Source organism: Luteibacter sp. (assembly GCF_036500425.1).
GTDB lineage: Bacteria > Pseudomonadota > Gammaproteobacteria > Xanthomonadales > Rhodanobacteraceae > Luteibacter.
In genome coordinates this window covers 1-115,343 of sequence record NZ_DASYCB010000081.1, presented here as the reverse complement: position 1 = coordinate 115,343, position 115,343 = coordinate 1, and the positions used below count along the sequence as shown (strand labels likewise).

Here is a 115,343-nt window from a genome sequence, read left to right as displayed (position 1 = left end):
GTGACCTCGGCGGTGCCGGCCGAAGGCATGCGCGCCAGGATGTCGCCAAGGCTGGTCAGGCCCGTGGCGCGGATCGCGGCACGATCCATGGTGAAGACGGGCTGGGCGGTTTCGACATCGATACCGCGGATACGCGAGCCGGTTACCGTGACGTTGACCGGGGCCAGCATCTCGGCGGGTGAGCCCACGTCCTGCGGTGTGGTGGCATCCTGGGCGAGCACGGCGCTGGACGCGAGGCAGCCGAGCAGTGCCACGGCAAGCACCGCCCGCCGCGCCGCGACGTGGCGCTTCTGCCCACAACTGACGACCATACCCCGAAAACCTCCCGATCCCCGCCAGGCACCACCCGGGCCCAGCGATCACGCGAACATAACGCTTGCGGGCGCAACGGGCAACCGCCACCGGTCAGGGGAGGGCGTGGGAGGCTCATATGCCCCCACGCCCCCTACCTTACGGCGCGGCGGATTTCGCTCCAGCGCCGTCGCCGATATTACGGTCGAGGAAGGCGGCTAGCTTGTTGTAGAACTCCTCCACGTTCGCCGGTTTGACGAACCCGTGCCGCTCACCGGACTTGGTCAGGCTCTCGTAGGGCTTGTGCGCCGCGTCCAGCGCGGCCTTCATGGCCTTGAACTGGGCGAACGGGGCACGTTCGTCGTCCTCGCCGTGGACCAGCATGATCGGCAGGTTCAGCTTGTCGACCCCATTCACCGGCGAGATGGCGGCGAGCGCGGCGGGGTCCTTGCCGATGGTCGTGTCGAGGTAGCTGCGGCCGGACTTGGTGCCCTTGATGTCACCCTTGGTGTACATCATGGCCAGGTCGTAGATACCCGCGTAGCCCACCGTGCACTTGAACATGCCGGGTGCCCGTTCGGGCAGCATCATGGCCGAATAGCCGCCAAAGCTGGCGCCGTAAACGCAGACGCGGTTGGGGTCGGCCATTTTCTGGCTGATCGCCCATTTCACGCCATCGATCAGGTCATCCTGGATCCGGGTGCCCCACTGGCGGTAGCCCGCTTCCTGGAAGGCGTTGCCGCGATCGCCCGAGCCGCGGTAGTTCACCTGCAGCACCAGGTAGCCACGGCTAGCGAGGAACTGGGCGTCGGTGTCGTAGAACCAGTCGTCACTGATGTCGTGCGGGCCGCCGTGTGGCAGCAGCACCATCGGCAGATTTGCCTCGCCCTTACCCTTCGGAATGGTGAGAATCGCCTCAAGCTCGAGGCCGTCGCTCGCCTTGAAGTGCACCGGGCGGCGCTCGGCCATGCGTGCCGGGTCGATCCAGGGTTCCACCGTGTACAGCGCGGTGACCTTGAACGTCTTGGTATTGATCAGCATGACCCGGCCTGGGTCGCGGTCGCTCGAGACATCGAACATCAGCTCGCCACCGTCTTCGCTGAAGTCGATGAAGCGGACAAAGCTGCCCGGGAACTTCTGCGAGAGCGCCATGTGCAGTTTCGCCGTCGGATCCTGCGCATCGACATAGGTGACGCTGGGGATGCCGGTCTTCGCCCGGGTGCCGAACGGGCGCAGCGGGGCGGGTGTCCACAGGCCGGAGGAGGTGACCTCGCCGAAATCATCCTTGCGAATGACGCGACGGTTGCCGCCATCTTCATCCTGCTCGACAAATTCGCCGCCGACACCGCCGGGACTGTACGTGGCGTACATGCGCTTGCTGCCGGCGACCTGGGCGATGGGGCGGAACCACTGGTGCTCGCGGTCGGCGGGCACCTTGGCCCAGCCACCGTTGCTATCGCGGCGAAACACGACGTACTCGAACGCATCGTTGGTGCCGAAGGCGAAGCGGGTGTTGCCATCGGACGCGACCATGAAACTCATGCCGCCGATGCCGATATCGGTCATCTGCTTGCGCGTGCTCGTCTTCGCATCCACGTCGTACAGGGTGCTGCGATCCTGGTTCGTCCACGAGGTGGCACGCATGTAGAAATGACCATTAGAGGTCGGTGGCGCCCCCTCGATGAAGCCCCAGCCCTCGTCGGTCGCCCGCGTGCCCGCGCGTTTACCGTAACCCTCGGGGCCGTACAGGTAATCGGCGTTCTTGCCATCGATATCGATAGCCATCAGTTCGCCGGTGTACGAGGTATTGCCGATCGAGCCGTCGCGCTTGCCGCGGGCGACCACGACGCGGGTATTGCTGGTCCAGATCATTTCCGCCGGCAGTTCGTACGGCGGCATCTTGATCAGCGCGACCGGGTGCGACATATCCGCGATCGCGAAGATCGCGATGCCGTGGGTCTTGCCGTCCTCATCGTGGTAGGCCACGGAGACGTGCAGGCCGTCAGGCGACAGGGCCGGGTCGGTGATGGTCGCGCGGCGGGCGAAATCGGCCGTCGGAATCAGATCGGCGGCCGTGGCGGCCGTGCCGCACGCGGCAAGGCAAAGCGCGACCAGCAACGGCCGGGCAAGGCGAATGGTCATCTAGGTTCTCCCCTGGTAAAGCGTCCATACCCGCCGTCCCCCCAGGACGGCGTTCCGGATCGCTCTATAGCCTAATCGCGCCCCTCTTCACAAGGCGGCATGCGGCAAGTAGGGGGAAAGGGGGCAGCCGCCAGGGAACGCGACGGCTACCCGTACCGGTCAGGGCGCGGCCGCCTTTGCGCCTGCGCTTGCGCCGTCGCCGATATTCCGGTCAAGGAAGGCGGCGAGCTTGTCGTAGAACTCCTCGATGTCCTCCGGCTTGACGAAGCCGTGCTTCTCGCCGGCCTTGGTCAGGGACTCGTACGGCTTGTGCGCGGCATCCAGCGCGGCTGTCATCGCCTTGAACTGGGCCAGCGGCACGCGCTGGTCATCCTCGCCGTGGACCAGCATGATCGGGAGGCTCAGCTTGTCCGCGTTGCGGTCGGGGGAGTTGGCCACCAGCATGGCCGGGTCGGTGCCCAGGGTCAGCTCAAGGTGGCCCGTGCCGCGCTTGGTTTCCTGCACGTCGCCCTTGTCGTACTGCATGGGCAGGTCGTAGACGCCCGCATAACCCACGGCGCACTTGAACATGCCGGGCTCACGGATCGGGGCCATCAGGGCGGAGTAACCACCGAAGCTGCCGCCGAACACGCAAACGCGCGATGCATCGGCGAAGTGCTCGCTGATCGCCCACTTCACGCCATCGATCAGGTCATCCTGCAGCAGCGTGCCCCATTTCTTGTACCCCACTTCCTCGAACTCATGGCCACGACCTGACGAGCCGCGGAAGTTCACCTGCAGGACGAGGTACCCGCGGCTGGCAACGAACTGCGCCTGGTCGTCAAACGCCCACTTGTCGGATTCATGGAACGGGCCGCCATGCGGCATGAGCACCATCGGCAGGTTGGTCTCCGGCTTGCCCTTGGGGAAGGTCAGGATCGCTTCGAGCTCCTCGCCATCACGGGCCTTGAAGTGCAATGGCCGGCGCTCGGCCATCTTTGCCGGGTCGATCCACGGGGCCACGGTGTAGAGCGGCGTGACCTTGAAGGTTTTTGTATTGATCAACATCACACGGCCGGGATCGCGGTCGCTGAAGACGCTGAACATGAGTTCGCTGCCATCTTCACTGAACGAATCGAAGTCCACGGCGTAACCGGGGAATTTCTGCGAGATCGCCATGTGCAGCTTTGCGGTCGGATCCTGCGCATCGACATAGGTGACCGTGGGTAGGCCCGTTTCTGCCCGCGTGGCGAAGGGGCGGTAGGGTGTCGCCGTCCACAGGCCGTCGGAGTTGACCTCGCTGAAAAGATCCTTGCGAATCACCCGCGGATTGCTGCCATCCGGGTCCTCTTCCACCAGTGCGCCGCCGATACCACCCGGGCTGTACTCGGCATAGATACGCGTGCTGTTGGCCACCTGGGCGATCGGGGTGAAGTGCTGATGTTCGTGATCCATCGGCTGTTTGGCCCAGCCGCCGTTCGCATCGCGGCGGAACACGACCCACTTGTGATTCTCGTCCACGCCATAGGTGTACTGGGCGGTGCCGGCGGGGTCGATCATGAAACTCATGAAGCCAATGCCGATATCCGCCATCTGCTTACGTGCGCTGCTCTTCGCATCCACGTCATACAACGTGCTGCGGTCCTGGTCGTGCCAGTCCACGCTGCGCATATAGAAATGGCCGTTCGCGGTGGTCGGGCGACCATCGAGGTAGCCCCAGCCGCGGTCGAGCGCACGCGTGCCGGTGCGCTTGCCGTAGGCTTCGTAGCCGTAGAGGTAGTCCGGATTCTTGCCGTCGATATCGACGGCCATGAGCTCGCCGGTATAACTCTTGTTACCTATCGAGCCATCGACCTTGCCGCGTGCGACGACGAGACGGGTATTGCTCGTCCACATTACCGCAGCAGGCATCTCATAGGGCGGCATGCGGATCAGGCTGATCGGCTTGCTCATATCGTTGATGTCGAAGATCGCCAGCCCGTGGGTCTTGCCATCCGGGTCGTGGTAGGTCACCGAGACGTGTTGGCCATCCGGTGAGAGCTTCGGGTCTGTGATCGGCGCGTGGCGCGCGAAGTCGGCCGTGGGAATAAGCTCGGCCGCCGTCGTGCCGGTGGCGCACGCGGCAAGGCTCAGCGCAGCCAGCATCGGCCGGGCAAGGCGAATCGTCATTTAGGTGGTCCCCTGGTGTAGCGTCCTTACTCGCCGTCCCCCTGACGGCGCCGGTCCGCCCTATAGCCCAGCTGCCAGGTCTTCACAAGGCGGCGTGCGGCAAGCGGTGGCGGTACACTGGGGGATCGTCCCTTTCCGTGACCTTCCATGGCCAACCCGTTCGTCGTCCATTTCGACCCCGTCGCCTTCCACATCGGCCCGGTCCAGGTCCATTGGTACGGCCTGATGTACCTGGGTGGCTTCCTGGGCGGCTGGGCACTGGGCGAGTACCGTCGCCGCCAGGGCCGCCTGCCGGTGAATTCGGACCGGTTCAGCGACCTGATGTTCTACGCCATGATGGGTGTGGTCCTGGGCGGCCGCATCGGCTACATGCTGTTCTATACGGCGATCAACTGGATCTGGACCGACCCGCTGGCGCTGTTCCGGGTATGGGATGGCGGCATGTCCTTCCACGGTGGCCTGTTAGGCGTACTGGTGGCCGGCCTGTGGTGGTCGCGGCGCAATGGCGTAAAATTTTTCGACACCATGGATTTCGTGGCACCGCTGGTGCCGATTGGCCTGGGCCTCGGCCGCCTCGGTAACTTCATCAACGGCGAACTGTGGGGCAAGCCGACGGACCTGCCCATCGGCATGATCTTCCCGAACGCACCTGATGCGCTGCCGCGCCATCCGAATCCGCTGTATGAGTTCGCGCTGGAAGGCGTGGTGATGTTCGTGGTCCTGCTTGTCTTCTCGATGAAGCCGCGCCCGCGTTATGCGGTCTCCGGCCTGTTCGCATTGATGTACGGCGTGTTCCGCTTCGCCATCGAGTTCGTCCGCGTGCCGGATGCCCAGCTCGGTTACCTTGCCTTCGGCTGGGTCACCATGGGCCAGATTCTCTCGCTGCCGCTGATTGCCCTGGGCATTCTCTGGCTGCTGATGTCGCGCCGCGCGCCGTACGCGCCCGTCGCAGCACCCGCAGCTACCACCACCTGATATCGTCTGACGCCATGCAGCCCTACCTCGAACTGCTCCGCCATGTCCTCGACCACGGTGCCGAGAAGGCCGACCGCACCGGTACCGGCACGCGCAGCGTCTTCGGCTGGCAGATGCGCTACGACCTGGCCAAGGGCTTTCCCCTGGTCACGACGAAGAAGCTGCACCTGCGCTCGATCATCCACGAGCTGATCTGGTTCCTGCAGGGCGATACGAACACCGGCTACCTGAAAGAGAACGGCGTCAGCATCTGGGACGAGTGGGCCGACGACAACGGCGATCTTGGCCCGGTCTACGGCCGCCAGTGGCGCGCGTGGCCCACGGCCGATGGCAAGGTGGTCGACCAGATTGCGTGGCTGGTGGAAGAGATCAAGCGCAACCCGGATTCGCGCCGGCTTATCGTTTCCGCATGGAATGTCGGTGAGCTGCCGAAGATGGCGCTCATGCCGTGCCACACGATGTTCCAGTTCTACGTGGCGAACGGAAAGCTCTCGTGCCAGCTGTACCAGCGCTCGGGCGATATTTTCCTCGGCATCCCATTCAACATCGCCAGCTATGCGTTGCTCACCCATATGGTTGCGCAGGTGACCGGGCTGGAAGTGGGCGACTTCGTGCATACGCTCGGTGACGCGCACCTGTATTCGAACCACATCGAACAGGCGCAGAAGCAGCTCGCGCGCGAACCGCGTGCCCTGCCTAAGCTGGTGCTGAATCCCGAAGTGAAGAACATCTTCGACTTCCGCTTCGAGGATGTGTCGATCGTCGATTACGATCCGCACCCGGCGATCAAAGCCCCCGTAGCCGTCTGACCCTTCTCATGTAGGAGCGCGCTTGCGCGCGATGGGTGCTTGCCGGATCCCTGGATCGCGCGCAAGCGCGCTCCTACAGGAAGCGTGTTGCGTTGCGAGTTTCAGTCGCGCGTGCAAGTTGGTCGTCGTTCTCAAACACAAGTGCGAACCGATCTGCTACGGTCGCTTTGTTGCCTGCACGCACGTTGACATACACCGTGCAGGCAACCACCGCTTCGGCGGTGAGAGTCGCGAGCCAGAGGTGCTAGAACACCACTGGCCCGCTAACCAAACCAACTACCAGAAGAGTTGATTATGGCTACCCTTGATCATACGGCAGTCGCTCGCCCGCCGAATCCCCCCGGCGACACCTCACTGGCTCACGGGCCGCCTGCATAAGCCGCAGGCACGGTTGAAGAACCGCGGCGAGGCTTTTCTTTGAGGTAATTCTTGATCGGATGAGGCAGGCGCGTGTGCCTGGTGCGCCTCACGGATGGTCACCGCCGCACCCACTTCATCAATCAAGCCGCCCGGCGTCCGCGCACGGACGAACCGGTGAACCCGCGATCCTATGGTCCGTGGCATGGCAGGTGCGTGCCTGTCATGCCACGTCAGGATACGGGGCGGCGTTATCAGGGAATGAGTGATGCGTGTACCGAATGAAACGCAGGAGTCCCGCGATGCCGGGAGCAACATCGAGCACGAACCGTCAGCCCACGAGCTGTTGAATGAAGCGATCGTCTGGCTGCAGTACGCGCGAGGCGTCACCGCGACGTTGGCTGATCTGGTGCATGAGGCGGACACCGTCGACTGCAAGCAACTGGGGCTTTCGCTTGAAGCGATTGCGGCGATGACGCAAGCCGGTGTGCAGCGGGTAGGGCAAGCGCACGCGCAATGGATCTGGAATGCTCGAGGTGATACCTGAGTTTTTGTAGGAGCGCGCTTGCGCGCGATAGACCTTGCGGCAAGCACCCATCGCGCGCAAGCGCGCTCCTACAGGGGTCAGGTGCGCATCGGGGTGTAGCGTTCCAGCCAGTGGGCGTAGCTGGGCGGAAGCGTCCATGACGGGCGGGGCACGTCTAGCGCCATGGCCGCTTTGTACGGCCAGTGCGGGTCGGAGAGATGAGCGCGGCCGATCATTACGAGGTCCATCTGGCCGTCGGCGACGACGCGGTTCGCTGCGTGCGGATCATCGATGCCCCATGCCGAGGCGACTGCTACACCTGCTTCGCGGCGAACGCGCTCGGCGATCGGGCCGAGGAATGCCGAACCCCAGGGGATCTTCGTTTCGGCGATGGTGAAACCCACGCTGACGTTGAGCAGGTCGAGGCCTTCAGCCTTCATCTTGCGGATCAGGTCGATCGACTCAACGAGCGTTTCTTCGTCGCGGCCGTCGTATTCCAGCACGCCGAAGCGCGCGGTGAGCGGTAGGTTCTCCGGCCACACGGCGCGTACGGCCGCCAGCGTTTCCAGCAGGAAGCGGCCGCGGTTCGTGGCATTGCCGCCGTACATGTCATCGCGCTGGTTCGAATGTGCGGAGAAGAAGCTCTGCGCCAGGTAACCGTGCGCGAAGTGCAGCTCCAGCCATTCAAAGCCCGCGGCGCGTGCACGCTTGGCAGCGGCGACGAAGTCGGCCTTCACTCGCGCAATATCGTCCAGTGTCATGGCGCGCGGCGTGCGCGGCAGGCCGTGCCCGTAGGCGACCGCCGATGGGGCAATCGTTTCCCACGCACGCGGATCGGTCGCTTCGATGTGGTCATCGCCTTCCCAGGGACGCTGTGCGCTGGCCTTGCGACCGGCGTGAGCGATCTGGATGCCGGGCACGGCACCCGAGGCCTTGATCGAAGTCGCGATCTTCGCGAGCCCTTCGACATGGGCGTCATTCCAGATGCCGAGACAGGCAGGGGTGATACGGCCATCTGGCGAGACGCCGGTGGCTTCCACAATCACCAGGCCTGCGCCACCGCGGGCGATAGCCGGGTAATGCACCTGGTGCCAGTCGTTGGTGAACCCATCCTCGGCGCGGTACTGGCACATCGGCGGGATGGCGATACGGTTGCGGAGGGTGATGTCCTTGAGGGTGAACGGGGTGAAGAGGGCTGACATGCGTGCGCCTGGGGCAACGGAATGGCGCAAACGATAGGGGGTTGGCGCTATAATGAAAACAACGTACGGCTAATGGTTCCTATAAAACTTCATTATGCTAAACCCGGCATGGCTCCGATCCTTCAGTACCCTCGCGGCGGAGGGCACCTTCACGCGTACCGCGGAATCACTGGAGTTGACCCAGGCCGCGGTCAGCCAGCACATCCGCCAGCTCGAAACGCAGCTCGGTCCGCTGTTCATTCGCCGCCCGCGCGGCGTCGAACTCACCCCGGCCGGGCATTCGCTGCTGGCGTACTGTGACGAGGTGGCACGTGCCGGTCGTTGCCTCGCCTCCCGGCTGGCCGACGCCGATGCCCTGGACGGTACGGTGTCGATCGTGACGCCTGGCAGCGTCGGGCTCTCGACCTATCCGCGGCTGCTCGATATCCAGCGCGAAACACCGGGGCTGGTCATCCGGCATCGCTTCGCACCGGAAGACGAGGTGCTGAAGTCCGTGCTTGATAGCCGCAGCGACATAGGTATCGTGTCCCGCCGTCCCGAGGACGAGCGTCTGGCTGCCGAACCCTTCTGCGAAGAGGCGCTTGAGCTGGTCGTACCCGCGGAGGCTGACGTGCATGGTTGGGATGACCTCGTACGGCTGGGTTTCATCGACCACCCCGATGGCCATGCGATGGCGACGCGGCTGTTGTCGCGCCGGTACCCGGGGAAGCGCGGTCTTGCCGACATCCCGGTCACCGGGTTCACCAACCAGATCGCGTTGATCCTGGAGCCCGTGGCACGTGGCCTCGGTTTCAGCGTGATGCCGCGCCACGCCCGCCGCGCGTTCTCCCGGCCGGAGGCGATCCGCGTGCTTGATGCCGACCGCGCCGTGGTCGAGACCTTATGGTTGATCCATCGTGCAGAATGGGCGCTACCGCGGCGAGCCAGGCATGTCGTCGATGCACTGCACGCGCGCCTGCGGAAGGATTGATGCACCACCGGCAGCATTAGCTCCTTTTATGACCGCGCACCAAGGCGTTGGCCATGCCACGCAGAATCCGCGCTGCGGCCTTCACGCGGGCGCGCTTGTGCTCTGCAGGCTAGCGGCGGAAAGTGGTTTCGCCAGCCAGGATGCGCTGGGTGGGGAGGTCCGATGGGCAAGCGTTGCCCAGGGTGGCTCATTCTGGCGGTCGCGTTCGCTGCCTGTGCCGGTGATGCCGATGCGCCCGGCTCACGGACGGTCGCGTCCGTTCTCGAGGAAGCACACAGCGCGGCGACCGAGATCATCCGTGATGCGGGCGGCCAGTTCAGCGTCGGCGCGTTCCTCGCGCGGCAGAACGCCGAACTCCTGGTGCCGCAACTGGCCGCCGTAGCCGCGGCGACCGATGGGAAGGCCGTCTCAGACCTCAACGATGTGCAGCAATCCTTCCTCAATGGAACGCTGAACGCGGCGGATGACATGCAGCGCAGCGAGCGCTACCCGCGCAAGAAGGCCACGGCCATGCTGGCACAGGCAGATGCCTTGCTCAGCACGCTGACCGCCACCTATCGTTTTCCCCGCGTCCTCGATTTCAGTCCGCGCTACGTTGTGGCGCCCGCCGTGCCGACGGTGCTGGACCTGACCGTGTCGGGGCATGCGCTGGATGCATCCGGGCCAGAGCTCTCATTGCAGGGAAAGCAGTGCGAGGTGCGCGGTATCACCGAAGCGCAGCTGACGTTCCATTGCGAGCTGCCAGGCGTTCCAGAGACCCATGCGCTGGCCTACGCCACCCTGACCCTCGTCACCCGCCCACCACGCCCGTGGTGGGCTTTCGCCGTGGATTGGATGCGCAGCGACGATGCCCCCGTGCATTACACACTGGCGCTCGCCCTGATCCCGCGCACCGTTGGCGGCTTCGACGCCATGGCTCGCGTGAACACCGGCGATGCGGGCCTGGAGGCCAGCGTGCCCCTGCCGGTCGGTGACGTGGCGTGGGGTGGCACGCGTGATATCACCTTGCCGGAGGGCTCCATTTTCGTGACACTGCACGGCCGTCAGGCCGATGGCCGCGTCTACGAAGACACCAGTAGCGAGGCGGCACCGCACCCCTGGTATGCGACCACTATCGACATGAGGTCGCGACGCATGGTCATCCGCGCCAGGGCGCTCGATGAGGCGCTGGCGCAGCCGTAGCGCTTAAGGCCTAGCAAAAACCGGCCATCTTCAAACGCCCGTTTGTTCCCCCATCACATTCCTAGGACTACTATTCGCGCGTACGGGCCGAATTCGTGCCCGATTCCCCCAAAAATTGCGAAGGAAGCTCCATGGCCGTCCACCTGGTCGCCGCGCTCGACGAAAACTTTGCCATCGGCAAGCAGGGCGGGTTGCCCTGGCATTTGCCCGACGATCTGCGCTATTTCAAGAAGCTGACCACGGATAAGTCGGTGCTGATGGGCCGCAAGACCGCCGAGTCGATCGGCCGGGCGCTGCCGGATCGTACCAATTACGTGCTGTCGAAGAAGGGCACGGCCCCCTATCCCGGCCAGATCACCGTGCGCTCGATCCAGGAGGCGCAGGCCAGCTGCGGCCATACCGGCCTGATGGTGATCGGTGGCGGTGAGGTGTTCCGCGAGGCGCTGCCGCTCGCCCGCACGCTTTACCTCACCTGGATCTATGCTGCCGTGGAAGGTGCCGACGTCTTCTTCCCCGGCATCGATTTCAAGGAATGGACCGAGGTGTCCCGCGTGCATCACAAGGCCGACAAGGAGCATGCGCACTCGTTCGACATGGTCGAATACGTCAGGAACCGCCCCTGATGCACGTGCTCGCCGGCGTCCTCCTGGATGGCGCCGGACGCATCCTTATCGCGCAGCGTCCGCCGGGTAAGCACCTGGCGGGCATGTGGGAGTTTCCCGGTGGGAAGGTGGAGCCGGGCGAGGCGTCCCTGGCGGCGCTGGAGCGCGAGCTGGATGAAGAGCTCGGCATCGCCGTGGACCCCCTTTCTTTCGAGGGGTTGATCCGCGTGCCGTGGAACTACGGCGAGCGGCATATGCTGCTCGAGGCCGTGGTGGTGCGCGCCTGGAGCGGCGAGCCACAGGCGCTCGATGCGGCGGCCATCGACTGGCGTCTGCCCAACGATATCGATCCGGCCATCCTGGCGCCTGCTGATCGCCCGATCCTGGCGGCGCTTTGGCTGCCGGAGCATTACCCGATCACGTCGGCCGAGGCCTCGGTGGCGGAAGCCTCGACCCAGGTGCGTGCCGCGCTGGCGCGCGGTGAGCGGCTTGTGCAGTGGCGTTTACCGGCGGTGCCGGTCGAAACCGCACGCGCGGGTGCCGCCGCTTTGCTACCGGAGATCCACCGGTTCGGCGCGCAGTTGCTGTTGAACCGCGATATCGAAGGTGCGCGGGCGTTAGGTGTAGGCGTGCATCTCTCGAGCTTGCAGCTACGTGAGTTGCAGGAGCGGCCGTTGCCGCTCGGCGCGCTGGTCGCCGCGTCGTGCCACGACCCCGAAGAGCTGGCACTGGCCTCGGCGCTCGGCTGCGATTTCGCCACCCTCTCGCCGGTGGAAGACACGGCGAGCCACCCCGATGCGGCACCGCTAGGTTGGCCACGCTTCGCGAAGTGGACGGAAAATGCCTCGTTGCCGGTTTATGCGCTGGGTGGCCTCGGACCCGCCGATGTGGCGATGGCTCGTATGCACGCGGCCCAAGGCGTCGCGGGAATACAGGGCTTCCTCGCCGTCTGAAAATCGCCCTTGTAGGAGCGCGCTTGCGCGCGATCGGGGCTTGCCGCGAGCACCCATCGCGCGCAAGCGCGCTCCTACAGGGGGGTTAGGCTTTGCTTTTGAGTTTTGCGACTAGCGCTTGGAGCACGCTTTGCGTTTCTTGCGCGAAGAAATCATCGATGAAGCCGGTGTCGAGCAGGCCGGTGGTGTCGCCCCAGACGTCGACCAGATCGGCGCGGGCTATGGCGCGGGTGCGCAGCATTGCCTGTGGCGGCGCCTTCAACAGTTCGGTGAGCCATTGCACGGAGCGTTGTACGACCTGCTCGACCGTGGCGAGTTCGTCGACCAGGCCGATCTTGTGGGCCGTTTCCGCGTCCACCATCGCACCGGCGATCAGCAGGCGTTCCGCGCGGTAGTTACCGATGATCCGGCGCATGGCGAACTGGATCGGCTCGGGGACCGACAGGCCGACCTGCACTTCGTTGAGGCCGATCTTGTACACGCCGTGCGCCATGACGCGGTAATCCGCGAACAGGGACACCACGGCGCCACCTGCGGGGCTGTGCCCGGTGATGGCAGCCACGACCGGCACCGGCGATGCGGCAATCGCGCCGCAGAGCGCGAAGAAGTCGTTCCAGAAGCCTTCGACGCCCGCCCGGTCGAGCTTGAGCAGGGCGGGTACGTCGACGCCGGCCGAGAACAGGCCCTGGGCGCCGGACAGCACGATCCCGCGGGCACCGTTTAACGGTGCCTCGACGATCGCCTCGCGCAGCGCGCGCACCAGGGTCGTATCCATGGCATTGACCGGGGGCCGCGCCATGCGGATTTCCTGGATGTCGCCGTCGTGGGGAAAGATGTCCAGCATGGGTGTGCCTCGGTCGGGATTAGTTGGGCCGGAGATCGGCATCGGTCCAGCTATAGCGTACGGCGAAGTCGAGGTTCGTGCTGCCATGCGCCGGCACCTCCACCTTGAACTCCAGCTCATCGGACGTGCTCTTCGAAGGTTTCACCGAGGAGGAGCTGAGCGTCCAGATCCGCCAGCGGTTGGGGTGCTCGCGTACGGTGACCGTGCGTGCGGTATCGCCAGCGTTGGTAATCGTCAGGCGGGTACCTTCATCGACCTGGTGGTCCGCCGCATTGAATGAGGTCTGTTCCCGCTTGACGCGAAGATCGAAGGCGTTGCCCAGCGACACCGTCGCGTCCTGGTTCTTCGGCGTGTCATCGACGCGGCCCTCGCCCAGCAGCTCCGCGTTGCCATCGCGATCCGTGGTGAGGACGCGTACATAGCCGGCGGGCAGGCTGTCGAACGCCTTGAAGCGCAGGCTGGTGACGACGGGGACGCCATCGTCCGGGACGCCGGGGTCGCGTTCCACGCGGGGCGGGCTCTGGTAGTAACGGGCGCCACTGTCATACACCGCGGCGCGCTCGCATGCGAGGTTGCGGCTGTCGTAAAGCGGGGTCTGCGTAACGCTGCCGTCGGGCAGGTCGACCGGGTGGGGCAGGGTATAGGTGCGCAGGTCGCCGAGGCTCTCCTGGCGCATGTCAGCCTTGGGGGCCGCCATCGCCATCATGGCCGGCGCGCGCGCCGCGTACATGCGCGGCTGCGGCGGTGCCTTGGCGCGCTGCGCATCGCCCGCCACCAGCTTCAGCGAGACATCCTTCCAATCACGGCCGCTGCGGTTCGCGATGCTCGCGTTCGCATCAAACGCCATGGCGCAGGTGTTGCCACCGGCCAGCGTGGCGACGTAGGCACCGCGCCAGCCGAGGCCGGAGGTGGGGTAATCGAGCTGGGCGTTGCTGCTGCCCGCGGTGCCACCCGCTACGCGCACCTGCAGGGTGGATCCGCGCGCCACGTTATCCGTGCTGCTCACGCGCAGCGCGGCGTAATCGCGGACCAGGGTGACCTGGCCGTTGCTGCCGCGGATGACAAGCGGTGTACCGCCCTGGACAAGGACGCCCGAGGCCAGGCTCTGTCCGCTCGTGCCGATGACGTCGACCTGCTGGCCGACCAGCCCAGCCACCGCGCCATCGAAGCCCTGGCCAAGCAAAAGCCGCTGTGACACCACGCGGGTGTTCTTGCCGGGGAAGCGCAGGGTCAGGGCTTCGCTATCCAGCGCCGAAGGCAGGCCGCCGATGGAGAGATCCTGGGTGCCGCCCTTGAGATCGAATGCACGGCGCTCGTGGACCACGGCGTAGCCATCGCCAGATACGGCATCGCCGTTGGTCTGGAAAAGCTGGTCGCCATCGGCGCGGTAGAGGGTAAGTGCGGTGCGCTCATCGGCCGCGAACGCGGGCAGGGCGATGGCGCAGGCAAGGGCCAGGACTAGGGTGCGGCGCATGGTGACTCTCCGTGTAGATCGCTAACGGATCATACCGGGAGTCCATGAACGCATTCTGTGGACGCTTTTGTAGGAGCGCGCTTGCGGCAAGAACCATCGCGCGCAAGCGCGCTCCTACAGGTCAGGCTCCCGCCGCGTCGCGGATGGACTGGGGCAGGGGCACGGGGCGGCCGGTCTTTGTGTCGATCCAGACCATGGTCACGCTGCCATCTGCGTGGATCCGGGTCGCATCCTCGCTATCGACGATGCGGTGGCCGACAGTCATCGAACTGCTGCCGAGGCGGTTTACATACAGCTCGATCTGGATATCCGCCGGCCATTCGATCGGCAGGCGGTAGTTGATCTCGCTGTGCGCCATGACGGGTGCGGCTTCCGGGCTGTACCACGGGTCCGGCAGGTTCATCAGCCACTTCAAACGAGCTTCCTGCAGGTACACCAGGTAGTTCGCATTGTTGACGTGGTTGTAGGCGTCCAGGTCCTGCCAACGCACGTCCATCGGCGTGATGAAGATCGGGTTCGGTGCAGGCGTTTGCGCGGCTTCGGTGCTCATGCGGTCTTTTTCTTCTTTGCCGCCGGAGCGGCTTTCGTGGTGGCTTTCTTGGCGGCGGCCGGAGCAGCCTTGGCGGGGGCTTTTCCAGCGGCCTTTGAAGGCACCTTCGCCGCCGCCGTTTTGCTCATGGCCGCCTTGGCAGGCGTCGCCGGGGTGGTGGCAGGCTTCAGATGCGGCAGCAGGAACCGGCCCGTATGCGAAGCCTTGGTCGCCGCCACCTTCTCCGGCGTACCGCTGACCAGGATCTGGCCACCGCCTGCGCCGCCTTCGGGGCCGAGGTCGACCAGCCAGTCCGCGGTCTTGATCACATCGAGGTTGTGCTCGATGACGACCACCGTGTTGCCGTGCTTGACCAGCGTATGCAGCACTTCCAGCAACTGCTCGATATCGTGGAAGTGCAGGCCGGTGGTCGGCTCATCCAGGATGTACAGCGTGTTGCCGGTATCGCGCTTGGAGAGTTCCTTCGACAGTTTCACGCGCTGCGCTTCGCCGCCGGAAAGCGTCGTCGCGCTCTGGCCGAGCTTGATGTAATCCAGGCCCACCGCACGCAGCGTTTCCAGCTTGCGCGCGATCACCGGCACGTTCTCGAACAGCTTGAACGCGTCCTCCACCGTCATGTTCAGCACATCGGCGATGGTGTGGCCCTTGTAGAGCACTTCCAGCGTTTCGCGGTTGTAGCGCTTGCCGTGGCATACATCGCAAGGCACGTACACGTCCGGAAGGAAGTGCATCTCCACCTTGATCATGCCGTCGCCTTCGCACGCCTCGCAGCGGCCGCCGCGCACATTGAAGCTGAAGCGGCCCGGCGAGTAACCGCGCGAGCGTGCTTCCGGCACCTGCGAGTACAGGTCGCGGAGCGGGGTGAACAGGCCGGTGTAGGTCGCCGGGTTGGAGCGCGGCGTGCGGCCGATCGGCGACTGGTCGATATCGACCACCTTGTCGAACAGGTTGAGGCCTTCGATCGACTCGTACGGCGCCGGCTGCTCGCTCGCGCCATTCAGTTCCATGGCGGCGATGCGGTAGAAGGTGTCGTTGACCAGGGTGGACTTGCCCGAGCCGGACACGCCGGTGACGCAGGTGAACGTCCCCACCGGCACGCGCAGCTCCACGTCCTTCAGGTTGTTACCGGTGGCGCCCTTGAGCTCGACCCACTGGCCTTCCTTTGCCTCGCGACGCTTCGTCGGCACCTTGATGCCGCGTTCGCCGCTCAGGTACTTCGCCGTGACCGAGGTGGGTGACTTCATCACCTGCTCAAGCGTGCCTTCACCGACGATGGCGCCGCCATGCACGCCCGCGCCCGGACCGATGTCCAGGATGTGGTCGGCCGCGCGGATCGCATCCTCGTCGTGCTCCACGACGATCACGGTGTTACCGAGATCGCGCAGGCGGGTGAGGGTGCCGAGCAAGCGTTCATTGTCGCGCTGGTGCAGGCCGATCGAGGGTTCGTCGAGCACGTACATGACGCCGACGAGACCCGCGCCGATCTGGCTGGCCAGGCGGATACGCTGGGCTTCGCCGCCGGAGAGCGAGTCGGCCTGGCGATCCAGCGTGAGGTAGTTCAGGCCCACGTCGTTGAGGAAGGTCAGGCGCTCGCGGATTTCCTTCACGATCTTGACGGCGATCTCGCCGCGCCAGCCGGTCAGCTTCAACGTGGCGAAGAACTTCAGCGCCGCTTCGATCGCGAGGCTGGTGATCTCCGGGATGGCCTTGTCGGCCACGAAGACATTGCGCGCCGACGGGTTCAGGCGCTGGCCGCCGCAATCCGGGCACGGATGATCCGCGATATAGCGCTGCAGCTCCTCACGCACCGCCGCCGATTCGGTTTCGCGGTAGCGACGCTCGAGGTTGTTCAGGATGCCCTCGAACTTATGCTCGCGGGTGACCTTGCCACCGCGATCGGTGATGTAACGGAACGAGATCAGTTCCTTGCCCGACCCGTATAGCACGGCGTTCTGCTGGGTCTTGGTGAGCTCGCGCCAGGAGGTCTCCGGATCGAAGCCGTAGTGCTTCGCCAGCGAGAGGATCATCTGGAAGTAGTACGCGTTGCGACGGTCCCAGCCACGGATGGCGCCGCCCGCGAGGCTGAGCTCGGGGTGGCCCACGACGCGGGCGGGATCGAAGACCTGGGTCACGCCCAGGCCGTCACAGGTGGGGCAGGCGCCGACCGGCGAGTTGAACGAGAACAGGCGCGGCTCGAGTTCCGGTAGCGAGTAATCGCACATCGGGCAGGAGAAACGCGACGAGAACAGCTGCTCCGTGGCCTTCGCATCATCCATGTCGACAAGGATGACGATGCCATCGCCCAGGCGCAGGGCCGTTTCAAACGACTCGGCCAGGCGCTGCTTGATGTCGTCACGCGGGCGGAAGCGGTCGATCACCGCTTCGATCGTGTGCTTCTGGCGCAGGGTGAGTGGCGGCACGGCATCGAGATCGTAGACCTCGCCGTCGACGCGGGCGCGCACGAAACCCTGCGCGCGCAGCTGTTCGAACACTTGCACGTGTTCGCCCTTGCGCTCGCGGATCACCGGTGCCAAAAGCATCCAGCGCTTGTCGGCATCCAGGGCCAGGGCGCTGTCGACCATCTGGCTGACGGTCTGCGCTTCAAGCGGAATGCCGTGGTTCGGGCACCGGGGTGTACCGACGCGCGCATAAAGCAGGCGCAGGTAGTCGTACACCTCGGTAATCGTACCGACGGTGGAGCGGGGGTTATGCGACGTCGACTTCTGCTCGATCGAGATGGCCGGGGAAAGGCCTTCGATCGTGTCCACGTCCGGCTTTTCCATCATCGAGAGGAACTGCCGGGCGTAAGCCGACAGTGACTCGACGTAGCGACGCTGGCCTTCCGCGTAAATGGTATCGAAGGCCAGGGACGATTTGCCGGAACCAGACAGCCCCGTAATGACAATGAGCTTGTCACGGGGCAGGTCGAGATCGATGTTCTTGAGATTGTGCGTGCGGGCGCCGCGGATGCGAATGCTGTCCATGTGCCAACAATTTGGGGGAAGAAGATGACTATACCAAGGGCGTCAAGCCTTCATTCCGTGTCGACTTGTGACGGTTCATCACAAACCTTGTGTCCGGATGGTCGCCACCCGCTACCATGGCCCGGCCCCCAGGGAGGGGCTCGTCTTTCCATCGTGAATGAGGACATATTCCATGCGTAAGTGGACAGGGATCGCTGCCGGCCTGGTGCTGGCGACGTGTGCGGGGCAGGCCATGGCGGCGCCCCCGAGCGAGGCGCAGGTGCGCCAGCTCATGGACGCGGTCGGGATGGGCCGCATGCTCAGCCAGATGAACAGCCAGATGGCCGGGGTCATGGCCAGCGCGCTGCCTTGCGTGCAGGCCAGCTACTGGCAGGGCTTCGTGGACGCCAACGCGACTAACCAGTTGATCGGCCGTATGGTTCCGGTCTACCAGAAGCACTTCACCGCCGAAGATATCGACGGCCTGCTGAAGTTCTACAAGTCGCCCCTGGGCCAGAAAGTGATCACCCAGATGCCGGCCACCATGGCCGAAGGCATGCAGGTGGGTAAGCAGTGGGGCCAGGAACGCGGCCAGCAGATGATCGGCCAGCTGCAGAGCCAGGGTACCCTGAACGCCCAGGGCCAGTGCCCGGCCACCGCCGCCAAGCCCGCCGCGCCCGCCCCGGCACCCGCCAAGAAAAAGTAACCGTACCCTTGTAGGAGCGCGCTTGCGCGCGACCCAGGCGCCACGGAAGGCGCCTGAATTCCAAGTGATTGATATGCTTTACTATTATCCTCTGGGTTACCGCGCTCCCTTCGCGCGCAAGCGCGCTCCTACAGGGGGGGGGCGGGCCTTGGTTCGGGTACAACCACCTGATTGACCTTGGCTTTTCCCTGCCGCTATAATTCGCGGTTCGTAACACCCGTAACACCCTAAAAAGAACTACATAATCAGGAACAGTCATGAGCTACGCAGTCATTAAGACCGGTGGCAAGCAGTATCGCGTTATGCAGGGCGAAGTCCTGCGCGTGGAGCTGCTGCCCGCCGAAGTCGATTCGACCTTCACGTTCGAAGAGGTTCTCCTCGTCGGCGAAGGTGAGTCGATCACCGTTGGTGCCCCGCTGGTCGCCGGCGCCACTGTCAGCGCCAAGGTCCGTTCGCACGGCCGCGCCGATAAGATCCGCATCATCAAGTTCCGTCGTCGCAAGCACTACAAGCGCACGCAGGGACACCGTCAGCATTACACCGAAATCGAGATCACGGGCATCAACGCCTGAGTCGCCGGAGGATATGAGTCATGGCACATAAAAAAGGCGTAGGTTCCAGCCGTAACGGTCGCGATTCGAACCCGAAGTATCTCGGTGTGAAGATCTACGGCGGTCAGGCTGTTGAAGCCGGTAACATCATCGTTCGTCAGCGTGGCACCAAGTTCCACGCTGGCGTGGGCGTCGGCCTCGGCCGCGACCACACCCTGTTCGCGCTGGTCGACGGCACTGTGTCGTTCAAGGTCCGCGGCGACAAGGGTCGCAAGTTCGTCGACGTCGTCACGGCGTAATTCGCCACGACTCGATAACGAAGGCCCCGCCCCACGGCGGGGCTTTTCGTTTGTAAGGCCCCCCGATTCACTGCCCAGGTTTTCCCCATGAAATTCGTCGACGAAGCACAGATTCGCGTCACGGCCGGTAGCGGCGGCAATGGCTGCGCCAGCTTTCGCCGCGAAAAATTCATTCCGTTCGGTGGCCCTGATGGTGGCGACGGCGGCGATGGTGGTTCCATCTGGCTGGTGGCCGACGAGGGCCTGAATACCCTGGTCGATTTCCGTCACATGCGTCAGTTCAAGGCCCCGCGCGGCCAGAACGGCATGGGTAGTCAGATGTACGGCAAGGGCGGCGAAGACACGTTCATCCGTGTGCCGGTGGGTACCGTGGTCACTAATGTCGATACCGACGAAGTGATCGGTGACCTCACCGCCAACGGCCAGCGCCTGAAGGTCGCCGAAGGCGGCCGTGGCGGCCTGGGCAATATTCATTTCAAGAGCTCGGTGAACCGCGCGCCGCGTAAGGCGACGCCGGGTACGCCGGGCGAAGTCCGTGACCTGAAGTTCGAGCTTCGCCTGCTCGCCGATGTCGGCTTGCTTGGCTTCCCGAATGCGGGCAAGAGCACCTTCATCCGTGCGGTGTCGGCCGCGACCCCGCGCGTGGCGGATTACCCGTTCACCACGCTGCACCCGAACCTGGGTGTCGTGCGCATCGGCACCGACCAGAGCTTCGTCATCGCCGATATCCCCGGCATCATCGAGGGCGCGGCCGAAGGTGCCGGCCTCGGCATCCAGTTCCTGCGCCATGTCTCGCGCACCAGCCTGTTGCTGCACGTGGTCGACATCCGTCCGATCGACGGCTCCGATCCGGTGGAGCAGGTCCAGACGATCGAGCGCGAGCTGGCGAACTTCGACGCCGACCTGGTCGAGCGCCCGCGCTGGCTGGTCATCAACAAGATGGATGTGTTCGACGACGAAAAAGAGCTCGAAGCCGTCGCCAACGACATCGTCGCCCGCCTCGGCTGGACCGCCCCCTCGTTCCTCGTCTCGGCTGCCGGCCAGCAAGGCACCCGCGAAGTCTGCCTGCAGGTCCAGCAGTTCTTCGACGCCGAGCGCGCTGCGCGCAAGCTCGACCAGGAAGTCATCGACGACGTGCGCATGCGCACCGAATAAAACCACCCTTGTAGGAGCGCGCTTGCGCGCGATGGGTGCTCGCCGCAACCTCGATCGCGCGGCCAGCCCTACGACACGCTATTCGCAGACATGAACTCCACGATACGCACGCGGTACGCTTCGATCGGAGAAATCAACCTGCTTGTCGCGTCGTTTCGCTTGAGCGTTTCCAGCACGGTGCCCATGTCGGCATAGTGCTCAACGAACGGAATCATTGTCGTGGTGCAGGCTCCGAAAATATTTGCTGCTACCGCGTCAACATCCTCGGCTCCCGCCACGGTCCATCGAAACTGACCTTGGCCCGTGAGGCGCCCATACTCGCATCCGATGGTTGCGGAGTGTTTTGCCTCGCGGTCAGTACCTACAATCGCGTCCTGAACGTTACTGAAGCGAACGCCTGCATCGAGCGTGATGTCAAAGTCGGAATCGTGATTGACGAACGCTAAATGCAGGCCGAGCCATCCGTTGGGAGCGGCGCGCCTGAAGCTCTGCTGCGAAAAGACGGGTTTGAAACTCAAGGCGAGAAGATGTGGGCCAAGGGCTTCCAGAAGTCCACGCTTTAGCGCATTCATGTCATTCATTGGAGGGGATAGTTCCGTTCAATTGTTTCGAGTTGAATGATCTTTCCTCGGAGGTCAATTGGCGCATTCTTTCCAACAAGTTTGCCGCCCTCGGATGCTATTCGAGCGCGAGCTGGCGAACTTCGACGCCGACCTGGTCGAGCGCCCGCGCTGGCTGGTCATCAACAAGATGGATGTGTTCGACGACGAAGAAGAGCTCGAAGCCGTCGCCAACGACATCGTCGCCCGCCTCGGCTGGACGTCCCCCTCGTTCCTTGTCTCGGCTGCCGGCCAGCAGGGCACCCGCGAAGTCTGCCTGCAGGTGCACAGTTCTTTGATGCCGAGCGCGCTGCGCGCAAGCTCGACCAGGAAGTCATCGACGACGTGCGCATGCGCACCGAATAACCCCACCGTTGTGGGTAATACGAAAAAGCCGGCTCGCGCCGGCTTTTTCGTATCCGTCATGGCGCCCCATCATTCCTTGGGTCTTGCATGAGTTCCAAGATCCCTTGCGCGTCACGTTCGGTCGAGTAGGGGGATGTCACCACCCCGGTGGCGAGTAGTGACATAAGTTTCCTCGCCGTGATCGCGCGTGTGCCTACAGCAAATACGAGTGTCTGGCCGAGCAGCGGCTGGGTGAATTTACCGATGGACGCCACAAAACGATCGTCAAACCGAAACGTCAGCTCAAACATGTCGGTATCCGGATTGTGCTCGATGGAGGCCTGCTTGATGGTCAACCCATGCAACGCATGGCGACGATCGACGCAGATATGAGCAGGTTGGTTGGTGTTAGGCGCCGAGAGGGGCAGTTCACGTCTCTCAAGGGGTGGCGTGGAATCGTTGCAAGCGGCATATAAGGCGACCGGGCGCAGGCGCGGCACGAGAGGCACGGCCGAACTGAATACAGCCGCCGCGATAAGGGGGAAAACCATTTCGTAGTGCGTCCAGTGGGCGGAAGTGTGAAGTAGTCACATTCCACCACAAAGTATCGGCTCGATCGCGTCTAGCGGTCTGTCGAGTGACCGTCTGCCGGCAAGAAACCGACTTTCGCGGAACTTTTGTCACAACCGGTTCCACATACTCAGCTAGACCATTTTTCCGAAGGACGCGACGATCCGATCCGGAACCCAGGTGTGGAGCCCGATCGATGGTGCGTCCGCAAGTTCCAGGAGGCGCTTCACATCGAAAACGGTGTCACGATCTGGATGTAGGTCTGCGAGTGAGTGCTTCGTGACAAGCACCCCGAACGGCTCAGCCGGGTTCTCGTAGAGCGCCCAATCCTGTGACTTCTCCAAAGCCACCGTCAGGCCTGGCCAGATCGGGTTCGACTCTAAATACTCACGCACTCGACGCGCGGAGAATAACTCGCCTTCGTGGGGCGTCCACATGGTTACCGGGACTCGGCTTTCGTCGAATGTTCCATCGTTTTCATGTTCAACTGAGACGACTGCATCTCCTGGGGCGGCGCGAATAAGCAACCGGTCTAACTCGGCACCGATATCCTGGCGTCCTTTCCACGGCGTTTCAAAGAAGTATGCAAAACGGAAGCTTGTTTCCCGAAACATGAAATCCGGAAATGTCAGGTGCCAATCGATCGCGTTCCGCAGTTCTTGTTTCAGCTTGAAGGCGCTCATTTTGTCTGTCCATGTAGTCACGGATCGATATGTTCGTCAAAGCGGATCTTTGCGACCTCTTGGTTGTTTACCTTAATAGACGCGGATGGGCCGCCCGTTGATTCTGCGTTCGAATAGAAAGTGTACTGAAACTTGTCCTTCGTCATTACCACTGCGGTTCCATCTTTGCTGTTCCTGGTCACGATGCTCGTTGCTTCGTCGCGCATATCGAAGCCGAATGCTTCACCGCCGCCATTCGATCCAAAAAGGAACAGCCCGGCCGCGTAGTCCTGGATTTCGTATTCACGGTTGTTCGAAGCGAGCTCTTCGACGCTCCAGAGAATAAGATGACTTTCGCCTACGAATCCTTCGCCCCCATTCTTGGCCATCATGAACCGGCGATAGTCGTCTGGCAGCTTGGCGAGACTCCTCTCGTTGAGGAGCGCGGCGACTGCTTCGGAAGGTAGAGCTCGTGGCCCCCATTCCTGTAGATATGCATCACTCTTCATATGCAGGGTGCATGGGTCGTCGTGGAGTGATTGGTGAAACCCAGCCATCGTGAGTCACTGATAACATCGAGTCGACACACGACATGAAGCCAGGTACAGCGAGGAGGCGATGGTTGTTCCTGTCCTGTCATCCGCGCCGCTCAGAGATTCATGGTGTTCATAAAGGCAACGATTCGAGCTCGTCGTTGATCAATCGGTGAGATCAGGATGCTAGTCGCATCGTTGCGGCGAAGTGCTTCGAGGACAGTCCGCTTGTCGGAGTAGTGTTCAAGAAACGGGGTCATCGTCGCTGCGCACGCCTCAAAAATCGCCTGAGCGACCCGTTCTACATCTTGAGCGTCAGCGACCTTCCATCGAATCTGGCCTTGACCGGTGAGGTTTCCGTACTCGCAGCCGATGGTGGCTGTGTGCCGTCGCTCTGCACTCTCAGGCAGGATTCCCTCCTGGACCTCGTCGAAGCGGACCGCCGCATTTAGTACAACGTCAAAGTCCATGTCGTGATCGACAAAAGCAAGATGCAGGCTGAGCCATCCATCAGGGGTGGCACGCCTGAAGCTCTGCTGCGATGCAACCACCTTAAAGCCGAGGGGCTGAAGGAGGATTCCGAGAGACCCAACGAGGGCGCGCTTGAGTGCTTTCTTGTCGTTCATTTCAGAGGATAGTTGCGTTCGATTGTTTCAACTTGAATGAGTTCACCACGAAACTCGGCGGGCGCGTTCGATGGGTGCTCGCCGCAACCTCGATCGCGCGCAAGCGCGCTCCTGCAACGCGGGCCATATCCATACACAAAGAACCGGCGTAAGCCGGTTTTTTGTGTCGCGTGATCATGCTTTCCCACCAGTATCTTGTTGACGAGCTATGGGTACTCGGAAGTATGTCCGAGTACCCCGGAGGCCGATCGTTACTGGTGAAGGATCCTCGAGTTAGCAGAGCAGCCATTGGTACTGCATGCGCGCACCGCGTAGCTGAAACGCATCTCGAGAAGATTGGGGCCGCGTTCCACGATGAACGACGTCGCACTGCCGTTGTAGACGACGGCGTTGTCGTCGGTGCGGACGACCTGGTAGCTCGTCGCGTATGGGATGGCATCCCAGAACATCGTGTACGTGTCGACCTTGATGACTTTCGTATGGTTGATGAACGGATAGGGCACGGCGGGAATATGTGCCACGCGAACCGTTGCCTGGTTACTCCACCCCGTACAGCCGCTCGCGTTGCAACCCTGCACCATGTACGCATATGTGCCGTCGGCACGGTCACCGATCGACCAGCTCTGGGCGGAGGAATTCTGCAGGCCCGCCCAGGCCGCGCCATTGACGCTTTCGACGAGGTTGTACGAAGTGGCGCCGTTCGAACCACTCCAGCTCAAGCCGTAAGCGCCGGAATTCGTGGTGCCACCACCAGAAAGTGATGGCGCCGGTGATGGCGGTAGCAGAACCGTCGTGCCCCCGCTCGTCGCATAGCCGCCGCACCCGTTCGCATTACATGCACGCACACGGTAGAACCAACCGACCGACAGGCCCTCGGCAAACGTCGCGGATGTCGCTGGGCCGTTGTAGATCTGCGACCAGTTGCCGTCGTAGGTATGTTCAACCTGATAGGACGTGGCAAACGTCGCTGCACTCCAGCTCACCGGGACACTACCCGTCGAGTTCGACGGTGCGCTGATGGATGCGATGGTCGGCGGGATGTGAGCAAGGTTGAGCTGTGCGGTCTCGGCATAGACGCTGCAGCCGCTGTCGTTACACGCGCGGGCTTCGTAAACGTACGGGCCGTCGGCCAGCGTGGAAGCAACCGCCGTGAGCGCCGTGCCGCTATAAAGCGAGGTCCATGCGCCGTTGTGTACCTGCGAGACCTCGTAACGTGTCGCACGCGCCGCTGCCGTCCAGGCGACGGTGACAGCGGATTTATCAGCATTGGGGGTTGCCGAGGCCGGTGCCGGTGCCGGTGGGGCATTGGCCGAGCGGGGCATGGCGAAGCTCCCCGAGCCGTTGATGAGGTCGTTCGCGGCGCCCACGGGCGAGATGCCGTGGACGAAGAGCGACTGGCCGTAGTACGTCACCTTGTTTGCTTCAGTGAGTGGAATGGCGAAGCGATACGCTGTGCCTGTCCCATGGCAGGCTTGCTGTACGCCTGCTTCGCTGGCCAGGTTGGCGGTGGTCGCGCTCAAGCCCGTCCCCGTACCGGCGGGACCGCCGACGTACAGATGCACATCGATCGACTGGGGCAGGCCCGTTGAGCACGCCCATCCGAGAAGACTGTTGTTGTCGCTGGACAGGCCGTCGATGTTGCCGATGACCTTGGACGTCGATGCCTTCTCGCTGGCAACGAGCTTCTTGCCGAGGTAGATGTAACGGGTACCGTTGGTGCTCGTCGGGTCGTACTCCCACATCAACTGGCCGGCAGCGTTGTAGGCGTAATAGGTTGTTCCCTGGGGCGTGACCTTCTTTACCCGGCGACCGGCAGCGTCATATGTGTACGTCCCCTTGCCTGGCAGCGAGGTGAGGCGGTTGGCCAGGTCGAAGTTCAGGGTCTGGCCGTCCTTGAGTACCGTATTGCCGCGGGCGTCGTAGGTGAACGCGTGAACCTGTGCGCCGCCGTTGGTGATCGACGCCAGCAGATTGCTTCCATCGTAGTTGTATGTGTTGGTGCCACTGCTATTGGTCAGGCTGCGGATATTGTTGAGCGTGTCGTAGGTGTAGCTTTCCGTACCCCAAAGCTGTCCGGCGGTGGCCGACACGAGCCGGTTCAGCCCGTCGTAGCCCATGGACTTGGTGCGCTGCGTACTGCCGCTTTCATCCGTGATCTGGGTGACGTTGCCATTGGCGTCGTAGGCGAAATCCTCGCTGACATTCGGCGCGCCGCCCTTGCCGAAGGTGAAGTTGCTCAGCAGGTTGCGGGCGTTCTTGTCGGCTGTATAGATCGCGCCATTGCCCAGGCTGTACGACTTCACGTCGCCATCCGGGAAGTACGCCACACCGCCGACATAGCCGCCGGCCTGCGTGGGCTGCATCAGGGCGTTGGGTGTATAGGGCACGGTATCGCCGCTGGGGTAGGTCACCGCGCTGAGTGCGCCCTTGTTGTCGTAGGCATAGCCAAGGCCCCAGCTCCATCCGTCGATCGACAGGACTTCACTGGTCAGCAGGCCAAGACGGTTGCGGCCGAAGGTCCAGCTGACCAGGTCCGCCGTCGCCGTCGCGGGGTTGCCGCGCGGGTCATAGGTAAAGGTGCTCGGAGTAGTGCCGGCCGGATAGACGACCGACGTGACGCGGTTCATGGCGTCGTAGCCACGCTGGGTCTTCAGCGCGTCCGTGACCTGGTCCTGACCGCAGCCCGCACCGTTGAACGAAGCACCGGATGCACTCCAGGCGATATTGTCCGCGCCATCGTAGGTCATGATCTCGCTGCCCGATTCCGGCTCCCACGTGCGGCACAGGCGGTGTTCGCTATCGTAGGTCAGGGTCTTGGCGACGGATTGTCCGAGGCCGCCTTGCGTGATCGATGTCGGATTGCCATAGCTATCGCGCTGGATGGTCTGCACGACACTTTCGGGCGCTTCGACGCGCACGACGTTGTCATAGGCCGGTGCATCGAAGGCCTGAAAATAGCTGTTCGTGACATAGCCCTTCGGATCTTGTACCTGGCGACCGATGCCCTGGAGATACGTCGTGGACGTGGAGAGGTCACCCAGCTCGGTGTGCTGGATCTGCTGCACCGGCCGTCCGAGAACGTCGTAATGCGTAACGACGCCCAGTGACATTCCGCTGAGATCGGGTGCGCCGTCGACCGGGTAGGACTGGAATATCTTTCGGCCCGCCCAGTCGTAGTCGATGCGCGACGACACGTAGCCAGCGCCGGTGTTCTGGTCGGCGGTGCCAAGCGCAACCGGACGCATCATCACGTCATAGTCGGTACGGTGGCTCCAGTTGCCTTGCGTGTCGCTGCGGACCCAGTGGGCGCCGTTGATGCCCCTCGCGGCGCCGATGTAGGAGTACTGGAACGTCTTGGGCGCCCACGCCACCGTGTCGCCGGCCGGGTAATCAATGCGCGCGAGACGCCCAATCGCGTCGTAACCGTAGTGGGTGACGGCACCGGTCTGGTCGGCGATGCCCGCGATCTGACCAAAGCCATCCACGGCGACGGACTGCGTCGTCCCGTCGGGGAAGCTGATCAGGCCTGGAATACCGAATACATAATTGCCAATCGAGGTCGTGTGTCCATTGCCATCCGTAAAGCTGGCAAGCTGGCCCTGTACATTGAAGGTATAACCCATGACCTTGCGGCCAAAACGATAGCGCTCGGATAGCGTCAGGCTGTTCGCGTCGTAAACATTGCGGCTTACGGTTTCGCCGGTGGTCAGGTTATCGGACTGCAGGGGCAGGCCGAGCACCCAGTGCGCGTAGTCATCCTGGTACGTTGTTCGATCAAGAACGCTATATCCCGCGTTGTTATAGCGCTGCACCTGACTGGGCCGGGCCCAGTTGTCGAAGGCGGTGACGTTCGAGGTGAACGCGTCGTTTCCATCATAGGTAGTCCGCGTCGCCTGAGGTGCAATCTGGTTGACCTGTGCCTTATTGACTCGCTGCACGAAGGTGGCGCCAGGCTGGCGTGTATAGGCGCCCGAGCGGCCGTCCACGGCTGGATCGGGATTGACGTAGCCGTACTGGACCAGGCGGCGACGCGTGGTGGAGTCCACGGCGCCGTCGAAGATCTCTTCGGATTGCAGCTGGCTTTCCGTCCAGTCGTAGCGGTTACTAAACGTGCTGCGCTCCGCGTGACCATCCGGGTAGGTGACTGCGGTCCATACGCTGGTAGCGCAACCACCGGCGCAGTTCTGCGACCAGCTTTCGTTCGAAGGTGAATAGGCGTACGTCCACGTCATGGGTGTGATGCCGGCGCCGGATAGCTGGCGGGTCTGGAGCGCCATGCTCCATGAGGCGTTGGGCGTATTGGCCCAGGTACCACTCATGGTTGGCACGACCGGCTGGTTGGGCGTGTACGCGCAGATCCGCGGGACATACGATCGGCCGCGCCGCACGCCTTGCACAGTAAAGGATCCGCTCAGCCCTGAGGGATGGGTCATGCGGCCGGTGAAGGACGGATTAAGGTTAGGCGAACCCGCCACGTCGCACGAACCTGGGGTGTTACGCATGTCTACCCAGGCGGTATTCAGGCCGTCCATATCGAGCGTCCACGCGGAGCCATCGGGCTGCGCCACGCGCGTCAACGTGTCGGCAAGGGACTGGGTCGAGTGAACGTAGGTGTAGGTCCACGTGCGCTGCCCAGCCGCGCCGCCCTGGACGGTGACGGTGCTGACATGCGACGTACCCGCCAGGTAGGCGAAGGTCACATGGCGGCCATCGCTGGCGGTGATGTCGGTGACCAGGTCACCGTTGTAGGTGTACGCGATCCAGTTGCCGAAGCGGTCTTCAACGCGCGTCGGCAGCATGCGGCCTTCGCGGCGGAGGAGGATATCGCTGTTCGCTGCGAGGATGTGGAACGGGCTCGCGGCGAGCGACATGGGCGAGGAGCCGAGCGGCCGCTCGATACTCGACATGTAGCGATACGACAGATGATCCAGCCAGTACTTGGTGCCATCCGGCGATACCGCGAGGAAAGCCTGTGTGGTGGGAACATTGTTTGCCTGCGCAAGACAGCCTACCACCCAGTTTTGCTTCGTGATGATGGGGTAGGTCAGCCCGGCGACGCCTGGGGTCGGTGTATTTGCGCTATCGCGGTAAAGCAATTCCTGGCTGCCGGCGCCTGGCATCTTGAGCTGGTAGCCCTGCCACCATGTGTCGGGTAGCCAATCGGTACGCAACGAATCGCCCGAGGGTGGCGCGACGCTGGGTGGCACGGTGATGCTGGTGCAGATGTTCGTCTTTGTCAGGGCGTCGACCACCCAGCCATGCACGTTGTTCTGGTTTGCCGTGACCGTATCGATCTGCGGCAACTCCATGTCCCATTCACCGAATGCGCGGTTCTGCTGATCAGAACGTTCGCCAAAGGCGGGGAGGGTGAACGTACGCGCGACCGTGATCGTCGGGCCCGTGCCGGGCACCGTGACGTCGACCTGGCGAAACGAAATGCTGCCATCGTAGAGGCTGATCTGCTCGCCGAAGGGCGTATCCCCCAGCGGCTGGATGTCCTCGTTGACCTTGATGAGCTTCTTGTACTCATCCTCGGGCGTCACCGTGGTCTGCGCGTGCGCCGTGGCGAGCGAGAGGAGGGCGGCGGCTGCCGTCAGAAGCCCGCGCGCGACGCGCGCGCGACCCTTCACACCCGTTTCGGGCGTGTATTGCACCTGCGACATAATCCCTGTTCCTTGTGCGCCGGCTGTGCCGGAATCGGCAGCAAGACTAGGGCGGTAAAATGCTGCTCGTCAACGCGCAAGAAATTGCGAGTGAGTCATCAAAGAGCGCGCCAGCGCGCGTAATTGAAGCTCGCGACGAGCATCCGGCGCGCGACATTAAACCGTCCGCACGAAGGCGACCTACGATACTGCAGCACCTTTCGATCCCTCTCCCGTCCGATTGACACGTTGTCGCCTCGAACATAGAGTTTGGCGGCGACTGGTGACCGCCAGCTCACAGGGGTATGGAATGTCTTTTGAAATGGATCGCGCACAGATGCGCTGGGTTTGTCGCGGCATCTTCCTGATGATGGTGCTGGTCACCGTCCCAGTAGCCGCACACGCTGGGACGGTGACCTACTATTACACCAATCCACAGGGAACACCCTTGGCAGAAGCGGACAGCGGTGGAAATATCACCGCGACGTTCGACTACAAGCCATACGGAAGCCCCGCTATGGGTGTACCGGCGACCGAGCCCGGCTATACCGGGCACGTAAATGATGCGGATACATCGCTGGTGTACATGCAGGCGCGCTACTACGATCCCGGCTTGGGTCAGTTCTTGAGCATTGATCCAAACAATCCCACGCCAGGTGACACGTTCAACTTTGGACGTTATGCCTACGCCGGCGATAACCCGATCAATAACGTAGACCCTGACGGACGTGCTTTCGGAATTGATGATTTGGCGGGTGTTCTCGTCGGCGGCCTCGTTGGCGTTGGCGTTGAAGCCATTAAAGATGTCGCAGTCGGGCATTCGATGAGTTGGGGTGACACCGCAGGTGCTTTCACAGGAGGTGCGCTGATGGGCGAGGGTATCGTGAACATGCCCGAGACGGGTGGCGCTTCGCTGATCATTGCGTCAAGTGCTCGCGGTGCCGCTGTCGGCTTGGTCAGTAATTCTGTTCAGCAAGGTACCGACATGGCGACCGGCGCTCAGAAAAACTACAACGTCAAAAGTATGGCCGTGAGTGTCGGTGTTGGCGCGGTCAGTGGTGGCCTTCTAAGCAAAGTTGGCACTGTGCGCGTGGCTGGCATTACTTCCGGTCGCGGAAACATGGCCGCTGTTGCCCAGGCAGTCAAGACGCGCATTGCTAACGGCAACGCCAGCAACATGTCCGCCAGGACGGTCGCCAAGGGCATAGCTGGCAGCCAGGTGGGTGATGCCGGGAAAACGGTGGTGGGTGGAACGATTGATGGCGCAAAAACCAGTGTATGCGACCATGAAGGCTGCTGATGCGAACAGCTAATGGCGAACGGGTGCACCACCTCCGTCGAATCGTGGCGCCTTATGTAGGCCAGGTGATTATCCAGTCCGCGGTAACTATTTTCTTGTCGTTCATCATGATTAGTCAGCGCGCTTGGTTGTTATGCATACCTATTGGCGGGATGTGGCTTCTCTTCCTGGTGCCGGTATGGATGGGCCTGCGCTACGGTGTTAGCTGGACAGACGGTGAAATCGTGCAGCGGGCCAGTGGCCTCAAAACAGTGCGCATTGCCTGGGCAGACATCGAGCGTGTCGCCACGGAGGTTACAAAGCCTGGTGCGCTGCTGACCGCTTCGCGGCCCTTCCGCCGTATTGCCATTTACGGGCGTGATCGGGCTGGAGCGAGCGCCTTCATAGATGTTTCGCTAAAGCACTTTGCCGCGGACGATATCAGCGAGCTTATGGACATGATTCGTCGTCGCTGCCCGGGTCTTGAGCTTCCGGCGGTCAAGGCGAGTCCCAGGAACGCTTCTTAGTAAAAAATCCGGCGCGAGTTTCACTCGCTCACCGAAGTTGTCCCGGATAAGCCGCAATGAGTCTTCCTGCGGTCTTCCTCGCCCTGTTGAGAGGCCGCGGTATCCCCATGATGGCAGCGTTCGGCACGGCGGATGTTGCTCTCGATGCTGACGACGCGATTGCAGCGGCCCGGGCCCTCGCCGGCATAGGTGTTGCCGTGTGCGGAAATCGTCGGGTAGACGGATGATCGCCCAAGGCACCGCAGCAACAAACAAAAAAGCCGGCTTGCGCCGGCTTTTCTGTGAACAGCGATGTCGCGCAGGCTTTAAGCCAGGTCGCGGATCTTCGCGTTCAGGCGGCTCTTATGGCGAGCAGCCTTGTTCTTGTGGATCAGGCCGCGGGCGGCGTAGCGGTCCATGACCGGCACGGCGACGGCGTAAGCCGTGGTCGCAGCTGCCTTATCCTTCGCGTCGATCGCCTTGACGACCTTCTTCAGTGCGGAGCGCACCATGGAACGCGCGCTGACGTTGCGCAGCCGGCGCTGCTCCGACTGACGCGCACGCTTCTTCGCGGACTTGATGTTGGCCAAGGTAAAGCTCCAGAGTTCGGTGGGTTTTAAGAAAGACGCCCATTGTGCGGCCAAAACGGGCCAGCGTCAATAGGTTAGCCTCCGCGCGGGAAGCCCGTGCGGGCGGTCCTCCCGGGGTTGCCCGGGAAAAGCCAGAATGGGGACTGTCCCCCGGCCGGCCGGCTTTGTCAAACTACCGGTTTATCGGCAACCCCAGGCACGGATGAAAGCCCCCAGCCTCCTACGCAGCATGCTGTCCTTCAGCAGCATGACCATGGTTTCGCGTGTGCTCGGCCTGGTCCGTGACATGTCCATTGCCCACTCGTTCGGTGCCAACGCGGCCACCGATGCGTTTTTCGTGGCCTTCCGCATCCCGAACTTCATGCGCCGCCTGTTCGCCGAGGGGTCGTTCTCCACGGCCTTCGTGCCGGTGTTCACCGAGGTCAAGGAAACCCGCTCGCACGGAGACCTGAAGGACTTGATGGCGCGGACGGCGGGCACGCTGGGTGGCGTGCTGCTGCTGGTCACGGCCATCGGCATCATCTTCGCGCCCCAGGTGACGACGTTGTTCTCGCCCGGCGCGGTGAACGAGCCCGGGAAATTCGATCTCACGGTGGATCTGCTCCGCCTGACCTTCCCGTTCCTGCTGTTCGTATCGCTGACCGCCTTGAGCGGCGGGGCATTGAACAGCTTCCACCGCTTCGGCCTGCCGGCGCTGACGCCGGTGATCCTCAACCTGTGCATGATCGCCGGCGCGCTGTGGCTGGCGCCGATGCTGCACACGCCGATCATGGCCATGGGCTGGGCGATCCTGGTGGCGGGCGTACTCCAACTGGCCTTCCAGCTCCCTGCGCTGCGCCAGCTCGATCTGCTGACCCTGCCGCGCTGGGGCTGGCGGTCGCCGGATGTGCGCCGGATCATGCGCCTGATGGTGCCCACCCTGTTCGGCTCCTCGGTCGCGCAGATCAACCTGCTGCTGGATACGATCATCGCCTCGTTGCTGATCGCCGGTTCGCAGAGCTGGCTGTCCCAGGCCGACCGCTTCCTCGAGCTGCCGCTGGGCGTGTTCGGCGTCGCGCTGGGCACGGTGATCCTGCCATCGCTTTCGCGTCACCACGTGGCGAGCGACCGGGACGGCTTCTCGCGTGCGCTGGACTGGGGCCTGCGGACCACGCTGCTGATCGCGGTGCCGGCCATGTTCGCCCTGATGATCCTGTCGTTCCCGCTGGTGGCTACCATCTTCCAGAACGGCCGGTTTACCGCGTTCGATACGAAGATGGCCTCGCTCTCGATCACCGCCCTGAGCTTCGGCCTGCCGGCCTTCGCCATGGTGAAGGTGGTGCTGCCGGCCTTTTACTCACGCAAGGACACCCGGACCCCGGTGCGCGCTGGCGTCGCCTCGCTGGTCTCGAACATGGTGCTGAACGTGCTGTGCCTGGCGTTGCTCGTCACCCTGTGGGGCACCCCGGCGCAGAAAGAGGGTTCCTGGATGCAGGCGATCGCGACCATTCCGGGCCTGCACATGGCCCTGGGCGTGGCTAGCGCCATCGCCAGCTATATCAACCTGGGCCTGCTCTGGCGCTGGCTGGGCAAGGCGGGAGTGTATGAACGCCAGCCGGGCTGGGCCCGCCACCTGGTGCGGCTGGCCGTGGCCTGTGCCGTCATGTCCGCGGTGCTGCTGGCTGGCCTGTATCTCTGGCCGGAGTGGAGTGGCGTCGAGAAGTGGACGAGGGTAGGGCGCCTGGCTGTGCTGGTCTGCGCCGGCGGCGGCTCGTACGTGGCGGCGCTGTTTGCCATGGGCTTCCGCCCAGCCGAACTCCGCGCCCGCTAACCGCCCTGTAGGAGCGCGCTTGCGCGCGATCGGGGTTGCCGCAAGCCCCGTCGCGCGCAAGCGCGCTCCTACAGGGGTTGTCGCGCATTGTGCGGCGCAATGGGGCCGCTATACTGGCCCGATGGCTTTAATTCCGCATCGACCCCAAGGCGGCCGCGCATGACGCTGCGACTTCATCGCGACGTGGCGGGCCCGTGCCTCACACCGCAGGGCAGCGTGGTCGCGATCGGCGCTTTCGACGGCCTGCACCTCGGCCATCAGGCGATCCTTTCCGAAGTGCGCCAGCGCGCCGCGGACAAGGGCCTGGCGCCCGCCGTGATCACGTTCGATCCGCTGCCCCGCGCCTTCTTCTCGAAGGAGCCGGTGCCGCGCCTTTCCGGCGTCCGCGAGAAGGCCGAGGGCATGACCGCCGCCGGCATCGTCGAGCTGCTTTCGCTGCGCTTCGATGAAGCCCTGACGAAGATGTCCGCCGAGGATTTCGTGCGCCAGGTCATCGTCGGCCGGCTTGCCGCCCGCGAAGTGTGGGTCGGTGAAGATTTCCGCTTCGGCCACCGCCGCGGCGGCGATTTCGCGCTGCTCCAGGCGATGGGTGCCGAGCTCGGCTTCACCGCCCATGCGGTGGCCGCCGTGCTGGTCGATGGCGAGCGCGTCTCGTCGTCCAAGGTACGCACGCTGCTCGCCGAAAGCCGCTTTGCCGATGCGTCGGTGTTGCTCGGCCGGCCGTTCGTGATCGATGGCCACGTGGAGCACGGTAAGCAACTCGGCCGCGAGCTGGGTTATCCCACCGCCAACGTGCACCTGCGCGATCGCGTGAGCCCCATCCAGGGCATCTTCGCCGTGCGGATAGGCGTGGGCGATGGTCCGTGCAGCTGGCCCGGCGTGGCCAGCCTCGGTTTCCGCCCGACGGTGAATGAGGTGCTCGAGCCGCTGCTCGAAGCGCACCTGTTCGACTTCTCAGGCGATCTCTACGGCCAGCGCATCGGCGTGGAGTTTGTCCGCAAGCTCAGGGATGAGGAAAAATTCGACGGCCTGGAAGCCCTGGTTGCGCAGATGCGCCAGGACGAACGGGACGCCCGGCAGGCTCTGGGGATGAACCCCATCCTTGCCGACGTATGACACACCACGGTTGCCAGCGATGACCCAGGATTACAAGAACACCATCAACCTGCCGCAGACGGAATTCCCGATGCGTGGCGACCTGCCCAAGCGCGAGCCGACCTGGCTGGCGACGTGGGAGCGGGTGGGCCGCTATGTGCAGATCCAGGAAAAGACGGCCAACCGCGACAAGGTGTTTGTGCTGCATGACGGCCCGCCGTACGCGAACGGCGCGATTCACCTTGGCCATGCGGTCAACAAGGTGTTGAAGGATGTCATCGTCAAGTCAAAGCTGATTGCCGGCTACCGCGCACCGTACGTGCCGGGCTGGGATTGCCACGGCCTGCCGATCGAAATCGCGATCGAGAAGAAGTTCGGTAAAGCGGGCGACAAGCTCGACGCGGCCGCGTTCCGGCAGAAATGCCGTGAGTACGCGCTCTCGCAGATCGACCTGCAGCGCACCGATTTCAAGCGCCTCGGTGTGCTCGGTGATTGGGAGAAGCCGTACCGCACGCTCGATTTCACCTACGAAGCCGACATGATCCGCGCACTGGCGCGCATCGTGGCGAATGGCCACGTCGTCCGCGGCGCCAAGCCGGTGTACTGGTGTTTCGATTGCGGTTCGGCGCTGGCCGAAGCGGAGATCGAATACGGCGATAAGACCTCGCCGGCGGTGGACGTGGCGTACGACGCCGTCTATCCGAAGGAAATGGGCGCCGAGTTCGGCGTCGAGGTCGGTGACGCGATCGTCGCCGTGCCGATCTGGACCACCACGCCGTGGACGTTGCCGTCCAGCCAGGCGGTGTCGCTCGGCGGCGAGCTCGAGTACGCGCTGGTCGAAGGCCCGTCGCGCGGTGGCAAGCGCGTGTTGCTGGTCATCGCCGCGGCGCTCGCGGAAAAGGCCCTCGCTCGTTACGGCGTCGAAGCCGTCAACGTGCTCGGCCGCGTGCAAGGCGCCGCGCTGGAAAACCAGCAGCTGAAGCACCCGTTCTATGACAAGCACGTGCCGGTCATCCTCGGCGACCACGTGTCGGACGAGGACGGCACCGGTGCCGTGCACACCGCGCCCGACCATGGCGCGGAAGATTTTGCCGTGGGCCAGCACTATGGCATCGGCACGCTCAACTACGTGGATGGTCGCGGCGTGTACCGCAGCGACGTGCCGCTGGCGGGTGATACCTCGTTTGCCGGCGTGCATATCTGGAAGGCCAACGACGACATCGTCGAGCTGCTCCAGGCGCGTGGCGTGTTGCTCGCCTCGGCCAAGCTCACCCACAGCTATCCGAACTGCTGGCGCCACAAGAAGCCGGTGATCTTCCGTGCGACCCCGCAGTGGTTCATTGGCATGGAAACGGCCGGGCTGCGCGATACCGCGCTGACCTCGATCAAGTCCGTGCGCTGGGTGCCAGGCTGGGGTGAAGAGCGTATCCGCGGCATGGTCGAAGGTCGTCCTGACTGGTGCATCTCGCGCCAGCGTACCTGGGGTGTGCCGATCACCTTGTTCGTCGACAAGAGCACCCACGAGCCGCACCCGGATACCGTCCCGCTGATGGAGAAGGTGGCGCAGAAGGTCGCGCACGAAGGCATCGACAGCTGGTTCACGCTGGATCCGCGCGAGCTGCTCGGCGATGACGCCGACCAGTACGAGAAGGTGACCGACGTCCTCGATGTGTGGTTCGATTCCGGCGTGAGTCACTTCGCCGTGGTCGGCCAGCGCCCCGAACTGCAGGCAGGCAATGCCAGCGAATACAAGGTCATGTATCTGGAAGGCTCGGACCAGCATCGCGGCTGGTTCCAGTCGTCGCTGCTGACTTCGGCGGCGATCCACGGCCGTGCCCCGTACGATCACGTGCTGACCCACGGCTTCACCGTAGATTCGCAGGGCCGGAAGATGTCCAAGTCCATGGGCAACGGCATCGACCCGCAGGACATCATGAAGACCCTTGGTGCAGACATCCTGCGCCTGTGGATCTGCTCTACCGATTACCGCAACGAAATGGCGCTGTCGGACGAAATCCTGAAGCGCGTGGCGGATACCTATCGCCGTATCCGCAACACGGCACGCTTCCTGCTCGGCAATCTCGATGGCTTCAATCCGGACAAGGATCTGCTTGCCACGGAAGCCTGCCTGCCGCTCGACCAGTGGGCTGTGCAGCAGGCCGCCGATACGCAGGCCGCGATCGTCGCCGCGTACGAACGATACGACTTCCCGGAGATCGTCCAGCGCGTGCAGAACTTCTGCACCAATGAGTTGGGTGCGCTGTACCTGGACGTCACCAAGGATCGGCTGTACACGATGCCGACGGAGAGCCACGGACGACGCAGCGCGCAGAGCGCGATGTACCGCATCGTCGAAGCGATGGTGCGCTGGATCGCGCCGATGCTGAGCTTCACCGCCGAGGAAATCTGGCAGCACATGCCGGGTACGCGTAGCGAATCAGTGCTGTTCGAGACGTTCTACGAAGACCTCGAAGTGCGCCAGGATGCGGAGACGCGCGCCTGGTGGAGCAAGCTGCTCGCGATCCGTGAGACCGGGTCGCGCGTGCTCGAGGGCATGCGCAAGGCCGGCCAGATTGGCGCCTCACTCGATGCCACGCTGGTGCTGCACGCCGACATCGCGACGCAATCGGCGCTGGCCGAATCCGCCGACGAGCTGCGTTTCTTCTTCATCACCTCCGATGTCTCCCTGGCGCCGCTCGAAGGCCGCCCGGCCACGGCGGAGAAGGTGGAGCTGGAAGAGGGTGAGGTGTATGTGTCGGCGGCCGTCACCGACTGGGCTAAGTGCATCCGTTGCTGGCAGCACCGCCCGGATGTGGGCCACGACCCGGCCCACCCGGAAGCCTGCGCCCGTTGCGTCGAAAACGTGACCGGCCCCGGCGAAAACCGCCGCTGGTTCTAAGCGGCAACCCCTGTAGGAGCGCGCTTGCGCGCGATAGCTCTTGCCAAGAGCATCGCACGCAAGCGCGCTCCTACAAGGGGCAACTTCCACCTACCGGTTTCCTGCATGACTGAACGCCCCCGCCCCAACGCGCTTGCCTGGCTCTGGCTCACCCTCGGCCTGATCGTGGCCGACCAGCTCACCAAATGGTGGGCCCTGGTCGCGCTGCAGCCGGCGGAAACGCCGCACCCGGTCATTCCCGGTTTCCTGTACTGGACATTGACCTTCAACACAGGCGCCGCGTTCAGCTTCCTCGCGGATAGCGCCGGCTGGCAGCGTTGGTTCTTTGCCCTGCTGGCCGTGGGCATCAGCGGCGTCCTGGCGGTGTGGCTCGCCCGGACACCGCGTGGCGACTGGCGCACTTCGGTGCCGCTGGCCATGATCATCGCAGGCGCGCTGGGCAATCTCATCGATCGCGTATATGCCGCCAAGGTCACCGATTTCATTCAGGTATTCCTCGGCAGCTACCCCTTCCCGGTCTTCAACGTCGCTGATTGCGCCATTTCCGTGGGTGCGGCAGGCCTGATCCTGTTCAGCCTGTTCCAATCCCCCGCCAAGAAGCCCTGACCCCGTTCTGACGGGTCGCCCCTGTAGGAGCGCGCTTGCGCGCGATACTCTTCACCCAAGACACAGCCCCTCCCAAACCCGTGCGATAATCCCACGCATGGATATCCTCCTCGCTAACCCCCGTGGCTTCTGTGCTGGCGTCGATCGCGCCATCGCGATCGTGGAGCGCGCCCTCGAATCGTACGGCGCGCCGATCTACGTCCGCCACGAAGTGGTGCACAACCGCTACGTTGTCGAGCGCCTGCGCAGCGATGGCGCCGTGTTCGTCGAAGAGCTGAATGAAGTGCCCGACGATTCCACGGTCATCTTCAGTGCACACGGCGTGCCCAAGGCCGTGCGCGAGGAAGCGGAGCGCCGCGGCTTGCGCGTCTTCGATGCCACCTGCCCGCTGGTGACCAAGGTGCATATGGAAGTCGCCCGCCTGGGCCGTGCCGGCCACGACGTGATCCTGATCGGCCATGCCGGCCACCCGGAAGTCGAAGGCACCATGGGCCAGTGGAACCGCGGCAACCCCGGCAACATCTACCTGGTGGAGTCGGTGGAAGACGTGGCGGAACTGGTGCCGGTGCAGCCGGACAAGCTCGCCTTCGTCACCCAGACCACGCTCTCGGTCGATGACACGATTGCGATCATCAACGCGCTGCGCGCGAAGTTCTCCGCGATCGAAGGGCCGCGCAAGGACGATATCTGCTACGCCACGCAGAACCGCCAGGATGCGGTGCGCCGTCTCGCCGAAGCCGTGGACCTGGTCCTGGTGGTCGGCTCGATCAACAGCTCCAACTCCAATCGCCTGAAGGAACTGGCTGAAAAGCAGGGCGTTCCCTCCTACCTGATCGACGGCGCCGAGCACATCGATAAGGCCTGGCTCGACGGCAAGGCCCGGATCGGCGTCACCGCGGGCGCATCCGCGCCGGAAGAGCTGGTGAAGAAGGTCATCGCCCAGCTGCAGTCCTGGGGCGCGGGCGCAGTGCGGGAGCTGGATGGCGAAGCCGAAAGCATCACCTTCGCGCTGCCCAAGGAGCTCCGTCTCGCCTCCTGAGGCTTGCGCAGGGGCGCTATGTCCCCTAGAATTCCGCGTCTCGCCGGAATAGCTCAGTTGGTAGAGCGCGTCATTCGTAATGATGAGGTCGTAGGTTCGATTCCTATTTCCGGCACCAGATACTTCCCCGATTGCCGGCGCGCGCTCGCGGAAGCACTGGAAAAACCCGCCAAGGCGGGTTTTTTTTTGCCCTCGCGGCATGATCGCGCGCAAGCGCGCTCCTACAACCGCTGCCCTGTAGGAGCGCGCTTGCGCGCGACGCCGGCTCAAGCCGCCTCACGCATCCCAAGGGCCAGATACCGCAACCCGATCGACAGCGCCATGTCGTACCCCGCCACCGTATTACCCGGCACGACAACGCTGACGAGCGAGGGATGCCCTGGCACGAGCACGGAAGCATCGGTTTCCCGGCTGTCATCGTGGATTTCGATATACGGCACGGGCAGCGCGGCCAGCGCATCGCGCAACTCCGGGACCTGCTCGGCCGGCACCATGTCGGCATCGACATCGAGTAGCACGAGCTCGGCATCGTTACTTTCGCGCAGACAGTTCCCCATGTCGGCGAAGTCCCGGCATGGCCTCCAGCGGAGATCCACGCCCGCCGACTGGGCGCGCTCCCATAAGCGGCACATCGCCGCATCCGCCATTGGAGCAACCCGCACATCGTCGCGTGGGCCCGTGATCACGAGGATCGACATCGCTATGTGTTCCCTTGGGGAGATAGCGCCAGTATCTTGGCGACAAGCGTAAAAACGCTGCCCGGCAAGGGCGCTTTCCGGGTAACGCATGCGTAAAGGTTGCGCGGTGCGCCGGTCACTTATCAACGGAAAAGCCATGCAGCCGACACAGGACACGAGGTTCGATACCGCACGGTTACGCCTGGATCGGCTTGAGCCGGGCGATGCGGACCGCCTGTTCGCCTACCGTGGCGACGATGCAGTCGCTCGTTACCAGGGCTGGAAGCCAGCGAACGTCACCGAGGCCACGGCGTTCATCGCCGGCCAGCAACGCGTGCCGTTCGGAACGAAGGATGCGTGGTGCCAGCTTGCCGTGCGCGACCGCGTAACCGGCGAACTGGTGGGCGATCTCGGGGTTCACTTTCCGGCCTCGACCGATGACGCGATCGAGTTCGGTGTTTCGCTGCGCCCGGACCAGCAGGGTAGGGGCTACGCACGGGAAGCCATGGCGGCGATGCTCGACCTGGCTTTCGGTGATTGGGGCTACCGACGCAGCGTCGGCTCCGTGGATCCGCGCAATGTCGCCAGCATCGCGCTGCTGCGCTCGCTCGGGTTTCGTGAGGAAGCCCGCCATGTGGAGAGCTACTTCTTCCGTGGGGAATGGGTGGACGATGTGATTTACGCCATGCTGGCACGCGAATGGCGGCCTGGCTGAGTCGAAACCTCAGGCTGCGTTAGCCAGACGAGTCATGGTCGATTGGGTCGGTGGCGCTAGGTGAGCGAGGGCGCCTGCCGGAAGGTAACGCCAGTCCGCCAGGCGCCTGGGCAGCCGGCTGCCTGGTAGGTAGTTGCGCAGGCCATGCACGGCATCTTCGGCCGTGTCGAACCGACCCAGTTCTTCGTCACCCCGCAATGCGCGCCAGCGGTGGCCGTGTCTGACAATGCGGAACAGAGCTTCATGGGCGGCGTGGACGTATTGCGCTTGCACGGTCGAGCACTCCTGCGTGACCTGTGTATTTTCGCCGGCCTCTCATGACGGTGGTGTTATCCGCTGGCTACGGAGCGGTGTCGGCGAATCTCCAGACCGCTTGTCGGTAAAACCCGTCCGCTTGTCGGCTTTCCCCTAGCGTTTGCGCGGCATGCGGCTAATGTCAGGTCGTCCGAAAGGTTCAGGGGAACATGCCGTGATTCGCATCCGCTTGCCGCGCATCCAGCGCGGCATGTCTATGATCGAGGTCCTGATGGCCGTCCTTATCTTCACAGTGGGGCTGGTTGGCCTCGGCGCGCTGATGGTAACGGCCTCCAAGGCTAATCAGATGGCCTACGTACGCACCCAGGTCACCTTCCTGGCCAACGGCATGGCTGATCGTATGCGGGCCAATCCCTGGGGCCTGTGGAACGGGTCGTATGACGACGACAATTATCCGGTGACCGGCACCCCTGGTGCCTGCAATGCAGCGACCGGCTGCAAGCCTTCCGAGATTGCCGACCGCGACAAGAAGCTGTGGAGCCAGCAGTTGCGTGATTCCCTGCCTGCCGTGGGTAAGAGCAGCATCAAATGCACCAAGGCCACCGGGTTCGACCCGAGCGATGTCTACCAGATGCGTCCGCCTTATAGCGGCAGTTGCGTAATGACCATCACCTGGGCAGAACGTGGCTTCGCCACCGGTGGTGGTGACGACAAGGTGGCCGCCGACAGTCTGCAGTCCTTTACCTGGAAGTTCGAACCATGACCGCGTTCCGCTCTCTGTCGCGCCAGCGTGGCGTCACCCTGGTGGAGCTGATGGTGGCGTTGGTGCTCGGGCTGTTGGTGGCCGGTGGCATCGTGGTCATCTTCTCGTCCACCTCCGCCAGTAACCAGGCACAGACCCAGCTCGCGCGCCTGCAAGAGCAGGGCCGCTACGCGGTTACACGCATCGCCGCAGACCTGAAGATGGCCGGCGCGCAATACTGCAGCAGCACGGGTGGTACCGCCACGGTCGCTTCGGCCAGCGGTATTGCGCTGGATTCGTTGCGTACGCCGCGTGTGCTGAGCAAGAACCTGAACCTGACGATGAGCACCACGCCGTGGGGCTCGCCGTACCCGACCGCGCCGGCCGACGTGTACTACCTGCCCTCGTTCGTCTACATGCGCGGCTTCACCTGCACCAAGACGGACTGTGCTCCCGCCAGCCCGCCCACCGCGGCGCAGGGTGTACCCGCGATGGGTACCGATGTCGGCGCGCGCGTATTCGGCGCGTCGGTGCTGCAGCTTCGTTACTTCGACTCCAACCGCGGCTGGGCCATCGGCGGCAACAGCCAGGTCGTACCCAAGGCCAACGGTGACATCGACCACGTACACATCGTGCCCAAGACGGGCGAGCCGTCGCTGGCCGGCGTGGCCAACAACGAGCAGATGATGCTGGCCGATTGCTCCACGGCGCAGGTGTTCCAGACCACGGGCAACCCGGACTTCGTGCCGGTGGGTACGGCAGCCAACTTCGCCGCGCCGCGTGCCCTTGCCCCGCAATCCGCGCCGCGCTTCTTCCGCATGAGCACTGACTTCAAGACCATCACTTATTTCCTGCAGGTAGTCAGCGATGACGGCACCGCCACCGGCGTGAAGACCGGTGCGCTGATGCGTTGCGACAGCTCGGCAACGCCCGTGTGCCAGGAACTGGTGCGTGGCATGGAGCGGCTGGACTTCAACTACGGTGTCGAAGACGCCAGCGGCCTGATGCATTACCTGAGCGCTGCGGAGGTGGATTCGCGTGCGAGTGGATCGGCCACGCTGACCTGCCCCAACGGGCCGCCGGGTTCCTCCGCCACCGACCAGGGTTGCCTGTGGCGTGCCCTGAAAACGGTGGAGGTGAACGTGTTGATGGATGGCCAGTCGCCGCTATACACGTTGACCGGGCCAGATCTTGCGTATGCCTACTCCCCAGAAGGCAATAGCACGCCCGTGGCGCCCGATGCGCGCGGCACCGGTGGCATTTCGCCCACCGATCAGGGTTTCGCGGTGCCGATGATGCGTCGGCAGTTCGGGACTCTGGTGATGATGCGTAACTACAATCCCTGAGCGAGGCGCCGCTATGACTACCCACGTTTTCAGCCGCTCTTTCGCCGCGCGCCAGCAGCGCGGAGTCGTTCTGGTTGTGGCGCTGCTGTTTCTTGTGCTGATCACCATCGTCGCCATCACTGCCTCTGCCACCTCGTTGCTGCAGCAGAAGCTGGTCGGTGGCCAGCGCAACGCACAGTTGGCCGAATGGAGTGCCGAGACCGCCCTGCGCGGGGCGGAGTGGCGCCTGTGGCGTGCCAGCTCCAACATAACCACGCGCATGCAGTGTGGCAGCGGCACGTTATCCAACTGCTACGTGTATGCACCGGATCCCACTGCCGCCGTAGCCAAATTCCGCACGGCCACCGGTTGGGTGACAGACGGCGCCACGGCATTCGACGATGTGGACTACACCGCGGTCAGTGCGGACAACACGTTCAAGCTCGCGCACAACCCCTATTACCTGATCGAAGACCTGGGACCCGAACTGCCGCCTGGCGCCGGTGTCCAGCACGAATCCGGGGCGACGGGCTCCACGGGCACGGGTTACACCAGCACCAACCGCCACGTGTATCGCATCACTGCGCGCGGTGCCGGCAACAATGAGAATGCTATCCGCGTGCTCGAGACCACTTTCGCGGCCAAGGCCGATTGACATGACCCTGACCAAGTCCCTCCGCTCGGTACCTCTTCTGGCTACGCTGCTGGCGTGCCTTTCGGCATCGCCTGTCACGCAGCTGCACGCGCAGACCACGACGTATTACACCGTGGACCTCAGCGCGGCGCCGCCCGACCTCACCGTGGGTGTGGCACCGAACATCGCGGTGACCTTCGACGATTCCGGCTCGATGGGTGCATCGAACCTGCCCGACACGCTGGATAGTACCGCTGGCAAGAAGTACTACTACTCGTCGAACACGAATTCGCAGTACTACAACCCGAACATTGTCTACACCCCGCCATTGCAGCCCGATGGGCAGACGCGGTTCACCCAGTACAGCTACACCAGTGCGCCACGCGACGGCATCTGCGCCACATTGGGTACGTGCACGGCCAACACTGTGGACCTGTCATCGGCGTTCCGAACGGGCTTCTACACGTACACCAACTCGGGTGTCGTCGCCAACGCGTATGGCGGTAACAACATCAGCAGCAAGCTGGCCGGCGATCAGGATGGTGGCTTCTACTACACCTGCCCCACCGTCGGCTCGGAAACCAACTGCGCTATCACGCTGATGAGTGCGGGAACCAAGAAGCAGAAGCAGAACTTCGCCAACTGGTACTCGTATTACCGCACGCGTAACCTGATGACGCGGTCGGCGATATCTAATGTGTTCTCCACGCTCGGTAGCAGCATTCGCGTGGTTTACCAGAACCTCAACGACAGCAAGTACATGCTGAAGGCGGGCAAGACCACGTTTGATGCGTTCGCCGGTACCGCGCGGAGCAACTTCTTCACGTGGCTTTACCAGGTGATCAATAGCGGCGGTACGCCGGGGCGCACGGCGGTGTATCGGGCGGGCGAAATCTTCAAGTCCGGGCAGGGCGTTACAGATAATACCAACCCGTACTGGGAACCCAACATCGGCGACGACAGCAAAGGCATGGAACTTAGCTGCCGCCTCAACTACAGCCTGCTAGTCACCGATGGCTACTGGAATGGTGGTGACCCCGGCTTGCCCGCGACCACGGCCCAGAACTCTCTGAAGTTGCCTGACGGCACCGTGTACAGCGGTGCGAACGGGGATGCGGAATCGAAGATATTCTGGAACGTGCCAAGCACCGACTACGGCACCATGGGCGATCTCGGTTTCAATTATTGGGCTACCAACCTGCGTCCCGATTTCAAGAAGGCTGACGGGACGACCAAGCTGGATGTGCCGCCGTCGTGGGTGGATTACACGGACCAGAACGGCGTCGCTGTGACCTGGGACGGCACGGGTGTGCCGCCCAAATCGCTGTACTTCAACCCGGCCAACGACCCGGCTACGTGGCCCCACGTGGTGCAGTACATGATCACACTGGGCATTGACGGTTCGCTGGATTACCCGGGCGACAGTGCCGCCCTGCGCGACGGCACCAAGGCGTGGCCCAAACCGTCTAACGTCGACAACGGCAACCTTACCGACATCGACGATACGTGGCATGGCGCAGTAAACAGCCGTGGCCAGTACTTCAGCGCCCGCGACCCCGATGCGCTCAGCAGCGCGCTCAACCAGCTGCTCACCCGCATCATCGCGCGCAGCACTTCAGCGGTGGCCGGCGCGCTCAGCAGCTCGGTGCTTACCGGGAATTCGGTGACCTACCTGACCGGGTTTGACAGCTCCAGCTGGTCGGGCTCTTTCGTAGCGCGACCGGTAGACGTGCAGGGCAACGTGGGTGCCACCAATCTGTGGAGCGCGGGCGATCAGCTGACCGCGCGCGCAAAAGCAGGTGACACCCGCATCATTCTCACCAGCTCGGCGGCGGGCAGTGGCAACGGCGTGGCGTTCACCTGGACGGCGATTGGCTCGGCACTGAAGGGTGTGGATGCCAACTTCACCGATACCAATGGCGACGCCACGATCAAGTACCTGCGTGGCGACACGTCAAAGGAGGGCACGACCTATCGTCGCCGGGTGTCGACGCTGGGCGCCATCGTGAATTCGCAGCCGGTTTATGTGGCCTATCCGGCCAGTGGCTACCGCGATAGCTTCCCCAATAATTCCGACGGCACCGTGGCCCCGGAGATGGCCGTTAACGACACTGGTGCCTTGAAATACAGCTACGCCCAGTTTGTATCCGACAACAATAACCGTGCACCCACGCTTTACGTGGGCGCCAACGACGGCATGCTGCATGCGTTCGATGCCACCACGGGCGCCACGGGCTCCGGCGCGGAGCGCTGGGCCTATGTGCCGCGCAGCGTGTGGGGCAAGTTGTTTGCGCTGACGCCAAAGAGCGGCTTCACGTATGCCCCGACGGTGGACGCGACGCCAGTGGAGCGCGACGTGTTTTTCAGCACCGGCAGCAACCAGGGTTGGCATTCCATCCTGGTGGGCGGCCTGCGCTTCGGCGGCCGCGGCGTTTACGCGCTGGATGTGACCGACCCGACGGCTCTCGAGTCGTCGCCGAACAGCAAGGTCCTCTGGGAGTTCAATAGCGACGCCACCGGTGGGGCCAATCTTGGCTACACCTTTGGCAAGCCGAACATTGGCCGCCTGTCCAATGGCAAGTGGGTGGTCCTGGTGCCCTCGGGCTACTTCCCCGATAAGAGCACGGATGCGGCGGCGGCGAACACCACCAGCTCGCTGTTCGTGCTGGATGCGCAGACCGGTGCGGTCATCAAGGAATTGAAGACCCCGACCACAGTGACCGGCGTAACCGGCACGGTGGTGAGCTATGGCCTGTCGTCTCCGGTGTTGGGTGACTACAACAACGACCAGATCGACGATGTGGCCTTCGCGGGCGACCTGCAGGGCAACCTGTGGCGCTTTGACCTCTCCAGTTCGGACCCGTCCAATTGGGCAGTGAATCTGCTCTACCGCCCAAGCTCGGCCACGTCGGGCGATCCGGCACCGGGCGACCAGCCCATCACGGTGATGCCACGCCTGTTTGCCGACCCGACCTCGTCCAACTTCATCGTGCTGTTCGGCACGGGCAAGTACCTTGGCGCGACGGACAACTCGGTGAGCGGCACCCTTAAGACCCAATCGGTTTACGGTATCCGCGACCCGGGCACCAGCACGTTTACCCCCATCATTGGCCGTGGCGCGCTGGTCGCGCAGACCATGGCGGAGTCGAACAACATCCGCGCATTGACCAACAGGCCGGTGCCCGCCAAAGATGCTAGCGGCAACGCGATACGTGGCTGGTACTTCGACCTGTACACCGGCACGTCCACGGCGCAGACCAACAAGGGTGAGCGCGTAGTGGTGGACGCCACCGCGTTGTTCGACAGCGGCCGCGCCATCGTCACCACACTGATCCCCGGCAGCACCGATCCCTGCGCCCCTGTGCGCAAGGGTGCCGTGCTGGTTGTGGATGCGGCGACCGGTGGTGCTGCCAGTGGTGTCAGTGTCGGCTCGGCCAGCTTCGCGAACGGTTTTTCCCAGGCGGGCGCGCGTGTGACCAACGTGCCCGTCACGGGCGGCCTGCCGGCCGCCACGTCGATCGGCGGCGGCAATATCAGCCTCCCGGGCGTGAACATCCTCAACAAGGATTCAAGCACCGGCGGTGTTTTCAGTTTCGGTGACGCGATCTGGCGCCGGCGTTCCTGGAGGGAGTTGAACAATGTTTACTGATATCGGGCGGCTACGCATGCGTCGTACCGCCGGGACGCGTGGTTTCACCCTGATCGAGCTGATGATCGTGATCGCGGTGATCGCTGTGCTCGCGATGATCGCCGTGCCCAATTACCTGCGTTACGGATACCGCGCGCGGCGAGGTGAGGCGCAGGAAGCGCTGCTTCGCCTGGCCACGGCCCAGGAGCGTTACTACTCCACGTACAACACGTATGCGGCCAGCGTCACGGGCGACCTGAAGTGGAGTTCGGCAACCTTGACCTCCGGTAACTACGTGCTTAGCGTGGCACCTTTGGCGGGTACCGCCGACGTGAAAACGGGCTACATCGCCACCGCTACCGCCCAGTCGGTACAGCTGAAGGATTCGTGTGGCAACCTGACCCTGGATTCTCGCAATAACAAATCGCAAAGCGGTTCGACCACGGCCAACGGCGCATGCTGGTGACTGCCATGATCACTCCTCGCACCACCTTGCGCCGCGACCACGCAGGCTTCACCCTGGTGGAATTGATGATCACCCTGATTGTGATGGCTGTGCTGTTGGCCGTCGCGGTGCCGAGCTTTCGCGGAACCATGCGCCGAAGCTATGTGTCGGGCGCCATGAGCACGATGAACGCTGATTTGCAGTTCGCGCGGGCCGAGGCCGCCAACCGGCACCAGTTTGTCAGCGTGTGCCGCAGCACGGATGGGCTGATATGTGCCAATGGCCAGGATTACGATGCCGGTTACATCATCTATGCGTATGACGCCGCCGCCGGCGGCACGAACCAGGTGATGACCGCTACATCCACGACTTTGACCCTGCTGCGGTACACGGCCGCGCAGGCCAGGGTGTCCATTCAGGCCACCGATGCCAACGTGCTTACCTTCGGGCAGATCGGCCAGCCTGAATCCAATGGCACCCGGCCGACCATGAATTTCACCGTATGCGGGCGCACGCCAGGCCAGACCAGCGGTCTTGGCACCAACAATAACGAGAGCCCGGGCGGCAGGCTGGCGCTCGGGCAGTCGGGCTCGATCACGTCCTACAAGCTGTCTACCAGCACCACGTGCGTGGCTAGCTGAGGAGGCGTTGACTAGCCACCGCCGTACCCGTAAAATGCGCGGCTCGATGGGCGGTTAGCTCAGCGGTAGAGCACTGCCTTCACACGGCAGGTGTCACAAGTTCGATCCTTGTACCGCCCACCATCGAATTGCTTTCAGAACCCGGCCTCGCGCCGGGTTTTTTTTGCCCGGCCTTCCCCTAAGCCCCCAGCAAGGCGCCACGCCTTAGAATCGGCAGACGCACGCCCCAGGACCCCGCCATGCACGAAGCCCTCGCCCAACTCAGCCTGATTACGCTCACGCCCTGGAAGATCATCGGCCTGCTGGGCACCTTGCTCTTCACGGCGCGCTGGTTCGTCCAGTTCTATGCCACGAAGAAGAACAAGCGGGTCACGGTGCCCATGTCGTTCTGGTACCTGTCGGTCTTCGGCAGCGTGCTGACCCTGGCCTACTTCATCTGGGGCAAGAACGACTCGGTCGGCATCATCCAGACCGCCTTCCCGATGCTGGTGTCGTTCTACAACGTGTTTTCGCACCTGAAGAACAAGGACAAGAACGAAACCGTCAAACCCGGCGGCCCCGAAGAAACCTGATCCGCTCTTTTTGTAGGAGCGCGCTTGCGCGCGATGGGGCCTACGGCAAGCACCCATCGCGCGCGAGCGCGCTCCTACAGGTTCAAGGCCCCAGGTTCAGTCCGGGTCGTAATCGAGGTTGGTGGCTAGCCAGCGTTCGGCTTCGCGGCGATCCCAGCCTTTGCGTTTGGCGTAGTCATCGACCTGTTCGCGGGTCAGGCGGCCGACGACGAAGTACTGGCTATCGGGGTGCGAGAAGTACCAGCCGGAGACGGCCGCCGTGGGGTACATAGCCATGCCCTCCGTGAGTTCCACCGTGGTGTGCTTCGTGGCGTCGAGCAACGCGAACAGCGTGCGCTTCTCGGTGTGTTCGGGGCAGGCCGGGTAGCCGGGGGCAGGGCGGATGCCGCGGTAGGACTCGGCGATCAGCGCTTCGTTATCCAGCGCTTCCTCCGGCTCATAGCCCCAGAACTCCTTGCGCACGCGCTCGTGCATACGCTCGGCGAAGGCTTCGGCCAGGCGGTCGGCGAGGGCCTTGAGAACGATGGCTGAGTAGTCATCATGGGTCTCAGCGAACCGAGCTACGTACGCATCGATGCCGATGCCCGCGGTGACAGCAAAGCCGCCGACCCAATCCACCACGCCGCTTTCTTTCGGCGCCACAAAATCCGACAGGCAGAAATCAGGCCGCTCGACCGGCTTATCCACCTGCTGGCGCAGATGATGCAGCACGGCCACGGGCTTGCGTTTGCCCGTCCCGGCGGCGTCATACAGCTCGATATCGTCACCGGCCTGGGCGGCCGGCCAGAAGCCGATCACACCCTTGGCGGTAAGCCACTTTTCCGCGACGACTTTGTCCAGCATCGCCTGGGCGTCGTTGTATAACTCCGTCGCCTGCGTGCCGACGACGTCGTCGGTGAGGATCGCCGGGAACTTGCCCGCCAGCTCCCACGCATTGAAGAAGGGCGACCAGTCGATGTACTGGCGCAACTCGGCCAGGTCGTAATCCTCGAACACCGTAATGCCCGGCTTATGCGGCACGGGTGGGGTATAGGCCGCCCAATCCCCCTTGAAACGCTGTTCGCGCGCCTTGCCCAGCGCGACCAGCGTCTTGCCGGTGCCGCGACCGCGGTGACGTTCACGCACCTCGGCGTACTCCGAGCGTACCTTGGCCATGAACTCGTCGATGAGGTCCTTGCTGACCAGCGACTGCGCCACGCCAACCGCACGCGAGGCATCTTTCACCCACACAGTGGGCGACTTGTAGTGCGGCTCGATGCGCAGCGCCGTATGCGCGCGCGAGGTGGTGGCACCACCGATGAGAAGCGGTACCTGGAACTCCTGGCGCTGCATTTCGCGCGCGACCTGGCTCATTTCTTCCAGCGAGGGCGTGATCAGGCCGGAGAGGCCGATGATGTCGGCATTTTCGGCGCGCGCCGTATCGAGGATCTTCTGCGTCGACACCATCACGCCGAGGTCGATCACCTCGAAGTTATTGCATTGCAGGACCACGCCGACGATGTTCTTGCCGATATCGTGAACATCGCCCTTGACCGTGGCCAGCACGATCTTGCCATTGCTGCGCACGGCTTCGCCCGAGCGTTTTTTCTCTTCTTCGATGAAAGGGATGAGGTGGGCCACCGCCTTCTTCATCACACGCGCGGACTTCACGACCTGGGGTAGGAACATCTTGCCGGCACCAAACAGGTCGCCGACGACATTCATGCCGGCCATCAGCGGGCCCTCGATGACATCGAGGGGGCGAGTGGAAAGCTGGCGAGCTTCTTCGGTGTCTTCCACCACGTACTGGTCGATACCGTGGACCAGTGCGTGGCTGAGGCGATCCGTCACGCTTTTATCGCGCCAGGCGGCGGATTCAACGACAACCGCGCCCTTGCCACCCTTGTACTTGTCTGCGATGTCCAGCAAGCGCTCGGTCGCATCGGGCCGGCGATTCAGGACGACGTCTTCGACCCGCTCGCGCAGTTCTTCCGGGAGGTCGTCATAAATCTCCAGGCCACCGGCGTTGACGATACCCATGTCCATGCCCGCCGCGATGGCGTGGAACAGGAACACGGAGTGGATCGCTTCGCGCACCGGGTTATTGCCGCGGAACGAGAAGGAGACGTTGGAGACACCACCGGAGATATGTGACGACGGGAAGCGCTTCTTCAGCTCTCGGGTAGCCTCGATGAAATCGACGGCGTAGTTGTTGTGCTCTTCGATGCCGGTGGCGATGGCGAAGATGTTGGGATCAAAAATGATGTCCTCGGGCGGGAAGCCGTGTTCATCGACGAGCAGTTCGAAGGCGCGCGAACAGATCTCGACCTTGCGTTCCTTTGTGTCAGCCTGACCCGCTTCATCAAAGGCCATGACGACCACGGCAGCGCCGTACTGGCGCACTTTGCGTGCATGCTCCAGGAACAGCGCTTCGCCCTCCTTCATCGAGATGGAGTTGACGATGCCCTTGCCCTGCATGCAGCGCAGGCCGGCCTCGATGACGCTCCACTTCGAGGAGTCGACCATGATCGGCACCCGGGCGATATCGGGCTCCGAAGAGATCAGGTTCACGAAGCGCGTCATCGCGGCTTCGGAGTCGATCAGGCCCTCGTCCATGTTGATGTCGATGATCTGGGCGCCGTTCTCCACCTGCTGACGGGCGACGTCCACGGCCTCTTCGTAGCGGCCTTCCTTGATCAGCTTGCGGAACTGCGCGGAGCCGGTGACGTTGGTACGTTCACCGACATTGATGAAGTTCAGGTCCGGCGTAAGGACCAGCGGCTCCAGGCCGGAGAGGCGGGTGTAACGAATGCTCATGCGGCTTCAGCAGTGCTCTTGGGGGCGCGCGGCGCATACGGCGCCACGACAGCGGCGATGGCTGCGATATGCGCGGGCGTGGTGCCACAACAGCCACCCACGATGTTGATCAAGCCGTCGGCGGCGAAGTCGCGGATCGTAGCGGCCATGCTCTCGGGCGATTCGTCGTACTCGCCGAACGCGTTGGGCAGGCCAGCGTTGGGGTGGGTACTGACGGCGGCGTTGGCGATACGGGCGAGCATGGCCACATGTGGCCGCAGGTCTTCCGCGCCAAGCGCGCAGTTCAGGCCGACGGAAAGCGGCTGGATGTGCTCGACCGAATAGAAGAACGCTTCCGCGGTCTGGCCCGACAAGGTCCGGCCCGAACGGTCGGTGATCGTGCCCGAGATCATCACGGGTACGCGGGCACCGAGCTCTTCGAACAGTTCGGCAAGGGCGAACAACGCCGCCTTGGCGTTCAGCGTATCGAAGATGGTCTCGACCATGATCGTGTCCGCGCCGCCTTCGATCAGCGCGCGGGCCGCTTCGACGTAGTTGGCCTTGAGCTCTTCGAACGTGACGTTGCGAAAACCGGGGTCGTTGACGTCAGGGGAGATCGACGCGGTGCGGCTGGTGGGGCCGATGACGCCAATGACGAAGCGCGGCTTGTCCGGCGTTTGCATCGTCATGGCATCGCACACTTCCCGCGCCAGGCGCGCGCCTTCCCGGTTCAGCTCGGGCACGAGGTGCTCGAGGTGGTAATCGGCCTGGCTGACGCGCGTCGCGTTGAAGGTGTTTGTCTCGATGAAATCCGCACCCGCTTCCAGGTAGGCGCGGTGCACACCCTGGATGATCTCCGGCTGGGTGAGCAACAAGAGGTCGTTATTCCCCTTCAGGTCGCACTCGCCCGGATGGTCGTGGCCGTGGTCGTGCGCGCTATCGTTGCCGCCGGCGAAGCGTTCGCCGCGGTAGCCACTTTCGTCGAGCTTATGGTTCTGCAGCATGGTGCCCATGCCGCCGTCCAGGATCATGATGCGCTCGGCGAGGCCCTTCTCGATGAGGGCGACGCGGTCGGGGTGGAGCCAGGGCAGGTTGCTCATGGGAGGTTTCCTCAGGCCTTGCGTGCGAGCAGGCTGATGACTTCGAAATGCGGGGCACGGCGTTCCCGGCTCAGGCGGTCGCAGCTGACGACGTCCAGCCCGGCGTCGCGCGCCATGGCGGTGAGGCCGTCGCGGCTGAAGCCGAGGTTGCGGTGATCGAACGGTTCGACGACCGCGCGGTGGTCGTGCTCGCCAAGGGTGACGGCGAGCACGCGGCCGCTGGGCTTCAGCAAGCCGGCGACCTCGCGGAACACCTCACCCGGCCGCTCGGCGTAGGTGAGGGCATGCATCATCAGGACAAGATCAAAGCGACGCTTGCCCAGGTCGAGTTGGTGCATGTCGCCCTGGCGTACCTCGACATTCGGGAACGTGGCCAGGCGTTGGCGGGCGGCTTCGACCACCCGTTCGGAACTGTCGATGCACAGGATGGAATGTGCGTGCGGGGCCAGCAATTCGGCGGTGACACCATCGCCCGAGGCAATGTCGAGCACATCCCCGGTGCCAAGGAGCTGCAGCAGGGAACGCGCCAGGGTCTCCCAGGTGCGCCCGGGTGAGTAGTGGCGCTCCATGTCGCCAGCCACGGTATCCGCCCAGCCTTCCGTGCTCGCGCGCTGGGCAAGCACGGCCGGAAGGCGCTCGGCGTCCTCACGGAGCAGGGCGTCGCTCAGGGTGTCGCGCAAGGACGCGACCAGGGCCGCCAGGGTGGGATCCGCCTCTGCGTTGGCCCGATAATAGGCCGACACGCCGGCACGCCGGTCGCGTACCAGCTCGGCTTCCTTGAGCTTGGCCAGGTGAGTAGAAACGCGCGGCTGGGCCAGGTGGAGCACGGAGGCCAGCTCGGCGACGGTCAATTCTTCGCGATCGAGCAAGGCGAGCAGGCGCACGCGCGTGGGGTCGGCCAACAGCCGCAACACCGTCGAGGCGGTCGACAGATCCATCCCACATCCTTTTATCGCGATACAGAGATACTAAGGATGGGGCCCAAGGCCGCCAACGTCAAGTTGGTATGTTGCGGTGCAGGGCGGCAAAGACTCGAACGACCGTTAGAATGGGCGGATCGCTTTCCCCAAAGACTAGCCGAGCCGCCCGTCGGCCCGAGGTATACCCCATGGATTTCCGCTTTACCGAAGACCAGCTTGCCATCCAGTCCATCGCCCGCGATTTCGCCCAGAAGCGCATCGCACCGGTGGCCGCCGAACTCGATGCCAAGGGTGAATTCCCGCTCGAAAACATCCAGGAAATGGGCCAGCTGGGCCTGATGGGTATCGAGGTGCCGGAGGAATACGGTGGCGCGGGCATGGATCCGGTGGCCTACGTGCTGGCCATGGTCGAGATCGCCGCAGCCGATGCCGCCACCTCTACGATCATGTCGGTCAACAACTCGCTGTTCTGCAACGGCATCCTGAAGAGCGGTACTGAAGAGCAGAAGCAGAAGTACGTGCGCGCCATCGCCTCGGGCGAGGCTATCGGTGCTTACGCGCTCACCGAGCCGCAGTCGGGTTCGGACGCCTCGAACATGCACACCCGTGCGGTGAAGAATGCCGATGGCGACTGGGTCATCAACGGCAAGAAGAGCTGGATCACCTCCGGCCCCGTGGCGCGCTACATCGTGTTGTTCGCCGTGACCACACCGGGGATCGGTGCGAAGGGCGTGTCCGCCTTCATCATCGACACCAAGCGCCCGGGCTTCCTGGCCGGCAAGATCGAACCGAAGCTCGGCATCCGCGCCTCGGCGACCTGCGAGATCGAGTTCCACGACTACATCTGCCCGGCGGAAGACCTGTTGGGTGCCGAGGGCAAGGGCTTCGGTATCGCCATGGGCGTCCTGGATGCTGGCCGCATTGGTATCGCCTCACAGGCCGTCGGCATTGCCCGCGCGGCGTATGAAGCGACCCTGCAGTGGTCGCGCGACCGCAAGGCCTTCGGTACGCCGATCGGTACGTTCCAGATGACCCAGGCGAAGATCGCCGACATGAAGTGCAAGCTGGATTCGGCCCTGCTGCTGACTCTGCGTGCTGCGTGGACCAAGGGCCAGGTCGAGAAGACCGGCGGCCGCTTCGGCACTGAGGCTTCCATGGCCAAGCTGGTCGCATCGGAAGCCGCGATGTGGATCACCCACCAGGCCGTGCAGATCCACGGTGGCATGGGCTATTCGAAGGAAATGCCGCTGGAGCGGTATTTCCGCGATGCGAAGATCACGGAGATCTATGAGGGTACGAGTGAGATCCAGCGTCTGGTGATTGCGCGTGCGGAGACGGGGTTGCGCTAAGCGTAGTCTCGCTGAAACGATAAAAAGCCCGGCCATGTGCCGGGCTTTTTCGCTCTGATTGGCGACTTACACGCGTTTAGCCAATGGGCAGTGCTGTGCGGAAGCCAGCATCGTATGCTTTGAGCATACGCTCAATAGCAGGGTCACCGCTTCCCGATGCTACCTTCTGCCTCGCGATGTCTATTGCCCATTTTGGCCTGTACCAGGTTTCGTCGATGACCTTTGGCGGTATATCACTGAAATCGATGGGCCGATCCCTGAGGGCTCGCAGTTCGGCGATCGCCTCCGGGGATAACGGTGCATCGGGATCAGGAGTGTAGTAGACGGTTGTTCCAGTATCGGGTGAGTTCATGGCGGTTGGCCTTTCGGGCTGAAATCAGGCGTGTGGTATCGCCGCGCGACGTAAAAACGACAAACAATGTCAAGTCGTCTGCGGCACCTATGGCGCAGTGCCGACGCTCGCCATCATGGCGATCATCGGGTTCCTCCATGGCCCACATGTCTGTTAAGACCTGCGTTGCGATCGCAAATGTGACGCCATGCTTGGCTTCGTTTCTTCTGGACTTAGTTTCGTCCCATTCAAATGATGGGACGTTCACTTTGTGCGACGACACATGTAGCCATACAGGTGGCCGCTACGTAAACGTTGGTTGATCGATGCAGCCATGCAAACAGCGCTCCGAAGACGGAAAACCATCTTCTTTGAAGCGCTATTTGGTTTATGCCAGAGTTCGCTTCAGTCGCATGTAGGTGGTGCCCAATCGCGATGTCAGCCTCGCTCAACGATGCGAATGTACTCAGTTCCGCAACGTGCGAGTGATCTTTCCAGCAGCATCAAGGAAGTCGACGCTCGGCGTCCCATCTTCAGCAACACTAAGGGTTAGCCGGGGGCGTCCTTGCGGATCGCTCAGGACAAGTGCTGCCTTGCCATCGTCAGAGCGGCCGAGCCATGCCCTGCGTGACATGGTTCCGCCGGCTTTCAGAACCGCGGCGTTGAGAGCGGGCGATGGCGGCTGGTTGCGGAGCTTCAGGAGTGCTTCCACATCCAAGGGTTCGTCCGAGCGATCATTAATCGAGAAGCCGGCGTGCCGCTTTGCCCCATCTTCGACCGTCTCCATCTGGATCGTCTGGTCTTGCCGATAGCGATCGAAGGTGAAGCTGCCGCTGTTCATCGGTTTGCCGTCGGCGCTCTTACCATCGAAAACCAGGCCACCGTTTTCGATACCTTCGTTGTTGTAGAAGATCATGCCGGCCTCCGGCCGGTTCGGATGCGCGAATTCCTTCTTGCCGACAATGTAGCCCGGCATGGAGGCGTGGTTCGATACCACCATGCGCAGGGTGCCATCAGGCTCCCGCACGTTGATGCGCTGGACATCGATCGTCGTAAACCTTGCCGCCGCTGGGGGCGACGTAGGTGCTGCCATCGCTGAGGTGCCCAGCCAGATGACCGCGAGGGTCATCACGGCCGCATAGCCGCCGATCGCATGGGAAAGCGTGATGCGCATGTACTACCTCCAGGTTGTAGTGATCCCTAGCCGTGCCCGTGGGACGGATGATCGCAAAAAAAGGCCTGGTGTGCGCTGGGGCTCATCTTCCTTGGAGGGTGTCGCGCGCAAGCGCGCTCCTACACCGGCCTGCGCAGGTCTTGTGTAGGAGCGCGCTTGCGCGCGATGGGTTCGCAGTGAACTACCACCGATACGCGACGCGCGTGTAGAGATAACGGCCGCTATAACCGAACGGTGAATAGTCCGGGTACGGCCAGGTGCCACCCACTGCACCATCGCTACCGGCCTTGTATTTCTGTGGGTACACATTGGTGAGGTTGTCGACACCCGCCGTGAAGGTCCAGCCATCGATGTTGTAGTTGGCCGAGAGGTCGAGCAACCAGCGGGCGGGGAAGGTCTGGTCATAACCGGGATTACTGATCGGATCCTGGTTCTGCCGGAATTGCCCGTAGCGGGTCAGTGTGCCGTGGAACGCCCAGTTGCCCAGGCTGTAATCGCTGCCGAGGGCGATCTTGTCACGCGGTGCGCCATCGGTGATGTAGCCCTGTGCGATGTGGCCGACGCGAACAAGCTCCAGGCCGTTCTGTGCGAGCTGAGGCGGGTTTGGCGCTACCGAAAGGATGGAGGTGTGGTTGCGGTTGTACGCCGCCGTGAATTGCCAGATGCCCGACGTGCCAAGGTCGAGACGATAGCCGCTGCTCAGGTCGACACCTCGCGTGCGCGTCTTCAACGCATTGGTGAAGTAGCTTCCGCCCTGGATGTTCGCGTAGCCCTGGCTGGTCAGGTACGCCTGTACGTCATCGCCCACCAGGTTCTCGGAAGGTACGACGCGGTCGCCGATGGTGATCTGGTACACATCGAGTGAGAAGGTCCAGGCGCCCGGGAGGTAGGTTGCGCCGAGCGTGTAGTTGTGCGACTTCTCAGCCTTCAGTGGCTCGGCGCCGAGGGCACGCGCCACGGGGTCGCTCACTGAGAAATTGCGGATCTGCGTCGGTACCCCGCCAATCACATTGGTCGATGTCGTGGTGTAGAACTGCTGCGCGAGCGAGGGGGCACGGAAGCCTGTTCCCGCTGTGCCGCGCAGGGCGAACGTATCAGTGAAGTCGTAGCGTGCCGATAGTGTTCCCGAGGTCGTATTACCAAAGTCGCTGTAGTCTTCGTGACGCACAGCGAGTGATCCGCTCAGCTTGTCGGTGATCTGGTTTTCAAGGCTGATGTATTCAGCGACATCGTGGCGCGAGTGGTAACCGGCATCGCCTGGTGTGAACCCCGGGAAGCCCTGCGAGCCTGTACCGAAGTACGAAGCCGGATCACCTGCTTCGATGCCGTAGCGCTGGTAGAGATACTCGATGCCGAAAGCCAGCGTGACCGGATTTGCCAGCCAGCCAACGGAAAGATCCCGGGCGATATCGACATCAAAGGCCTTCTGCGTGGCGATCAAGCGGCCTGCGTTGAAGCTCGTGGGGCTAGACGCGCCGAGATCCCGGTTCAATGTGTGGATCGGATCGATGCTGACGTGGTCGCGGCCGTAGTTGCCGCTGATATCCCAACGCCATCCACTGGTCGTGGTACCGCGGATGCCGGCGACCAGGGCGCTATCGATCGACCGGACATCATTGAGGGGCAGGAAGCCATTCGGGTAAATCGACGGCACATTTCGCGCGCTGTTGTAAGCGCGGAACAGGGCAGGCGATGTACCTTCGCGACTGCTGGTGCTGGCAAACGCGTAGAAATCCGCATGGGGCGTCAACGCATACTGCACGTTGAGCAGCGCCTGATGATTGCTGATATCCGGCTCGCCGATGCGTTGCGTTCGCGTGCCGTAGACCGGTGACGTCGGATCGCGATAGTCGAGGCCGCCGCGATTCGTGGCATCAGCGTGGCCTTGCACCACGCTTAGCCGCGCCCATCCCTTGTCGCCGCCCAGCGGTACGCCGATGCTCGCCTCGCCCTGGTACTGCTTGCCATCACCGGCGCTGTAGCGGCCCGCCGTAAGGCTCGCTTCATTGCTGCCAGGCTTCGCCGCACCCTTGAGCACGATGTTGATCACGCCGGCGATGGCGTCAGAGCCGTACTGCGCGGACGCGCCATCGCGCAGCACTTCGATGTGATCGATCGCCGAGATCGGAATCGAATTCAGGTCGGCGGGTGCCGAGCCGCGCCCCAGGGCGCCCTGCAGGTTGAGTAAGGCCGTGGTGTGCCAGCGCTTGCCATTGACCAGCACCAGCGTCTCGTCCGGCGAAAGGCCACGCAGGGCGGCGGGACGCACGATACCTGATCCATCATTGCCGGGCGCGCGCGGAAAATTCAGCGAGGGCACTAGCCGCGACAGGACGGCTGCAAGCTGGGTGTCGCCGGCGGATTGGAGGTCTTTCGCCGTCACGATGTCGATAGGTGAAAGCGAGCTTTCCTGGCTGCGGTTGACCGAGCGTGTGCCGGTAACGACCACCGATTCAAGCTGGGTGGGCGACTTGCCTTGGGCATCCGGAGGCGTCTCCTGGGCGTATGCGACGGGACTGCCCAGCGCGGTGGCGATCAGGAGGGGTAGGGTGAGGCAGCGGGTCGGGGCGTGATGCATGGGGTGCGATCCTGGTGGTCGAGCGACAGGTAAGCGGCGCCATTCGCGTAAACACACGCGAACGACGCTAGCTCGCCGTGGGGGCGATGGCTTGTAGAAATGGGAGGGGGATCGGGCGGTGGGGTGCCGGCGATCGCGCGCAAGCGCGCTCCTACAGGGAGCGGTGCGTTAGGGGCTTAGGCCCGACAGCAGCGACAACACGCCGCGACCAGCGAGGTGGTCGGCAGGGAGGGCGTATGGATGGCGTGCTGCATGGTCGGGGTCACGGAAGCCTCGTGTGGTTGGCCCGGTGAGACGTCTGGATGGCCAGATCGTTTTTTCATGCTGGGGGTGTAAGGGCTGGATGTCAACCGGGCCAAAGAAAAAGCCCGGCTTTCGCCGGGCTTTTTTGTCGTACCTGATGGTGCTTACGGCCGATCTGTTCCGCGTCGCGGATCCGAATCAAAAGCCCTTACATCACCGATGTTCGGTGCGTGGGGCGCCGTGTTCACCGGTGGGTTGCCACCACCCTGGGGGCCACCGCCATGCGGGCCGTCGTGACCATCATGGCCGCCTTCATCGCCGTGGTGACGGATGGTCTTCGATACCTCCTCCAGCTTATCGCCCAGCAAGCGGCGCACGATCACGTAGAACACCGGGATCAGCAGCAGGCCGAGGATCGTGGCGAACAACATGCCGCCGATCACGCCGGTACCGATCGCGTGGCGGGAGTTGGCGCCCGCGCCAGTGGAGATTGCCAGCGGCAGCACGCCCAGGATGAACGCCATCGACGTCATCAGGATGGGGCGCAGTCGCAGGCGGGAGGCTTCGACGACCGATTCCTTCAGCGTCTTGCCGTGGCCTTGCTGTTCCACCGCGAACTCGACGATCAGGATCGCGTTCTTCGCGGCCAGGCCGATCACGGTGATCAGGCCGATCTTGAAGAAGATATCGTTCGGCAGGCCACGCAGCTGCGAGAACACCACCGTACCCAGCATGCCGAGCGGGACCACCAGCAACACGGCGACCGGGATGGACCAGCTTTCGTACAGCGCGGCAAGGCAGAGGAACACGATGACGATGGACAGCACCATGAGCATGGTGGCCGAGTTGCCCGCCAGGATTTCCTGGTAGGACTGGCCGGTCCAGTCATAGCCGAAGCCCTTCGGCAGCTTGTCGTTCACGATGCCTTCGACGATGCCCATGGCCTGGCCGGTCGAATAACCCGGTGCCTGGTTACCCACGATTTCCACCGCTGAGTAGCCGTTGTAGCGGGTGAGGCTCGGCGAGACGTTCGTCCACTTCGTATGCACCACGCTCGACAGCGGGATCATCGTGCTGTCGGTGGTGGTCGAGGCACTGGAGACCCCAGACGTCGTGGACGTCGACGACGAGGCCAGTGTGCTTGGCGTGAAGATGTGGTTGAACGAATCGGTGCCCATGCGGTAGGGCGCATCGGCCTGCAGCATCACGCGCTTCACGCGGCCGCCGTACTGGAAGTCGTTGATGTACACCGGTGCCAGGGTGAGCTGGATCGCGGTGTAGATATCGCTGACTGACAGGCCGAGGGTCTGCGCCTGCGTGCGATCGACGCCGACCTGCAGGGTCGGGGAGTCTTCCAGCGTGTTCGGGCGGACGCCGACCAGGCGCTTGTCCTGCGAGGCGGCGCCGAGCAGCTGGTTGCGCGCCTGGGTCAGTTCGGTACGCGACTGGCCGGCACGCGCCTGCAGGTACATGTCGATACCACCGAACTGCGACAGGCCGCGGATGGTGGGCAGGTTCACCACGAAGATCGTGGCATTGCGCACCGCCTGCATCTTGCCGTTCATCTGTGCGATGAAGTCGGTCGCCTTGATATCACGATCCGACCAATCCTTCAGGCGGATGAAGTTCATGCCGACGTTTTCGCCCTGGCCCAGGAAGCTGAAACCGGAGATCTGGAACACGCCATCCACCGCGGAATCCTTCAGGAGGATATCGCGCATGTCCTTTTGCACCTTCTGCGTACGCGCGATGCTGGCGCCAGGCGGGAGCTGCACGATGGCGAGCGCATAGCCCTGGTCTTCGTCGGGGACGAAGCTGCTGGGCAGGCGCGAGAACAGGAAGCCGCAGAGCACCGAGATCAGCACGAACACCACCATCCAGCGCGGTGCGTGACGCACGGCCGAGGTGATGTGGCCGGCGTAGGTGTGCGTCGTCCAGTCGAAGACCTCGTTGAACTTGCGGTAGACGATGTTCTTCTTCTGGCCGTGCTCGTTCTTGAGGATCGTGGCGCAGAGCGCCGGGGTGAACGAAAGCGCGAGGAAGGCCGAGAAGCCCATCGACACGGCGATAGTCAGCGCGAACTGCTTGTAGATGATGCCCGAGGCGCCCGGCTGCAGTGCCGAGGGAATGAACACTGCCGCCAGCACCACGGTGATCGCGATAACGGCGCCGGTGATCTGGCCCATCGCCTTGCGCGTGGCTTCCTTCGGCGGGAGGTTCTCCTCTGACATGATGCGCTCGACGTTCTCGATCACGACGATCGCGTCATCGACCACGATACCGATGGCCAGCACCATGCCGAACAAGGTCAGCTGGTTGATCGTGAAGCCCAGCGGCGACAAGCCGAGGAAGGTACCGAGCAAAGCGACCGGGATGACCAGGGTCGGAATGATCGTGGCGCGGAAGTTCTGCAGGAACAGCAGCATCACGAGGAAGACGAGGATCACTGCCTCGACAAGCGTGTGGACCACTTCCTCGATCGAGATCACCACGAACTTCGTCGAGTCGTACGGTACGAACCAGGTCACGCCATCCGGGAAGCTCTTGGCCAGGTCGGCCATTTTCGCGCGAACCGCGTTGGCCACATCCAGCGCGTTCGCGCCGGGGAGCAGCTGGACGCCGAAGGCGCCCGTCGGGATGCCATTCCACTCGGTGGCGAAACCATAGTTCTGCGGGCCCAGTTCCACGCGGGCCACGTCCTTCAGCTTCACCACGGTGCCATCGTTATTGGCGCGCAGGATGATGTTGGAGAACTCTTCGGGCGTGGTGAAACGGCCCTCGGCAGACACGGTGGCGTTGAAGCCGGTGCCGTCGACAGCCGGATCGGAACCGATCGCGCCCGCCGCGAACTGCACGTTCTGGGTCGCCAGGGCCTTCTGCAGATCCGTGGCCGAGAGGCCATAGCCGCGCAGCTTGTCCGGGTTCAGCCACACGCGCATGCCGTACTCGGCACCGAGCTGGCGGGTGCTGCCCACGCCCGGGATACGGGCGATCTGGTCCAGCACCTGCGACGACACAATGTCGGTAAGGCGGTTGCTGTCGATCGCCGGGTTGGACGAGGTCAGCGCGATGAAGCTCAGGAAGTCGGGGTTGGACTTGGCCACCACGACACCCTGCTGGGTCACTTCCGAGGGCAGGCGCGGGGTCGCCAGCGACACCTTGTTCTGGACCTGCACCTGCGCGATGTCAGGGTCGGTACCGGTATCGAAGGTGAGCGTGACGGTCGCCTGGCCCGACGAGCTGGACGAGGAGCTGAAGTAAAGCAGGTGGTCGATACCCGTAAGCTGCTGCTCGATCACCTGCGTCACGGTGGACTCGGTCGTATCCGCGCTCGCACCCGGGTAGTTCGCCGTAACGACGACCTGTGGGGGGGCGATGTTCGGATACGACTCGATACCCATGTTCAACAGGGAAATCGTGCCGGTCAGGCAGATCAGGATCGCCACGACCCACGCGAAGATGGGGCGGTCGATGAAGAAACTCGGCATGACGGAACTCCCTTACTGCTTGCCGGCAGGGGCGGCCGAGGAGCCCGCCTGTGCCGGTGCCGCGCCCGCGGCGGCCGGCTGCTGGGCAGGCTGCGCGTTGACCGGCGAGTTTTCCTTAGCCTTGGGCAAGCCTTCGACAATGATCTTGTCACCCGGCTGCAGGCCACCCGTCACTACCCAGTTCGAGCCGCTGATACGGTCGGTCTGCACAGGGCGGCGGACGGCTGCGGATTCCACGGACTTCTCTTCACCCGACTGCGGATCCTTCACCTTGGCGGTACCCACCACCAGGACATAGGCCGAGTTGGCATCACGAAGCACGCCGACCTGCGGGACCAGGAACACGTTATGCAGCTCACCGAGGGTGGCCTTCACGGTCACGTACTGGCCTGGCAGCAGGCGCTGGTTATCGTTCGGCAGCAGCGCGCGCAGGTCGGTGGTACCCGTCTGCGGGTTGACCGTGGCCGACGAGAAGTCGAGCTGGCCGGCTTCGCCGAAGTCCGAGCCGTCAGGCAACTGGATGCGAACCTTCGACTCGTCGGTGGCCGACAGCGTCGCAGCACCGTTGGCAGCGGCGTTGCGCAGCGTGTCCAGATCGGACACGGACATGCTGAAGTTGATGTAGACCTTGTCCAGCTCATCCACCTGGGTGAGCAGGGTGGTGTCGCTCTGGCCCACCAGGGCGCCTTCGGTCACCTGTTGCTTGCCCGCGCGGCCGCTGATGGGCGAGCGGACATCGGTGAAGCCGAGATTGATCCGGGCTGACTGCACGGCGGCTTCCGCCTGCTTCACCGCGGCGTTCGCGGTGCGCTCGGTGGCCTCGGCCGTATCGAGATCCGCGCGCGAGACGTAATTCTTGCCGATCAGGCCGCGAGCACGATCCGCCTGGGCCTTGCTGTTCACCGCCGTGGCCTTCGCCGAAGCAAGGTTCGCGGTCTGCGCATCGAGTTCGGCCTGAAGCGGCGCCGGGTCGATCTTGAACAGCGACTGGCCTTCCTTGACGTCGGTGCCTTCAGTGTAAAGGCGCTTCAGCAGGATGCCGGGTACGCGGGCGCGGACATCGGCGGTACGGAAGGCCGATACGCGGCCGACCTGATCCTGGACCAGGGGCACGCTGGTCGGCTGGATCGTGATGACACCCACCTGCGGCGGGGGCGGAGCCTGTGGGGCTTCCTGCTTGTGGCAGGCAGCCAGGGCGGCAACGAGGCCGGCGGCCAGCAGGGTAGTGCGCAGGGGCAGGGGTTTCATGAGAACTCCGTTCCTTTTCCAGGTTTCTTGTTCGTTCGCGTCCGGTCACCCGGGAGGATGTCGTATGCGTGCATAAATACAGTTACCGCATGCCGGGCCCAGTCATCCTGTGCCTTAGGTCCCCTTGCACGCAGGCCAAACAGTCGTCGATCGCCTTCCAGGCCGTGCAACATGGACAGGAACAGCTCTGCTGCCGTATCCGGGTCCTCCTGACGCATCTCGCCGCTTTCCATCGCCTCGGCCATGCAACCCGATAAACGGGCGGCCACCGTTTCGATGGCGGTACGAAAGAAGGTCCGCGCCGCCGCGGGGAAACGGGGCGCCTCGGCGATAAGCATCCGCCCCAGCGCGACATTCTCCTGGTCCATCACATGGGTCTGGTGCGCCTTGGCAAGGGCAAGCAGCGTGGCAGCCAGCCCGCGGCGCTCCGGGGAGAGACTCGCATGGAGAGGTAAGACCAGTTGTTCGACGGCAGCGTGGAAGAGGGTGTCCTTGTTTTCGAAGTGCGCGTATACCGTCTGCTTGGATACCCCGGCCTCACGGGCCACGGCGCCCATGCTGACCCGGTAACCATCGCGCAGGAACAGGGCACAGGCCGCCTGAAGCACCCGCTGCTGCCGGTCTGAGGCGGGGCGGTGATCCAGGTTCGACATTACCTATACCTGCTGGACTATACCGTCCAGTTTAGAATCTCCCCCTCACCATCGTCAACGGTCATGACGGCCATTCGCGTGCGAATTGTTGCGACGCACATGTCATGCCAAGGCGGCAAGGGAGTGAACTCCGTTGTCGGTTACCGATTAATTGCCGCGCTGCGGTGAAAATCGCTTGAATCACATGCACTCATGGTGTGGCTCTATGACACGTACGAGAGCTATCCTTTTACGGTTTTCTCAACTTCCCCACATCGATATCTGCCCATGAATGCGATTCGCGCGGCCGAAAACGGCCAGTTCCAGACGCTCGTTTTCGATGAACTCAAGAAACTCGACTTCCCCGCTGAGCGCCTGAACGAGGCGCGCTTTTTTATCGAGGCCTTCTTTGAACGCATGGCGCAGGCGGATCACGCCCTGCACACCGAGGCCCGGTGGGCCGCCCTGATCGCCGACCTGCTGACCTTTGCCCGCGAGCGTACGCCGGGCAAGGCCAAGGTCCGCGTATATAACCCCGGTGTTTCCGGAACCCGCGCCGTGGTTGAGGTCGTCACCGACGACATGCCGTTCCTGGTCGACACCGTATCGATGGTGGCGGCGGCGCATGCCGACATCCACGCCATCATTCACCCGGTGGTGCCTGTGACTCGCTCGGCCTCGGGCCAGCTCGAGGCCATGGGCGCTGGCGACCACGCCGAATCCGTCATGCGCTTCGAGATCGACCGGATCGACGACACCGAGCTCGATACCGTCAAGGCCAACGTCGAAACCGCGCTGGCCGACGTGCGCGAGGCGGTCACCGACTGGAAAGCGATCCGCGGCAAGATGCAGGACGTGGCCGGGGACCTCGACAAGCGTTCGCTGCCCTACACGGCCGAGGAAATCCGCGAAGCCTCCGAGTTCCTGCGCTGGGTAGCCGATAACCACTTCACCTTCATGGGCTACCGTGAGTACGAGGTGGCCGCCGATGCGGGCGATGAAGTGTTGCGCACGGTCGAAGGCTCTGGCCTGGGCATCCTGCGTGGCGCGGAGCGTTCCCTTGCGCCGCGTTCACTGCGCACCCTGGTAGCTAGCGAGCTGCCGCGCTCGGGCTCGACCGATGCGATCATCCTGACCAAGACCAACGCCCGCTCGCCGATGCACCGCGCTGGTTACATGGATTACATCGGCGTCCTCAAGTTCGATGGCAAGGGCCGCCCGGTGGCTGAGCAGCGCTTCCTTGGCCTGTTCTCGTCCAACGCTTACATGGCCCACCCGCAGCAGGTTCCCCTGGTGCGCGAGAAGTGCGAAGCCGTGATGACCCGCTCGGGCCTGAAGCGCGATTCGCATTCGGGTAAGGCGCTGCGCCACATCCTGGATACGTTGCCGCGTGATGAGCTGTTCCAGTGCAGCACCGACGAGTTGTTCGCGCTGGCGACCGGCCTGCTCGATCTGGCCCAGCGGACGCGCACGCGCCTGTTTATTCGCCGCGACAGCTACGGCCGCTTCTTCTCGTGCCTGGTCTATATCCCGCGTGACCGCTTCAACACCAACGTGCGCGAGCGCGTCGAAGCCGTGCTGCGCGAGGCGTTCCATGGCGAACACGTCGATTCGGCCGTGCTCATGGGCGAAGCGGCGTTGGTACGCCTGCACGTGGTCGTGCGCCCGCGCATCGGCGACCACCCGGTGTACGACGCCGCGGACGTCGAGGCAAAGATCGCCTCGATCGCCCGTAACTGGTACGACGAGCTCCGCGACCAGTTGGTCACGACGGCCGGCGAACAGCAGGGCATCATCCTGGCCAACCGTTACGGCAAGGCGTTGCCGGCCGGCTACGTCGATGAAGTGTCGCCGGCCGTGGCCGCCGCCGATGTGCGCGCGCTCGCCAGCCTCGATGGCCCGGACGCCATCAGCATGTCGTTCTACCACCCGCCGCATCGTCCGGAAGAGCTGCGCTTCAAGGTCTACCGCTCTGGCTCGGACATCGCGCTTTCCGAAGTGCTGCCGCAGCTGGAAAACCTTGGCCTGCGTGTGCTTACCGAGCACATGTACGAGGTGAAGCTGGGTGACGCGGCGCTCTATATCCAGGATTTCGAAGTGCAGCCGGTTGGCCGCCTCGCCTTTGATGTCTCGCAGGTCGGTACGATTTTCGAGGATGCGTTCGAGCAGATCTGGCGCGGCAATGCCGAGAACGATGGCTTCAATCGCCTCGTGCTCGGTGCCAAGCTCAACTGGCGCCAGGTGGCTATCCTGCGCGGCTACTGCAAGTACCTGCTGCAGACCGGCGTGGCCTTCTCCCAGGCCTACATGGAAGATGCCCTGAATCGTTACCCGGCGATCGCCGGTCTGATCATCGAGATGTTCAACGCGCGCTTCGATCCGCGCCGTGAAAGCCTCAATGCCGACCAGCGCAAGCGTGCGGAAGAGCTGCTCTCACACGAGATGCACGCGCTGATGGACCAGGAGACCCTGGCGGCGCATCCGGGCCTGATCGGCAACCTCATCGCCGCGCTGGCCCTGCCGCGCGCAGAGCAGGCGGCCGCGGTCGAGGAAGCGATCAATACGCTGCTCGACAACGTCTCCAGCCTCGACGAAGACCGCATCCTGCGCAGCTTCATCTCGCTGGTGCATGCCACGCTGCGGACCAGCTTCTTCCAGGCCTGGGATGGCGCGTTCCGTGCGTACGTCGCCTTCAAGTTCGATTCGCACAAGGTGCCCGAGCTGGCTAAGCCGGTTCCGTTCCGCGAGATCTTCGTCTACGCCCCGCGCGTGGAAGGCATCCACCTGCGTTTCGGTTCCGTCGCGCGCGGCGGCCTGCGCTGGTCCGATCGCCGCGAGGATTTCCGTACGGAAGTGCTGGGCCTGGTGAAGGCGCAGATGGTGAAGAACACGGTCATCGTGCCGGTCGGCTCGAAGGGCGGCTTCTTCGTGAAGCGTCCTCCGGTAGGGGGCGATCGCGACGCACAGCTGGCCGAGGGCATCGCGTGCTATCGCATGTTCATCAATGGCCTGCTCGACATCACCGATAACCTCGTCGAAGGGAAGGTGGTACCGCCGCACGATGTCGTTCGTCACGACAACGATGACCCGTACCTGGTCGTCGCCGCCGACAAGGGCACGGCCACGTTCTCGGATATCGCCAACGCGATCTCCACCGAGCACGGCTTCTGGCTGGATGATGCGTTCGCGTCGGGTGGTTCGAACGGCTACGACCACAAGGGCATGGGTATCACGGCCAAGGGTGCCTGGGAGTCGGTCAAGCGCCACTTCCGCGCGATGGGTCGTGATAGCCAGACCCAGGATTTCACCACGGTGGGCGTCGGCGACATGTCCGGCGACGTGTTCGGCAACGGCATGCTGCTCTCCGAGCACATCCGCCTGCTGGCCGCGTTCGATCATCGTCATATCTTCCTCGATCCGAACCCGGATGCGGCGAAGAGCTTCGTCGAGCGCCAGCGTATGTTCGCCCTGCCGCGTTCTTCGTGGGACGACTATGAGAAGTCGTTGATCTCGGCGGGTGGCGGCGTGTATCCGCGCAGCGCCAAGTCGATCCCGGTGTCTGCCGAGGCCAAGGCCGTGCTGGGCATTCGCTCGGAAGCCACGCACATGGCGCCGAACGACCTGCTCTCGGCGATCCTCAAGGCGCCGGTCGACCTGCTGTGGAACGGCGGTATCGGTACCTACGTCAAGGCCACCAGCGAAACGCATGCCGACGTGGGTGACCGCGCGAACAACGGCCTGCGCGTCAACGGCAATGAACTGCGTTGCAAGGTCATTGGCGAGGGCGGCAACCTGGGCATGACCCAGAAGGGCCGCATCGAAGCCGCCCAGGCCGGCGTGCTGATGAACACGGACTTCATCGACAACTCCGCTGGCGTGGACACCTCCGATCACGAGGTGAACATCAAGATCCTGCTGAACGATGCCGTGCAGCGTGGCGAGTTAACCTTCGAAGGCCGCAACAAGCAGCTGGCCGAGATGACCGACGAAGTCGGCCGCCTGGTGCTTTGGGACAACTACCGCCAGAATCAGGCAATCACCCTGATGGAACACCAGTCGGTCCGTCGCCTGGGTTCCATGGCGCACTTCATCACGACGCTTGAAGCGGAAGGCCTGCTCGATCGCCAGGTGGAGTCGCTGCCGAGCCAGGTTGAGCTCAGCGAGCGCAAGGCCAAGGGGCAGGGCCTGACCCGTCCGGAACTGTCGGTCCTGCTGTCGTACGACAAGATCCGCCTGTTCCAGCAGTTGCTGGAGTCGGATGTGCCGGAAGATCCGTACCTCTCGCGTGAGCTGGTCCGTTACTTCCCGGTGCCTCTGCACGACAAGTACGCCGAGCACATGCAGCGCCATCGCCTGAAGCGCGAGATCATCGCTACCGCGGTGACGAACTCGACGATTAACCGCATGGGCGCCACCTTCATGATGCGCATGCAGGAGGATACGGGCCACGGCCCGGCCGCTATTGCCAAGGCCTACACGGCCGCACGCGAGATCCTCGATGCACGCGATCTGTGGGCCGAGCTCGAGGCGCTGGATAGCGATCCCCAGGTGGCCGAGGACACGCAGATCGACGCGATCCTGCAGATCTGGTCGCTGCTGCGTCACCTGACCCGCTGGCTGCTCAACCGCCCGGGCGGTTCGCTGGATATCGCGGCCAACGTCGATCGCTACGCCGCCGAAGTGACGACGTTGCGCAAGGCGTTACCCGATGCGCTAACCGATACCGGTCGTGGCGATTTCGCCGCGAGCCAGGAGAAGTGGGAAGGCTTCGGTATCCCTACCGACCTGGCCGTGCGTCTGGCGCGCGTCTCGGTGCTGCGTTCGGCGCTCGACATGGTTGAAGTGTCGAAGCAGAGCGGCAAGGACATCGCCACGGTCGCCAAGGTGTTCTACGAACTGGGTGAAGCGCTCGACCTGGAATGGTTGCGCGGCCAGATCGAAGCCCTGCCGGTCGAAGGGGCATGGCATGCCCAGGCCCGTGGTTCGCTGCTGGATGAGCTCAATGCCCAGCACCGCGCCCTGGCCCTGCAGGTGCTTGCCATCGCCGGCGACCGCACCGACGTGAGCCCGGTGAAGGCCTGGCTGGAACGCGACGATGCCACGCTGAAGTACACCCGCAGCATGCTCGCCGAGATCCTGACCCAGAACGCCGACTACCCGATCGCCTCGGTCGCCGTCCGCCGCCTGGCCCAGCTCGCGCAGATCCCGGTGTAACAAAGCGCGCCGCCCTCCCAAAGGCGGTGCGGCCCCTGTAGGAGCGCGCTTGCGCGCGATCAGCCGGAGCAAGATCCTGCAAAGGTCTCGCTCCGGCCTGTCGCGCGCAAGCGCTCTCCTACAGTTTTTTGGGGCCGTGGGCTAAGCTCCGGGCTGGTCCTTCAAACGCCTACCCATGCGCCTAGCCTTCGTTGCCAGCGAAACCGAAGTCGCCCAGCGTGCCCGCGCGGCGCTCACCAAGCGCTATGGCGGCGTCGAACCCGGAAACGCGGAGATCATCGTGTCCCTCGGCGGCGATGGCTTCATGCTGCGCACGCTGCACGCACACCGGACGCTCGGCATTCCGTTCTACGGGATGAAACTGGGCCGCCTGGGTTTCCTCATGAACAAGCACGAGACGGATGGCCTCGTCGAACGCATTGAGCGTGCCCACCCGGCGGTGCTTCACCCGCTGGAAATGCATAGCATCTGCTGCGACGGCGTCGAACACCGCGCGCTAGCGTTCAATGAGTGCGCCTTGCTGCGCCAGAGTAACCAGGCCGCCCACCTGCAGGTCCGCTTGAACGGTGAGGTCAAGCTCGACGAACTGGTCTGTGACGGCATCCTCGTCGCCACGCCTGCCGGCTCCACTGCCTACAACCTTTCCGCCCACGGCCCGATCCTGCCGCTGGATGCCAACGTGCTGGCGCTCACGCCAATCAGCCCGTTTCGCCCACGTCGTTGGCGCGGCGCCATCCTGCCGCATACGACCAAGGTCGGCTTCGACACCAAAGACCCGAACAAGCGCCCGATCAGCGCCACCGCCGATTTCCATGAAGTCCGCGACGTCCGCACCGTCGACATCCGCCAATCGCGCCGCCACGGCGTGCGCCTCCTGTTCGACCCCGAACACAACCTCCAGCAGCGCATCCTCGACGAACAATTCGCGGGGTAGCCCCGTAGGAGCGCGCTTGCGTGCGATCGCGCGCAAGCGCGCTCCTACACTTCTGTTCTAGGATAGGCGTGCCCACCCCACGGATCGCCCCATGAACGCCCCCGAGGACCTCCCGTCCAGCAACGCCCACGACGAAGCATCCGTGCGCGACAACCGCCTGGTGGTGGCTATCTCCTCGCGCGCGCTCTTCGACATGGGCAATAGCCACGAACTGTTTGAACGCGAAGGCCTCGACGCCTACCGCGCGTTCCAGATCGAACACGAAGACGAGCTGCTGAAGCCTGGTGTGGCTTTCCCGTTGGTACAGAAGCTCCTCGACCTCAACAAACTCTCCGGCGATGTCCCGGCCGTCGAAGTGATCCTCCTGTCGCGCAATTCCGGCGACACGGGCCTGCGCATCTTCAATGCCATCCAGCACTACGGTCTCGGCATCTCCCGCGCGGCCTTCACCAGTGGTGCACCGACCTCCGACTACATCGCCCCGTTCAAGGCTGACCTGTTCCTCTCGGCTAACGCCGAAGACGTGGGCCGCGCATTGCGCGCCGGCGTTGCGGCCGCGACGATTCTTCCGTCCGTCGCGCCCCCGCGCTCCACCGAGCAGCTCCGCGTTGCCTTCGATGGCGATGCCGTGATCTTCGGGGACGAAGGCGAGCGCGTCTCGCGCGAGCAGGGGCTCCAGGCCTTCCATGAGAACGAAACCGCCCTGTGGGCCGAGCCGCTTTCCGGCGGACCGTTTCGCGGCTTCCTCTCAGCGTTGCACCGCCTCCAGGCCGCGTTCCCGGCAGAAACCTCGCCCATACGCACCGCGCTGGTCACCGCGCGCTCCGCACCGGCGCACAAGCGCGTCATCCTCACGCTCCGCCGTTGGGGCGTCCGCATCGACGAAGCCCTGTTCCTCGGAGGCCGCGACAAAGGCCCGTTCCTTGACGCCTTCGGCGCCGACATCTTCTTCGACGACAGCCCGGCCAACGTGGAATCCGCCCGCCGCGTCGTCGCCACCGGCCATGTGCCGCACGGCGTCAGCAATTCCTGAGGTTGACAAACTCCTAAGTATGGAGTCGTCATGGTTCCCGGATGCCTTGCGCCGTTAAATCAGCGATGTCTGACGCAGGTGTCGTCGAAAGCTGATTGAGACGTCAGACGATGTTCGTCCACCGCCACCAGTCGGTCTTCTTCTCTTCCCGCACAAAGGTGAAGAGGCCCGCGCCAAGAATCAGCACGATGCCCACGAGCATCCACCAGTCCAGGTGGTCGTGGAAGATCAGGTAGCCGAACAGGATCGCCCAAAGCATCTGGCTGTACTGCGTCGGTGCCACGCGATTCGCTGGCGCGTGTTGCGTGGCGAGCATGAGCAGCACGGCGCCGGCGGCCGCGAACAAGCCGTAGCCGAGGACCAGGAACCACTGGTGCAGGTCAGGCCATACGAAGTGCGGCAGCATCATGATGAAGCCGGCGATCATCGGGCCGATCACGCCTGCGCCGTACAGCGTGATGCGTTTTTCAGTCGCGCCGGCCATGCGCAGGGCAATGATAGAGAGCGCGCCGGTGATGCCGCAGATGATCGCCGCGACATGGCCGACGCCCAGGTGACGGAACCCGGGGCGCAACACGACAAGCACGCCGAGGAAACCGACCAGCACCGCCGACCAGCGCCGCCAGCCCACATGCTCACGCAGAAAGATCACGGAGAGGATCGTGACGAAGATCGGCAGCAGGAAGATGAGGCAGAACGCCTCGGCCATAGGCAAGGCCGTGAAAGCCATCACGGCGGTCACATTGCCGATGGCGCCGGCCATGGCGCGGAGCAGCCAGAGCCCGGGCAGCTTCGAGATCACCACTTCGCTCCAGCGGTCGCCAGGCTTCTTCAGAAAGGGCAGGGCGGCCAGGGCCAGTACCGCGCCGAAGAACACGGCCTCGTAGGCCGGCAAGGTGCCTTCCAGTGATTTTACGAAGGCATCGCTCCACGCGTAGGCGGCGTAGCAGGCAAAGCCGAGGATGACGCCCTTGAACATGGGGAGGGCCTGGTGGCGGGTAGCGGGCCCATTATGTAATCGATTACGGCTGGGCACACCCTTCGCGGGCGCATGGTTTGGGGGATGGGGCCCGGGGCAAGGGCTATCGCACGCAGGCGCGCTCCTACAAGGGAGGCGGGGCGGTTTGCTGCGGGCCGGCATGACCCGGTCTTCGCACGGGTCTACAATCGTGGGCTTTCCGGCAGCCGCTTACGAGTCCCCGCATGGCCCACCGTCTCGACCCGCTAGATCTGTACGACATCCGTTCGCTGCTCACCGAAGAAGAGCGCATGGTGCAGGACGCCGTTGGGCGCTTTGTCGATGAAAAGGTCCTGCCGATCATCGGCGATGCCTTCGACCAGGCCCGCTTCCCCGCCGAGCTTGTCCCCGAGATCGCCTCGCTGGGCCTGTTGGGCGCCACGCTGCCCGAGGAATACGGCTGCGCCGGCATGAACGGCGTGAGCTACGGCCTGATCTGCCAGGAGCTGGAGCGCGGCGATTCCGGCCTGCGTAGCTTCGCCTCGGTGCAGAGCTCGCTGTGCATGTACCCGATCTTCGCCTACGGCTCGGAAGATCAGAAGCGTGAATACCTGCCGCGCATGGCCGCAGGTGAGGTCATCGGCTGCTTCGGCCTGACCGAACCGCACGGCGGTTCCGATCCGGCCAACATGAAGACCAACGCGCGCCGGGATGGCGGCGACTGGGTCATCAACGGCGCCAAGATGTGGATCACCAACGGCAATCTCGCGCACATCGCCATCGTCTGGGCGCAGACCGAAGACGGCATCCAGGGTTTCATTGTTCCGACGACCACCAAGGGATTCGCGGCGCAGGAAGTACACAAGAAGATGAGCCTGCGTGCCTCGGTCACGTCCGGTCTCTTCTTCGATGACGTGCGGGTGCCGGATAGCGCGCGCCTGCCCAATGTGAAGGGCTTGAAGGGCCCGCTCGGCTGCCTGACCCAGGCCCGTTATGGCATCACCTGGGGCCCGATCGGCGCCGCGCAGGCCTGCCTGAAGGAAGTGCTCGACTACTCCGCGCAGCGCATCCTGTTCGGGCGCCCGCTAGCCGCTAACCAGGCCGTGCAGCTGAAGCTGGCCGACATGGCCCGCCGCATTACCAGCGCACAGCTGATGTCGCTGCAGCTGGGTCGCCTGAAGGACGCTGGCCGCATGCAGCCCACCCAGGTCTCGCTGGCCAAGTGGAACAACGTGCGCATGGCGCTCGACATTGCCCGCGATTGCCGTGACATCCTCGGCGGCGCCGGTATCACCACCGAGCATTCCGCGATCCGCCATGCGCTGAACCTGGAATCGGTCATCACCTACGAAGGCACCGAGACGGTGCACCAGCTGGTGGTCGGCCGTGAGCTCACCGGCATCAATGCGTTCTGATCCCGGCGCCATGCAGGGTCCACGTCTTGAAACCGATCGCCTGATCCTGCGGCCCACCGCGCCGGAAGATTTCGATGCGTGGGCCGTGTGCATGGCCGATCCGGAAGTGAATCGCTTCCTCGGTGGTCCGCAGCCGCGGGCCATCGCTTGGCGCAACTTCATGACCATGGCAGGGTCGTGGAGCATGCTCGGCTTCGGGATGTTCTCGGTGATCGAGCGAGCCACGGGCCGCTGGGTGGGCCGGCTTGGCCCATGGGAACCCGAAGGCTGGCCTGGCCACGAGATCGGTTGGGGCCTGCTGCGCGAGACCTGGGGCAAGGGCTACGCCACGGAAGGTGCTGCGGCTTCCATGGATTGGGCATTCGCGAACCTCGGCTGGAAAGAGGTGGTCCATTCCATCAATCCAGAGAACGTCGCCTCGATCAGCGTAGCGAAGAAACTGGGCTCGACCTTGCTTGGTCCGGGCGTGCTACCCGCACCATTTGAAGGTGACGTGGTCGACCTGTGGGGCCAGACGCGCGAGCAGTGGCTCGCGCGCCGCCGCTGATTTCCTTATCCGCCGGAGCGTCATGTGAGCCAGAGCACTACCGCCATGCCCACCGTCTACGGCCTGCGTACGTCGGGTAATTGCTACAAGGTCCAGTTGCTTCTCGACCTGCTGGGCCGGCCCTATCGCTGGATCGATACCGATAGCTCGCAAGGCGCCACCCGCACACCTGAATTCCTGGCGCTCAACCCGAACGGCAAGGTGCCCCTGCTGGTCTTTGACGACGGCCGCCGTCTCGCCGAATCGAACGCCATCCTTTGTTACCTTGCTGAAGGTACGCCGTACCTGCCTGCAGATGCGTGGGATCGCGCTCGCACATTGCAATGGCTTTTCTTCGAGCAGTACAGCCACGAGCCGTGTATCGCCGTCGCACGCTTCGTCCGCCGCTGGCTGCCAGCCAGCCATGAACGCCAGGCGGAAGTACCAGGCCTGGTCGAGCGCGGCGCCCGTGCGCTCGATGTGATGGAAGATCACCTCGCCCACGCGTCTTACTTCAGCGGTGGCGCGTTCGGCATCGCCGATATCGCGCTATTCGCCTATACGCATTGCGCCGCCGAAGGCGGCTTCGACCTGTCCCGCTGGCCGCGCATCGGTGCCTGGCTGGAGCGCGTAAGCGCCCAGTCCGGGTTCTCGCCGATGGCTGCCTGATCCCCCTCGCAGAGCACACCATGTCCGTCCCGCATACCATTGCCGCCCGCCACAAGGGCTTCAACCGCGCCGAGATCGTCGACCAGAACTTCGTCGAGTTCGTACAGTTCTGGCGGGGCGATGTCGCCCGCCCACCGCGCGACGATGAGCCGGTATTGCCCGGCAGCACGCTCGATGCGCAGGGCTTCCGCGACCTGCTCGAATCACAGCTGATCAGCCGCCACCTCGACTTGATGGCGCGCGTGCTGCGCGTACAGAACAAGGTGTTCTACACGATCGGTTCGTCCGGCCACGAAGGCAATGCCATGGTGGCCCGCGCAACGCGCCACACCGATCCGGCCTTCCTGCATTACCGTAGCGGCGGCTTCATGGCCGAGCGCTTCCGCAAATTGCCCGGCATGGATCCGGTGATGGATTCCGCGCTATCGTTCGCGGCCAGCAGCGAAGATCCGGCGTCGGGTGGCAGGCACAAAGTGTGGGGCAGCAAACCGTTGTGGGTGCTTCCGCAGACCTCGACCATCGCCTCGCACCTTCCGAAGGCACTAGGCACCGCCATCGCGATCGAACAGGGCAAGCGCATCCGCCACGCGCTGCCGATCCCCGATGATTCGATCACGCTGTGTTCGTTTGGCGATGCCTCGTCCAATCACGCCACGGCACAGACGGCCTTCAACGCAGCGGCGTGGACGGCCTATCAGAAGCTCCCCGCGCCCGTGCTGTTCATTTGCGAAGACAACGGCATCGGCATTTCGGTGAAGACCCCGAGCGGCTGGGTGGCCAGCAACTTCGAGCGCCGCTCCAACCTCGACTATTTCTATGCGGATGGTCTTGACCTGGCCGGCGGGTACGCGGGTGTGCAACGTGCGGTCGAGCATTGCCGCAGCACGCGACGCCCCACCTTCCTGCATTTGAACACCACGCGCGTGATGGGCCACGCCGGTACCGATTTCGAGATCGAATGGCGTTCGGTGGAAGAGCTGGTCGCCCTGGAAGCGACCGATCCGCTGCTGCGTAGCGCGACCATCGCGCTGGCCTCGGGCTTGTACGATCGCGAGAGCTTGCTTGGCCTCTACGACAGCATTCGCAAGCGCTGCTTCGAAGCGGCAGAGGAAGCGGACCGTCGACCCAAGATCACCCGCCTCGACGAAGTGATCCGGCCGCTGGCACCCTATACGCCGGCGGCCGTGCGTACCGAGGCAGAGCGTGCGGCCGATCCCGCCGAACGCGAGCGAGTCTTCGGCGGCGCGGATAAGCTGCCGGAAAAGCAACCGCCGCGCCATATGGCCATCCAGATTGGCCAGGCGCTGCACGACGTCATGGCGAAGTACCCGGAGAGCTTGCTTTTTGGCGAGGATGTCGCGCAGAAGGGCGGCGTCTATACCGTGACGAAAGGCCTGCACAAAGCCTTCCGCAATAGCCGTGTCTTCAACACGCTGCTGGACGAAACCATGATCCTGGGCCTGGCCCAGGGCTACGCCAACATGGGGATGCTGCCGCTGCCCGAGATCCAGTACCTCGCGTATTTCCACAACGCGTGCGATCAGATTCGTGGTGAAGCGGCGTCGTTGCAGTTCTTCTCGAACGATCAATACCGCAATCCGATGGTGATGCGTGTTGCTTCACTGGGTTACCAGCGCGGTTTCGGTGGCCACTTCCATAACGATAATTCGATCACCGCGCTGCGCGACATCCCTGGCCTGGTCGTCGGTTGTCCCAGCCGCGGCGATGACGCAGCCACCATGTTGCGTACGTTGACGGCGCTGGCGAAGGTCGACGGCCGCGTTACGGCGTTCCTCGAACCTATCGCGCTCTACATGACCAAGGATCTCTATGAAGCCGGCGACGGCCAGTGGCAGTTCACCTATCCCGCACCGGGCGAGGCGATGCCGCTGGGCGAAGGGCGCGTTTACAACGAGGGCGCGGATGACCTGGTGATCTTCAGCTTTGGCAATGGCATCCCGATGAGCCTGCGTGCGGCTCGCCGGATCGAAGCCGAGCGGGGCTGGAAGGTTCGTGTGGTCGATGTGCGTTGGCTGGTGCCGCTCAACGATGCGTTTATCGCGGCGCAGGCCAAGGGTGCGAAGCGCATCCTCGTGGTCGATGAAGGTCGCAAGAGCGCGGGGGTTGGCGAGGGCGTCATCACCGCCATCGTCGAAGCCGGCCTAGGCGCGACACCGCTCCACCGCGTGGTCGGCACTGACACCTTCACGCCGCTAGCCGGCGCAGCTTTCCTCGTGCTCCCCGGCGACGACGACATCGTCGCCGCCACGGCCCACTTCGCCTAAACCCTGTAGGAGCGCGCTTGCGCGCGATAGGTACTTGCCGCAAGCCCCATCGCGCGCAAGCGCGCTCCTACAGGGTGGTTGAGGCTTTGCTGCGAACCAGGGCCGGGCCGGTCGGGCCTGAGCAGATCACCCGGTTCCGGCCGCCGAGCTTCGCGGCATACATCGCCTGGTCGGCACGCTCGATCAGCGACTGGACGGTATCTACCGGAGTGCGGATGGCGATGCCGATGGATACGGTGAGGGCCTCGTTGCCCCCTACGTGCACATCCAGGCGACTGACACGGCGACATAGGCGCGTTGCGATCTGCACCGCGTTTTCGCGGTCGGCACCCTGCAGCAGCGCCACGAATTCTTCGCCACCGTAGCGGCCCAGGAGGTCGCTCGGTCGCAGCTCGTGACGAAGGGCGCCTGCCACGGCGACCAGCGCGCGATCGCCGGCGGCGTGGCCGTGACGATCGTTCAGCGACTTGAAGTGATCCAGGTCGAGGAAGAGGAGGGCCACCGGGCGTGCCAGGCCTTCCTCAAGTGTTGCCAATGCCCCTTCGGTCCACGCACGACGGTTCAGGACACCGGTGAGCGGATCGGCATCGGCCAGTTGGCGCGCCTTGTCACGGTCGTGCCGGATCGTGAGCGCGCGATCGGACAAGCCGATCGATAACACGATCGCCTCGAACGCGCCGATGGCGATGGCCGCGTCCGGTAGCCACGGCGCGGCGGCGAACATGCCCTGAAGCTGGGCACCACACGCTGCGGTCAACAGCAGCAGCGGTGTCCAGCCGACGAGGAAGAACCAGGCATGGCGCGACCCGCGTGCGGCGGCCACCGCGCCGGCCACCAGCAGGAGCAGGGCGCCGAGCAGCAGCAACGGCTGCAGCAGAAGGTGCGCGGTGCCGACGAGCAACGCTACGCCCGTCATCTGGCACGTGGCGATCACCGGCATGCCGATGGCGAAACCGAGTACGGGTATGCGCAGCAAGGGTACGTATTCATCGACCTTGCAGAAGCGCAGCATGAACAGTGCGGCGAACGAGACCGATAGGGCGGTGGCCGCGGTGCCCAGCGAATCGCCAAGGCCGGCAAGTAGCTGCCATTCCAGCGGATGGAAGACAAAGCCCGACTTCAGGCCCTGGATCAGCGCATAGCAGACCAGGTAAGCCGCGTACCAGCCGAACGTCATATCGCGCAGGATCAGCGTGAAGCACAGGGCCATCAGGGCCATGGTGAGCATGATGGCGAAGCAGGCCGTGGCGAAGACCAGCCAGTTGGCGTCGTCCCGCAGAAAATCCGCCCAGGGATCCAGGCTGATGGTGACCGCGCCGGGCGGCTGGTCGGTCGGTTCGAACTTCAGCAGCAAGGGGTGCGAGGCCGGCACCGTGTCCGGAATCGCGAACATCAACCGGCCATGGCCGTGCAACGGGGGGCCGAAGTCGTCCAGTGAGGTGGTCGCCTTGTCACCCTGCGCGTCGTACAGGCTCACCTTGCCTGCCCCCGGCGTACGGATGCTCAGGACACGCGCTCCGCCCGTCCAGGGCGGCAGGGGGCGGAGGATGACCCACATGCCGGAGTCGCCCGTGCGGAAGATCTGCATGCGCGCAGGGTCGAAGGTGGGCAGGGTTGTAGTCCAGGTCTCGGCGAGGACCTTGGCGGGCTCGTCATCCTGACGGACTTCACGCCAGTTACCGGTGAGCGTGTCGTCGGCGTGCGCCAGGCTGGCAGCCATGAAGAAGACGCAGCAGGCTGCCACCTGAAACAGGCGGACGACCCATGCACGCTGCCCCTGCTTGACCATGCCCGAATCCTGTGAAGACACCGCGGCGCGCCCATGGCACGCAGCCCGGATCCGATGCATTCAAAAGAAAGCGCCGTCTCCCCTCAACAGCGCCGTTATTGTGCCCTGCTGCCGAAAGGGTGTCTTGTCAGCCGTTCGGGCTAGGTGAAGGCCCTAGGGGATGAGGCCGGGGTGACCGCCATGCCGGCATAGCGCTCAAGCAGCTGGGCCTGGGCATCGCGGACCGGCGCGCCGGCCGCGGGCTGGGTCAGCACATAGGTGCCATCGGATTGTTGCAGCCAGGCCGAATGGTTATCGGCCAGGTAGAGATCCAGCTCCTTGCGCACCCGCTGGCGTAGCTTCTTGCCTTCGATGGGGAAGCAGGTCTCGACGCGGCGGTCAAGGTTGCGTTCCATCATGTCGGCGCTGGCGAGGTAGAGGTCGGGCTCGCCGTCGTTATGGAACCAATAGACGCGGCTGTGCTCCAGGAAGCGCCCGACGACCGAGCGCACCCGGATATTGTCCGAGACCCCCGGCACCCCGCCGCGAAGACAGCACATGCCACGAACGATCAATTCGATCTTCACACCGGCCTGGCTGGCGCGGTATAGCGCGCGAATCATCTTCGGATCGGTGATGGCGTTGAGCTTGCAGACGATCTCCGCCTTCTTGCCCGCCAGCGCGTTGGTGGCTTCGCGGGCGATCAATTCGAGCAGGGTCTTTTTCAGCGTGAACGGCGCATACAGCATGCGCTTCATCTTCAACGCCTTGCCCATGCCAGTGAGCAGGCGGAATAGCTTGTGTACGTCATCGCACAGTGCTTCATCCGAGGTGAGCAGGCTGTAATCGGTATATAGGCGCGCATTACCCGAGTGGTAGTTGCCGGTACCGAGGTGTGCATAGCTCACCAGCTTGCCGTTCTCGCGGCGTTGCACGTAGGCCAGCTTGGCATGCGTTTTTACGCCCACCACGCCATAGGTGACCACGGCGCCTGCCTGCTGCAGGCGCGAGGCCAGGCTCAGGTTGGACTCTTCATCGAAGCGCGCCCGCAGTTCCACCACGGCGGTGACTTCCTTGCCGGCGCGCGCGGCTTCCACCAGCGCATCGACGATTTCGGAGTTGGCACCGCTGCGGTACAACGTCTGCTTGATGGTCAGGACCTGCGGATCCTTAGCGGCCTGGCGAAGGAAATCGACCACCGGGGAGAACGATTCGAACGGGTGGTAAAGCAGGATGTCCTGCTTGCCGATCACCGCGAACATGTCTTCCGCATCCGCCAGCGCCTTTGGCAGCGCCGGAACGAAGGGCGGAAACTGCAGGCGAGCGTATTCCGGCCTAAGGGTCATCTCGAACAGACGCGCGAGGTTCACCGGGCCATTCACCTCGTAAAGCGAGTCCGCTTCCAGCGCGTACTGCTTCAGCAGGTAATCGACCAGTGGCTTCGGGCAGTTGTCTGCGACTTCCAGGCGTACCGCATCGCCGTAACGGCGCGAGAACAGTTCGCCGCGCAGCGTACGCGCCAGGTCTTCCATGTCTTCCGGATCGATCGACAGATCGGCGTTGCGTGTCAGGCGGAACTGGTAGGAGCCGAGCACACGCATGCCCGGGAACAGGTCGTCGGCGTGGGCATGGATGATCGATGAAAGCAGCACGTAATTGTCGCCGTCTTCGCACACCTCCGGCGGTAGGCGAATGATGCGCGGCAGGATGCGTGGCGCCGGCACGATCGCCAGGCCGGAATCGCGACCGAATGCGTCGGTACCTTCGAGCTGAACGATGAAGTTGAGACTCTTGTTGACCAGACGCGGGAACGGATGGGTGGGGTCCAGGCCGATCGGCGTGATCAGTGGGGCCACTTCGTGGCGGAAGTAGCGGCGGACCCACAACTTCTGTTTCGCCGACCACTGGTTGCGGCGGACGATGCGGATGCCCTGTTCAGACAGCGCAGGAAGAATCTTCTCATTGAGAATCGCGTACTGCCGTTCGATCTGACGGTGCGCGATCTCAGAAATTTCGGCGAGCACGCGACGCGGCGGGATGCCGTCGGCGCCGATGACTTCATGGTCGAAGGCGATCTGTTGCTTCAGCCCGGCGACGCGGATCTCAAAAAACTCATCCATGTTGGATGAGAAAATGAGTAAAAACTTGAGTCGTTCGATCAGTGGCTTCGATTCATCCAGCGCCTGGTCCAGCACGCGGATGTTGAACTGGAGCTGTGCCAGTTCGCGATGCAGATACAACGAGGGGTCGTTGAGGTCGACGGCTGGGGTGTCCACCGGCGCCGGCGGGGCCTTGGCGGCGGGCGCTTTGGCGGTGGCGGTCGGTTCGGTGGCGGTGGTCATCGTATCCAATCGTCATTCCTCGTCGCGGCCTGCGACGCCCTCGATGGTACGCCGCCCGGGGAGCATATGACCGTGCTTTGACACACTCGTGACATACCCGCCCCCTTGTAGGAGCGCGCTTGCGCGCGACATCTTTCGCCTCACCGCCGCAGGGTCTGAGCTCTTTCGCGAAAAAATGTCGCGCGCAAGCGCGCTCCTGCAAGGGGCAGTCGTTAGACGACCAGGGGTTCGGGCTCCAGGGTGATACCGAATTTTGCGTGCACCCCGGCTATCACTTTCTGCGCGAAGGCCCAGAGCTGGGGGCCCGTGGCCTTGCCATGGTTCACCAGGACCAGCGCGTGCCGATTGGACATGCCGGCGTCGCCCTCGCGTTCACCTTTGAAGCCGGCGGATTCGATCAACCAGCCGGCCGACACCTTGGCTGTGCCGCCGGCATGGGGCCATACGGGCAGGCCGGGGTGGGCGAGCACGAGGGCGTCGGCCTGGGCCTGGTTGATGACGGGGTTCTTGAAGAAGCTGCCTGCGTTACCGATCACCGCCGGGTCGGGCAGCTTGCGTGAGCGCAGGCGGACCACGGCTTCCGCGATGTGGTACGGCGTGGGCCGGGTGATGCCCATCTTCTCCACTTCCTCACGGATACCTGCGTAGTCGAGCGACAAGGGACGCTCGCGTGGCAGCGCAAAGGTCACGGCGACCACGATCCAGCGACCGGGTTGTTGCTTGAAGCTGGAGTCGCGGTAGGAGAACGCGCACGCTGCCTTGTCCAGCACGACGAATTCACCCACGTGCGTGTCGTAGGCCTCGACCGTATCGATGAACTCGGCGACCTCGACGCCATACGCGCCGATGTTCTGGATGGGCGCGGCGCCCACAGTGCCTGGGATAAGGATAAGATTCTCAAGACCCGCGTAGCCCTGGCCCAGTGACCAGCGGACGAAATCGTCCCAGCGTTCGCCTGCCGCGACACGGATCAGCACCCGGTCATCGCGCTGGAATGTTTCCACGCCCGCATTAGCCATGGCGAGTACGGTGCCCTCGACATCGCCCTTGATCAGCATGTTGCTACCTTCACCGAGGACCAGCACCTTGCCGCCTTTCACTGCGGGGTAGGCCAGGATCTCCGGGATCTTCATCGGGTCGCGTACCTCGGCCAGCAGCGCCGCGCAGGCATCCACGCGCAGCGTATTACGGCCGCCCAGCGGGGCATTCGAGGTGAGGGTGAAGCCGCCCAGGTCGACGGGCGCGTTGTTCAGGGTCATGCGAGGATTCCGCGGCGGCGGATTTCCGCGACCGCTTCGTTGATCAGTTTGGGACCGCGATAGACGAGGCCGGAGTACAGCTGCACCAACGAGGCGCCCGCTTCCATTTTCGTGGCGGCGTTGTCGCCGTCGAGGATGCCGCCCACACCGATGATCGGCATGCGGCCTGCGAGACGTTGCGCCATGCCGCGCAGCACGGTTGTCGACTTGTCGAACACGGGCTTGCCTGACAGGCCGCCCATTTCATGCGCAAAACGATGGCCAGCGACCGCGTCGCGATCGATCGTGGTGTTGGTGCAGATCACGCCATCCATACCCGATGCGAGGAGCACCTCGGCAATGGCATCGAGTTCAGCATCGGTAAGGTCCGGCGCAATCTTCAGCAACATGGGTTTGCGCTTGCCGTGCTGGCTGGCCAGACGTTCCTGCGCATCACGCAGCGTGCTGATGAAGCGACGCAGCGTTTCCTCTTCCTGCAGGTCGCGCAGGCCCTGGGTATTCGGTGAGGAGATGTTGACGGTGATGTAACTGGCGAGCGGATAGGCACGCTCCAGGCACAGCAGGTAATCCTCGGTGGCACGCTCGTTCGGTGTGTCCTTGTTCTTGCCGATGTTGATACCCAGCACGCCGCGGAAACTGGCTTTCTCCACGTTGCGTACCAGCGCATCGATGCCGCCGTTGTTGAAGCCGAGCCGGTTGATCACCGCTTCATGCTCAGGCAAGCGGAACATGCGTGGTTTATCGTTGCCCACTTGCGGGCGTGGCGTCACCGTGCCGATCTCGACGAAACCGAAGCCCATCGCCGCCAGGCCATCGAGGTGTTCGCCGTTCTTGTCCAGGCCGGCCGCGAGACCGACCGGGTTAGGGAAGTCGATGCCGAACACATTCACCGGCAGGTCGTCCGGCGGTGTGTTGACGAGGCCTGACAGGCCGCTGCGCTGCGCGACATCGGAGGCGTAGAGGGTAAGACCGTGCGCCGTTTCGGCGTCCAGCAGGAACAGCAGCGGGCGGATCAGGTCGTACATCAGGCGTCCGGGCGGCCCGCGAAAATGCGGGTATCGAAGTCGTAATCGACCGTGCCTTCGTCCTGCGTCGCATCGAACAGCGAGCGGAGGGCGGCAAGCAGCGGCTCGTGGTTGGGGTGGCCGGGCTTCGGCGCATACGAGGACGACATGAGCCGGCCCTTCAGCGCATCGAAATCCAGCTTCTGCCCGTGCGGGAACGAGGCCATGCCGCGGTAGCCGTGGCCAAACCAGCGGGCCATGGCTTCGTCATCGGCGTAGCGCTCGGTGACGCTTACGTAGTCCACGCCATATTCATGCAAAAGGCGTTCAAAGCCCTCGAGGAAGGGCGTGCCCACCAGTCGGCGGGTGTTCCAGAAAATGGCGACCAGGCCACGTGAGGAAACGATGCGGCGAAACTCCGTGCGCACCTTCTCCGGGTCGAACCAATGAAAGGCCTGGGCCACCGTGACCAGATCCGCCGAGCCATCCGCCAGGCCGGTGGCTTCAGCGGTTCCATCCACGGCGTGGAAGCGCGACTCGTCGCCAAGCCAGCGGCTTGCCGCTTCGCGCATGGCGGCATTGGGTTCCACGGCGGTGACGCGGTGGCCGGCATCGAGGAACAGCTTGCTCGAAATACCGGTGCCCGCGCCGACATCCGCGACGGCCCAGTCGTGGTTCACTCCCAGGCCGTGCAGCCAGTCGACCAGCGCCTGCGGGTAATCCGGCCGGTAGCGGACATAGTCCGCGACGCGGTCAGAGAAGCGTTCCGTGGGGCGCAGGTCGGCCATGGCGTTGCCTCGCAGGAGGGGTCAGAACTCGAACTTGATGCCCTGGGCCAGCGGCAGCGCGTCAGAGTAATTGATGGTGTTGGTCTGGCGGCGCATGTACACCTTCCAGGCATCCGAGCCCGACTCGCGGCCGCCACCGGTTTCCTTCTCACCACCGAAGGCGCCACCGATCTCGGCGCCCGAGGTGCCGATATTCACGTTGGCGATACCGCAATCAGAGCCGGCCGCGGAGAGATACTGTTCGGCGCCCTTCAGATCCTGCGTGAAGATCGCCGAGGAAAGACCCTGCGGTACCGCATTCTGCATGGTGATGGCTTCATCGAGCGAGTCGAACGACATCACATAAAGGATGGGGGCGAAAGTTTCGGTCTGGACCACCTCGTCGGTGTTCTTCAGGCCGGTGATGATGGTCGGCAGGACGAAGTTACCCTTGCGGTCGGCCAGGGCCTTGCCGCCGGTGCGGACGTTACCGCCCGTGGCCTTCGCCTTTTCGATCGCCGCCTCGAAGGCCTTCACGGCTTCGGGGCTGTTCAGCGGGCCCATCAGGGTGGTCGCCAGGGTGGGGTCGCCGATCTTCTGTTCCACCTGCCCGTAGGACTTCACCAGCGTATCGACCACGGCATCGTGAATCGAGGAGTGCACCAGCACGCGGCGGGTCGAGGTGCAGCGCTGGCCAGCCGTGCCGACCGCGCCGAACACAATGGCGGGAATGGCCAGCTTCAGGTCCGCCGACTTGTCGAGGATGATGGCGTTGTTACCGCCCAGCTCGAGCAGGCTACGGCCCATGCGGCGCGCTACGCGCTCACCGACCTGGCGGCCCACCTTGGTCGAGCCGGTGAAGCTGATCAGCGGGATGCGCTTATCGTCGACGAACTTTTCGGCCAGATCGGTGCCTGCGTCGTTGAACAGGAAGAACAGGTCCGGGAAGCCGGCGTCCTTCAGGGCCTCGTTGCAGATCTTCATCGTCGCGATCGCCGAGAGCGGCGTCTTCGGCGACGGCTTCCATACGCAGATATCACCGCAGATGGCGGCCAGGAAGGCGTTCCAGGCCCATACGGCCACCGGGAAATTGAACGCGCTGACGATGCCGACCAGGCCGACCGGATGCCACTGCTCGTACATGCGGTGACCCGGACGCTCGGAGTGCATGGTGTAGCCGTAGAGCATGCGGCTCTGGCCCACGGCGAAATCGGCGATGTCGATCATCTCCTGGACTTCGCCATCGCCTTCCGGCTTGATCTTGCCCATCTCCAGTGCCACCAGCGAGCCCAGCGCATCCTTGTGCTTGCGCAGGGCCTCACCGCACAGGCGCACGGCTTCGCCGCGGCGTGGGGCCGGGGTGGTGCGCCACACGGCGAAGGCTTCCTGGGCGCGCCGGACGATGGTCTCGTAATCCGCCGCGCTCGAGGCGTTCACCGTGGCGATGACCTCGCCCGTGGCCGGGTTGGTCGGCGACAGTGTCCCGGCATCCTTCGTTGCGGCCCATTCGCCGCGGCCGAGGTAGGTGCCGGATTCGGTCGCATTGAGGCCGAGCGCTTGGAGGATCTTGGCGGACATGAGAACTCCTTTGACGAGGCCCGGACACGGCGTCCGAACCCCATGTGAAAACCGCGATTCTAGCAAACGACTCCTTCACCTCCCGTTGTGCGGCGCGGGACGGATGTCGATAGACCGTGGAGGCCGCCGATTCTTGCGCCGACCGTGCAATGACATGAACGCGGGCATGATTTGACTGTGCCTATTGAAAAGACTGGAGTTTTTCCATGACGCGCGTCTACGAGGTGCCTTATTTCGCCGAAGATGACCTCGGCTGGCCGGTCAGGGTCGATGGCCGAATCGTCGCCCGGTGCGAGTCTCGCTATGCCGCCCTGCATGCCGCCGTGAACCGGGCCGCCGCTGAAGGCGGTAATGCAAGTATCGGTATCGAAGGCGCCGATGGCGTATGGCGCCCGTTCGGCAGTGACGCGAAGCGGCCAAGCCGGGTACCTGCCATGCCCGCCCGGCGGTTTTCGGTCGTCCGCTAAGTCCCCGTGATGTCGTAAAGCAAAGGGCGAGCAGGTAATCTGGCGCCCTTTGGGCCGAGCCACGGGGCCGGGCGTACCAATGACTAATGTAAGGATCGCCGTCGTCGGGCTGGGCTATGTCGGCCTCCCCCTCGCGGTGGAGTTCGGCAAGATCCTGCCCACGGTGGGTTACGACATCGATGCGGGTCGTATCGCTGCCCTGCGTGAGGGGCATGACCACACCCAGGAGACCTCGGCGGACGACATCCGCTCAGCCACCGAACTGAAAGTGACCTCGGCGCTCGGCGACATCGGCGCTGCCAATGTCTATATCGTGACGGTCCCCACGCCGGTCGATGAACATAAACGCCCCGACTTCGGGCCGCTCGTGCGTGCCAGTGAAGCTATCGGCACGGTACTGAAGCGTGGCGATATCGTGATTTACGAATCCACGGTCTATCCGGGTGCCACCGAAGAAATCTGTGTGCCGGCGCTTGAACGCACGTCCAGATTCACGTTCAACGTGGATTTTCATGTGGGTTACAGCCCCGAGCGGATCAACCCCGGTGATCACGAACGCCGCCTGACCACCATTCCCAAGATCACCTCCGGTTCCACGCCCGAAACAGCCGACTTCGTCGATGCGTTGTATAAGCGAATCATCCGCGCCGGGACGCATAAGGCGCCCTCGCTGAAGGTCGCTGAAGCGGCCAAGGTCATCGAGAACACGCAGCGTGACGCCAACATCGCGCTCATCAACGAGTTCGCCCTGATCTTCCACCGGCTAGGCATCGATACCACCGATGTCCTCGCCGCGGCAGGCACCAAATGGAACTTCCTGCCCTTTAAGCCCGGCCTGGTCGGTGGGCATTGCATCGGTGTGGATCCCTACTACCTCATCCAGAAGGCCCAGTCGGTCGGTTACTTCCCCGATATCCTGCTGGCCTGCCGCCGCATCAATGATGCGATGGGCAGCCACGTGGCCAGCGAGGTCATCAAGCTGATGATCGGCAAAGGCCACGCCATTCGCGGCAGCCGCATCCTGGTCATGGGCCTGACCTTCAAGGAAAACTGCCCCGACCTGCGCAACACCCGTGTCGTCGACCTCGTGCGCGAGTTCGAGGGTTACAGCGCGCGGGTCGACGTGTACGACCCATGGGCCAACGCCGAGGAGTGCATGGCCGAATATGGCTTGCCCGTGCTCGCCGAGGCCCCTGCCGCCGGTGAATACGATGCGATCGTCGTAGCCGTGGCCCACGACCAGTTCCGCCAGATGGGTGGGGCAGGGATCCGCGCCCTCGCCAACGGACGCGCCGTGGTCTATGACATCAAAGGCATATTACCTAAGGAAGCCGTCGACGGGCGGCTGTGATGTTATTTTAGGGTCCGTGCGTCGGGACGGCCGTTCGCAGCGGATTCAAAGGCGTTTACCCATGAAAGTACTCGTAACGGGGACGGCCGGATTCATCGGCTCCCATGTCGCCATGAAATTGCTGGAGCGCGGTGACGAAGTCTTCGGCTTCGATAGCATGAGCGACTATTACGATGTCACGTTGAAACAGGCCCGCCTGGCCCGTTTCATGGACCATCCGCGCTACACCCACATCCCGGGTGACCTCGCCGATCGCGAGGTGGTGGAGCGGATGTTTGCCGAGCACAAACCGGAGCGCGTCGTGCACCTGGCGGCGCAAGCCGGTGTGCGTTACGCCGCCCAGAACCCGCATGTGTACGTGTCGAGCAACGTGACCGGTTTCCTGCACATCCTCGAGGGCTGCCGGCACCACCACGTGCAGCACCTGGTCTTTGCCTCCACCAGTTCGGTGTACGGTGCCAATCGCGCCATGCCGTTCTCGGAACACCGTTCGACGGAGCACCCGCTCACGCTCTACGCCGCGACGAAGAAGGCCAATGAGCAGATGGCGCACAGCTATGCGCATCTCTACGGCATTCCGTGCACGGGCCTCCGCTTCTTCACCGTATACGGCCCCTGGGGCCGGCCCGACATGGCCCTGTTCCTCTTCACGAAGAACATCATCGAGGGCAAGCCGATTGATGTGTTCAACCACGGCCACCACAAGCGCAGCTTTACCTACGTCGACGATATCGTCGAGGGCGTGGTGCTCGCGCTGGATAGCCCGGCAACGCGTGATGAGGCGTGGGATGCGCTGGCGCCGGATCCTGCTACCAGCGGCGTGGCCCCGTATCGCATCTTCAATATCGGCAACGAACACCCGGTCGAATTACTGACCTACATCAAGACGCTTGAGAAGTGTCTGGGCCGCGAGGCTGTGATGAATCTCTTGCCGCTGCAGGCGGGCGACGTCCCCGACACCGAAGCCGATGTGACCGACCTCCGCGAGCAGCTGGGTTACCGGCCGAAGGTCCCCGTGTCGGAAGGCGTCGCCAGGTTCGTCGACTGGTACCGCGCGTATTACAAGGTATAGCGCTCGTTCTGGCCGTGCGCGCGGACAGACGCTAGACTTAGCCCCCGTTGGCCCCGTAGCTCAGCTGGATAGAGCGTCCCCCTCCTAAGGGGAAGGTCGCCCGTTCGAATCGGGCCGGGGTCACCAGTCTTGCGAAGCGGGCATTCGCCTCGGCTATGGGACGTACTTCGCGGCTGTAAAGGCGAGCGCAGCCAGCGCGAGTGCCACCGCGACGAACCATTTCATCAGATCCGAGCGAATGCTCTCCATGTGTTTGATCAGGGAGATGTTCATATCGCCCATGGCCTTGACCAGCTCGGACTTCATGTCGCCCATTTCCTTGCGCAGCTCAGACTTCGAGTCAGATATCTCCTTGCGCAGCTCTACGCTGTGCGTGGCAAGGGCATCGACGGTAGCAACGTGCTCGAGCGTGGTCTCGATCCGAGTGAGACGATCACGGGTCTCGACGGCGTGGGTTTCAAGGTTGCGAATTCGATTATCCATGCTCTGAGCCTGTCCGGTAGGGGGCGCGCGGTCAACGAACCGGACTGACCGTTCGCACGAATCGCTGCCCTGCTTGAGTGTTTGTTGATTCATCTGGCGTGCCTTCGTGCAGCGATGGGGTCGGATATCTAAGACGATTCGGAATCAGAGCCAGCGACCCGATCGATTCCGTGGCGTTAGCGACTTTAGGACGCCGGTTATCTCGGAGGTAGCGGCGTTTGTCGCGTCGCTCCCTAAGAGAACACCTACACGTTGTAGTCTTACGCACGGTTCACTCGCCGGGACACGCGCTTCCAAGCAAGTGGTCCCCTTGCCGTGTATCAAAAGGGGTCGAGCCGCCCTATCGCCTTAGCAGCAGGAGCACCACCATGTCCCGTTCGTTCGACGCGATCATCGTGGGGGCCGGCCAGGCCGGACCCGCCCTGGCTGGCAGGCTGACGGCCGCAGGACAGACGGTGGCGATCATCGAACGCCACCTCGTGGGCGGCACATGCGTGAACACTGGCTGCAAGCCGACCAAGACCCTGGTGGCTAGCGCCTATGCCGCCCATCTCGCCCGGCGGGGCAACGAATATGGCGTGCGCTACGCGATCGACCCAGGTCCGGTGCAGTTCGAACTGCCGACCGCGGCGGCACGCGCTCGCAAGGTGATCCAGGATTCGCGCAAAGGCAACGAAGACTGGCTGGCGTCGATGCCGGGCCTCACCCTTATTCGTGGGCATGCGCGCTTCACCGGGCCGCGCCAGATCGAGGTCAATGGCGAGACACTCGAAGCGCCGCAGGTATTCCTTAATGTTGGCGGTCGAGCCAGGGTGCCGGAATTTCCAGGCATCGACGACGTCGACTACCTGACGAACAGCACCATCATTCCGCTGGAAACCCTGCCGGAGCACCTGATCGTTGTTGGCGGCAGTTATATCGGCCTCGAATTTGCGCAGATGTACCGTCGCTTCGGCTCGAAGGTCACCATCGTCGAGATGGGGCCCCGCCTGATTGGCAAGGAAGACGAAGATGTCTCCGCGGAGATCCGCAGCTTCCTTGAGGCGGAAGGGATCGAAGTGCGCACCAACGCTTGCTGCATTACCTTGGGTAAGCGCGGCAACAACGTCACCGTTGGCGTCGACTGCACGGAAGGTGCGCCCATGGTGGAGGGCTCGCATGTCCTGTTGGCCGTGGGCCGTATCCTCAATACCGACGACCTGGGCCTGGACAAGGCGGGTGTGGCGATCGACGACCGTGGTTGCATTCAGGTCGACGATCACCTGAAGACGACGGCCGAAGGCGTCTGGGCCATGGGCGACTGTAACGGCAAGGGTGCGTTCACCCATACCGCCTGGAACGACTACGAAATCGTCGCCGCGAACTTGTTGGATGGCGCGGACCGTAAAGTCAGCGACCGGATTCTGGGCTATGGGCTTTACGTCGACCCGCCGCTGGGTCGGGTTGGATTGACCGAGGCGCAGGCACGGCAGTCCGGTCGTCCTCTGCTCGTAGCGAAACGCCCGATGACCCGCGTCGGGCGTGCAGTGGAAAAGGGCGAAACCTGGGGCTTCATGTCGATGGTCGCGGACGCGGAGACGCGTAAGGTGCTCGGCGCCGCGGTACTAGGCACCGGCGGCGACGAAGTCATCCATGGCGTGCTCGACATGATGAACGCAGGTGCGACGATCGATACCTACCAGTGGGCGGTGCCGATCCATCCGACGGTGTCCGAGCTGATTCCTACCCTGATCGGGAGTCTCGCGCCGGCGGAGTCCAAGGGTTAGATGTCGCGCATCACCATGAGGCGAATCTCACTCATGTCGTCGATGGCATAACGAACACCCTCGCGTCCGATGCCAGATGCCTTCGCGCCACCATAAGGCATGTTGTCCACGCGGAAGCTCGGTACATCGTTCACGATCACACCGCCCTGTTCCAGGGTGTCCCATGCATGCATGGCGTGACGCAGGTCGTTAGTGAAGACGCCCGCCTGCAGGCCAAAGTCGGAATCGTTTGCCTTGGCCAACGCTTCGTCAAAGGTCATGAAGCGTTCCAGGATGGCGACGGGACCGAAAGCCTCCATGCGTTGGAGCTTCGCATCGTGTGGCACTTTCTCCAGCAGCGTCGCCTCGAGCATCGCGCCCTTGCGACCGCCGCCACAGAGCAGGCGGGCGCCCGCACGCTTGGCTTCGCCGATCCATGCCTCAAGGCGTTGCGCCGCCGTTTCGTCGATCATGGGGCCGAGGAAGGTGCTTTTCTTCTTGGGATCGCCCGCCTTAAGCAGCTTTACTTTGGCGACGAGCTTGCGCTTGAGTGCGTCGTAGACATCATCGTGGATGAGAATCCGCTGCACACTGATGCAACTTTGCCCGGATTGGTAAAACGCCCCGAATACCAGGCGATCGACGACCGCATCGAGCTGGTCACCCTGGTCAGCGTCGATGATGCACGCGGCATTGCCGCCGAGTTCCAGCGTGACCTTCTTATGGCCAGCCTGCGCCTTCAGGTCCCAGCCGATGAGGCCGCCGGTAAAGGAGAGGAGCTTCAAGCGCGGGTCCGTCACGAGGGGTGCGGCTGACTTTCCATCGAGCGGGAGCACCGAAAACGCGCCCTTGGGCAGGTCCGTTTCCGCGAGGATCTCGCCGATGATCAGCGCGCCCAGCGGCGTGCGCTCCGAAGGCTTCAACACGAACGGACAGCCCGCCGCGATGGCAGGGGCAACCTTGTGCGCGACGAGATTCAGCGGAAAGTTGAAGGGCGTGATGAAGGCGACGGGGCCTAGCGGCACCTTGCGGGTGAACCCCTGGTAGCCGTTCGCACGCTCGGAGATCTCGAGGTTGATGGTTTCGCCGTTGATGCGTACCGCTTCCTCGGCGGCGATCTTGAACGTTTCGATCAGGCGGATGACTTCGCCGTGCGCATCGTTGATCGGCTTGCCCGCTTCAACGCACAAGGCAAAAGCCAGTTCGTCCTTACGCTCTCGGAAGCGCGCCACGCAGTGTTCCAGGACGGCCTGACGCTGCCAGGGCCGGAACGCTTTCATCGCGCCCGTGGCGGCTGTGGCCGCCTCGATGGCCTTTTCCAGCGCGGCTGCGTCGGGTAGTGCCACGCGGGTGGCCACCTTGCCCGTGTACTTGTCGATCACATCCAGCTTCGCCTTCGCCTTTACAGGCTTGTTGGCGAGGTAATAGGGGTAGCTCTTGTCGAGCATGGGCCGGGCCCTCGTTTACGGCAATGCCGCCCATGATCTAACCAGAGGCGTTCAGTTGTCGTGAGGCGGTTTGCCGCGCAGGCGCCAGTTACTCGTCGCGCACGAGGCGCAGGTCGCCCTCGGCGAGCATCACGCGGACGCGCTCGCCCACGGCTACGTCGTCGGCGCGGCGGACGATCGCGTCGCGTTGGTCGAAGACGATGGCGTAGCCGCGTTCCAGCGTGGCCAGCGGGCTCACTGCATGCAAGGTACGACCTTGCTGCTGCAAACGCAGGCGGTCACGCTCTATCCGCCGGGCCATGCTGATCGCGAGGCGTTGGCGCAACGCCGCGATACGTTGCTGCACGGGAGCCAGGCGCTGTCGCGGATGCTGGGCGCCAAGGCGCGCCTGTAGCTTGCCCAGCCGGGCCTGGCGCAGGGCATTCGATTGGGTCATCGTCGTGTGCAGGCGACGGCGCAAGGCATCGAGGCGCTGCGCGTCCCGCGCTAGGCGTGCCTGCGGGCGCTGGGAATTCAGGCGTGCATGGAGGTGGTCTGTGCGCTGCGCGACGGACTGGAGTCTCCGCGTGACCAGGGTGGCCATGCGCTGGCGCAGGCGATCGAGGTTGCGCGAGAGATCGGCACCATCCGGTACAAGCAGCTCAGCCGCCGCCGAGGGTGTTGCCGCGCGCAGGTCAGCGACGAAGTCCGCGATGGTGAAATCCACCTCATGGCCCACGGCCGAAACCACCGGCACCTCGCTGGCGTGGATAGCACGCGCGACCTGTTCATCGTTGAAGGCCCACAGGTCTTCCAGCGAGCCGCCTCCACGGGTTACCAGGAGCACGTCGTAGCGGCCACTCATGGCGGCGCGCTTCACCATCGCCGCGATCGCCGGCGGCGCTTCCCGGCCCTGCACAGGGACCGGGAGTACATCTACCTCGGCGAGCCCCAGGCGACGTCCAAGGACGCTCAGGACGTCACGGATCGCCGCGCCTGAAGGGGAGGTGATCACCCCGATGCGGCGAGGGAAAGCGGGCAGGGGACGTTTGCGTTCGTTATCGAACAGGCCTTCGGCGCCGAGACGTGCCTTTAGCTGCTCGAACTCGCGCTGCAGGGCGCCTTCACCGGCTGGCTCCATGTGGTCGGCCACCAGCTGGAACTCGCCGCGGGCTTCATAGAGTCCGACCTTGGCGCGCATGAGCACGTGCATGCCATCCACGGGGCGGAAGCGTAACCGGGAGGCAGCCATGCGAAACATGGCGCAACGCACCTGGGCATTCGCGTCCTTGAGCGTGAAGTAGATGTGTCCGGAGGAAGGGCGAGCCACATTGGAGAGTTCGCCCTCAATCCACACGCCCATCGGCAGGGCGTCTTCCAGCAGATCGCGCACCAACCGGTTCAGGCCGGATGGCGTGAAAATCTCGGGAGCCGCGCGATCGGAAGAATCGGACATGGACCGGCGAGGTTATCACGACCCGAACGGTAGGAGCGCGCTTGCGCGCGATGGGGCTTGCCGGCACACCCATCACGCGCAAGCGCGCTCCTACAGGGGTCACATGCGGAAGACGCCGAAACGGCCTTGTTCGATCGGCGCGTTCATCGAGGCCGAGATGGCCAGCCCGAGGACCTGGCGTGTATCGGCGGGATCAATGATGCCGTCATCCCAGAGACGCGCGCTGGCGTAATACGGGTGGCCCTGCCGCTCGTACTGGTCGCGAACCGGTGCCTTGAACGCCTCTTCCTCTTCCGCGCTCCAGGTCCCGCCACCGGCTTCGATGCCGTCGCGGCGCACGGTGGCCAGCACCGAGGCGGCTTGTTCGCCACCCATCACGCTGATCCGGGAGTTAGGCCACATCCACAGGAAGCGGGCGCCGTAGGCGCGCCCGCACATGGCGTAGTTGCCCGCGCCGAACGAGCCGCCGATGACCACCGTGAACTTGGGCACGTGTGAGCAAGCGACGGCGGTCACCATCTTCGCGCCGTCCTTAGCGATACCCGCGTTCTCGTACTTCTTGCCGACCATGAAGCCGGTGATGTTCTGCAGGAAGACCAGGGGTACGTTGCGCTGGTTGCATAGTTCGATGAAATGCGCGCCCTTTTGCGCGCTTTCGCCGAACAGGATGCCGTTGTTGGCGATGATGCCTACGGGGTAGCCATGGATGTGCGCGAAGCCCGTGACCAGCGTCTTGCCATAACGGGCCTTGAATTCGTGGAAATCCGAATCGTCAACGATGCGCGCGATGACTTCGCGAATGTCGAAGGGGCGGCGGGTATCTTCGGGAATCACCCCGTAGAGCTCATCCGCGTTGAAGCGCGGCTCAAGGGGTGGGCGTACGGCGAGTGGCATCTTCTTCGTGCGGTTCAGCGAACCGACGATATCGCGAGCGATCGAGAGCGCATGCGCATCGTTCTCGGCGAAATGATCAGCCACACCGGATATCGACGTATGCACGTCGGCGCCGCCCAGCGCCTCGGCATCGACGATCTCACCGGTAGCGGCCTTCACCAGCGGCGGCCCGCCAAGGAAGATCGTGCCTTGCTCGCGCACGATGATGGTTTCGTCGCTCATGGCGGGCACGTAAGCGCCGCCTGCCGTGCACGAGCCCATCACCACGGCGATCTGCGGAATACCCTGGGCGCTCATGCGCGCCTGGTTGTAGAAGATGCGCCCGAAGTGCTCGCGATCCGGGAATACCTCGTCCTGCAAGGGCAGGAAGGCACCACCCGAATCGACGAGATAGATGCATGGCAAGCGGTTCTCCATCGCCACTTCCTGAGCACGAAGATGTTTCTTCACGGTCATCGGGAAATAGGTGCCGCCTTTCACCGTGGCATCGTTCGCGAGCACCACCACTTCCTGGCCCATCACGCGGCCAATGCCCGCGATGACGCCCGCCGCCGGAGCGGCGTCGTCATACATGCCGTGAGCGGCGAGCGGGGCAATTTCAAGGAAAGGGGAGCCCGGATCGAGTAGTGCGCGAATGCGTTCACGCGGCAACAGCTTGCCGCGCGCGACGTGCTTCTCGCGAGCCTTGGCACCGCCGCCCTCGGCGGTGCGCTTCAGTGTGTCGCGCAGGTCATCGGTCAGCGCGCGAAGGCGCAAGCTGGCGGCCTGGAATTCCGGGGAGCGGGTGTCGAGCTGCGACGTGAGGATGGGCATGGCGGGCCGTCTGCAAGCGGATCAAACCACCATGATAGCTGCCATGCCGGAATGGAAAACGCTGCGCTGCGGCAGCGCTCCCAAAAAAAACGGCCACCGCGAGGGTGGCCGTTTTCCCGGGTTGCAATCCGTGCGGGTTACTTCTTGGTGCTGTCGTCCTTGGCGCTATCGGCGTTGGACGCAGCGTCCTTGGCCTGGTCTGCCGACTTATCGGCCTGGTCAGCAGCGTTGGAGGCGGCGTCCTTGGCGGCTTCAGGCGTGCCGCCGGCGGTGGAAGCCGAAGCGGCGCTCTGCGCCTGGGCGGCAGCATCCTTGGCCTGGTCAGCGGACTGCTGGGCCTGGTCGGCGGCCTGGGTGGTGGCAGCATTCTGCGACTGGTCGGCGGCCTGTTGGGCCTTATCGGCCTGCTGCTGGGCGTCGGAGGCCGACTTCTGGGCATCCTGCGCGGAATCCTGCGCGCCGTTGCTGCAAGCTGCCAGAAGCGCGACGAGCCCGGAGGCGAGTAGGGTACGCGTAAAATTCATTGTGGTTCTCCTTAGCCGTGGAATGCCGTTAGGCGGGCACATTAATAGCTCAGTTGTCTGGGCATCACCAGCGATCGTCGGTTTCCTCTTCAGGGCGCATTAAACCCTATGGAAACCGCGTGATGCTGGTGCTAATAAGACCCGTTTTTCTCGACGTCGGCTTCACACCAGTTCAATGGCGATCGCCGTTGCTTCGCCGCCACCGATGCAAAGCGAGGCGACACCCCTTTTTGCCCCACGTACCGTCAACGCATTGAGAAGAGTCACAACAATACGTGCGCCGCTCGCACCGATCGGATGACCCAGGGCGCAGGCGCCGCCGTTGACGTTGAGCTTGTCGTGGCCTACGCCAAGCTCACGCATCACCGCCATGGGCACCACGGCAAACGCTTCGTTGATCTCGAACAGATCCACGTCTTCGACCTTCCAGCCGGCTTTGTCGAGCAGTTTCTGGATCGCGCCGACCGGGGCGGTGGTAAACCATTCCGGCTCCTGCGAATGGGTGGCATGCGCCACCACGCGGGCCAGCGGCTTGGCGCCCTTCGCCTTGGCATCGTCGGACGACATCAGCACGAGCGCGGCGGCGCCATCGGAGATGCTCGACGAGCTGGCAGCGGTAATCGTGCCGTTTTCCTTGCGGAACGCCGCGCGCAGGGTCGGGATCTTGGCGGTGTCGGAGCGACCGGGCTGCTCATCGTCGACGAAGTCCTGCGGACCCTTGCGGCCCTGCACCGTCACCGGGACGATCTCGCCAGCGAATGCGCCCGCCGCTTGCGCAGCCTTCGCACGTTCCACCGAGGCGATGGCGTAGGCATCCTGTTCTTCGCGGGTGAAGTGATACTTGTCCGCGCATTTCTCGCCGAACACGCCCATTGACTGGCCGTCATAAGGATTGGTCAGGCCATCCCATGCCATGTGGTCGACCAGTTGGCCGTCACCGTAGCGGATACCCGTGCGTGCATTGACCATGTGCGGGGCGTTGGTCATCGATTCCATGCCGCCGGCGACGACGACCGATGCGGAACCCGCCTTGATCAGGTCGTGGGCGAGCATGATGGCTTTCATGCCGGAACCGCACACCTTGTTGATCGTGGTGCAGCCCGCCGACGTCGGCAGGCCGGCCTTCAGCGAAGCCTGGCGCGCCGGGGCCTGGCCCAGGTTCGCAGGCAGCACGCAGCCCATGATCACCTCGCTGACATCCGCCGCGGCGACGCCCGACTGCTCCAGGGCAGCCTTGATGGCGATGGAGCCGAGCTCCGGCGTAGGCACGCCGGTGAACTGGCCGAGGAAGGAACCAATGGCGGTGCGCTTGGCACCCGCGATGACGATGTCGGACATGGGGACTCCGTGGAACTTCTGATGGCCGCCCTTAGGGGACGGAAACCTACCGAGTATCGCAGCGCCGCCCCGGAGTGGGCAATGCGCAGTGCCGCATCCGTCACAGACGATTCGCAGCCTTTTGTGCCAACATTTGGCAGGGCGCCGGAGCAAGGGGCGGTGGCGCGACATTGACGTCGAATCTGGGGAAAACTGAAGATGGGTAGGAATATCCTGCGCCAGCGCGACCTTGCGCTGGCCGTATGCGTGAGCTTGGGACTGGCGGCCTGCGGTGGCGGTGGCGGTGGGAAGAGCAGCGGCGGCGGTACGGTCATTGCGCCGCCCACGACCCCCACGCAGCCTCCTTCGACGCCGCAGCCGCCGCTGGATGCCCAACTCGCCTCCACGAATGTCCGGGCCGCCCACACGGCGGGTTTCAACGGCCAGGGCGAAACCATCGGTGTCATCGATACCGGCGTGACCCACCTGCACCCGGCACTGTCTGGCCGGGTGACCGCCAACCTCGTTTACGTCGATCCGACGACGAATAACACGGCCATCGATGATGTGGTCGGCCACGGCACCGCCGTCGCGGAAATCGCCGCCGGCATACCGTTTGGCAGCTTCGCTGGCGGCGTAGCGCCGCAGGCCAGCATCGTCTCGGCGCGCATCATCAATGATAAGGCACCGACCGACGATGGTTCGGGCCAGGGCAACAAGGCCACGACGGCCGACCCGCTGGGTACGGTCAATGGCGACGTCGTCGCGCGCGGCGCGCGCATCCTCAACAATTCATGGGGTGGCGTGTACTGGGATGCCACCGACGCGGCGGCGACGAAGAGCTTCCACGATGCTTATGCGCCCTTCGCGGCGGATGGCTCCCATCTGTTTGTCTTTGCCGCGGGTAACGATGGCAAGGCCAATCCTTCAGACATCGCCGCGCTACCGTTCCGGGCGCCGGATGTCACGAAGGGCTGGCTGACCGTGGTGGCATTGGATAGCAATAACCCCACGCAGATCGATACGTATTCCAACCGCTGCGGCATTGCGCAAGCCTATTGTCTCGCTGCGCCGGGTGACGTGGTGGTTGCGTCCGCGGACTCGACGACCTCGAAGATTTCGTACCAGATCTGGGAAGGAACCTCACTGGCGGCACCGCAGGTATCCGGCGCGGCTGCCGTCGTGCACAGCGCCTTTCCGTCCATGGACTACAACGCGGTGCGCCAGATCATCCTCGGCACGGCCGACGACCTTGGCGATCCCGGCCCGGATGCCATCTTCGGCTACGGTCGCCTGAACGTTGGCCGCGCGGTGCTGGGGCCCGGGCGTTTCGACTGGGGCGATTTCGTCGCCAACGTGAACAATGCTTCGCCGGTTTTCAGCAATGACATCAGCGGGGTCGGCGGCTTGCAGGTCGTCGGCGCGGGTCAACTCACGCTCGCAGGGACCAATAGCTATTCCGGCGCCACCAACGTGGGGGCGGGCGCCACCTTGCAGGCGATGCACGACATTCCCGGTGCGCTCGCAGTCCAGGCCGGTGGCACGGCCATGCTGCGCGGTGACGTGAAGGGGGCTCTGTCCAATGCGGGTACGCTGTCTGGCGATATCGCATCGATACATATCGTCGGCAACTTCAACCAGAGTGCGAGTGGCCGGCTATCCCAGCTCCTCGGCGCTCCTCTGATTGTCAGCGGCAGTGCATTGCTTGCCGGCGATTTCTACGTCGCTGGCGCGGTGCCAAACTATGTTGGCACGAGCCACCAGCAAGTGCTGACCGCCAGTAGCATCACCGGTCAGTTCGCTACGACGACCCTGGCCAACGGCGTGTTTGTTTCGACCACGTTGCACTACGCGCCCACCGAAGTCTGGCTCGACAGCACGACGCTTAGCATGACCCAGGTCGCCGGCACGAGCATGTCGCAGTCGCTGGCCGCGCAGTCGTCGGCGCAACGGGTCGATGGGGCGATGTCGCAGATCACCCAGAGCGTGAAGCCGGGCGCCGCGTCCGCAGGCAGCGTCGATACCTCGATGATCATCGCGGCAGGCGGTATCCAGCAGTCGCGTGATACGCGGAGCGCGCAGGCGTCCCTGGAATCACTTTCCGGGCAGCTCTATGCCGCGGGTACGGCTGTGACGCTGGCGGGTATCGATGCCGGTAACGATGCGCTGGTCTCGCATCTGGACAGCTTTGGCAAGGGAGGCGCATGGATGCAGTCGCTCGATTCGCAGGGCGGCCTGAGCCGGGGTGGATTTGGCAACGTCGGCTTCAACATCGGCGGGAACATGGTCGGTAGCGACGTGCGCCTGGGCAATAATGGCTTCGTCGGCCTCACCGTGGCGCAGATGCGCAGCAACGGCCAGCTCTCGGGAAACTACGACCGTCAGCGTAACCGTGCGACCGAGGGTTCGCTCTACGCGGGCTCACAGGGTGCTCACTGGTACGGGGTGGGTCGCCTCGGCTTCGGCAGCTATCGTGGAGATACGCAGCGCCTGCTTCGGTTCGGCGACACGGGCGGGGCGTTCACCGGCGGTGATTACAGCGGCCGCTACAACGTCGCCTATGGCGAAGTTGGCTACCGCACGCACCTCGGTGCATTCGATTTCACGCCTTACGCCGATGTGCAGTACGCCAGCATCCGCCGCGACGGCTTCCAGGAGCTCGGTGGCGATGGTTTCGGCCTGGCCGCCGATGGGCATACGACGTCACGTTGGCAGGCGGGCTTCGGCCTGCGCGCAGGCAGCTCGTGGCTGACCTCGTACGGCAAATTCCGTATGGACATGAAGCTGGGCTGGCAGAACGCATTCGCCACGCGTGGCGAGGTGTTCTCAGCGCGCTATACCGGCCTGGCCGAGTGGGCGCCGGTGAACGGTATTGGCTTGTCGCGGCAGGCGGCGACGCTGGGGTTTAATGCCGGGATGGACGTCGGCGCGCGCACGCAGCTGGCGTTCGGCGTGGATCAGCGTTTCGCCGATCGCGACCATTCGCGGTCGGCCACGGCCAGCATTAAGGTGGCCTGGTAAGAGCATCGCGCGCAAGCGCGCTCCTACACGAGATAGGTAGGAGCGCGCTGGCGCGCGATCGGTCAGAACTTACCGTGGAACAACTCGCGGCCGATGAGCATGCGGCGGATTTCGTTAGTGCCCGCGCCGATCTCGTACAGCTTTGCATCGCGAAGCAAACGCCCTGCGGGGAACTCGTTGATGTACCCGTTACCGCCGAGCGACTGGATCGCCTCGAGCGCCACCATCACCGCATTCGTGGACGCGTTCAACAGGCAGGCGGCCGGATCGATGCGTGACTTGACGCCGTTATCGAACTGCTGGGCCACCATGTAGGCGAAGCCGCGAGACGACTGCAGTGCCGTGTACATATCGGCGACCTTGCCCTGCATGAGGCCGAACGTGCCGATGGGCGCATTAAACTGCTTGCGCTCGCGTACATACGGCAACACCAGATCCACGGCGGCCTGCATGATGCCGATCGGGCCGCCCGTGAGCACAAGGCGCTCGGTGTCCAGGCCGCTCATCAGCACACGGACACCTTCGTTCACTTCACCCACGATGTTTTCGGCGGGAATCTCGCAGTTTTCGAACACCAGTTCGCACGTGTTCGAACCGCGCATACCCAGCTTGTCGAGCTTCTGCGCGGTGCTGAAGCCCTTCATGCCCTTCTCGACGATGAAGGCCGTCATGCAGCGGCTGCCCGCGGCACGCGGTGCGGTGCGCATGTAGACCAGCAGCACGTCGGCGTCGGGGCCGTTGGTGATCCACATCTTGGAACCGTTGGCGACCCAGGTATCGCCCACCAGCTCCGCCTTGCAGCTCATCGAGCCGACCACGTCGGAACCCGCGCCGGGTTCGCTCATCGCGAGGGCACCAATCCACTCACCGCTGGCGAGCTTGGGCAGATACTTGCGGCGCTGCTCGTCGGTGCCGTTGTGGTAGATGTTCTGCACGCAAAGGTTGGAGTGCGCGCCATACGACAGGCCCACGGAGGCAGATGCGCGGGAGATTTCTTCCATGGCCACCATGTGGGCAAGGAAGCCCAGTTCGGAGCCGCCGTACTCGCCCGGAATGGTGATGCCCAGCAAACCCATCTCGCCGAGCTTGGCCCAAAGGTCTTCCGGGAAGTGGTTCTCGCGGTCAATGCGATCGGCTCGGGGCGCGATCTCCTTTTCAGCGAACGCGCGAACGGTGGCGCGCAGGAGGTCGAGGTCTTCGCCAAGGGAAAACGGACGCATGGGTGCAACTCCGGGAAGAAAAGGCGGGGAAAACCTCGCCATGCTAGCGTTTTGCCGCCCCCGAGCCACGGCGCGTCGCAGCAATCAACCTTGCGCGATGTTGGCGAGACGGTCGTGCACGCGGAGCAGGAGCAGGCATTGGCGATCCACCAGGCGGCGGGCGCCGCTGCCAGCGAACCCTGGCGGCGGGCCGCCCGCCGCACCTTCCGGGGGGCTCAGTGAGGGCGCCGGCGTATTCGCATGGAGGTGCTCGGCCAGGGCGGCAAAGGCGACGGCGACCTTGCTGGCCGTTGCGCCAACGGCCGCCGCATCGCTGGCAGCCAGCGCTTCGCGGTGGGTGCCCAGGGTGGAAAGGTGCGAGAGCCCGGCCTGGAGCGCCGTGAGCAGGCGTAGCGCGCGCTCGCCCTGCGCCGGCGGGTGGCCGGGTTCGCCGAGCAGTTCGGCCACGTTACCCGCCACCAGTGCCTGCGCGGCATGGGCGTCGCGCCGGGCGATGCGGTAGGGCAGGTCATCGATGCGGCCGGTGGCATATTGGGCAGCGATCCGCTCCAGGTACCGGCCATACGCGAGCAGGGCATTCGCGACCAGATCGTCCAGCCGGCGTACGCGCCAGTCAGGCAGGACGTAGCGGATCACCACGGCTGCGACGGCGGCGCCAAGCAACGTGTCCAGCAGACGCGGTCCGATCGCGTCATAGCCGGCGCCGACGCGGTCGAAACACAGAAGGACAAACAACGTGATGGCGCCCGTCGCCAGTGCGTAACGACGCAAGCGGAAGGCGAAAAAGGCCGCGCCCGTGGCGACCATCACGAGAAGCCGCCAGTCGCCGCCGGGCAGCGCCCGGAGCAGTGCCCACCCGGCGACCAGGCCCGCGGTCGTGCCCACGATGCGTTGGATGAATCGTCGCCGCGTCGCGCCATAGCCCGGTTGGCAGACGAACAGGGTGGTCAGGAGGATCCAGTAGCCGTGTAGCGGATGCAGCGCGAGCATGATCAGGTAGCCGCCGAGCATCCCGATCGACAGGCGCATGGCATGGCGGAAATGCATCGAGCGCCGGTTCAGGCGCAGTCGCACGCGGCGCATCGCATCGGCAACTGTTGACGGCTCATTGCCCTGCAGAGCGATGTCGTTGCCCTCGCGCAGGCTGCCTTCGTCTTCGATCAGGTCTTGCAAGCTCGCCAGATTCTTCAGCAGCGCCACCAGCGCGTCGTCCAGGGCTTCATCCGCAGGCTGGGTTCGCTGGTGGAACGCGAGCGCCTGGCGCACATCGTCCAGCGCGGCCCTTGGCAACGCGATCGAGCTCAGCGGCGCGTTCCGGCGAACCGCATCGGCACGTTCGCGACAGGCCTGCGCCTGCAAGCGCAATAGCCGGCCGAACCGGAACATGAGGTCACTGTGGTAGAGCGCCGTGGTGAGCTCGTCGTAAGGGTAATGCGATGAGCTAATCCGTTCGTGGATGTCCTGCGCCACGAAAAACATGGCCAGGCGTGACGCGGCACGCCCGCGCGGCTGGCGGCGCCCGATCCGGTCGATCAGCGCGACCCGGGCTTCAGTCAGCGCCTGTACGGTCACCTGGTTGCGCCGCGAGAACGCTAACGCCAGCGCATCATGGTCCAACCCATGGACGGGTTCGAACTGAGCCGCTTTCGCATCGATCAGTGTGGCGAGCGATTCGAAAAGCCGTGCCAGTGCGTGCCTCAAGGCCCTTTGCGGTGCCAGCGCGCTCCATAGCATCGAAAGCACGCCGTACCAAGCCGCGCCGACGATGAGCGCGAGCGAATCATCGATCCCCATGCCACCCGCGGCATCGGAGGCGATCATGGTGTACACGGCGAGGATCAAGGTGGCCGTCGCGATCGTGGCGTAGCGGCCACTGGCCGCGCCCAGCATCACCAGCAGGAAGGTGCCGACCGGCAGCAACATGCCAAACAGGAGGGGCGTGCCGATGGTGGCCTTCACCGCGCCGGCGGCGAGCGCGAAGCAGACCAGCGTCACTACCAGGCCACGAAGCCGGCCGCGCCAGGCGTCATCGGTTTCGGCGAGTGCGCAGGCGATGGCGCCGAGCAGCGCCGGCACGATGGCGTCCGCCGGGCCGTGCCAGGTGCACCACGCCGTGATGCCAGCCAGCGCGATGAATACGCGGAAGACATCCGCGAAGCGGTCGGATTCGGCGAGGTGGCGTAGGGTAGGCATGGGGTTAGATTACCGCTACCGCGTCTTCGCTTTGTTGGCTAATCGCGCGCAAGCGCGCTCCTACCATGTGGCCGCGGCTCCTGTAGGAGCGCGCTTGCGCGCGATTCCCGTTCGCGACGAACTAGCAAAGCCCGCCATTCACCGCTAAAACCTGGCGGGTGATGTAGCTCGCTTCGGGGCTGACGAGGAAGCGCACTGCCGAGGCGACTTCTTCCGGCGTGCCGCTGCGTTCCATGGGGATCACCTTCAGGATCTGCTCGACCGGTACCTCCGGGTCGAGCATGTCGGTATCGATCAGCCCAGGCGCCACGCAGTTCACGGTGATCTTGCGCTTGGCAAGCTCCACTGCGAGCGCTTTGGCCGCGCCGATAACACCTGCCTTCGATGCGCTGTAATTCACCTGCCCGCGGTTGCCGATGAGGCCGGACACGGAGGTGATGCACACGATGCGCCCCGGTGCCCGGCGGCGGATCATCGGCATCACCAGCGGATGCAACACGTTGTAGAACCCGTCCAGGTTGGTGCGCAGCACCTGGTCCCAGTCTTCCGAGGTCAGGCCCGGGAAGGCGCCATCCCGCGTGAGTCCCGCATTGCAGACCACGCCGTAGTACGCGCCATGCGCGGTCACGTCGGCTTCCAGCGCGGCGGCGGTGGCGGCGCGATCGGCCACGTCGAACTGGAGCACCCGCGCTTGCCTGCCTTTTGCGACGATCTCGGCCTGTACAGCTTCGGCCTCTTCACGGCGCGAACGGCAATGCACCACGATGTCATGGCCGGCGTCCGCCAGGTTCAGCGCGATGGCGCGGCCAATGCCGCGGCTGGAGCCGGTGACGAGGATCGTGTCGGTCATGCGGTATTTCCGTTGGGATCGAGGGTGGTATTACGTGGATCGAGATAAGGCGCCGGATCGGTCGGGCTGAACACGGTGAGCCGCGCTTCAGCCTGGGCACCCGGCGTGGTGATGCGGCATGCAAAGGAGGCCATGCCGTCATCGTCGTGGAACGTGCGCACTGCCTCCACGCGCAACAGGCTGCCCACAGGAAAGGCATCGGCATCCGCACGGTATGCCCGCGTACCGAGCAGGAAGCCGGGGCGCACCGGGTTTCCGACGGAAAGCACCTGGCACCCGTTCCATGCGGCCACGGCTTGAGCCATCAGTTCAATACCCGCCCACGCGGGTAAGCCATCGGCGGTGACCTCCAGATCCCCAGCGCGCACGGTGCGCTCGCAGACGACCCGTTCCGCATCCCATTCCACCAGGCGGTCGAGCCAGACCATGCGCCCGGCATGCGGCAGCAGTTGGTCGATGGTCCAAAGCGTCATGGAGCGGCTCCGCGGGCAAGCCGCCTTTCGACATCGGCGATGAAAATACCCGGCGACACCAGTTGCATCTCGCCATCGGTAAGGCGCACAGCGACCTGGATCGTGCTGGCGCGGGTCAGTCGTTCACCGCTGGCGGCATCCATGATCGTGTAATGGATCTTCAGCCGGTTCTCCCATTCCACCAGTTCCGCGCGAACGCGCAGGGCCTGGCCGAAACGGGCAGCACGCGCATAACGCAACTGCAGGTCGATGATCGGCCAGGCGAAGCCGGTTTCCTTCATCCGCACGTAGTTGTGGCCCATGTCGTCGAGCAGGGCACAGCGGGCGACTTCGAGGTACTTGACATAGTGACCGTGCCACACGACCTCGAGCGAATCGACGTCGAAGAACGGCACCTGTATGTCGACTTCGGCGACGAGTACACCCTTACCGCGCATCGATCACTCCCGGTGCGGCATGCATGCGCAGGTGCGCGGATGAGCAGATCGCATCGCCCACGCGGTAGGTGAAATGCAGGCGGCCGCGCTCGGCGTCATAGCGGAGGGTCAGGTCGACGCGGTCGCCTGGGCGCAACAGCCGCTGGAATTTCAGTTGATCCATGCCGCGGCAGGTCGTCGGCGTGCCAAAGCGCGATGAGGCGAACTCAAGAGCCCATGCAATCTGCAGGACCCCGGGCAAGACCGGTGCGGCCGGGAAGTGGTCAACGAAGCAGGCAAGGTCGAATGGCAGGGCGAGTGCGAGTACGTGCACTTCGCCATCGGTGCGTTCAGCGACCACGCGGGCGATACGCGGCAACGGTGCTTGCAACAGCAGGTCGATGCGTGCGGCTTCGGGTAGCGCGTCGACGAAGCGCCAGACCATGGGCGTGGCCAAGGGGTCGTCCCCCGCGGCGTGCTGCCCCAGTTCGCCCACGAGCCCCGCGCGGCCATGCCGGGCTAGTGCGATGCGGCCAGAGGCCGTCAGTGCCACGACCATGCCGGGCGCCTGGTGGCCCGCCGTGCCGCCTGCCGCGCCGGCAACCCATGGATGTGAGGCCAGGCGATCGGCCGCGCTGTGCATGGGCGTGGCGCGGAGGCGCCTGCGCATCCGCTGGCGGTAAAGCCATTCCACGGCGAAGAGCAGGGCCATGGCTGCATAGGCGAGCACGCCGTTGTAGAAGGTCCACCACGACAGCGGTCCCCAGGCGGCAAGTAACGCCGAACACGTGCCATTGATCGCGAAGAAGCCCGCCCAGACCCACGTGACCTTGCGTGTATAGGCCACGGCCTCCGTGGGGAGGTTGGGTTCCATCATCCGGGCGATGCGTTCGATGATCGGTGGGCCGAACACGAGGCTGATTGCAAAAGCGGTGAGCAGCAGCGCGCAGACCAGGCTCGGATACCAGCGAAGCAGTTGTTCGTGCCCGCCGAACGCAAGCACCGCGCAATAGGTGAGCGTGGCGCCAAGCATCCATTTGCCACCTGGCTGGTGGATCAGCGCCGGCGCGCGGATCAGCCACAGCGCACCGAGGATCAGTCCGAACACAGGGGGAGACACGCGGTCGCCGCCGAAGTACACGATAAACGGATAGAGCAGGCCGACGACAACCAGTACCAGGTTGGCGAGCTTCGATGAACCTTTCGTATGCCCGTGTGTGATCATGCGCGAAGCTCCCGCGCATAGAGCTGGTGAAGGTGTTCGTTGATACGCCTCGACGCGATGGGTGCTGGCGCATCCTGGCGGAATGCCGCCACGTCGATATCCTCGCCCACGCGAAAGTGCATCTGCACGCGGCGATGCGGCACCCGGTACCACGGCTCGGCCTTCGTCAGCGTCGTCGGTACGACCGTGATAAATACCGGTGTGATCACGGTCGCCCCGCGCACCGCGATGGCAGAAGCGCCGCGATGAAATACGGGCGGCTGGCCGGGCGTCGTGCGTGTGCCTTCGGGAAACACGATCAGCGTCTGGCCGCCTCGCAGCACGTCGGCCGCGCGATCCAGCATGTCGGCGCTGCCGTCGTTGCTTATGTACTGCGCGACCCGCACCGGTCCGCGCATGAACGGGTTCTTCCAGAGACTGTGTTTCACGATGCAGTTGGCATCGGGAACGTGGCCGATCAGGAACACGACATCGATAAGCGAGGGGTGGTTGGCCACGATCATCTGGCCGGGACGGCCCAGCCGCTCGAGCCCCTCGAAGCGATAGTTGAGCACCCCGGTGCGGGCCATGAACTGCGAATGTAGCCAGAATGCCTTGCCCACCGTGCGGCGCGCACGGCGGCGGCGTACGTCCAACGGTGCGGGCCAGTGCATCACGACCGGCAGGACGAACGCGCGCAAGAACAAGCCACCCAGGCCGAAGAAGGCAAACGAGAGCGCGGTGAATACGAACCGGCAAGCCCAGGCGTCGGCGCGGCGTTTCGTCGTGTCGGCTACAAGATCCATGGGCTAGGCCTGGGCGTGGTCGGGCTCATGGTAGCGCCGGATGACCAGCGCCGCGCAGCTGCCGCCGAAACCGAAGGTGTTTGAAAGCACGGCGTCGACCCGTGCTTCGCGATCACTGTCCAGCAGGGGCGCCTCAGCGAAGGCTTCGTCGAGCTGGCGCGGCGGGGCGCCTGCGAGCAGGACGCCGTGTTCGATCATGCCGATGCAAGCGATCGCATCCAGCGCCCCCGAAGCCGCCGGGGCGTGGCCGATCTGCCCCTTGATCGATGACATCCATGGGACAGGATGGCCGCGTTCGCTGAACACGCGGCGCAGCGCCTCCCACTCGGCGATATCACCATCCAGGGTGGCGCAGGCATGGGTGTTCACGTAATCCGGGATCACCCCGGCCAGGTCGATCGCCTGGTGCATGGCTTCGGCCATGCCCTCGCTGTGCGGGCTGATCATGCCTTGTGGATCGGATGCAGCGCCATAACCCGCCATCTCGGCAAGGATCGTCGCACCGCGCGCCTGCGCGTGTTCCAGCGATTCCAGCACCAGCACGCCGGCGCCGCCGCCCAACACGATGCCATCGCGATCCGCCGCATACGGCGTGGATACCCGTTCGCCGGGGACACTCGTAGCCGTCAGGGCATGCATCACGTCAAAACACAGGGAGGCCTTGTCGTGAAGCTCTTCCGCGCCGCCGCACACCACGATGTCCTGGCGTCCAAGCTGGATCAATTCCATGGCCTGGCCGATCGCGTGCGTGCCACTGGTGCATGCGGAACTCACCGCGAAGCCCCGCCCCCCGAAGCCAAACGCGTGGATCAGGCTGGCCGCCACGGCACTACCCATGGTCCTCGGGAGACTGAACGGCGAAACGCGCGAGTAACCCTTGGCCTGGAGCATGATGAGGCCAGCCTCATACTCGGAGAAGGCGGCCGACGCGCCCATGAGCAGGCCGACGTCGCGTTCGCGCACGCGTGCTTCGTCAAGGCCAGCCTCGGCCAACGCCTCGCGCGTAGCGTGCCATGCGTATTCACCGGCCTCGGGGAGATACCGGCGCAGTTTGCGCGGCGGCGGCTCAAGGCCACCGAGGTCTACCGGTGCGGCGGTGCGGCAGCGCATGCCGAGTTCGGCATAGCCAGGCATGTCGCGAAAACCATCGCGGCCTTCACGCAGGCCATCGAACAGCGACGCGCGACCGGGTCCCAGGCAGGACACCGCGCCCATGCCGGTAACGACGACGCGTCGCATCAGGCGTGAGCCTTGAAGATCAGCGATGTATTGATGCCGCCGAATGCGAAATTGTTATTCATCACGTAGCTGGTACGGATCTCGCGGCCTTCGCCGGTGATGTAATCCAGCGCGGCGCATTCCGCGGCGGGGGTTTCCAGGTTGATCGTCGGTGCGAACCAGCCGCCCCGCATCATCTCGATGGCCCACCACGATTCGAGCGCGCCGCAGGCACCCAGTGTGTGGCCCACGTAGCTTTTCATCGAGCTGATCGGCAGGTTGCCGCCCATCACGTCGTGCGTGGCATGGCTTTCGGCCACGTCGCCACGATCGGTCGCGGTACCATGGGCGCTCACATACCCGATCGCTGAGGGCGCCAGCGAGGCGTCCGCGAGCGCCATGCGCATGGCGGCAGCCATGGTTTCGCGCGTGGGCTGGGTGATATGCGCCCCATCGGCGTTGGTGCCAAAGCCCACCACTTCCGCGTAGATCCGCGCACCACGGGCTACGGCATGCTCGTATTCCTCGAGCACGAGGGTTACCGCGCCTTCGCCGACGACAAGGCCATCACGCGCGCCATCGAAGGGGCGCGGGGTAAGACCCGGAGTGTCGTTGCGGGTACTGGTGGCGAACAGCGTATCGAACACCGCCGCGCCTGGGCCGGAGAGCTCCTCGGCGCCACCGCAGAGCATCAGCTGCTGCTTGCCCTGCTGGATGGCTTCATAGCCGTAACCGATCGCCTGGCTACCTGAGGTACACGCGCTGGACGTGGTGATGACACGACCCTTCAGTTCGAAGAACACGCCGACGTTCACCGCGGTCGTGTGCGCCATCATCTGAATGTAGCTGGTCGCGGTGACGCCTTGCATTGAGCCGGTCTCAAGCATGCGGCCTACGGTACGCGCGGGTTCGATACTGCCGCCGGAGGAACCGTAGGCGACACCCATGCGGCCGTCGCGAATGCGATCGTCATCGAGCAGCCCAGCGTCGGCCAGGGCGCGTTCGCTGGCGGCGGTGGCAAGCAAGGACACCCGGCCCATGGAGCGCATTTGCTTACGCGACCAGTGCGAAGGAGGTGCAAAGTCATCCACCGGAACACCGAGGCGGCCGTTCAACGCATCGAAATAGTCCCATTCCCCCATGCGCCGAACCGCATTGCGGTACTCGCGCAGGCGCGGCTCGATCGTGGCCCAATCGTTGCCTAGCGGCGTGATGCCGCCGAAGCCGGTGACGACGACGCGTTTCATCGCGCGACCTCCCGTGGCGTGTGCCGTGGTGTTCATGCGTGCTTCTTCACAGGTGCGGGGGCGCTCACCGGGGCCAGCAGGGCGGTGAAGCCAATGCCTAGCAATAGCGTGAGGCCGAAATGTTGCAGGGCGGGCATCGAGCTCAGGGCGAGCAGCCCGAAGGAAAGCAGGGCGGTGACAGCGGAAAGCAGCACACCGGCGTAGGCGGCGCCGGGGATGTGCGCGGCGTGGGGTTCTCCCTCGCGCAGGAACACGGCGTAGTTCGCGCCGACGCCGAGCACAAGCATCAGGGCCATCAGGTGGAACAGGGTCAGCGGCTGGCCGAGGTAGCCCAGCGCCGCGACGCAGAGAACGATACCTGCCAGCGGCGGCATCAGGACGCGCCACGCGCCACGCAGACCATAGCGCCACGCGAAGGCGAGCCCCACCAGCAGCATGGCGGCTCCAAGCCACAGGCTCGCAAAGCTGCGGTACTCACCAAACAGCACGGAAATACTGGCCGGCTTGTCGATCACCGAGACGCCGGGCAGGCCCTCGGTCATCGCCCGCATGTGCGCGACATCAACGTCACCCTGCGGCACCACGATGCTGCCCTTATCCATCCACAGGTACTGGAACGGCATGTAGGCAGGGATGCGCTTCCAGTCGTCGAGCGTGAAGACCTTGCCCGGGAACGCGGCCACGAAGTTCTCGGCCGTGGTGTCCTTGAACCCCGCGGCAGTCATGTAGGAGCGCGCTTGTGCGCGATCGAGGTCACCGCAAGACCCATCGCGCGCAGGCGCGCTCCTACAGAAGAGGCGGGTCACGGCGGCGAGGTTTTCGGACTGGCGTTTCTGCGAGGGCAGCATGCCGGTCATGCCGGTCCAGGCGATGCCTTCCTTCTGCAGCCGATCAGTCAGTGCTTCCTCGTGCTGGAGCACATCCTCAGCGTCGTGGCCTTCCACCAGCCAGAACTGGGTGCCACCACCAAAACCGGCGATATCTCGGATCTGGTTGGTTTGCGCATCCAGTGACGGCGGCGGAGAAATCAGCAGGTGGATGTCATCGTCATGGCCGAGCTTTGCCCAGCCCGGGATCGCGAGCAGCACGAGCACGCCGATGGCAATCAGCGCGCGACGCCCCGAAGCGGCCCGCTGCCAGGTGAGGGCGAGCCGCACAAACGACGGCGCCAGCGGTGCGTGGGCGGGCTTGTGCAGGAAGACAGGCAGCAGCCAGAACACACTGGCGCAGGCAACCGCCATGCCCGCGATCGCGAACACCGCCATCTGGCGCAGGGCAGGGAACGGCACCAGGGCGAGCAGCGCGTAGCCAAGCAGCGATGTAGCGAGGGCGAGCAACAGCGCGGGGCGGACCTGACGCACGCCACGCATCGGCTCCCACGCGGCGCCGGCATTCGCGCGGGCACACAGGTACTGGATGGAATAATCCACCGCCTCGCCAAGCAGGGCAGCGCCAAAGACCAGGGTCAGCAGGTGCAACTGGCCAAACACGAGGATCGTGGCGACCACGGCACCAACCACGCCCAGCGCGGTGGAGAGGAAGGCGATGAGCAAGGGCCGCATCGCGCGGAACACGAACAGCAGCAGGATCGCGATGCCGATGGTCGAGGTGATCCCTACGACGTGGGTATCGCGCTCCGCGCCAGCGCGGGCAGCCGCCGCGTAAAAAATCGCACCAGTACGCAGGATGCGCGTGCCCGGGTGTTTCGCCGTGACATCGCGCTCAGCGTTTTCGAGTGCACCCATCGCACGGCGCTGCACACCGTCGTCATACGACGATCCATCCAGCGTAGCGACCACCAGTACGTAGCTGCCATCGTCGCGGTGCGCGGTGAGCAGATCATCCTCGGGTACCAGCGTGGCTCGGTTCCACGGCTGGCGATCCAGCCAGTGCTGCATCCATCCAAACGGATCGTCGCCGAGCTTCGGCCCGATCGTGGCACCGAACGGCTCGTTGAGTCGGCGTTTTAGCACGTCCGTGGCGTTGAAACCCGGCGCCGCCAGGGCTGCGCGGTCGTCGGCGGTGAGCAAGTGGAAACGGTAGGGCAGGAACGGATCGACCAGCTGCTCCATGTCAAACGGCGGCAATTCCGCGAGTACATGCGCGAACACCTTGTCCTTGCCCAGCGCGGCGCCGAGGTCACGCGCGGCGTCTTTCGCCGCCTCGTCATCCTTGTTGCCGACAAGCAGGATCATGCGGTCGCCACTGGCGCGGGCGAGCCGCTCCACGGCATCTTCCGCCAGCGCATTGCGCTCGGTGGCCGGCAACATCGCCAGCAGGTCGGTTTGCAACGGCGACGCACCGCGGCCAAACAGGAGCCATGCGCCGAGCGCGCACACCAGCAGCGACACCGCGGCGAATACGGCCGCGCGGAGCGTGGTCGGCGATAGTTTCATTTGACGCCGAGAACCTGGGCTTCCTGCGCGGTGAGCTCACCCGCATCGCGCGTGTTGGCGAACGTGATGGCGGTCTTCTCACCGCTGGCGAGGTTGACGTCAATGCCTTCGAGGAAGGCATCGCCTTTCAGCGTGATGCCGGCGAGGACCTTGGCGACGCGTGCCTGTTTCGGCACGAAGTGCAGCGTCCAGCTATCGATGCTGCCTTCCGCGGTGATCGTGAACTGGCGGGCGGCTTCATCGACCTTACCGGCGAGCATGCCCTGCAGCATGCCGGAGACCTGGCTGACGCCACGGTTGCCATCACGCACGCGCTCCAGCTTGCCTTGCGCGTTGAGTCGGCGTGCGTCGCCCGAGGTGAGCACCAGGGTGTCCTCGAACGGCTCGCGGGTGTGCCAGACCATGCCCTTGCTCACCACGAAGAGCAGGTCGCCCTTGCTCACCTGCGGCTCGGCAAGGTCCGGGTTCTCGCGGCTCTGGGTGAATTCGGCGCGGACCTGCTGGTGCTTACCCAGGTGCGCGAGGATGTCATCCACCGACGGCGGAACCGCCTGGGCCTGCGTGAGCGTGGCGACACAAAGCGAAGCGAACAGGGCGAGCAGTCGGCGCATCAGTCGGGTTTCCGTGTGAGCTTGCGAAGGAGCAGGCGCGGCGCGCGCGGCAGCATGCCCAGCAGCAGGCGAGTATGCATGGCCGTGATGCGGGCGTTGTCACGCCACATGCGGAAATGGGAGAGGCCATTTTCGGGGTAGATCACCCGTGTGGCCACGTTGCGCACGGGGACGCCGCGCCAATACAGGCGAACGGCAATCTCCGTGTCGAAATCCATCCGGGGAGGGAAGGGCTTGCGGGACATTTCTTCGTGCGTCGCGCCCAGCGGGTACAGGCGGTACCCCAGCATCGAATCCTGGATGTCGAAGGAGAGTGTTTCCAGCCAGACGCAGGCGTGCGTCAGGTAGCGGCCATAGAGCCGACCCTTCGGGATGGATGCGTCGTAGATGGGGCTGCCACACACCATCGCGTCCGGCGCGGCCTCCGCTTCGGCGAGGAAACGCGGCACGTCCGCTGTGTCGTGCTGGCCATCGGCATCGATTTGCAGGACGTGCGTGTAGCCCGCCTCATGCGCCGCCCGGAAGCCGGCGGACAAGGCGGCGCCTTTTCCACCATTGCGCGCCAGCCGGATCAGGCACAGGTCGTCGCGCCCGGCGACCAGGCTGTCCAGTATGCGGCGGGTATCTTCATGGGAGCCATCGTCCACGATCAGCACGGGCAGGCCGTGAGCGGCCAGGGCATTGGCGGTGGCTTCGATCGTGCGGCCGTGGTTGTAGATGGGCACGACCGCGCAAGGCGCAAAACGACGTTCCGCGGTATCGCGCGGTCCGGCCGGGCCCAGCATGCCGCCTCAGCGCGCGACGAGCTGCTGCACGGTAGCGACCACGTCGCCCACGGTGCGCACGCTCTTGAAGTCTTCGGGCTTGATGCGGGTACCGGTCATGTCCTGCACCTGGATGGCGAGATCGATCGCGTCGATACTGTCCAGTTCCAGGTCAGAGAACAGGTTGGCTTCAGGGGTGACCTTCGCCGGATCGATCTCGAACGTCTCATGCAGGACGGTCCGCAGGCGAGCCAGGATGTCGTCTTGGGTGAAGGTTTCGGCTGGGATCGCGCTCATAAGCTCGGTAAGTCCATTTCAGCCCACCGTGCGCGCCTGGCTGTCCACACGGGACAAGAGCTGGGCAGCGCCGCCGGGGCGACGAAGGTCGTGATCTTGCATTTTGGTGTTCCCGCCCATGTGGCGGAGGTTTCCCCTGCGCCCAAAAGCTTCGTGTAGGCAAAGCCTTACAAGAGGCCGGGGCGCGACAAAGTGTAACAGATCGCGGCCGCCGGCAACCGCGCCCGGCATATTCCAGCGCCGGGCTGCCCGGCATCCCGTTCACATAACAGGCAAACGGCGCCACAACGCCATTTCCCACGCCCCTGTAGGAGCGCGCTGGCGCGCGATGGGGCTTGCCGCAAGCCCCATCGC

Annotated in this window: 93 protein-coding genes and 3 tRNA genes (1 of these 96 running past the window's edge); 44 read left to right on the top strand and 52 right to left on the bottom strand. The window is 64.0% G+C overall.

Features of this window, described 5'->3' with window-relative positions:
- From VGN46_RS20110 to VGN46_RS20100, 3 genes are all read right to left on the bottom strand, one after another.
- Positions 1-311, bottom strand: partial view of a TonB-dependent receptor plug domain-containing protein gene (locus VGN46_RS20110; protein ID WP_331646568.1) — the beginning only. The gene continues 2,578 nt to the left of window position 1, outside the view; the window shows 311 of its 2,889 coding nt (coding positions 1-311); its start codon is at positions 309-311; its stop codon lies off the left edge, out of view.
- A 139-nt stretch (positions 312-450) separates the two neighbouring features.
- Positions 451-2,433 (bottom strand): alpha/beta hydrolase family protein, encoded by a 1,983-nt coding sequence (locus VGN46_RS20105; RefSeq protein WP_331646566.1) that lies wholly within the window; start codon positions 2,431-2,433, stop codon positions 451-453.
- Between the two features lie 159 nt (positions 2,434-2,592).
- Positions 2,593-4,581 (bottom strand): alpha/beta hydrolase family protein, encoded by a 1,989-nt coding sequence (locus VGN46_RS20100; RefSeq protein WP_331646564.1) that lies wholly within the window; start codon positions 4,579-4,581, stop codon positions 2,593-2,595.
- 147 nt (positions 4,582-4,728) lie between these two features.
- On the opposite strand from VGN46_RS20100, the gene lgt reads away from it, so the two are divergent.
- The 3 genes from lgt to VGN46_RS20085 all read left to right on the top strand — a co-directional run bounded on the left by lgt (position 4,729) and on the right by VGN46_RS20085 (position 7,269).
- Positions 4,729-5,556, top strand: coding sequence for a prolipoprotein diacylglyceryl transferase (gene lgt / locus VGN46_RS20095; RefSeq protein ID WP_331646562.1), 828 nt, complete (start codon positions 4,729-4,731; stop codon positions 5,554-5,556).
- A gap of 14 nt (positions 5,557-5,570) precedes the next feature.
- Positions 5,571-6,365 (top strand): thymidylate synthase, encoded by a 795-nt coding sequence (locus tag VGN46_RS20090; protein ID WP_331646561.1) that lies wholly within the window; start codon positions 5,571-5,573, stop codon positions 6,363-6,365.
- A 625-nt stretch (positions 6,366-6,990) separates the two neighbouring features.
- Positions 6,991-7,269, top strand: coding sequence for a hypothetical protein (locus VGN46_RS20085; RefSeq protein ID WP_331646559.1), 279 nt, complete (start codon positions 6,991-6,993; stop codon positions 7,267-7,269).
- A 77-nt stretch (positions 7,270-7,346) separates the two neighbouring features.
- Here the strand turns inward: VGN46_RS20085 and VGN46_RS20080 are convergent, their stop codons facing one another.
- Positions 7,347-8,450, bottom strand: a complete 1,104-nt coding sequence (locus tag VGN46_RS20080; RefSeq protein ID WP_331646558.1) for an NADH:flavin oxidoreductase/NADH oxidase — start codon at positions 8,448-8,450, stop codon at positions 7,347-7,349.
- Positions 8,451-8,544: 94 nt separating this feature from the next.
- Between VGN46_RS20080 and VGN46_RS20075 the strand changes: the two genes are divergently transcribed.
- From VGN46_RS20075 to VGN46_RS20060, 4 genes are all read left to right on the top strand, one after another.
- On the top strand, positions 8,545-9,420 hold the full coding sequence (locus VGN46_RS20075) for a LysR family transcriptional regulator (protein WP_331646556.1): 876 nt from the start codon (positions 8,545-8,547) through the stop codon (positions 9,418-9,420).
- Positions 9,421-9,582: 162 nt separating this feature from the next.
- Entirely contained in the window at positions 9,583-10,602 is a 1,020-nt protein-coding gene (locus VGN46_RS20070) for a hypothetical protein (RefSeq protein ID WP_331646554.1), read from the top strand.
- Positions 10,603-10,733: 131 nt separating this feature from the next.
- Positions 10,734-11,225, top strand: coding sequence for a dihydrofolate reductase (locus VGN46_RS20065; RefSeq protein WP_331646552.1), 492 nt, complete (start codon positions 10,734-10,736; stop codon positions 11,223-11,225).
- Positions 11,225-12,157, top strand: a complete 933-nt coding sequence (locus VGN46_RS20060; protein WP_331646550.1) for a Nudix family hydrolase — start codon at positions 11,225-11,227, stop codon at positions 12,155-12,157. The genes VGN46_RS20065 and VGN46_RS20060 overlap by 1 nt, the downstream gene beginning before the upstream one ends.
- Positions 12,158-12,242: 85 nt before the next feature.
- Here VGN46_RS20060 and VGN46_RS20055 read toward each other — a convergent pair whose 3' ends face one another.
- The 4 genes from VGN46_RS20055 to uvrA all read right to left on the bottom strand — a co-directional run bounded on the left by VGN46_RS20055 (position 12,243) and on the right by uvrA (position 18,009).
- Positions 12,243-13,001 carry an enoyl-CoA hydratase/isomerase family protein gene (locus VGN46_RS20055; RefSeq protein ID WP_331646548.1) on the bottom strand — a complete coding sequence of 253 codons (759 nt, stop codon included), beginning with the start codon at positions 12,999-13,001 and terminating at the stop codon, positions 12,243-12,245.
- Between the two features lie 19 nt (positions 13,002-13,020).
- A complete protein-coding gene (locus VGN46_RS20050; protein WP_331646546.1) occupies positions 13,021-14,475 on the bottom strand; it encodes a DUF4139 domain-containing protein in 1,455 nt (484 codons plus the stop codon).
- Between the two features lie 121 nt (positions 14,476-14,596).
- Complete coding sequence (locus VGN46_RS20045; RefSeq protein ID WP_331646543.1) at positions 14,597-15,025, bottom strand: thioesterase family protein; 429 nt, start codon at positions 15,023-15,025, stop codon at positions 14,597-14,599.
- Positions 15,022-18,009 carry an excinuclease ABC subunit UvrA gene (gene uvrA, locus VGN46_RS20040; protein ID WP_331646541.1) on the bottom strand — a complete coding sequence of 996 codons (2,988 nt, stop codon included), beginning with the start codon at positions 18,007-18,009 and terminating at the stop codon, positions 15,022-15,024. The genes VGN46_RS20045 and uvrA overlap by 4 nt, the downstream gene beginning before the upstream one ends.
- 172 nt (positions 18,010-18,181) lie before the next feature.
- Here uvrA and VGN46_RS20035 point away from each other — a divergent pair, with 172 nt between their 5' ends.
- The 4 genes from VGN46_RS20035 (at position 18,182) to cgtA (ending at position 20,699) form a co-directional block, all read left to right on the top strand.
- Positions 18,182-18,694: a DUF2059 domain-containing protein gene (locus tag VGN46_RS20035; RefSeq protein ID WP_331646539.1), complete on the top strand. Its 513-nt coding sequence runs from the start codon at positions 18,182-18,184 to the stop codon at positions 18,692-18,694.
- Between the two features lie 257 nt (positions 18,695-18,951).
- On the top strand, positions 18,952-19,266 hold the full coding sequence (gene rplU / locus VGN46_RS20030) for a 50S ribosomal protein L21 (RefSeq protein ID WP_331646537.1): 315 nt from the start codon (positions 18,952-18,954) through the stop codon (positions 19,264-19,266).
- Between the two features lie 20 nt (positions 19,267-19,286).
- Positions 19,287-19,544: a 50S ribosomal protein L27 gene (rpmA, locus tag VGN46_RS20025; protein ID WP_331646535.1), complete on the top strand. Its 258-nt coding sequence runs from the start codon at positions 19,287-19,289 to the stop codon at positions 19,542-19,544.
- Positions 19,545-19,631: 87 nt separating this feature from the next.
- Positions 19,632-20,699: an Obg family GTPase CgtA gene (gene cgtA / locus VGN46_RS20020; protein ID WP_331646533.1), complete on the top strand. Its 1,068-nt coding sequence runs from the start codon at positions 19,632-19,634 to the stop codon at positions 20,697-20,699.
- 68 nt (positions 20,700-20,767) lie between these two features.
- On the opposite strand, the gene VGN46_RS20015 is transcribed toward cgtA, so the two are convergent.
- Positions 20,768-21,280, bottom strand: a complete 513-nt coding sequence (locus VGN46_RS20015; protein ID WP_331646531.1) for a hypothetical protein — start codon at positions 21,278-21,280, stop codon at positions 20,768-20,770.
- 94 nt (positions 21,281-21,374) lie between these two features.
- Between VGN46_RS20015 and VGN46_RS20010 the strand changes: the two genes are divergently transcribed.
- On the top strand, positions 21,375-21,755 hold the full coding sequence (locus VGN46_RS20010) for a hypothetical protein (protein WP_331646529.1): 381 nt from the start codon (positions 21,375-21,377) through the stop codon (positions 21,753-21,755).
- Here the strand turns inward: VGN46_RS20010 and VGN46_RS20005 are convergent.
- The 5 genes from VGN46_RS20005 to VGN46_RS19985 all read right to left on the bottom strand — a co-directional run bounded on the left by VGN46_RS20005 (position 21,721) and on the right by VGN46_RS19985 (position 29,697).
- Positions 21,721-22,194, bottom strand: coding sequence for a hypothetical protein (locus VGN46_RS20005; RefSeq protein ID WP_331646528.1), 474 nt, complete (start codon positions 22,192-22,194; stop codon positions 21,721-21,723). The two genes, VGN46_RS20010 and VGN46_RS20005, sit on opposite strands and share 35 nt — an antisense overlap.
- A gap of 153 nt (positions 22,195-22,347) precedes the next feature.
- Positions 22,348-22,896, bottom strand: a complete 549-nt coding sequence (locus VGN46_RS20000) for a hypothetical protein (protein WP_331646526.1) — start codon at positions 22,894-22,896, stop codon at positions 22,348-22,350.
- 17 nt (positions 22,897-22,913) lie between these two features.
- A complete protein-coding gene (locus VGN46_RS19995; RefSeq protein WP_331646524.1) occupies positions 22,914-23,384 on the bottom strand; it encodes an SMI1/KNR4 family protein in 471 nt (156 codons plus the stop codon).
- 140 nt (positions 23,385-23,524) lie between these two features.
- On the bottom strand, positions 23,525-24,034 hold the full coding sequence (locus VGN46_RS19990; RefSeq protein ID WP_331646522.1) for a DUF4304 domain-containing protein: 510 nt from the start codon (positions 24,032-24,034) through the stop codon (positions 23,525-23,527).
- A 251-nt stretch (positions 24,035-24,285) separates the two neighbouring features.
- On the bottom strand, positions 24,286-29,697 hold the full coding sequence (locus tag VGN46_RS19985; protein WP_331646520.1) for a hypothetical protein: 5,412 nt from the start codon (positions 29,695-29,697) through the stop codon (positions 24,286-24,288).
- Positions 29,698-29,986: 289 nt separating this feature from the next.
- Between VGN46_RS19985 and VGN46_RS19980 the strand changes: the two genes are divergently transcribed.
- Positions 29,987-30,976, top strand: a complete 990-nt coding sequence (locus VGN46_RS19980; protein WP_331646518.1) for an RHS repeat-associated core domain-containing protein — start codon at positions 29,987-29,989, stop codon at positions 30,974-30,976.
- Complete coding sequence (locus tag VGN46_RS19975) at positions 30,976-31,482, top strand: hypothetical protein (protein ID WP_331646516.1); 507 nt, start codon at positions 30,976-30,978, stop codon at positions 31,480-31,482. The genes VGN46_RS19980 and VGN46_RS19975 overlap by 1 nt, the downstream gene beginning before the upstream one ends.
- A gap of 305 nt (positions 31,483-31,787) precedes the next feature.
- Here the strand turns inward: VGN46_RS19975 and rpsT are convergent, their stop codons facing one another.
- Positions 31,788-32,051, bottom strand: coding sequence for a 30S ribosomal protein S20 (gene rpsT / locus VGN46_RS19970; protein WP_331646514.1), 264 nt, complete (start codon positions 32,049-32,051; stop codon positions 31,788-31,790).
- Between the two features lie 202 nt (positions 32,052-32,253).
- On the opposite strand from rpsT, the gene murJ reads away from it, so the two are divergent.
- The 6 genes from murJ to VGN46_RS19940 all read left to right on the top strand — a co-directional run bounded on the left by murJ (position 32,254) and on the right by VGN46_RS19940 (position 39,618).
- Positions 32,254-33,861 (top strand): murein biosynthesis integral membrane protein MurJ, encoded by a 1,608-nt coding sequence (gene murJ, locus VGN46_RS19965; RefSeq protein WP_331646512.1) that lies wholly within the window; start codon positions 32,254-32,256, stop codon positions 33,859-33,861.
- A gap of 159 nt (positions 33,862-34,020) precedes the next feature.
- A complete protein-coding gene (locus VGN46_RS19960; protein ID WP_331646510.1) occupies positions 34,021-34,977 on the top strand; it encodes a bifunctional riboflavin kinase/FAD synthetase in 957 nt (318 codons plus the stop codon).
- Between the two features lie 19 nt (positions 34,978-34,996).
- Positions 34,997-37,855 carry an isoleucine--tRNA ligase gene (gene ileS, locus VGN46_RS19955; RefSeq protein ID WP_331646509.1) on the top strand — a complete coding sequence of 953 codons (2,859 nt, stop codon included), beginning with the start codon at positions 34,997-34,999 and terminating at the stop codon, positions 37,853-37,855.
- Positions 37,856-37,960: 105 nt separating this feature from the next.
- On the top strand, positions 37,961-38,461 hold the full coding sequence (gene lspA, locus VGN46_RS19950; RefSeq protein ID WP_331646507.1) for a signal peptidase II: 501 nt from the start codon (positions 37,961-37,963) through the stop codon (positions 38,459-38,461).
- 97 nt (positions 38,462-38,558) lie between these two features.
- Positions 38,559-39,500, top strand: coding sequence for a 4-hydroxy-3-methylbut-2-enyl diphosphate reductase (gene ispH, locus VGN46_RS19945; protein WP_331646505.1), 942 nt, complete (start codon positions 38,559-38,561; stop codon positions 39,498-39,500).
- 42 nt (positions 39,501-39,542) lie between these two features.
- Positions 39,543-39,618, top strand: a tRNA-Thr gene (locus tag VGN46_RS19940).
- 148 nt (positions 39,619-39,766) lie between these two features.
- Here the strand turns inward: VGN46_RS19940 and VGN46_RS19935 are convergent.
- A complete protein-coding gene (locus VGN46_RS19935) occupies positions 39,767-40,198 on the bottom strand; it encodes a hypothetical protein (protein WP_331646503.1) in 432 nt (143 codons plus the stop codon).
- A gap of 136 nt (positions 40,199-40,334) precedes the next feature.
- On the opposite strand from VGN46_RS19935, the gene VGN46_RS19930 reads away from it, so the two are divergent.
- The 10 genes from VGN46_RS19930 (at position 40,335) to VGN46_RS19885 (ending at position 49,134) form a co-directional block, all read left to right on the top strand.
- A complete protein-coding gene (locus VGN46_RS19930; RefSeq protein ID WP_331646501.1) occupies positions 40,335-40,892 on the top strand; it encodes a GNAT family protein in 558 nt (185 codons plus the stop codon).
- Positions 40,893-41,036: 144 nt separating this feature from the next.
- Positions 41,037-41,213: a hypothetical protein gene (locus tag VGN46_RS19925; RefSeq protein ID WP_331646499.1), complete on the top strand. Its 177-nt coding sequence runs from the start codon at positions 41,037-41,039 to the stop codon at positions 41,211-41,213.
- Positions 41,214-41,361: 148 nt separating this feature from the next.
- On the top strand, positions 41,362-41,910 hold the full coding sequence (pilV, locus tag VGN46_RS19920) for a type IV pilus modification protein PilV (protein ID WP_331646497.1): 549 nt from the start codon (positions 41,362-41,364) through the stop codon (positions 41,908-41,910).
- The gene (locus VGN46_RS19915) at positions 41,907-43,235 is read left to right on the top strand and encodes a PilW family protein (RefSeq protein ID WP_331646495.1); all 1,329 of its coding nucleotides are present in this window, start codon (positions 41,907-41,909) and stop codon (positions 43,233-43,235) included. Before pilV ends, VGN46_RS19915 begins: the two co-directional genes overlap by 4 nt.
- 13 nt (positions 43,236-43,248) lie before the next feature.
- Complete coding sequence (locus VGN46_RS19910) at positions 43,249-43,869, top strand: pilus assembly PilX family protein (protein ID WP_331646493.1); 621 nt, start codon at positions 43,249-43,251, stop codon at positions 43,867-43,869.
- A gap of 1 nt (position 43,870) precedes the next feature.
- Positions 43,871-47,497, top strand: a complete 3,627-nt coding sequence (locus VGN46_RS19905; RefSeq protein WP_331646491.1) for a pilus assembly protein — start codon at positions 43,871-43,873, stop codon at positions 47,495-47,497.
- On the top strand, positions 47,487-47,942 hold the full coding sequence (locus VGN46_RS19900) for a type IV pilin protein (protein WP_331646489.1): 456 nt from the start codon (positions 47,487-47,489) through the stop codon (positions 47,940-47,942). Before VGN46_RS19905 ends, VGN46_RS19900 begins: the two co-directional genes overlap by 11 nt.
- Entirely contained in the window at positions 47,933-48,562 is a 630-nt protein-coding gene (locus VGN46_RS19895; RefSeq protein ID WP_331646487.1) for a GspH/FimT family pseudopilin, read from the top strand. Before VGN46_RS19900 ends, VGN46_RS19895 begins: the two co-directional genes overlap by 10 nt.
- Before the next feature lie 48 nt (positions 48,563-48,610).
- Positions 48,611-48,685 (top strand) — tRNA-Val (locus tag VGN46_RS19890).
- Positions 48,686-48,801: 116 nt separating this feature from the next.
- Positions 48,802-49,134 (top strand): lipid-A-disaccharide synthase N-terminal domain-containing protein, encoded by a 333-nt coding sequence (locus VGN46_RS19885; protein WP_331646485.1) that lies wholly within the window; start codon positions 48,802-48,804, stop codon positions 49,132-49,134.
- Between the two features lie 96 nt (positions 49,135-49,230).
- Here VGN46_RS19885 and metH read toward each other — a convergent pair whose 3' ends face one another.
- Genes metH through VGN46_RS19870 form a run of 3 tightly spaced genes read right to left on the bottom strand, consistent with a single transcriptional unit; the run spans position 49,231 to position 53,947 of the window.
- On the bottom strand, positions 49,231-51,930 hold the full coding sequence (gene metH, locus VGN46_RS19880) for a methionine synthase (protein WP_331646483.1): 2,700 nt from the start codon (positions 51,928-51,930) through the stop codon (positions 49,231-49,233).
- Positions 51,927-53,009: a homocysteine S-methyltransferase family protein gene (locus VGN46_RS19875; protein ID WP_331646481.1), complete on the bottom strand. Its 1,083-nt coding sequence runs from the start codon at positions 53,007-53,009 to the stop codon at positions 51,927-51,929. The genes metH and VGN46_RS19875 overlap by 4 nt, the downstream gene beginning before the upstream one ends.
- Before the next feature lie 11 nt (positions 53,010-53,020).
- Positions 53,021-53,947 carry a metalloregulator ArsR/SmtB family transcription factor gene (locus VGN46_RS19870; protein ID WP_331646479.1) on the bottom strand — a complete coding sequence of 309 codons (927 nt, stop codon included), beginning with the start codon at positions 53,945-53,947 and terminating at the stop codon, positions 53,021-53,023.
- A gap of 170 nt (positions 53,948-54,117) precedes the next feature.
- On the opposite strand from VGN46_RS19870, the gene VGN46_RS19865 reads away from it, so the two are divergent.
- A complete protein-coding gene (locus VGN46_RS19865; protein ID WP_331646477.1) occupies positions 54,118-55,278 on the top strand; it encodes an acyl-CoA dehydrogenase family protein in 1,161 nt (386 codons plus the stop codon).
- A 76-nt stretch (positions 55,279-55,354) separates the two neighbouring features.
- Here the strand turns inward: VGN46_RS19865 and VGN46_RS19860 are convergent, their stop codons facing one another.
- The 7 genes from VGN46_RS19860 to VGN46_RS19835 form a co-directional block, all read right to left on the bottom strand.
- Complete coding sequence (locus VGN46_RS19860; RefSeq protein ID WP_331646475.1) at positions 55,355-55,630, bottom strand: hypothetical protein; 276 nt, start codon at positions 55,628-55,630, stop codon at positions 55,355-55,357.
- Positions 55,587-55,877 carry a BrnT family toxin gene (locus tag VGN46_RS20310; RefSeq protein ID WP_345786192.1) on the bottom strand — a complete coding sequence of 97 codons (291 nt, stop codon included), beginning with the start codon at positions 55,875-55,877 and terminating at the stop codon, positions 55,587-55,589. The genes VGN46_RS19860 and VGN46_RS20310 overlap by 44 nt, the downstream gene beginning before the upstream one ends.
- Positions 55,878-56,075: 198 nt before the next feature.
- Positions 56,076-56,783, bottom strand: a complete 708-nt coding sequence (locus VGN46_RS19855) for a hypothetical protein (RefSeq protein WP_331646473.1) — start codon at positions 56,781-56,783, stop codon at positions 56,076-56,078.
- Positions 56,784-56,964: 181 nt separating this feature from the next.
- Complete coding sequence (locus tag VGN46_RS19850) at positions 56,965-59,361, bottom strand: TonB-dependent receptor (protein WP_331646471.1); 2,397 nt, start codon at positions 59,359-59,361, stop codon at positions 56,965-56,967.
- A gap of 407 nt (positions 59,362-59,768) precedes the next feature.
- A complete protein-coding gene (locus tag VGN46_RS19845) occupies positions 59,769-63,092 on the bottom strand; it encodes a multidrug efflux RND transporter permease subunit (RefSeq protein ID WP_414675282.1) in 3,324 nt (1,107 codons plus the stop codon).
- Positions 63,093-63,104: 12 nt separating this feature from the next.
- The gene (locus VGN46_RS19840) at positions 63,105-64,340 is read right to left on the bottom strand and encodes an efflux RND transporter periplasmic adaptor subunit (RefSeq protein ID WP_331646469.1); all 1,236 of its coding nucleotides are present in this window, start codon (positions 64,338-64,340) and stop codon (positions 63,105-63,107) included.
- The gene (locus VGN46_RS19835; protein ID WP_331646467.1) at positions 64,337-64,993 is read right to left on the bottom strand and encodes a TetR/AcrR family transcriptional regulator; all 657 of its coding nucleotides are present in this window, start codon (positions 64,991-64,993) and stop codon (positions 64,337-64,339) included. The genes VGN46_RS19840 and VGN46_RS19835 overlap by 4 nt, the downstream gene beginning before the upstream one ends.
- Positions 64,994-65,260: 267 nt before the next feature.
- On the opposite strand from VGN46_RS19835, the gene VGN46_RS19830 reads away from it, so the two are divergent.
- From VGN46_RS19830 to VGN46_RS19820, 3 genes are all read left to right on the top strand, one after another.
- A complete protein-coding gene (locus tag VGN46_RS19830) occupies positions 65,261-70,186 on the top strand; it encodes an NAD-glutamate dehydrogenase (RefSeq protein WP_331646465.1) in 4,926 nt (1,641 codons plus the stop codon).
- Positions 70,187-70,361: 175 nt separating this feature from the next.
- Positions 70,362-71,120 carry an NAD kinase gene (locus VGN46_RS19825; protein WP_331646463.1) on the top strand — a complete coding sequence of 253 codons (759 nt, stop codon included), beginning with the start codon at positions 70,362-70,364 and terminating at the stop codon, positions 71,118-71,120.
- 91 nt (positions 71,121-71,211) lie between these two features.
- Positions 71,212-72,153 (top strand): 5'-nucleotidase, encoded by a 942-nt coding sequence (locus VGN46_RS19820; protein ID WP_331646461.1) that lies wholly within the window; start codon positions 71,212-71,214, stop codon positions 72,151-72,153.
- Positions 72,154-72,256: 103 nt separating this feature from the next.
- Here the strand turns inward: VGN46_RS19820 and VGN46_RS19815 are convergent, their stop codons facing one another.
- Positions 72,257-73,132 (bottom strand): DMT family transporter, encoded by an 876-nt coding sequence (locus tag VGN46_RS19815; protein ID WP_331646459.1) that lies wholly within the window; start codon positions 73,130-73,132, stop codon positions 72,257-72,259.
- A gap of 224 nt (positions 73,133-73,356) precedes the next feature.
- Between VGN46_RS19815 and VGN46_RS19810 the strand changes: the two genes are divergently transcribed.
- Genes VGN46_RS19810 through VGN46_RS19795 form a run of 4 tightly spaced genes read left to right on the top strand, consistent with a single transcriptional unit; the run spans position 73,357 to position 78,006 of the window.
- Complete coding sequence (locus VGN46_RS19810) at positions 73,357-74,526, top strand: acyl-CoA dehydrogenase family protein (RefSeq protein ID WP_331646457.1); 1,170 nt, start codon at positions 73,357-73,359, stop codon at positions 74,524-74,526.
- Entirely contained in the window at positions 74,516-75,073 is a 558-nt protein-coding gene (locus VGN46_RS19805) for a GNAT family N-acetyltransferase (protein ID WP_331646455.1), read from the top strand. Before VGN46_RS19810 ends, VGN46_RS19805 begins: the two co-directional genes overlap by 11 nt.
- A 45-nt stretch (positions 75,074-75,118) precedes the next feature.
- Positions 75,119-75,721: a glutathione S-transferase family protein gene (locus VGN46_RS19800; protein WP_331646622.1), complete on the top strand. Its 603-nt coding sequence runs from the start codon at positions 75,119-75,121 to the stop codon at positions 75,719-75,721.
- Between the two features lie 20 nt (positions 75,722-75,741).
- Positions 75,742-78,006, top strand: coding sequence for a thiamine pyrophosphate-dependent enzyme (locus VGN46_RS19795; protein WP_331646453.1), 2,265 nt, complete (start codon positions 75,742-75,744; stop codon positions 78,004-78,006).
- A gap of 67 nt (positions 78,007-78,073) precedes the next feature.
- Here VGN46_RS19795 and VGN46_RS19790 read toward each other — a convergent pair whose 3' ends face one another.
- From VGN46_RS19790 to VGN46_RS19765, 6 genes are all read right to left on the bottom strand, one after another.
- Complete coding sequence (locus VGN46_RS19790; protein WP_331646451.1) at positions 78,074-79,795, bottom strand: diguanylate cyclase; 1,722 nt, start codon at positions 79,793-79,795, stop codon at positions 78,074-78,076.
- A 140-nt stretch (positions 79,796-79,935) separates the two neighbouring features.
- Positions 79,936-82,116 (bottom strand): polyphosphate kinase 1, encoded by a 2,181-nt coding sequence (ppk1, locus tag VGN46_RS19785; RefSeq protein ID WP_331646449.1) that lies wholly within the window; start codon positions 82,114-82,116, stop codon positions 79,936-79,938.
- Between the two features lie 212 nt (positions 82,117-82,328).
- A complete protein-coding gene (gene murB / locus VGN46_RS19780) occupies positions 82,329-83,375 on the bottom strand; it encodes a UDP-N-acetylmuramate dehydrogenase (protein ID WP_331646447.1) in 1,047 nt (348 codons plus the stop codon).
- Entirely contained in the window at positions 83,372-84,400 is a 1,029-nt protein-coding gene (locus VGN46_RS19775; RefSeq protein ID WP_331646444.1) for a quinone-dependent dihydroorotate dehydrogenase, read from the bottom strand. The genes murB and VGN46_RS19775 overlap by 4 nt, the downstream gene beginning before the upstream one ends.
- The gene (locus tag VGN46_RS19770) at positions 84,400-85,167 is read right to left on the bottom strand and encodes a class I SAM-dependent methyltransferase (protein ID WP_331646442.1); all 768 of its coding nucleotides are present in this window, start codon (positions 85,165-85,167) and stop codon (positions 84,400-84,402) included. Before VGN46_RS19770 ends, VGN46_RS19775 begins: the two co-directional genes overlap by 1 nt.
- A 21-nt stretch (positions 85,168-85,188) precedes the next feature.
- A complete protein-coding gene (locus VGN46_RS19765) occupies positions 85,189-86,724 on the bottom strand; it encodes an aldehyde dehydrogenase family protein (RefSeq protein WP_331646439.1) in 1,536 nt (511 codons plus the stop codon).
- 206 nt (positions 86,725-86,930) lie between these two features.
- Between VGN46_RS19765 and VGN46_RS19760 the strand changes: the two genes are divergently transcribed.
- From VGN46_RS19760 to VGN46_RS19745, 4 genes are all read left to right on the top strand, one after another.
- Positions 86,931-87,191, top strand: coding sequence for a hypothetical protein (locus VGN46_RS19760; RefSeq protein ID WP_331646437.1), 261 nt, complete (start codon positions 86,931-86,933; stop codon positions 87,189-87,191).
- Between the two features lie 79 nt (positions 87,192-87,270).
- Positions 87,271-88,542, top strand: a complete 1,272-nt coding sequence (gene tviB / locus VGN46_RS19755) for a Vi polysaccharide biosynthesis UDP-N-acetylglucosamine C-6 dehydrogenase TviB (RefSeq protein ID WP_331646435.1) — start codon at positions 87,271-87,273, stop codon at positions 88,540-88,542.
- Positions 88,543-88,603: 61 nt separating this feature from the next.
- A complete protein-coding gene (locus tag VGN46_RS19750; protein ID WP_331646432.1) occupies positions 88,604-89,614 on the top strand; it encodes an NAD-dependent epimerase in 1,011 nt (336 codons plus the stop codon).
- A 49-nt stretch (positions 89,615-89,663) separates the two neighbouring features.
- Positions 89,664-89,740 (top strand) — tRNA-Arg (locus tag VGN46_RS19745).
- A 27-nt stretch (positions 89,741-89,767) separates the two neighbouring features.
- Here VGN46_RS19745 and VGN46_RS19740 read toward each other — a convergent pair.
- Entirely contained in the window at positions 89,768-90,097 is a 330-nt protein-coding gene (locus VGN46_RS19740) for a hypothetical protein (protein ID WP_331646429.1), read from the bottom strand.
- 368 nt (positions 90,098-90,465) lie between these two features.
- On the opposite strand from VGN46_RS19740, the gene VGN46_RS19735 reads away from it, so the two are divergent.
- Positions 90,466-91,863 carry an FAD-containing oxidoreductase gene (locus VGN46_RS19735; protein WP_331646427.1) on the top strand — a complete coding sequence of 466 codons (1,398 nt, stop codon included), beginning with the start codon at positions 90,466-90,468 and terminating at the stop codon, positions 91,861-91,863.
- Here the strand turns inward: VGN46_RS19735 and VGN46_RS19730 are convergent.
- The 5 genes from VGN46_RS19730 to VGN46_RS19710 form a co-directional block, all read right to left on the bottom strand.
- Positions 91,860-93,290, bottom strand: a complete 1,431-nt coding sequence (locus VGN46_RS19730; RefSeq protein ID WP_331646425.1) for an aldehyde dehydrogenase family protein — start codon at positions 93,288-93,290, stop codon at positions 91,860-91,862. The two genes, VGN46_RS19735 and VGN46_RS19730, sit on opposite strands and share 4 nt — an antisense overlap.
- Positions 93,291-93,378: 88 nt before the next feature.
- Positions 93,379-94,725, bottom strand: coding sequence for an exodeoxyribonuclease VII large subunit (xseA, locus tag VGN46_RS19725; protein WP_331646423.1), 1,347 nt, complete (start codon positions 94,723-94,725; stop codon positions 93,379-93,381).
- Positions 94,726-94,824: 99 nt separating this feature from the next.
- Positions 94,825-96,432 carry a carboxyl transferase domain-containing protein gene (locus VGN46_RS19720; protein WP_331646421.1) on the bottom strand — a complete coding sequence of 536 codons (1,608 nt, stop codon included), beginning with the start codon at positions 96,430-96,432 and terminating at the stop codon, positions 94,825-94,827.
- 137 nt (positions 96,433-96,569) lie between these two features.
- Positions 96,570-96,956 carry a hypothetical protein gene (locus tag VGN46_RS19715; protein ID WP_331646419.1) on the bottom strand — a complete coding sequence of 129 codons (387 nt, stop codon included), beginning with the start codon at positions 96,954-96,956 and terminating at the stop codon, positions 96,570-96,572.
- Between the two features lie 162 nt (positions 96,957-97,118).
- The gene (locus VGN46_RS19710) at positions 97,119-98,294 is read right to left on the bottom strand and encodes an acetyl-CoA C-acyltransferase (RefSeq protein ID WP_331646417.1); all 1,176 of its coding nucleotides are present in this window, start codon (positions 98,292-98,294) and stop codon (positions 97,119-97,121) included.
- Positions 98,295-98,492: 198 nt separating this feature from the next.
- Between VGN46_RS19710 and VGN46_RS19705 the strand changes: the two genes are divergently transcribed.
- Positions 98,493-101,294 (top strand): S8 family serine peptidase, encoded by a 2,802-nt coding sequence (locus VGN46_RS19705; RefSeq protein ID WP_331646415.1) that lies wholly within the window; start codon positions 98,493-98,495, stop codon positions 101,292-101,294.
- Between the two features lie 62 nt (positions 101,295-101,356).
- Here VGN46_RS19705 and VGN46_RS19700 read toward each other — a convergent pair whose 3' ends face one another.
- The 13 genes from VGN46_RS19700 to VGN46_RS19640 form a co-directional block, all read right to left on the bottom strand.
- Positions 101,357-102,514 carry an isovaleryl-CoA dehydrogenase gene (locus VGN46_RS19700; protein WP_331646413.1) on the bottom strand — a complete coding sequence of 386 codons (1,158 nt, stop codon included), beginning with the start codon at positions 102,512-102,514 and terminating at the stop codon, positions 101,357-101,359.
- A gap of 84 nt (positions 102,515-102,598) precedes the next feature.
- A complete protein-coding gene (gene yccS / locus VGN46_RS19695) occupies positions 102,599-104,707 on the bottom strand; it encodes a YccS family putative transporter (protein ID WP_331646411.1) in 2,109 nt (702 codons plus the stop codon).
- A gap of 121 nt (positions 104,708-104,828) precedes the next feature.
- On the bottom strand, positions 104,829-105,557 hold the full coding sequence (gene fabG, locus VGN46_RS19690) for a 3-oxoacyl-ACP reductase FabG (RefSeq protein ID WP_331646409.1): 729 nt from the start codon (positions 105,555-105,557) through the stop codon (positions 104,829-104,831).
- Positions 105,554-106,030, bottom strand: coding sequence for a hotdog family protein (locus tag VGN46_RS19685; protein ID WP_331646407.1), 477 nt, complete (start codon positions 106,028-106,030; stop codon positions 105,554-105,556). The genes fabG and VGN46_RS19685 overlap by 4 nt, the downstream gene beginning before the upstream one ends.
- Positions 106,027-106,467, bottom strand: coding sequence for an acyl-CoA thioesterase (locus VGN46_RS19680; protein ID WP_331646406.1), 441 nt, complete (start codon positions 106,465-106,467; stop codon positions 106,027-106,029). The genes VGN46_RS19685 and VGN46_RS19680 overlap by 4 nt, the downstream gene beginning before the upstream one ends.
- Positions 106,457-107,671 carry a hypothetical protein gene (locus VGN46_RS19675; protein ID WP_331646404.1) on the bottom strand — a complete coding sequence of 405 codons (1,215 nt, stop codon included), beginning with the start codon at positions 107,669-107,671 and terminating at the stop codon, positions 106,457-106,459. Before VGN46_RS19675 ends, VGN46_RS19680 begins: the two co-directional genes overlap by 11 nt.
- Complete coding sequence (locus tag VGN46_RS19670) at positions 107,668-108,456, bottom strand: lysophospholipid acyltransferase family protein (RefSeq protein WP_331646402.1); 789 nt, start codon at positions 108,454-108,456, stop codon at positions 107,668-107,670. The genes VGN46_RS19675 and VGN46_RS19670 overlap by 4 nt, the downstream gene beginning before the upstream one ends.
- Before the next feature lie 3 nt (positions 108,457-108,459).
- A complete protein-coding gene (locus VGN46_RS19665) occupies positions 108,460-109,695 on the bottom strand; it encodes a beta-ketoacyl-[acyl-carrier-protein] synthase family protein (protein ID WP_331646400.1) in 1,236 nt (411 codons plus the stop codon).
- A complete protein-coding gene (locus VGN46_RS19660; RefSeq protein ID WP_331646620.1) occupies positions 109,695-110,921 on the bottom strand; it encodes a beta-ketoacyl-ACP synthase in 1,227 nt (408 codons plus the stop codon). The genes VGN46_RS19665 and VGN46_RS19660 overlap by 1 nt, the downstream gene beginning before the upstream one ends.
- A 32-nt stretch (positions 110,922-110,953) precedes the next feature.
- A complete protein-coding gene (locus VGN46_RS19655) occupies positions 110,954-113,317 on the bottom strand; it encodes an MMPL family transporter (protein WP_331646398.1) in 2,364 nt (787 codons plus the stop codon).
- Entirely contained in the window at positions 113,314-113,928 is a 615-nt protein-coding gene (locus VGN46_RS19650; protein ID WP_331646396.1) for an outer membrane lipoprotein carrier protein LolA, read from the bottom strand. Before VGN46_RS19650 ends, VGN46_RS19655 begins: the two co-directional genes overlap by 4 nt.
- Positions 113,928-114,713: a glycosyltransferase family 2 protein gene (locus VGN46_RS19645; RefSeq protein WP_331646394.1), complete on the bottom strand. Its 786-nt coding sequence runs from the start codon at positions 114,711-114,713 to the stop codon at positions 113,928-113,930. The genes VGN46_RS19650 and VGN46_RS19645 overlap by 1 nt, the downstream gene beginning before the upstream one ends.
- 6 nt (positions 114,714-114,719) lie before the next feature.
- On the bottom strand, positions 114,720-114,989 hold the full coding sequence (locus VGN46_RS19640; RefSeq protein WP_331646391.1) for an acyl carrier protein: 270 nt from the start codon (positions 114,987-114,989) through the stop codon (positions 114,720-114,722).
- Positions 114,990-115,343: the final 354 nt, after the last annotated feature.

What these genes read in the sequence shown, in the direction of transcription:
- VGN46_RS19705 (WP_331646415.1), top strand. Translation starts at nt 98,493, where the DNA reads ATGGGTAGGAATATCCTGCGCCAGCGCGACCTTGCGCTGGCCGTATGC.
- VGN46_RS19870 (WP_331646479.1), bottom strand. Translation starts at nt 53,947, where the DNA reads ATGGATCTGTCGACCGCCTCGACGGTGTTGCGGCTGTTGGCCGACCCC.
- VGN46_RS20100 (WP_331646564.1), bottom strand. Translation starts at nt 4,581, where the DNA reads ATGACGATTCGCCTTGCCCGGCCGATGCTGGCTGCGCTGAGCCTTGCC.
- VGN46_RS19915 (WP_331646495.1), top strand. Translation starts at nt 41,907, where the DNA reads ATGACCGCGTTCCGCTCTCTGTCGCGCCAGCGTGGCGTCACCCTGGTG.
- VGN46_RS19675 (WP_331646404.1), bottom strand. Translation starts at nt 107,671, where the DNA reads ATGATCACACACGGGCATACGAAAGGTTCATCGAAGCTCGCCAACCTG.
- VGN46_RS19980 (WP_331646518.1), top strand. Translation starts at nt 29,987, where the DNA reads ATGTCTTTTGAAATGGATCGCGCACAGATGCGCTGGGTTTGTCGCGGC.
- ppk1 (WP_331646449.1), bottom strand. Translation starts at nt 82,116, where the DNA reads ATGACCACCGCCACCGAACCGACCGCCACCGCCAAAGCGCCCGCCGCC.
- VGN46_RS20060 (WP_331646550.1), top strand. Translation starts at nt 11,225, where the DNA reads ATGCACGTGCTCGCCGGCGTCCTCCTGGATGGCGCCGGACGCATCCTT.
- VGN46_RS20005 (WP_331646528.1), bottom strand. Translation starts at nt 22,194, where the DNA reads ATGGTTTTCCCCCTTATCGCGGCGGCTGTATTCAGTTCGGCCGTGCCT.
- rplU (WP_331646537.1), top strand. Translation starts at nt 18,952, where the DNA reads ATGAGCTACGCAGTCATTAAGACCGGTGGCAAGCAGTATCGCGTTATG.
- VGN46_RS19660 (WP_331646620.1), bottom strand. Translation starts at nt 110,921, where the DNA reads ATGAAACGCGTCGTCGTCACCGGCTTCGGCGGCATCACGCCGCTAGGC.
- lspA (WP_331646507.1), top strand. Translation starts at nt 37,961, where the DNA reads ATGACTGAACGCCCCCGCCCCAACGCGCTTGCCTGGCTCTGGCTCACC.
- VGN46_RS19985 (WP_331646520.1), bottom strand. Translation starts at nt 29,697, where the DNA reads ATGTCGCAGGTGCAATACACGCCCGAAACGGGTGTGAAGGGTCGCGCG.
- VGN46_RS19670 (WP_331646402.1), bottom strand. Translation starts at nt 108,456, where the DNA reads ATGGATCTTGTAGCCGACACGACGAAACGCCGCGCCGACGCCTGGGCT.
- VGN46_RS19655 (WP_331646398.1), bottom strand. Translation starts at nt 113,317, where the DNA reads ATGAAACTATCGCCGACCACGCTCCGCGCGGCCGTATTCGCCGCGGTG.
- VGN46_RS20010 (WP_331646529.1), top strand. Translation starts at nt 21,375, where the DNA reads ATGCTATTCGAGCGCGAGCTGGCGAACTTCGACGCCGACCTGGTCGAG.
- VGN46_RS19815 (WP_331646459.1), bottom strand. Translation starts at nt 73,132, where the DNA reads ATGTTCAAGGGCGTCATCCTCGGCTTTGCCTGCTACGCCGCCTACGCG.
- VGN46_RS19820 (WP_331646461.1), top strand. Translation starts at nt 71,212, where the DNA reads ATGAACGCCCCCGAGGACCTCCCGTCCAGCAACGCCCACGACGAAGCA.
- VGN46_RS19905 (WP_331646491.1), top strand. Translation starts at nt 43,871, where the DNA reads ATGACCCTGACCAAGTCCCTCCGCTCGGTACCTCTTCTGGCTACGCTG.
- VGN46_RS19855 (WP_331646473.1), bottom strand. Translation starts at nt 56,783, where the DNA reads ATGCGCATCACGCTTTCCCATGCGATCGGCGGCTATGCGGCCGTGATG.
- VGN46_RS19730 (WP_331646425.1), bottom strand. Translation starts at nt 93,290, where the DNA reads ATGCTCGACAAGAGCTACCCCTATTACCTCGCCAACAAGCCTGTAAAG.
- VGN46_RS19910 (WP_331646493.1), top strand. Translation starts at nt 43,249, where the DNA reads ATGACTACCCACGTTTTCAGCCGCTCTTTCGCCGCGCGCCAGCAGCGC.
- murB (WP_331646447.1), bottom strand. Translation starts at nt 83,375, where the DNA reads ATGACCCTGAACAACGCGCCCGTCGACCTGGGCGGCTTCACCCTCACC.
- VGN46_RS19720 (WP_331646421.1), bottom strand. Translation starts at nt 96,432, where the DNA reads ATGCCCATCCTCACGTCGCAGCTCGACACCCGCTCCCCGGAATTCCAG.
- VGN46_RS19825 (WP_331646463.1), top strand. Translation starts at nt 70,362, where the DNA reads ATGCGCCTAGCCTTCGTTGCCAGCGAAACCGAAGTCGCCCAGCGTGCC.
- xseA (WP_331646423.1), bottom strand. Translation starts at nt 94,725, where the DNA reads ATGTCCGATTCTTCCGATCGCGCGGCTCCCGAGATTTTCACGCCATCC.
- metH (WP_331646483.1), bottom strand. Translation starts at nt 51,930, where the DNA reads ATGAGCATTCGTTACACCCGCCTCTCCGGCCTGGAGCCGCTGGTCCTT.
- lgt (WP_331646562.1), top strand. Translation starts at nt 4,729, where the DNA reads ATGGCCAACCCGTTCGTCGTCCATTTCGACCCCGTCGCCTTCCACATC.
- yccS (WP_331646411.1), bottom strand. Translation starts at nt 104,707, where the DNA reads ATGCCTACCCTACGCCACCTCGCCGAATCCGACCGCTTCGCGGATGTC.
- VGN46_RS19850 (WP_331646471.1), bottom strand. Translation starts at nt 59,361, where the DNA reads ATGCATCACGCCCCGACCCGCTGCCTCACCCTACCCCTCCTGATCGCC.
- VGN46_RS19900 (WP_331646489.1), top strand. Translation starts at nt 47,487, where the DNA reads ATGTTTACTGATATCGGGCGGCTACGCATGCGTCGTACCGCCGGGACG.
- VGN46_RS19810 (WP_331646457.1), top strand. Translation starts at nt 73,357, where the DNA reads ATGGCCCACCGTCTCGACCCGCTAGATCTGTACGACATCCGTTCGCTG.
- VGN46_RS19895 (WP_331646487.1), top strand. Translation starts at nt 47,933, where the DNA reads ATGCTGGTGACTGCCATGATCACTCCTCGCACCACCTTGCGCCGCGAC.
- VGN46_RS19975 (WP_331646516.1), top strand. Translation starts at nt 30,976, where the DNA reads ATGCGAACAGCTAATGGCGAACGGGTGCACCACCTCCGTCGAATCGTG.
- VGN46_RS19650 (WP_331646396.1), bottom strand. Translation starts at nt 113,928, where the DNA reads ATGCGCCGACTGCTCGCCCTGTTCGCTTCGCTTTGTGTCGCCACGCTC.
- VGN46_RS19685 (WP_331646407.1), bottom strand. Translation starts at nt 106,030, where the DNA reads ATGACGCTTTGGACCATCGACCAACTGCTGCCGCATGCCGGGCGCATG.
- VGN46_RS19760 (WP_331646437.1), top strand. Translation starts at nt 86,931, where the DNA reads ATGACGCGCGTCTACGAGGTGCCTTATTTCGCCGAAGATGACCTCGGC.
- VGN46_RS19740 (WP_331646429.1), bottom strand. Translation starts at nt 90,097, where the DNA reads ATGGATAATCGAATTCGCAACCTTGAAACCCACGCCGTCGAGACCCGT.
- VGN46_RS19750 (WP_331646432.1), top strand. Translation starts at nt 88,604, where the DNA reads ATGAAAGTACTCGTAACGGGGACGGCCGGATTCATCGGCTCCCATGTC.
- VGN46_RS19795 (WP_331646453.1), top strand. Translation starts at nt 75,742, where the DNA reads ATGTCCGTCCCGCATACCATTGCCGCCCGCCACAAGGGCTTCAACCGC.
- VGN46_RS19835 (WP_331646467.1), bottom strand. Translation starts at nt 64,993, where the DNA reads ATGTCGAACCTGGATCACCGCCCCGCCTCAGACCGGCAGCAGCGGGTG.
- VGN46_RS20045 (WP_331646543.1), bottom strand. Translation starts at nt 15,025, where the DNA reads ATGAGCACCGAAGCCGCGCAAACGCCTGCACCGAACCCGATCTTCATC.
- VGN46_RS20085 (WP_331646559.1), top strand. Translation starts at nt 6,991, where the DNA reads ATGCGTGTACCGAATGAAACGCAGGAGTCCCGCGATGCCGGGAGCAAC.
- VGN46_RS20075 (WP_331646556.1), top strand. Translation starts at nt 8,545, where the DNA reads ATGCTAAACCCGGCATGGCTCCGATCCTTCAGTACCCTCGCGGCGGAG.
- VGN46_RS19930 (WP_331646501.1), top strand. Translation starts at nt 40,335, where the DNA reads ATGCAGCCGACACAGGACACGAGGTTCGATACCGCACGGTTACGCCTG.
- tviB (WP_331646435.1), top strand. Translation starts at nt 87,271, where the DNA reads ATGACTAATGTAAGGATCGCCGTCGTCGGGCTGGGCTATGTCGGCCTC.
- VGN46_RS19645 (WP_331646394.1), bottom strand. Translation starts at nt 114,713, where the DNA reads ATGCTGGGCCCGGCCGGACCGCGCGATACCGCGGAACGTCGTTTTGCG.
- VGN46_RS19875 (WP_331646481.1), bottom strand. Translation starts at nt 53,009, where the DNA reads ATGAGCAACCTGCCCTGGCTCCACCCCGACCGCGTCGCCCTCATCGAG.
- VGN46_RS19865 (WP_331646477.1), top strand. Translation starts at nt 54,118, where the DNA reads ATGGATTTCCGCTTTACCGAAGACCAGCTTGCCATCCAGTCCATCGCC.
- VGN46_RS19700 (WP_331646413.1), bottom strand. Translation starts at nt 102,514, where the DNA reads ATGCGTCCGTTTTCCCTTGGCGAAGACCTCGACCTCCTGCGCGCCACC.
- VGN46_RS19925 (WP_331646499.1), top strand. Translation starts at nt 41,037, where the DNA reads ATGCACGGCATCTTCGGCCGTGTCGAACCGACCCAGTTCTTCGTCACC.
- fabG (WP_331646409.1), bottom strand. Translation starts at nt 105,557, where the DNA reads ATGACCGACACGATCCTCGTCACCGGCTCCAGCCGCGGCATTGGCCGC.
- VGN46_RS19935 (WP_331646503.1), bottom strand. Translation starts at nt 40,198, where the DNA reads ATGTCGATCCTCGTGATCACGGGCCCACGCGACGATGTGCGGGTTGCT.
- VGN46_RS19840 (WP_331646469.1), bottom strand. Translation starts at nt 64,340, where the DNA reads ATGAAACCCCTGCCCCTGCGCACTACCCTGCTGGCCGCCGGCCTCGTT.
- VGN46_RS19775 (WP_331646444.1), bottom strand. Translation starts at nt 84,400, where the DNA reads ATGTACGACCTGATCCGCCCGCTGCTGTTCCTGCTGGACGCCGAAACG.
- VGN46_RS20065 (WP_331646552.1), top strand. Translation starts at nt 10,734, where the DNA reads ATGGCCGTCCACCTGGTCGCCGCGCTCGACGAAAACTTTGCCATCGGC.
- ileS (WP_331646509.1), top strand. Translation starts at nt 34,997, where the DNA reads ATGACCCAGGATTACAAGAACACCATCAACCTGCCGCAGACGGAATTC.
- VGN46_RS20015 (WP_331646531.1), bottom strand. Translation starts at nt 21,280, where the DNA reads ATGAATGACATGAATGCGCTAAAGCGTGGACTTCTGGAAGCCCTTGGC.
- VGN46_RS19640 (WP_331646391.1), bottom strand. Translation starts at nt 114,989, where the DNA reads ATGAGCGCGATCCCAGCCGAAACCTTCACCCAAGACGACATCCTGGCT.
- VGN46_RS19710 (WP_331646417.1), bottom strand. Translation starts at nt 98,294, where the DNA reads ATGTCCGACATCGTCATCGCGGGTGCCAAGCGCACCGCCATTGGTTCC.
- VGN46_RS19680 (WP_331646406.1), bottom strand. Translation starts at nt 106,467, where the DNA reads ATGCGCGGTAAGGGTGTACTCGTCGCCGAAGTCGACATACAGGTGCCG.
- VGN46_RS20050 (WP_331646546.1), bottom strand. Translation starts at nt 14,475, where the DNA reads ATGCGCCGCACCCTAGTCCTGGCCCTTGCCTGCGCCATCGCCCTGCCC.
- VGN46_RS19995 (WP_331646524.1), bottom strand. Translation starts at nt 23,384, where the DNA reads ATGAAGAGTGATGCATATCTACAGGAATGGGGGCCACGAGCTCTACCT.
- VGN46_RS20035 (WP_331646539.1), top strand. Translation starts at nt 18,182, where the DNA reads ATGCGTAAGTGGACAGGGATCGCTGCCGGCCTGGTGCTGGCGACGTGT.
- VGN46_RS19885 (WP_331646485.1), top strand. Translation starts at nt 48,802, where the DNA reads ATGCACGAAGCCCTCGCCCAACTCAGCCTGATTACGCTCACGCCCTGG.
- VGN46_RS19765 (WP_331646439.1), bottom strand. Translation starts at nt 86,724, where the DNA reads ATGTCCGCCAAGATCCTCCAAGCGCTCGGCCTCAATGCGACCGAATCC.
- VGN46_RS19830 (WP_331646465.1), top strand. Translation starts at nt 65,261, where the DNA reads ATGAATGCGATTCGCGCGGCCGAAAACGGCCAGTTCCAGACGCTCGTT.
- VGN46_RS20000 (WP_331646526.1), bottom strand. Translation starts at nt 22,896, where the DNA reads ATGAGCGCCTTCAAGCTGAAACAAGAACTGCGGAACGCGATCGATTGG.
- VGN46_RS19735 (WP_331646427.1), top strand. Translation starts at nt 90,466, where the DNA reads ATGTCCCGTTCGTTCGACGCGATCATCGTGGGGGCCGGCCAGGCCGGA.
- VGN46_RS19960 (WP_331646510.1), top strand. Translation starts at nt 34,021, where the DNA reads ATGACGCTGCGACTTCATCGCGACGTGGCGGGCCCGTGCCTCACACCG.
- VGN46_RS20080 (WP_331646558.1), bottom strand. Translation starts at nt 8,450, where the DNA reads ATGTCAGCCCTCTTCACCCCGTTCACCCTCAAGGACATCACCCTCCGC.
- cgtA (WP_331646533.1), top strand. Translation starts at nt 19,632, where the DNA reads ATGAAATTCGTCGACGAAGCACAGATTCGCGTCACGGCCGGTAGCGGC.
- VGN46_RS20105 (WP_331646566.1), bottom strand. Translation starts at nt 2,433, where the DNA reads ATGACCATTCGCCTTGCCCGGCCGTTGCTGGTCGCGCTTTGCCTTGCC.
- VGN46_RS19715 (WP_331646419.1), bottom strand. Translation starts at nt 96,956, where the DNA reads ATGAATTTTACGCGTACCCTACTCGCCTCCGGGCTCGTCGCGCTTCTG.
- ispH (WP_331646505.1), top strand. Translation starts at nt 38,559, where the DNA reads ATGGATATCCTCCTCGCTAACCCCCGTGGCTTCTGTGCTGGCGTCGAT.
- VGN46_RS20070 (WP_331646554.1), top strand. Translation starts at nt 9,583, where the DNA reads ATGGGCAAGCGTTGCCCAGGGTGGCTCATTCTGGCGGTCGCGTTCGCT.
- VGN46_RS19990 (WP_331646522.1), bottom strand. Translation starts at nt 24,034, where the DNA reads ATGAACGACAAGAAAGCACTCAAGCGCGCCCTCGTTGGGTCTCTCGGA.
- VGN46_RS19770 (WP_331646442.1), bottom strand. Translation starts at nt 85,167, where the DNA reads ATGGCCGACCTGCGCCCCACGGAACGCTTCTCTGACCGCGTCGCGGAC.
- rpmA (WP_331646535.1), top strand. Translation starts at nt 19,287, where the DNA reads ATGGCACATAAAAAAGGCGTAGGTTCCAGCCGTAACGGTCGCGATTCG.
- VGN46_RS19790 (WP_331646451.1), bottom strand. Translation starts at nt 79,795, where the DNA reads ATGGTCAAGCAGGGGCAGCGTGCATGGGTCGTCCGCCTGTTTCAGGTG.
- VGN46_RS19845 (WP_414675282.1), bottom strand. Translation starts at nt 63,092, where the DNA reads ATGCCGAGTTTCTTCATCGACCGCCCCATCTTCGCGTGGGTCGTGGCG.
- VGN46_RS20090 (WP_331646561.1), top strand. Translation starts at nt 5,571, where the DNA reads ATGCAGCCCTACCTCGAACTGCTCCGCCATGTCCTCGACCACGGTGCC.
- VGN46_RS19805 (WP_331646455.1), top strand. Translation starts at nt 74,516, where the DNA reads ATGCGTTCTGATCCCGGCGCCATGCAGGGTCCACGTCTTGAAACCGAT.
- VGN46_RS19665 (WP_331646400.1), bottom strand. Translation starts at nt 109,695, where the DNA reads ATGCGACGCGTCGTCGTTACCGGCATGGGCGCGGTGTCCTGCCTGGGA.
- VGN46_RS19800 (WP_331646622.1), top strand. Translation starts at nt 75,119, where the DNA reads ATGCCCACCGTCTACGGCCTGCGTACGTCGGGTAATTGCTACAAGGTC.
- VGN46_RS19860 (WP_331646475.1), bottom strand. Translation starts at nt 55,630, where the DNA reads ATGAACTCACCCGATACTGGAACAACCGTCTACTACACTCCTGATCCC.
- VGN46_RS20055 (WP_331646548.1), bottom strand. Translation starts at nt 13,001, where the DNA reads ATGCTGGACATCTTTCCCCACGACGGCGACATCCAGGAAATCCGCATG.
- uvrA (WP_331646541.1), bottom strand. Translation starts at nt 18,009, where the DNA reads ATGGACAGCATTCGCATCCGCGGCGCCCGCACGCACAATCTCAAGAAC.
- murJ (WP_331646512.1), top strand. Translation starts at nt 32,254, where the DNA reads ATGAAAGCCCCCAGCCTCCTACGCAGCATGCTGTCCTTCAGCAGCATG.